The sequence below is a fragment of the Streptomyces sp. NPDC004609 genome, from assembly GCF_042873655.1.
In the GTDB taxonomy this organism is placed as follows: Bacteria; Actinomycetota; Actinomycetes; order Streptomycetales; family Streptomycetaceae; genus Streptomyces.
The window spans coordinates 1-115,343 of sequence record NZ_JBIALS010000009.1; the positions used below are offsets into that span (position 1 = coordinate 1).

96 protein-coding genes, 5 tRNA genes, 4 pseudogenes and 1 riboswitch (1 of these 106 running past the window's edge) are annotated in these 115,343 nt (G+C 71.6%); of the genes and pseudogenes, 23 read left to right on the plus strand and 82 right to left on the minus strand.

Going from position 1 to position 115,343, the window contains the following annotated elements; all coding sequences use genetic code 11:
* From ACFYT4_RS11600 to ACFYT4_RS11635, 8 genes are all read right to left on the minus strand, one after another.
* On the minus strand, window positions 1-179 hold a 179-nt coding region (locus tag ACFYT4_RS11600), incomplete at its 3' end, for a flavodoxin-dependent (E)-4-hydroxy-3-methylbut-2-enyl-diphosphate synthase (RefSeq protein WP_389267524.1).
* 172 nt (window positions 180-351) lie between these two features.
* Complete coding sequence (locus tag ACFYT4_RS11605; protein ID WP_389267376.1) at window positions 352-1,653, minus strand: M50 family metallopeptidase; 1,302 nt, start codon at window positions 1,651-1,653, stop codon at window positions 352-354.
* Entirely contained in the window at window positions 1,650-2,906 is a 1,257-nt protein-coding gene (gene dxr / locus ACFYT4_RS11610) for a 1-deoxy-D-xylulose-5-phosphate reductoisomerase (protein WP_389267377.1), read from the minus strand. The genes ACFYT4_RS11605 and dxr overlap by 4 nt, the downstream gene beginning before the upstream one ends.
* Before the next feature lie 43 nt (window positions 2,907-2,949).
* Complete coding sequence (locus ACFYT4_RS11615) at window positions 2,950-4,899, minus strand: acyl-CoA dehydrogenase family protein (RefSeq protein ID WP_389267378.1); 1,950 nt, start codon at window positions 4,897-4,899, stop codon at window positions 2,950-2,952.
* 244 nt (window positions 4,900-5,143) lie between these two features.
* Window positions 5,144-6,589: an aldehyde dehydrogenase family protein gene (locus ACFYT4_RS11620; protein ID WP_389267379.1), complete on the minus strand. Its 1,446-nt coding sequence runs from the start codon at window positions 6,587-6,589 to the stop codon at window positions 5,144-5,146.
* 313 nt (window positions 6,590-6,902) lie between these two features.
* Complete coding sequence (locus ACFYT4_RS11625) at window positions 6,903-7,751, minus strand: EamA family transporter (RefSeq protein WP_389267525.1); 849 nt, start codon at window positions 7,749-7,751, stop codon at window positions 6,903-6,905.
* 513 nt (window positions 7,752-8,264) lie between these two features.
* Entirely contained in the window at window positions 8,265-9,827 is a 1,563-nt protein-coding gene (locus tag ACFYT4_RS11630; protein ID WP_389267380.1) for a PucR family transcriptional regulator, read from the minus strand.
* 206 nt (window positions 9,828-10,033) lie between these two features.
* A complete protein-coding gene (locus ACFYT4_RS11635; protein ID WP_389267381.1) occupies window positions 10,034-12,370 on the minus strand; it encodes an ATP/GTP-binding protein in 2,337 nt (778 codons plus the stop codon).
* 324 nt (window positions 12,371-12,694) lie between these two features.
* On the opposite strand from ACFYT4_RS11635, the gene gabT reads away from it, so the two are divergent.
* On the plus strand, window positions 12,695-14,029 hold the full coding sequence (gene gabT / locus ACFYT4_RS11640) for a 4-aminobutyrate--2-oxoglutarate transaminase (RefSeq protein WP_389267382.1): 1,335 nt from the start codon (window positions 12,695-12,697) through the stop codon (window positions 14,027-14,029).
* A gap of 326 nt (window positions 14,030-14,355) precedes the next feature.
* Window positions 14,356-15,261: a phosphatase PAP2 family protein gene (locus ACFYT4_RS11645; protein WP_389267383.1), complete on the plus strand. Its 906-nt coding sequence runs from the start codon at window positions 14,356-14,358 to the stop codon at window positions 15,259-15,261.
* Here the strand turns inward: ACFYT4_RS11645 and ACFYT4_RS11650 are convergent.
* The 8 genes from ACFYT4_RS11650 to ACFYT4_RS11685 form a co-directional block, all read right to left on the minus strand.
* The gene (locus ACFYT4_RS11650) at window positions 15,197-17,032 is read right to left on the minus strand and encodes a chitinase (RefSeq protein ID WP_389267384.1); all 1,836 of its coding nucleotides are present in this window, start codon (window positions 17,030-17,032) and stop codon (window positions 15,197-15,199) included. The genes ACFYT4_RS11645 and ACFYT4_RS11650 overlap by 65 nt on opposite strands.
* Before the next feature lie 126 nt (window positions 17,033-17,158).
* Window positions 17,159-17,620 (minus strand): hypothetical protein, encoded by a 462-nt coding sequence (locus ACFYT4_RS11655; RefSeq protein WP_389267385.1) that lies wholly within the window; start codon window positions 17,618-17,620, stop codon window positions 17,159-17,161.
* A 295-nt stretch (window positions 17,621-17,915) separates the two neighbouring features.
* Complete coding sequence (locus ACFYT4_RS11660) at window positions 17,916-19,328, minus strand: NAD(P)/FAD-dependent oxidoreductase (RefSeq protein ID WP_389267386.1); 1,413 nt, start codon at window positions 19,326-19,328, stop codon at window positions 17,916-17,918.
* Window positions 19,329-19,373: 45 nt separating this feature from the next.
* Window positions 19,374-20,180, minus strand: a complete 807-nt coding sequence (locus tag ACFYT4_RS11665; protein ID WP_389267387.1) for an ABC transporter permease — start codon at window positions 20,178-20,180, stop codon at window positions 19,374-19,376.
* A complete protein-coding gene (locus ACFYT4_RS11670; protein WP_389267388.1) occupies window positions 20,180-21,109 on the minus strand; it encodes an ABC transporter permease in 930 nt (309 codons plus the stop codon). Before ACFYT4_RS11670 ends, ACFYT4_RS11665 begins: the two co-directional genes overlap by 1 nt.
* Window positions 21,106-22,275 carry an ABC transporter ATP-binding protein gene (locus ACFYT4_RS11675; RefSeq protein WP_389267389.1) on the minus strand — a complete coding sequence of 390 codons (1,170 nt, stop codon included), beginning with the start codon at window positions 22,273-22,275 and terminating at the stop codon, window positions 21,106-21,108. The genes ACFYT4_RS11670 and ACFYT4_RS11675 overlap by 4 nt, the downstream gene beginning before the upstream one ends.
* Window positions 22,276-22,380: 105 nt before the next feature.
* Window positions 22,381-23,628, minus strand: coding sequence for a spermidine/putrescine ABC transporter substrate-binding protein (locus ACFYT4_RS11680; protein ID WP_389267390.1), 1,248 nt, complete (start codon window positions 23,626-23,628; stop codon window positions 22,381-22,383).
* A 43-nt stretch (window positions 23,629-23,671) separates the two neighbouring features.
* Complete coding sequence (locus ACFYT4_RS11685) at window positions 23,672-25,177, minus strand: gamma-aminobutyraldehyde dehydrogenase (protein ID WP_389267391.1); 1,506 nt, start codon at window positions 25,175-25,177, stop codon at window positions 23,672-23,674.
* A gap of 220 nt (window positions 25,178-25,397) precedes the next feature.
* On the opposite strand from ACFYT4_RS11685, the gene ACFYT4_RS11690 reads away from it, so the two are divergent.
* On the plus strand, window positions 25,398-25,961 hold the full coding sequence (locus tag ACFYT4_RS11690) for an NADAR family protein (RefSeq protein WP_389267392.1): 564 nt from the start codon (window positions 25,398-25,400) through the stop codon (window positions 25,959-25,961).
* Between the two features lie 92 nt (window positions 25,962-26,053).
* Here ACFYT4_RS11690 and ACFYT4_RS11695 read toward each other — a convergent pair whose 3' ends face one another.
* Window positions 26,054-26,602, minus strand: coding sequence for a DUF4190 domain-containing protein (locus tag ACFYT4_RS11695; protein WP_389267393.1), 549 nt, complete (start codon window positions 26,600-26,602; stop codon window positions 26,054-26,056).
* Between the two features lie 370 nt (window positions 26,603-26,972).
* Between ACFYT4_RS11695 and ACFYT4_RS11700 the strand changes: the two genes are divergently transcribed.
* Both ACFYT4_RS11700 and ACFYT4_RS11705 read left to right on the plus strand, forming a co-directional pair.
* Window positions 26,973-27,998, plus strand: a complete 1,026-nt coding sequence (locus tag ACFYT4_RS11700; RefSeq protein ID WP_389267394.1) for an adenosine deaminase — start codon at window positions 26,973-26,975, stop codon at window positions 27,996-27,998.
* Window positions 27,999-28,153: 155 nt separating this feature from the next.
* Entirely contained in the window at window positions 28,154-28,870 is a 717-nt protein-coding gene (locus ACFYT4_RS11705) for a glycerophosphodiester phosphodiesterase (protein ID WP_389267395.1), read from the plus strand.
* Window positions 28,871-29,363: 493 nt separating this feature from the next.
* On the opposite strand, the gene ACFYT4_RS11710 is transcribed toward ACFYT4_RS11705, so the two are convergent.
* Window positions 29,364-30,803, minus strand: coding sequence for a gamma-aminobutyraldehyde dehydrogenase (locus ACFYT4_RS11710; RefSeq protein ID WP_389267396.1), 1,440 nt, complete (start codon window positions 30,801-30,803; stop codon window positions 29,364-29,366).
* A 175-nt stretch (window positions 30,804-30,978) separates the two neighbouring features.
* Between ACFYT4_RS11710 and ACFYT4_RS11715 the strand changes: the two genes are divergently transcribed.
* The 5 genes from ACFYT4_RS11715 to ACFYT4_RS11735 all read left to right on the plus strand — a co-directional run bounded on the left by ACFYT4_RS11715 (window position 30,979) and on the right by ACFYT4_RS11735 (window position 35,588).
* Window positions 30,979-31,494 carry an Lrp/AsnC family transcriptional regulator gene (locus tag ACFYT4_RS11715; RefSeq protein ID WP_389267398.1) on the plus strand — a complete coding sequence of 172 codons (516 nt, stop codon included), beginning with the start codon at window positions 30,979-30,981 and terminating at the stop codon, window positions 31,492-31,494.
* Window positions 31,479-32,867: an aspartate aminotransferase family protein gene (locus tag ACFYT4_RS11720; protein ID WP_389267399.1), complete on the plus strand. Its 1,389-nt coding sequence runs from the start codon at window positions 31,479-31,481 to the stop codon at window positions 32,865-32,867. The genes ACFYT4_RS11715 and ACFYT4_RS11720 overlap by 16 nt, the downstream gene beginning before the upstream one ends.
* A 237-nt stretch (window positions 32,868-33,104) precedes the next feature.
* Window positions 33,105-33,833, plus strand: coding sequence for an ABC transporter ATP-binding protein (locus ACFYT4_RS11725; protein ID WP_389267527.1), 729 nt, complete (start codon window positions 33,105-33,107; stop codon window positions 33,831-33,833).
* Complete coding sequence (locus ACFYT4_RS11730) at window positions 33,815-34,975, plus strand: hypothetical protein (RefSeq protein ID WP_389267400.1); 1,161 nt, start codon at window positions 33,815-33,817, stop codon at window positions 34,973-34,975. The genes ACFYT4_RS11725 and ACFYT4_RS11730 overlap by 19 nt, the downstream gene beginning before the upstream one ends.
* A 100-nt stretch (window positions 34,976-35,075) precedes the next feature.
* Window positions 35,076-35,588, plus strand: coding sequence for a nuclear transport factor 2 family protein (locus ACFYT4_RS11735; RefSeq protein ID WP_389267401.1), 513 nt, complete (start codon window positions 35,076-35,078; stop codon window positions 35,586-35,588).
* Between the two features lie 576 nt (window positions 35,589-36,164).
* On the opposite strand, the gene ACFYT4_RS11740 is transcribed toward ACFYT4_RS11735, so the two are convergent.
* The 9 genes from ACFYT4_RS11740 to rpsB form a co-directional block, all read right to left on the minus strand.
* Window positions 36,165-37,187 carry an ABC transporter ATP-binding protein gene (locus ACFYT4_RS11740; protein ID WP_389267402.1) on the minus strand — a complete coding sequence of 341 codons (1,023 nt, stop codon included), beginning with the start codon at window positions 37,185-37,187 and terminating at the stop codon, window positions 36,165-36,167.
* The gene (locus ACFYT4_RS11745; protein ID WP_389267528.1) at window positions 37,187-38,806 is read right to left on the minus strand and encodes an ABC transporter permease; all 1,620 of its coding nucleotides are present in this window, start codon (window positions 38,804-38,806) and stop codon (window positions 37,187-37,189) included. Before ACFYT4_RS11745 ends, ACFYT4_RS11740 begins: the two co-directional genes overlap by 1 nt.
* A gap of 59 nt (window positions 38,807-38,865) precedes the next feature.
* Window positions 38,866-39,990 carry a thiamine ABC transporter substrate binding subunit gene (locus ACFYT4_RS11750; protein WP_389267403.1) on the minus strand — a complete coding sequence of 375 codons (1,125 nt, stop codon included), beginning with the start codon at window positions 39,988-39,990 and terminating at the stop codon, window positions 38,866-38,868.
* A gap of 82 nt (window positions 39,991-40,072) precedes the next feature.
* Window positions 40,073-40,183, minus strand: a riboswitch (TPP riboswitch).
* Window positions 40,184-40,411: 228 nt separating this feature from the next.
* Complete coding sequence (gene rlmN, locus ACFYT4_RS11755) at window positions 40,412-41,521, minus strand: 23S rRNA (adenine(2503)-C(2))-methyltransferase RlmN (protein WP_389267404.1); 1,110 nt, start codon at window positions 41,519-41,521, stop codon at window positions 40,412-40,414.
* 173 nt (window positions 41,522-41,694) lie between these two features.
* Window positions 41,695-42,876, minus strand: coding sequence for a phosphatidate cytidylyltransferase (locus ACFYT4_RS11760; RefSeq protein ID WP_389267405.1), 1,182 nt, complete (start codon window positions 42,874-42,876; stop codon window positions 41,695-41,697).
* Window positions 42,876-43,433 (minus strand): ribosome recycling factor, encoded by a 558-nt coding sequence (gene frr, locus ACFYT4_RS11765; RefSeq protein WP_389267406.1) that lies wholly within the window; start codon window positions 43,431-43,433, stop codon window positions 42,876-42,878. Before frr ends, ACFYT4_RS11760 begins: the two co-directional genes overlap by 1 nt.
* A 161-nt stretch (window positions 43,434-43,594) precedes the next feature.
* A complete protein-coding gene (gene pyrH / locus ACFYT4_RS11770) occupies window positions 43,595-44,389 on the minus strand; it encodes a UMP kinase (protein ID WP_389267529.1) in 795 nt (264 codons plus the stop codon).
* A gap of 268 nt (window positions 44,390-44,657) precedes the next feature.
* Complete coding sequence (gene tsf, locus ACFYT4_RS11775; RefSeq protein WP_389267407.1) at window positions 44,658-45,503, minus strand: translation elongation factor Ts; 846 nt, start codon at window positions 45,501-45,503, stop codon at window positions 44,658-44,660.
* A gap of 137 nt (window positions 45,504-45,640) precedes the next feature.
* A complete protein-coding gene (gene rpsB, locus ACFYT4_RS11780) occupies window positions 45,641-46,588 on the minus strand; it encodes a 30S ribosomal protein S2 (protein ID WP_389267408.1) in 948 nt (315 codons plus the stop codon).
* Between the two features lie 926 nt (window positions 46,589-47,514).
* On the opposite strand from rpsB, the pseudogene ACFYT4_RS11785 reads away from it, so the two are divergent.
* A pseudogene (locus ACFYT4_RS11785) lies at window positions 47,515-47,913 on the plus strand (peptidoglycan DD-metalloendopeptidase family protein); the annotation flags it as partial.
* 388 nt (window positions 47,914-48,301) lie between these two features.
* Here the strand turns inward: ACFYT4_RS11785 and ACFYT4_RS11790 are convergent.
* The 17 genes and pseudogenes from ACFYT4_RS11790 to ACFYT4_RS11870 form a co-directional block, all read right to left on the minus strand.
* Window positions 48,302-48,859, minus strand: coding sequence for a TetR/AcrR family transcriptional regulator (locus tag ACFYT4_RS11790; protein WP_389267530.1), 558 nt, complete (start codon window positions 48,857-48,859; stop codon window positions 48,302-48,304).
* Window positions 48,860-48,930: 71 nt separating this feature from the next.
* A complete protein-coding gene (gene whiG / locus ACFYT4_RS11795) occupies window positions 48,931-49,767 on the minus strand; it encodes an RNA polymerase sigma factor WhiG (protein WP_389267409.1) in 837 nt (278 codons plus the stop codon).
* Window positions 49,768-50,031: 264 nt separating this feature from the next.
* On the minus strand, window positions 50,032-51,249 hold the full coding sequence (gene dprA, locus ACFYT4_RS11800) for a DNA-processing protein DprA (protein WP_389267410.1): 1,218 nt from the start codon (window positions 51,247-51,249) through the stop codon (window positions 50,032-50,034).
* Complete coding sequence (locus ACFYT4_RS11805; RefSeq protein WP_389267411.1) at window positions 51,249-52,868, minus strand: YifB family Mg chelatase-like AAA ATPase; 1,620 nt, start codon at window positions 52,866-52,868, stop codon at window positions 51,249-51,251. Before ACFYT4_RS11805 ends, dprA begins: the two co-directional genes overlap by 1 nt.
* A complete protein-coding gene (locus ACFYT4_RS11810; RefSeq protein WP_389267412.1) occupies window positions 52,868-53,230 on the minus strand; it encodes a YraN family protein in 363 nt (120 codons plus the stop codon). The genes ACFYT4_RS11805 and ACFYT4_RS11810 overlap by 1 nt, the downstream gene beginning before the upstream one ends.
* An 85-nt stretch (window positions 53,231-53,315) precedes the next feature.
* On the minus strand, window positions 53,316-53,624 hold the full coding sequence (locus tag ACFYT4_RS11815; RefSeq protein WP_003965949.1) for a DUF2469 domain-containing protein: 309 nt from the start codon (window positions 53,622-53,624) through the stop codon (window positions 53,316-53,318).
* 55 nt (window positions 53,625-53,679) lie between these two features.
* Window positions 53,680-54,198, minus strand: a complete 519-nt coding sequence (locus ACFYT4_RS11820) for an NUDIX hydrolase (protein ID WP_389267413.1) — start codon at window positions 54,196-54,198, stop codon at window positions 53,680-53,682.
* Window positions 54,199-54,340: 142 nt separating this feature from the next.
* Entirely contained in the window at window positions 54,341-55,084 is a 744-nt protein-coding gene (gene lepB, locus ACFYT4_RS11825) for a signal peptidase I (protein WP_389267414.1), read from the minus strand.
* Window positions 55,085-55,154: 70 nt separating this feature from the next.
* Window positions 55,155-56,159: a signal peptidase I gene (gene lepB, locus ACFYT4_RS11830; RefSeq protein ID WP_389267531.1), complete on the minus strand. Its 1,005-nt coding sequence runs from the start codon at window positions 56,157-56,159 to the stop codon at window positions 55,155-55,157.
* Window positions 56,047-57,155 (minus strand): annotated as a pseudogene (gene lepB / locus ACFYT4_RS11835) (signal peptidase I); the annotation flags it as partial. The pseudogene lepB (ACFYT4_RS11835) and the gene lepB (ACFYT4_RS11830), both read right to left, overlap by 113 nt.
* Window positions 57,148-57,978 (minus strand): signal peptidase I, encoded by an 831-nt coding sequence (gene lepB / locus ACFYT4_RS11840; protein WP_389267415.1) that lies wholly within the window; start codon window positions 57,976-57,978, stop codon window positions 57,148-57,150. The gene lepB (ACFYT4_RS11840) and the pseudogene lepB (ACFYT4_RS11835), both read right to left, overlap by 8 nt.
* 98 nt (window positions 57,979-58,076) lie before the next feature.
* A complete protein-coding gene (rplS, locus tag ACFYT4_RS11845; RefSeq protein WP_389267416.1) occupies window positions 58,077-58,427 on the minus strand; it encodes a 50S ribosomal protein L19 in 351 nt (116 codons plus the stop codon).
* A 131-nt stretch (window positions 58,428-58,558) separates the two neighbouring features.
* Window positions 58,559-59,380 (minus strand): tRNA (guanosine(37)-N1)-methyltransferase TrmD, encoded by an 822-nt coding sequence (gene trmD / locus ACFYT4_RS11850; RefSeq protein WP_389267417.1) that lies wholly within the window; start codon window positions 59,378-59,380, stop codon window positions 58,559-58,561.
* The gene (rimM, locus tag ACFYT4_RS11855) at window positions 59,380-60,039 is read right to left on the minus strand and encodes a ribosome maturation factor RimM (RefSeq protein WP_389267418.1); all 660 of its coding nucleotides are present in this window, start codon (window positions 60,037-60,039) and stop codon (window positions 59,380-59,382) included. The genes trmD and rimM overlap by 1 nt, the downstream gene beginning before the upstream one ends.
* 124 nt (window positions 60,040-60,163) lie before the next feature.
* The gene (locus tag ACFYT4_RS11860) at window positions 60,164-60,403 is read right to left on the minus strand and encodes an RNA-binding protein (protein WP_020868149.1); all 240 of its coding nucleotides are present in this window, start codon (window positions 60,401-60,403) and stop codon (window positions 60,164-60,166) included.
* Window positions 60,404-60,405: 2 nt separating this feature from the next.
* Window positions 60,406-60,849, minus strand: a complete 444-nt coding sequence (rpsP, locus tag ACFYT4_RS11865) for a 30S ribosomal protein S16 (protein ID WP_389267419.1) — start codon at window positions 60,847-60,849, stop codon at window positions 60,406-60,408.
* A gap of 205 nt (window positions 60,850-61,054) precedes the next feature.
* Entirely contained in the window at window positions 61,055-61,648 is a 594-nt protein-coding gene (locus tag ACFYT4_RS11870; RefSeq protein WP_384720161.1) for a hypothetical protein, read from the minus strand.
* Window positions 61,649-62,677: 1,029 nt separating this feature from the next.
* Between ACFYT4_RS11870 and ACFYT4_RS11875 the strand changes: the two genes are divergently transcribed.
* On the plus strand, window positions 62,678-63,559 hold the full coding sequence (locus ACFYT4_RS11875) for a methyltransferase domain-containing protein (protein ID WP_389267420.1): 882 nt from the start codon (window positions 62,678-62,680) through the stop codon (window positions 63,557-63,559).
* A gap of 170 nt (window positions 63,560-63,729) precedes the next feature.
* On the opposite strand, the gene ftsH is transcribed toward ACFYT4_RS11875, so the two are convergent.
* From ftsH to ACFYT4_RS11905, 6 genes are all read right to left on the minus strand, one after another.
* Window positions 63,730-65,652, minus strand: coding sequence for an ATP-dependent zinc metalloprotease FtsH (gene ftsH / locus ACFYT4_RS11880; RefSeq protein ID WP_389267421.1), 1,923 nt, complete (start codon window positions 65,650-65,652; stop codon window positions 63,730-63,732).
* 192 nt (window positions 65,653-65,844) lie between these two features.
* Window positions 65,845-67,395 (minus strand): signal recognition particle protein, encoded by a 1,551-nt coding sequence (ffh, locus tag ACFYT4_RS11885; protein ID WP_389267422.1) that lies wholly within the window; start codon window positions 67,393-67,395, stop codon window positions 65,845-65,847.
* A 199-nt stretch (window positions 67,396-67,594) separates the two neighbouring features.
* Complete coding sequence (locus tag ACFYT4_RS11890; protein ID WP_389267423.1) at window positions 67,595-70,057, minus strand: [protein-PII] uridylyltransferase; 2,463 nt, start codon at window positions 70,055-70,057, stop codon at window positions 67,595-67,597.
* Between the two features lie 98 nt (window positions 70,058-70,155).
* Window positions 70,156-70,494: a P-II family nitrogen regulator gene (locus ACFYT4_RS11895; protein ID WP_389267424.1), complete on the minus strand. Its 339-nt coding sequence runs from the start codon at window positions 70,492-70,494 to the stop codon at window positions 70,156-70,158.
* Window positions 70,491-71,849, minus strand: coding sequence for an ammonium transporter (locus tag ACFYT4_RS11900; RefSeq protein WP_389267532.1), 1,359 nt, complete (start codon window positions 71,847-71,849; stop codon window positions 70,491-70,493). Before ACFYT4_RS11900 ends, ACFYT4_RS11895 begins: the two co-directional genes overlap by 4 nt.
* Window positions 71,850-72,332: 483 nt before the next feature.
* Window positions 72,333-73,802 (minus strand): hypothetical protein, encoded by a 1,470-nt coding sequence (locus tag ACFYT4_RS11905; protein WP_389267425.1) that lies wholly within the window; start codon window positions 73,800-73,802, stop codon window positions 72,333-72,335.
* Window positions 73,803-74,238: 436 nt separating this feature from the next.
* Here ACFYT4_RS11905 and ACFYT4_RS11910 point away from each other — a divergent pair, with 436 nt between their 5' ends.
* Window positions 74,239-74,916, plus strand: coding sequence for a bifunctional DNA primase/polymerase (locus ACFYT4_RS11910; RefSeq protein ID WP_389267426.1), 678 nt, complete (start codon window positions 74,239-74,241; stop codon window positions 74,914-74,916).
* A 198-nt stretch (window positions 74,917-75,114) separates the two neighbouring features.
* On the opposite strand, the gene ftsY is transcribed toward ACFYT4_RS11910, so the two are convergent.
* Window positions 75,115-76,320 (minus strand): signal recognition particle-docking protein FtsY, encoded by a 1,206-nt coding sequence (gene ftsY / locus ACFYT4_RS11915; RefSeq protein ID WP_389267427.1) that lies wholly within the window; start codon window positions 76,318-76,320, stop codon window positions 75,115-75,117.
* A gap of 180 nt (window positions 76,321-76,500) precedes the next feature.
* On the opposite strand from ftsY, the gene ACFYT4_RS11920 reads away from it, so the two are divergent.
* Together ACFYT4_RS11920 and ACFYT4_RS11925 are read left to right on the plus strand one after the other, a co-directional pair.
* On the plus strand, window positions 76,501-77,739 hold the full coding sequence (locus ACFYT4_RS11920) for a GNAT family N-acetyltransferase (protein WP_389267428.1): 1,239 nt from the start codon (window positions 76,501-76,503) through the stop codon (window positions 77,737-77,739).
* Window positions 77,740-78,211: 472 nt separating this feature from the next.
* Window positions 78,212-79,195, plus strand: a complete 984-nt coding sequence (locus ACFYT4_RS11925) for an LLM class flavin-dependent oxidoreductase (protein WP_389267429.1) — start codon at window positions 78,212-78,214, stop codon at window positions 79,193-79,195.
* A 152-nt stretch (window positions 79,196-79,347) separates the two neighbouring features.
* Here ACFYT4_RS11925 and ACFYT4_RS11930 read toward each other — a convergent pair whose 3' ends face one another.
* The 4 genes from ACFYT4_RS11930 to ACFYT4_RS11945 form a co-directional block, all read right to left on the minus strand.
* Entirely contained in the window at window positions 79,348-80,769 is a 1,422-nt protein-coding gene (locus ACFYT4_RS11930; protein WP_389267430.1) for a sugar porter family MFS transporter, read from the minus strand.
* Window positions 80,770-81,294: 525 nt separating this feature from the next.
* On the minus strand, window positions 81,295-85,029 hold the full coding sequence (locus ACFYT4_RS11935; protein ID WP_389267431.1) for an AAA family ATPase: 3,735 nt from the start codon (window positions 85,027-85,029) through the stop codon (window positions 81,295-81,297).
* 225 nt (window positions 85,030-85,254) lie between these two features.
* Complete coding sequence (locus ACFYT4_RS11940; protein ID WP_215097132.1) at window positions 85,255-85,473, minus strand: hypothetical protein; 219 nt, start codon at window positions 85,471-85,473, stop codon at window positions 85,255-85,257.
* Between the two features lie 392 nt (window positions 85,474-85,865).
* Window positions 85,866-86,147, minus strand: a complete 282-nt coding sequence (locus ACFYT4_RS11945; RefSeq protein WP_389267432.1) for an acylphosphatase — start codon at window positions 86,145-86,147, stop codon at window positions 85,866-85,868.
* A 107-nt stretch (window positions 86,148-86,254) separates the two neighbouring features.
* Between ACFYT4_RS11945 and ACFYT4_RS11950 the strand changes: the two genes are divergently transcribed.
* Window positions 86,255-87,148 carry a CAP domain-containing protein gene (locus ACFYT4_RS11950; protein WP_389267534.1) on the plus strand — a complete coding sequence of 298 codons (894 nt, stop codon included), beginning with the start codon at window positions 86,255-86,257 and terminating at the stop codon, window positions 87,146-87,148.
* A gap of 190 nt (window positions 87,149-87,338) precedes the next feature.
* On the opposite strand, the gene mutM is transcribed toward ACFYT4_RS11950, so the two are convergent.
* The 9 genes and pseudogenes from mutM to ACFYT4_RS11995 all read right to left on the minus strand — a co-directional run bounded on the left by mutM (window position 87,339) and on the right by ACFYT4_RS11995 (window position 97,101).
* Window positions 87,339-88,193 carry a bifunctional DNA-formamidopyrimidine glycosylase/DNA-(apurinic or apyrimidinic site) lyase gene (gene mutM / locus ACFYT4_RS11955; RefSeq protein WP_389267433.1) on the minus strand — a complete coding sequence of 285 codons (855 nt, stop codon included), beginning with the start codon at window positions 88,191-88,193 and terminating at the stop codon, window positions 87,339-87,341.
* Window positions 88,194-88,608: 415 nt separating this feature from the next.
* Window positions 88,609-89,436: pseudogene (gene rnc / locus ACFYT4_RS11960) on the minus strand (ribonuclease III); the annotation flags it as partial.
* Between the two features lie 19 nt (window positions 89,437-89,455).
* On the minus strand, window positions 89,456-89,629 hold the full coding sequence (rpmF, locus tag ACFYT4_RS11965; protein ID WP_003965982.1) for a 50S ribosomal protein L32: 174 nt from the start codon (window positions 89,627-89,629) through the stop codon (window positions 89,456-89,458).
* Between the two features lie 2 nt (window positions 89,630-89,631).
* Entirely contained in the window at window positions 89,632-90,303 is a 672-nt protein-coding gene (locus ACFYT4_RS11970; RefSeq protein ID WP_389267434.1) for a YceD family protein, read from the minus strand.
* A 162-nt stretch (window positions 90,304-90,465) separates the two neighbouring features.
* Window positions 90,466-91,695 (minus strand): cell division initiation protein, encoded by a 1,230-nt coding sequence (locus ACFYT4_RS11975; protein WP_389267435.1) that lies wholly within the window; start codon window positions 91,693-91,695, stop codon window positions 90,466-90,468.
* Window positions 91,696-91,810: 115 nt separating this feature from the next.
* Complete coding sequence (gene coaD, locus ACFYT4_RS11980; protein WP_389267436.1) at window positions 91,811-92,290, minus strand: pantetheine-phosphate adenylyltransferase; 480 nt, start codon at window positions 92,288-92,290, stop codon at window positions 91,811-91,813.
* 26 nt (window positions 92,291-92,316) lie between these two features.
* Window positions 92,317-92,919 carry a 16S rRNA (guanine(966)-N(2))-methyltransferase RsmD gene (rsmD, locus tag ACFYT4_RS11985; RefSeq protein WP_389267437.1) on the minus strand — a complete coding sequence of 201 codons (603 nt, stop codon included), beginning with the start codon at window positions 92,917-92,919 and terminating at the stop codon, window positions 92,317-92,319.
* A 46-nt stretch (window positions 92,920-92,965) separates the two neighbouring features.
* Complete coding sequence (gene recG, locus ACFYT4_RS11990) at window positions 92,966-95,173, minus strand: ATP-dependent DNA helicase RecG (protein ID WP_389267438.1); 2,208 nt, start codon at window positions 95,171-95,173, stop codon at window positions 92,966-92,968.
* A gap of 317 nt (window positions 95,174-95,490) precedes the next feature.
* Complete coding sequence (locus ACFYT4_RS11995) at window positions 95,491-97,101, minus strand: DAK2 domain-containing protein (RefSeq protein WP_389267439.1); 1,611 nt, start codon at window positions 97,099-97,101, stop codon at window positions 95,491-95,493.
* Window positions 97,102-97,371: 270 nt separating this feature from the next.
* On the opposite strand from ACFYT4_RS11995, the gene rpmB reads away from it, so the two are divergent.
* Window positions 97,372-97,557, plus strand: a complete 186-nt coding sequence (gene rpmB / locus ACFYT4_RS12000) for a 50S ribosomal protein L28 (RefSeq protein ID WP_003957616.1) — start codon at window positions 97,372-97,374, stop codon at window positions 97,555-97,557.
* A gap of 298 nt (window positions 97,558-97,855) precedes the next feature.
* On the opposite strand, the gene thiD is transcribed toward rpmB, so the two are convergent.
* Window positions 97,856-98,644 carry a bifunctional hydroxymethylpyrimidine kinase/phosphomethylpyrimidine kinase gene (gene thiD / locus ACFYT4_RS12005; RefSeq protein WP_389267440.1) on the minus strand — a complete coding sequence of 263 codons (789 nt, stop codon included), beginning with the start codon at window positions 98,642-98,644 and terminating at the stop codon, window positions 97,856-97,858.
* Complete coding sequence (locus ACFYT4_RS12010) at window positions 98,641-99,609, minus strand: thiamine-phosphate kinase (protein WP_389267441.1); 969 nt, start codon at window positions 99,607-99,609, stop codon at window positions 98,641-98,643. Before ACFYT4_RS12010 ends, thiD begins: the two co-directional genes overlap by 4 nt.
* A gap of 400 nt (window positions 99,610-100,009) precedes the next feature.
* Here ACFYT4_RS12010 and ACFYT4_RS12015 point away from each other — a divergent pair, with 400 nt between their 5' ends.
* A complete protein-coding gene (locus ACFYT4_RS12015) occupies window positions 100,010-100,243 on the plus strand; it encodes an Lrp/AsnC family transcriptional regulator (protein ID WP_389267442.1) in 234 nt (77 codons plus the stop codon).
* Between the two features lie 20 nt (window positions 100,244-100,263).
* A complete protein-coding gene (locus ACFYT4_RS12020) occupies window positions 100,264-100,740 on the plus strand; it encodes a DUF3515 domain-containing protein (RefSeq protein WP_389267443.1) in 477 nt (158 codons plus the stop codon).
* A gap of 37 nt (window positions 100,741-100,777) precedes the next feature.
* On the opposite strand, the gene ACFYT4_RS12025 is transcribed toward ACFYT4_RS12020, so the two are convergent.
* From ACFYT4_RS12025 to ACFYT4_RS12035, 3 genes are all read right to left on the minus strand, one after another.
* Window positions 100,778-101,965 (minus strand): D-alanine--D-alanine ligase family protein, encoded by a 1,188-nt coding sequence (locus ACFYT4_RS12025; protein WP_389267444.1) that lies wholly within the window; start codon window positions 101,963-101,965, stop codon window positions 100,778-100,780.
* Between the two features lie 67 nt (window positions 101,966-102,032).
* Window positions 102,033-103,043 carry an NAD(P)H-dependent glycerol-3-phosphate dehydrogenase gene (locus ACFYT4_RS12030; RefSeq protein WP_389267445.1) on the minus strand — a complete coding sequence of 337 codons (1,011 nt, stop codon included), beginning with the start codon at window positions 103,041-103,043 and terminating at the stop codon, window positions 102,033-102,035.
* Window positions 103,040-103,792, minus strand: coding sequence for a lysophospholipid acyltransferase family protein (locus tag ACFYT4_RS12035; protein ID WP_389267446.1), 753 nt, complete (start codon window positions 103,790-103,792; stop codon window positions 103,040-103,042). The genes ACFYT4_RS12030 and ACFYT4_RS12035 overlap by 4 nt, the downstream gene beginning before the upstream one ends.
* Window positions 103,793-103,941: 149 nt before the next feature.
* On the opposite strand from ACFYT4_RS12035, the pseudogene cofC reads away from it, so the two are divergent.
* Window positions 103,942-104,613: pseudogene (gene cofC / locus ACFYT4_RS12040) on the plus strand (2-phospho-L-lactate guanylyltransferase); the annotation flags it as partial.
* A 218-nt stretch (window positions 104,614-104,831) separates the two neighbouring features.
* The gene (locus ACFYT4_RS12045) at window positions 104,832-105,035 is read left to right on the plus strand and encodes a hypothetical protein (protein ID WP_389267447.1); all 204 of its coding nucleotides are present in this window, start codon (window positions 104,832-104,834) and stop codon (window positions 105,033-105,035) included.
* Between the two features lie 525 nt (window positions 105,036-105,560).
* Here the strand turns inward: ACFYT4_RS12045 and ACFYT4_RS12050 are convergent.
* The 4 genes from ACFYT4_RS12050 to leuC all read right to left on the minus strand — a co-directional run bounded on the left by ACFYT4_RS12050 (window position 105,561) and on the right by leuC (window position 108,725).
* Window positions 105,561-106,208, minus strand: a complete 648-nt coding sequence (locus ACFYT4_RS12050; protein ID WP_389267448.1) for an HU family DNA-binding protein — start codon at window positions 106,206-106,208, stop codon at window positions 105,561-105,563.
* Between the two features lie 154 nt (window positions 106,209-106,362).
* Window positions 106,363-106,590 carry a hypothetical protein gene (locus tag ACFYT4_RS12055; RefSeq protein ID WP_389267449.1) on the minus strand — a complete coding sequence of 76 codons (228 nt, stop codon included), beginning with the start codon at window positions 106,588-106,590 and terminating at the stop codon, window positions 106,363-106,365.
* Window positions 106,591-106,694: 104 nt separating this feature from the next.
* Window positions 106,695-107,288, minus strand: a complete 594-nt coding sequence (leuD, locus tag ACFYT4_RS12060) for a 3-isopropylmalate dehydratase small subunit (protein ID WP_389267450.1) — start codon at window positions 107,286-107,288, stop codon at window positions 106,695-106,697.
* 6 nt (window positions 107,289-107,294) lie between these two features.
* The gene (leuC, locus tag ACFYT4_RS12065) at window positions 107,295-108,725 is read right to left on the minus strand and encodes a 3-isopropylmalate dehydratase large subunit (protein WP_389267451.1); all 1,431 of its coding nucleotides are present in this window, start codon (window positions 108,723-108,725) and stop codon (window positions 107,295-107,297) included.
* Window positions 108,726-108,869: 144 nt separating this feature from the next.
* Between leuC and ndgR the strand changes: the two genes are divergently transcribed.
* Entirely contained in the window at window positions 108,870-109,586 is a 717-nt protein-coding gene (gene ndgR, locus ACFYT4_RS12070) for an IclR family transcriptional regulator NdgR (protein WP_389267452.1), read from the plus strand.
* Between the two features lie 224 nt (window positions 109,587-109,810).
* On the opposite strand, the gene ACFYT4_RS12075 is transcribed toward ndgR, so the two are convergent.
* From ACFYT4_RS12075 to ACFYT4_RS12115, 9 genes are all read right to left on the minus strand, one after another.
* Window positions 109,811-109,883, minus strand: a tRNA-Glu gene (locus tag ACFYT4_RS12075).
* 23 nt (window positions 109,884-109,906) lie between these two features.
* Window positions 109,907-109,978: transfer RNA gene (locus ACFYT4_RS12080), tRNA-Gln, on the minus strand.
* Between the two features lie 16 nt (window positions 109,979-109,994).
* Window positions 109,995-110,067 (minus strand) — tRNA-Glu (locus tag ACFYT4_RS12085).
* A gap of 83 nt (window positions 110,068-110,150) precedes the next feature.
* Window positions 110,151-110,223, minus strand: a tRNA-Glu gene (locus ACFYT4_RS12090).
* Window positions 110,224-110,244: 21 nt separating this feature from the next.
* A tRNA-Gln gene (locus ACFYT4_RS12095) sits at window positions 110,245-110,316 on the minus strand.
* Between the two features lie 90 nt (window positions 110,317-110,406).
* Window positions 110,407-111,126 (minus strand): HAD family hydrolase, encoded by a 720-nt coding sequence (locus tag ACFYT4_RS12100; protein ID WP_389267453.1) that lies wholly within the window; start codon window positions 111,124-111,126, stop codon window positions 110,407-110,409.
* Between the two features lie 161 nt (window positions 111,127-111,287).
* The gene (gltX, locus tag ACFYT4_RS12105; RefSeq protein WP_389267454.1) at window positions 111,288-112,802 is read right to left on the minus strand and encodes a glutamate--tRNA ligase; all 1,515 of its coding nucleotides are present in this window, start codon (window positions 112,800-112,802) and stop codon (window positions 111,288-111,290) included.
* Window positions 112,795-113,580, minus strand: coding sequence for a fumarylacetoacetate hydrolase family protein (locus tag ACFYT4_RS12110; protein ID WP_389267535.1), 786 nt, complete (start codon window positions 113,578-113,580; stop codon window positions 112,795-112,797). Before ACFYT4_RS12110 ends, gltX begins: the two co-directional genes overlap by 8 nt.
* A 142-nt stretch (window positions 113,581-113,722) precedes the next feature.
* On the minus strand, window positions 113,723-113,893 hold the full coding sequence (locus ACFYT4_RS12115; protein ID WP_389267455.1) for a hypothetical protein: 171 nt from the start codon (window positions 113,891-113,893) through the stop codon (window positions 113,723-113,725).
* A gap of 584 nt (window positions 113,894-114,477) precedes the next feature.
* Between ACFYT4_RS12115 and ACFYT4_RS12120 the strand changes: the two genes are divergently transcribed.
* Window positions 114,478-115,343, plus strand: partial view of a nitrate- and nitrite sensing domain-containing protein gene (locus tag ACFYT4_RS12120; protein WP_389267456.1) — the beginning only. The gene runs 3,007 nt beyond the window's last position; 866 of the gene's 3,873 nt are visible here — the first part of the coding sequence; it begins with the start codon at window positions 114,478-114,480; the stop codon falls past the right edge of the window.

The following is a 115,343-nucleotide window of genomic DNA, read 5'->3' on the forward strand; positions in this document are numbered from 1 at the left end:
AACTCCGCGATCTGCTGCAACGTCGCACCCACATCCGACGTACGCGTCGTCGTCATCGACTGCACCGACACCGGCGCATCACCACCCACAGCCACGGTGCCCACCTGGATCTTCCGGCTGACGCGCCGGTCGGCGAGCTTGGTCGGAACGGACGGGATACCGAGAGAAATCGCGGTCATCTGCTGTGCAACCCCATGGTTGGATCGAGGTCCCGAAATCGGCGGGCTCCAGCCTTTGAGATTACGGCACGGGGGTCGCGGCGGGCACATCGCGCACGACAAACCCTCCGCAAAGGTGAGCGGCCGGGCACAGGGTGCACCGGCCGCCCACCGCACCGCGGGGAGAGCCCGCTCAGGTGATCTTGACCGGGTTCACGATGTCCGCGACCAGGACGAGCAGGGTGAAGCAGATGAAGACCCCGGCCACGACGTACGCGACCGGCATCAGTTTGGCCACGTCGAACGGGCCGGGGTCGGGCCGCCGGAAGAGCCGGGCCAGATTGCGCCGTACGGACTCCCACAGCGCTCCGGCGATATGGCCGCCGTCCAGCGGCAGCAGCGGCAGCATGTTGAACAGGAACAGCGAGAGGTTGAACCCGGCGAGCAGCATCAGGAACATGGCGAACAGATTCTGCGCCGGCGCGTCGAGGGTCATCACCTCACCGCTGATCCGGGCGGCGCCGACGACGCCGACCGGGGAGTCGTCCTTGCGCTCGGCCTCGCCGAAGGCCGCGTTCCACAGGTCGGGGACCTTGGAGGGCAGCGCGATGATCGACTGGACGCCGTTCTCGATCATGTCGCCCATACGGACCACGGAGTCGGAGAAGGAGAGCGGCAGGATCTCGGACCTGGCCGCGAAGCCGAGATAGCCGGCCGCGACGAACTCACCGGGGACGACCTCCCCGTCCGCGTCCTTCTTGGCCACCATGTTCTCGCGGAGGGTGGCGCCCAGAACCTGCCGGCTTCCGTCGCGCTCGACCGTGATGGTGGCCGGGCCGACGGTCTCGCGGATGCGGTCCGACAGGGTGGCCCAGTCGTTCACGGGCTGCCCGTTGAAGGCGACGATCCGGTCGCCGGACTTCAGCCCCGCGGCCTGCGCGGGCGAGACCGGGTCGCCCTTGGCGCAGGTGTCGCGGTTGGCACTCTGGGAGATGACGCACTTCTGGACGCCCGCGACCTCGGTGGTCTGGGTGGAGAACCCGAAGCCCATCGCGACCCCGAGGAAGATCGCGACGGCGAGGACCAGGTTCATGAACGGCCCGGCGAACATCACGATCACGCGCTTCCACGGCTTGCGCGTGTAGAACAGCCGGGTCTCGTCGCCCGGCTTGAGCTCCTCGTACGCGGCCGTCCGGGCGTCCTCGATCATCCCGCGCCACGGGGAGGTGGAGCGCGCCTCGATCCGGCCGTCCGCGCCGGGCGGGAACATCCCGATCATGCGGATGTAGCCGCCCATGGGGATGGCCTTGATGCCGTACTCCGTCTCGCCCTTCTTCCGCGACCACAGGGTCGGGCCGAAGCCGACCATGTACTGCGGCACCCGGATGCCGAAGAGCTTGGCCGTCGACAGATGGCCCAGCTCGTGCCAGGCGATGGAGAACAGCAGGCCCACGGCGAACAGGAGTATGCCGAGGGCCGTCAACAACATCGTCATGCGCGAGCCTCCGCTGTGGCCTTCACTGCCAGTTCCCGGGCCCGCGCACGGGCCCAGTTCTCCGCTTCCAGGACGTCGGCGACCGTCAGCCGGGTTCCCCCGGAGGGCACCCCGTGCTCGGTGACGACTTCGGTGACCGTATCCATGATTCCGTTGAACGGCAGCCGACCGGCGAGAAACGCCTCCACGCACTCCTCGTTCGCCGCATTGAACACGGCCGGTGCCGTGCCGCCCAGCTCCCCCACCCGGCGGGCGAGTCCCACCGCGGGGAACGCCTCGGTGTCGAGAGGGAAGAACTCCCAGGTGGACGCCTTGGTCCAGTCGAAGGCGGGGGCCGCGTCCGGCACCCGTTCGGGCCAGCCGACCCCGATGGCGATCGGGCCGCGCATGTCGGGCGGGGTGGCCTGGGCGATCGTCGACCCGTCCGTGAACTCCACCATCGAGTGGACGTACGACTGCGGGTGGACGACGACCTCGATGCGGTCGAAGGGGATGTCGTAGAGGAGGTGCGCCTCGATGACCTCCAGGCCCTTGTTGACCAGGGTCGCGCTGTTCACGGTGATGACCGGGCCCATCGCCCAGGTGGGGTGCGCGAGGGCGTCCTCGCGGGTGACGTCCGCGAGCTCCGCCCGCGTACGGCCGCGGAAGGGGCCGCCGGAGGCGGTGACGACGAGCTTGCGCACCTCGGCCCGCTTCCCCGCGGCCAGCGCCTGGAAGAGGGCGGCGTGCTCGGAGTCCACGGGGATGATCTGGCCGGGCCGGGCGACGGCCTTCACCAGCGGCCCGCCGACGATGAGCGACTCCTTGTTGGCGAGGGCGAGCGTGCGGCCCGCGGTGAGCGCGGCCAGGGTGGGCGCGAGACCGATGGAGCCCGTGATGCCGTTGAGCACGGTGTGGCAGTCGGACGCGGCGAGCTGGGCGGCCGCGTCGGGGCCGGCCAGGATCTCGGGCAGCGGGTCGCCCCCGTACTGCGCGGCGAGGGCCTCGCGCAGGGCGGGCAGGGCCTCCTCGCGGGCCACGGCGACCGCCTCGACCCGAAGGCGCCTGGCCTGCTCGGCCAGGAGTCCGGCCCGGCCGCCCGCGGCGGAGAGCGCGGTGACGCGGAAGCGGTCGGGATTGCGCAGGACGAGATCGATGGCCTGCGTGCCGATGGAGCCGGTGGAGCCGAGGACGACGATGTCCCGGCGGTCCGCGCCCGCGTCGGGGGCGAAGAGGGTGTGCGGGTCGGCGAGGGGGGATGGGCTGTCGCTCATCCCCCCATTGTGTCCGTAACCCGGCCGGGTCAGGACCGGGGTGTCAGCGGATGCGGCGATGGACGTTCTCCCCCTCGGAGGGACCCGGGGCCGCTTCCGCGATCCAGGGGCCCTCGCCGCTGGGGTCGACGACGCCCTCCTCCAGCCAGGTGTAGGTCCCGGACAGCACGCCGTCCACGACTCTGCGGTCGATGTCGTCGGTGTTGGACCACAGCCGGGTGAACAGCTCCTCGACACGGACCCGGGCCTGCCGGCAGAAGGCGTCGGCGAGCTGGTACGCCTCACGGCCGCGGCCCTCCCCGCTGCGCAGCAGTTCGGCCCGGACACAGGCGGCGCTCATCGCGAACAGTTCGGCGCCGATGTCGACGAACCGGCCCAGGAACGCCTGTTTGGTCTCCATCCGGCCCTGCCAGCGCGCCATCGCCAGGAACATCGCGCGGGCGAGCCTGCGGGAGGCACGCTCCACATAGCGCAGATGCAGGGAGAGGTCGGTGTGTCCCTCGGGGTGGAACTCACCGTACGTCCGCGGGAGCTGGCCGGGGCCCGCGACCAGTTTCGGGAGCCAGCGGGCGTAGAACGCGCCGGCCTGGGCGCCCGCCCTGGCCTTGTCGCCGAGGGACTTGTCCGGGTCGATCAGATCCCCGGCGACCTTGAGGTGCGCGTCGACGGCCTCCCGGGCGATCAGCAGATGCATGATCTCCGTCGAGCCCTCGAAGATGCGGTTGATGCGCAGATCGCGCAGCAGCTGCTCGGCCGGTACGGCCCGCTCGCCGCGTGCGGCGAGCGAGTCGGCGGTCTCGAAGCCCCGGCCGCCGCGGATCTGGACCAGCTCGTCGGCCATCAGCCAGCCCATCTCGGAGCCGTACAGCTTGGCGAGCGCCGCCTCGATACGGATGTCGTTGCGGTCCTCGTCGGCCATCTGGGAGGAGAGGTCGACGACGGCTTCGAGGGCGAAGGTGGTGGCGGCGATGAAGGAGATCTTGCCGCCGACGGCCTCGTGCCGGGCGACCGGCTTGCCCCACTGCTCGCGGGCGGCCGACCACTCGCGGGCGATCTTCAGACACCACTTGCCCGCGCCGACGCACATCGCGGGCAGCGAGAGACGGCCGGTGTTGAGCGTGGTGAGGGCGATCTTGAGGCCGGCGCCCTCGGGGCCGATCCGGTTCGCGGCGGGGACCTTGACCCGGTGGAAGCGGGTGACCCCGTTCTCCAGTCCGCGCAGACCCATGAAGGCGTTGCGGTGCTCGACGGTGATCCCGGGGCCGTCCGCCTCGACGACGAAGGCGGTGATACCGCCCTGGTGGCCCTGCGACTTCGGCACCCGGGCCATCACCACGAGCAGGTCGGCGACGACGCCGTTGGTCGTCCACAGCTTGACGCCGTCGAGGACATAGCCGTCGTCGCCGTCCGGGACCGCGGTGGTGGCCAGGCGCGCGGGGTCGGATCCGACGTCCGGCTCGGTGAGCAGGAAGGCGGAGATGTCGCTGCGGGCCAGGCGCGGCAGGAACGCTTCCTTCTGCTCCTGGGTGCCGAAGATCTTCAGCGGCTGCGGGACGCCGATCGACTGGTGCGCGGAGAGCAGCGCGCCGATCGCGGGGCTGGCGGAGCCGACGAGGGCCAGGGCCTTGTTGTAGTACACCTGGGTGAGGCCGAGCCCGCCGTACTTGACGTCGATCTTCATCCCGAGCGCGCCGAGTTCCTTGAGGCCGTTGATCACCTCGTCGGGGATCCGGGCCTCGCGCTCGATGAGCGCGCCGTCGATCCTGGTCTCGCAGAAGTCGCGGAGCCGGGAGAGGAACTCCTCGCCGCGCCGGACGTCCTCGCCCGCGGGCAGGGGATGGGGATGGATCAGGTCGAGCCGGAAGCGGCCGAGGAAGAGTTCCTTGGCGAAGCTCGGCTTGCGCCAGTCCTGTTCGCGCGCGGCCTCGGCGACCTGCCGTGCCTCTTGCTCGGTGACCTTGGGGGGCCGGTTCTTCTCCAGTGGTGCGGTCATGAGGTCCACCTCGCCGCGAGTCGGGTTGTGCGGGCTTCGGAAGGGCCGGGGCGCGATCGCTCTACCGGCCGGTGCTACTCATCCGTACTACCCGAATACGGACTGCTCCACCATTCCTCGTGAGGCGAAGGGGGGAACACGGCGCGCGGTGGAGCGAAAAGCGGCCGGAGCCCCCGCACAGTGGGCTCCGGCCGCCGGTCCGCGTACCGCTGGTGTCGTCCGCCTCCCGGGTCGCCCCGGGAGGTCAGAGCGCGAGGCCGGTGAGGACCAGGACGCGCTCGTAGGTGTAGTCGTCCATCGCGTAGGCGACGCCCTCCCGGCCGACGCCGGACTGCTTGGCGCCGCCGTACGGCATCTGGTCGGCGCGGTAGGACGGTACGTCCCCGACGATCACACCGCCGACCTCAAGTGCGCGGTGGGCGCGGAAGGCGGTCTGGACGTCATGGGTGAAGACACCCGCCTGGAGGCCGTACTTGGAGTCGTTGACGGCGGCGAACGCCTCGGCCTCGCCGTCCACCTTGGTGACCGTGAGGACCGGTCCGAAGACCTCCTCGCAGGCGATGGTCACACCGGCGGGGACGTCGGCGAGGACGGTCGGCGCGTAGGCGGCGCCGTCGCGCTTGCCGCCGGCCAGGAGTGACGCGCCGGCCGCGACCGCCTCGTCGACCCAGGACTCGACGCGCTTGGCCGCGTCCTCGCTGACCAGCGGGCCGACATCGGTGGCGTCGTCGTTCGGGTCGCCGGTGACCTGGGCCTCGACGGCCGCGACGATCTTCGGCAGGAGCCGGTCGTACACGGACGCGTCGGCGATCACCCGCTGGACGGAGATGCAGGACTGGCCGCCCTGGTAGTTGGAGAAGGTCGCGATCCGGGTCGCCGCCCAGTCCAGGTCCTGCTCGGAGGACCAGTCGGGCAGGACGACGGCCGCGCCGTTGCCGCCCAGCTCCAGGGTGGTGTGCTTGCGCGGGACCGAGTCCATGATCGCGTAGCCGACCGGGCCGGAGCCGGTGAAGGAGATGACCGGGAGGCGCTCGTCCTGGACGAGGGCGGGCATCCGGTCGTTCGGGACGGTGAGCACGGACCAGGAGCCGGCCGGGAGGTCGGTCTCGGCCAGCAGCTCGCCCAGCACGAGGGAGGAGATCGGGGTCGCCGGGGCGGGCTTGAGGATGATGGGCGCGCCGACCGCGATGGCGGGCGCGACCTTGTGGGCGCTGAGGTTCAGCGGGAAGTTGAACGGCGCGATGCCGAGGACGACTCCCCGGGGGATACGGCGGGTCAGGGCGAGCCGGCCGACGCCGCCGGCGTCGGTGTCCAGGCGCTGGGCCTCGCCGCCGTTGAACCGCCGGGCCTCCTCGGCGGCGAACCGGAACACGGACACGGCCCGGCCGACCTCGCCGCGCGCCCACTTGATGGGCTTGCCGTTCTCGGCGGAGATCAGCCGCGCTATCTCCTCGGTGCGCTCGGCGAGCCTGCGGGACACATGGTCGAGCGCGGCGGCCCGTACGTGCGCCGGGGTCGCGGCGAACTCGTCCCGCACGGCGTACGCGGCGGCGACGGCCTCCTCGACCTGGGCCTCGGTCGGGACGGAGACCTGTCCCACGAGACGCCCGTCCCACGAGGAGGTGACGTCGAAGGAGGTCTCGCCGGTGGCCTGGCGTCCGGCGAGCCAGAAGGCGTGGGTGGAGGTCATGTCCCGGCCCTTCCGAGGTAGGTGGAGTGCTGTTGTGCCCCCACGGTAGGGGCGGGAGGGCGTCCGTGGGGTTGTCCGGGGTGGAGTGATCGGCGGGGCGTTCCCTACGGATTGGAGGGGGACGCCGGGCCGGGATCGGGGCGCGGGGAGGGGGTGCGGGAGATTGCTCAGGGGGCGGGCGCGGGGTGCTGTGGCAGGGGCGGGGGTACGGGGCCGGTGCGGGCGGGGTGCCGTGGCACGGGCGGGGGTACGGGGCCGGTGCGGGCGGGGTGCCGTGGCACGGGTGGGGGTACGGGGGCGGGGGTACCGGGGATCAGCGGCGGCGCTCCGTGCTGACGATCAGGCAGACCGCCGCGACGACGATCGCGCCGCCGACCGCGATCTGCCAGGTCACGGCCTCGTCGAGGATCAGGGCGCCGAGGAGGACCGCGACGACCGGGTTGACGTACGCGTAGGTGGCCACCAGGGAGAGCGGGGCGGCGTGGAGGAGCCAGGCGTACGCCGTGAAGGCCACGAGCGAGCCGAAGACGACGAGATAGGCCAGCGCGACCCATGAGCGGGTGGAGACCTCGGCGAGCACGAAGCCGTGCTGCTCGCCCCGGCCGAGGCCGACCAGGGCGCAGCCGATGCCGCCCGCGACCATCTCGTACGCGCTGGCCGCGAACGGGTTGGCCGGCAGGGGGATACGGGAGGAGGCGAAGGATCCCACGGACCACATGACCGTCGCGGCGATCACGGTGAGGACGCCCCACAGCCGTATCTCGCCGCTGAGGCCGGGCAGGGTGAGCACGGCGAGCCCGCCCAGCCCGAGGAGGACTCCGCCGTACGCGCCGGGGCCGGGGCGTTCGCCGGAGGCACGGCGCAGGACGACGACCCAGGCCGGGACGATCGCGACCAGCAGCGCGGCCAGACCGGAGGGGATGGAGGTCTCGGCGAGGACGACGAGGCCGTTGCCGCCGAGGAGGAGCAGCAGGCCGACCAGCGCTGCGGAGGCGAGCTGGGCGCGGGTGACCCGGAGCGCGGAGGCTCCCTGACGCCAGGCGACCAGGGCGGCGAGGATCACGCCCGCGAGGACGAAGCGCGCTCCGGCCGAGAGGAAGGGCGGCAGGGTCTCGACGGCGACGGCGATGCCGAGGTAGGTCGAGCCCCAGAGGACGTACACGATGGCGAGCGCGGCCCAGACGGCTCCGGATATCCGGCGGCGCGGGGCGGCCGCGTCCGTGGACCCCCCGGAACCGGTGGAGGTGGGCGGTCGTCCGGACGCGGCCGGGTCCTGTACGGCGGTGGAGGTGACGGTGGGGGCCGTCTTTGCCGGATCGACCGGATCCGCGAGCAGCGCCGTGACCGGGGAAGGAGCCGGGTCCGTGGCCGCCCGAGCGGCCGGGGCGGGGGAAACGTCCGGGTCCGGGGAGAGGACGGTGTCACCGGAGGGAACAGGGGCGCCGGAGGGGGCCGGGCCGGTCGTCGTGGGCGGGTCGGCGTCGGGTGCGCCCGTGGAAGCGGCGCGTCGTGGCAGGCGGTTCATGCGGTCCTTCTCGTGTCCCCGGTCTCGGTTCCCGGCCGGCGACCGGGGCTCCCGGCTGCCGGCATCGACGAGACTTTAGGTACTTACATGGCCGCGTGCCAAGATAGGTGCCCGACTTCGGGCCGTGCTGGCGGAAATCGGCCGTCCAGTTCAGTCCGAGGCAGGATCCGTTGTGGTCTTGAGGGCCAGCCACAGCTCCATCCGGACGTCCGGATCGTCGAGGGAGCGCCCCAGGATCTCCTCGACCCGGCGCATCCGGTAGCGCAGGGTGTGCCGGTGGACCCCGAGGTCGGCCGCGGCCGCGTCCCACTGGCCGTGACGCGAGAGCCAGGCCCGCAGGGAGGCGACCAGATCGCCGCGCCCTGTCGCGTCGTGCTCGTACAGCGCGCGAAGCATCCCGTCGGCGAAGGCCCGTACCGCGTCGTCCGCGAGGAGCGGCACGATGGATCCGGCGGCCAGTTCCTCCTGCTCGACGAGCGCGCGTCCGCGCCGGCGCGCGACCGAGAGGGCCTGCTCGGCCTGCTTGTACGCGCCCGCGGAGGTGATCGGGCCCGCCGGGGCCGAGAGCCCCACGAGGACCCCCGCCTCCTCGGCCTCCTTCGGGGCGTACGCGTCGAGACACGCCCGGACCACGGCGCCGCCGTCCGCGGCGAGGACCACGAGCCGCCGCTCCGACTCCGGTACGACGAGCACCGTCTCACCGGCCCGGGAGGCCGCCGACTCCAGGCTCTCGACGAGGGGCTGGAGCCACGGCGCCGCCTCTTCCTCCGCGTCGGCGGGCTCGGCGATCAGCAGCCGGAAGGGCGCGTCGAGCACCGCTCCGTACAGCTCCCCCGCGACCGCGCGGGCGTGGTCCTGCTGGCCGGACAGCAGCATCCGCAGCACCGCCGTGCCGAGCCGCTGCTCCGCGCGCTGGAGCGAGCGGGACCGTTCGGTGGAGAGGGTGAGCAGGGCGACGGCGGAGTGCACGGCGTAGCGCTCGGCGGTGCCCAGCGGCGCGCCCGTGCCGACGGCGAGCGCACCCCGCACCCGGCGGCCCGAGCCCAGCGACTGGAGCTCCACCCGGTCGTCCCCGGTGTCCCCCACGACCGCGCTGGCGGGCGCGGCACGCTCGCGCAGCCGCTTCACCCCGGCGGTGAGCCGGGCCGCCCGGCGCCCGGCCCACTCGGGCGAGGCGGAGACGACCGCACCGGAGGCGTCGTACAGCGCGGCCCAGCCGTCGACGTACGCGGCGAGCCGCGCGACGACCGCGCCGGGGCCCTCGGCGAGCGCGGCCCGCGTCAGCTCGCGCTGGGCCTCGAAGCCCGCCGTCACCGCGCGGTACTGGTCGGCCGCGATCGCCGCCGAGACCGCCTTGCTGATGGCGATGAAGGGGGTACGGCGGGGTACGGCGAGGAGCGGGAAGTCCGCCTCGCGGGCGGCGTCGAGCAGCGCGTCCGGGACGTCCTCGTAGTGGACCCCGACGGCGAAGCCGAGCCCGACCACGCCGGCGCCGACCAGGCGGTGCACATAGCGGCGCATGGCCTCGCGGTCCTCGGCGTCGAGGGTGATGGCGGTGACGAGGAGGAGTTCGCCGCCCTCCAGATACGGCACGGGGTCGGCCAGCTCGCTGACGTGTGCCCAGCGCACGGGCCGCTCCAGGTGGTCCTCACCCGCGCGCACGGTGAGTTTGAGCGCCGAGTGCTGGGCGAGGGAGGCGAGCGTGGGCGGCATGGAACCTTCAGAGCGGGCGCGGAGGATTTTGCCGTCCCGTATGAACGGCCTGGCTCGATTCTGCCAGGTCGTAGCAGTACGGGCCCGTTCTGCCGACGGGCGGGGGCGCGGGCCGCCCGGCAGAACCACTACGGCCGGCGGGCCGGCCCTGTCCGGCCGTGGCGGTGGGCGTCCCCGGTGGGAGGGAGCCCGTCGCCGCCGCTCGCTCAGGTGCGCAGATCCACCAGCAGGGGCGGTGTGTGTTCCCCCCGTACGGTCGTCAGGGAGAGCACCGCGTGCCCGGCCGGCACGGCGTGGGCGAGATCGGACGAGGACCAGCGGGCACGTTCGACCTCCCGCACGGTGACCGCCTCGGCGGTGGCCGCTTTGCCGGTGACCAGCCGGCGCATGAGGTGCAGGGCCTTGGTGAGCGGCTCGTCCGAGATGATCTGCCGGTTGGTCACATCGCGGGTCTGCACCCACTCGGTTCCCCAGGTCTCCGCGAACCGGTTGCCGTCCCAGTGCGCGAGCCCGGCGAACGCCATCCGGCAGCCGACCGCGCCGAGGAGCGGCCCGCGCAGGGGTTCCGGCACATCCTCCAGGGTGCGCAGCGCGAGCACGACTCCGGCGTTGGCGGAGCGCAGCCGCTGGATGGCGCGCACCGAGTCCGCGGTCGTCGTGTGGGTCGCGTCGTCGACGACCAGCGCGGCGAACAGGGAGCGGTCGGAGCGGGTGAGCGCGGCCTCGGTGAACTGGGCGAGCACCAGCCGGGCGACGATCCTGGACGCCTCGGCATGGCCGCGCTCGGGCAGATCGATACGGACGCGGAGGGGGTGCTCCACGGCCCGCAGCGAGAACTGGCGCCCGCCGCCGTCGGTACGGAAGAACTCCGCGAACGCCGGCCGGTCCAGGAACGCGATCCGTTCGGCGAGCAGCACGCCGATGTCGTCCGCGCGGGCCGACTGCCGCTCCCTGGCGTCCAGCTCCCGCAACTGCGCTGCGGCGGCCGGTCCTCCCTGGGCCTCCAGGGCGGCCCGCAGCGCACCGAGAGCGGCCTCGGCGCCGCCGAGCAGCTCCCGCAGCTCGGGAACGGCCGGGAAGCGGCCGTGCACGCTCCGGTACGGCCCGATCAGCTGCGCGAGGGCGGTGGCCGCGCGCCTGCTGTCCCCGCCGGGCAGGGTGGCGGCGAGATCCCCGACCAGCGCCTCGGCAAGCGTCCGGGCGGCCTCGTCCGGGTCCTCCGAACCGCCGTACAGATCCAGGTCGTGCGTCGACTCGGGCCTGCCGACGGCGATGACCAGGTCGAACGCGTCGTCGGGCGCGAGGCCCGAGCCGTACGCCGTGACCGCGACGACCGCCGCCCGGTTGGCGAGCGCCAGCAGGCACATCGACTCCACCACCGGCCGCACGAGCCGCACACTCTTCCCCGCCCCCGACGGCCCGACGGCGAGCAACGAGGTCCCGAGCAACGCGGGGTCGAGCGCGACACCGGTGGTACGGCGGGCGTAGGGGTTGCGCGGGTCGTCGACCACCACACCGATCCTCACCTGCCCGGTGGCCAGATCGTGGACAGCCTTGCGCACCGGCAGATCCCGGACGCCCGAGGGGTGCGCGCAGGCCGCCGGGCCGTTCCGCCGCACCGCGTCGGTGAACGCGCTCAGCCGGTCGGGCCTGGCGTGGACCCCCTGCCATGCGCGGCGGATCCGCGCGTAGTCCACATCCCCGAGACTGCCCCCGCGCGCCGCCTCGGTCAGCCTCTCCGCGACATCGACGAGCCCGGCGGCCCGCAGATCGGGCCATGCGACGGGGTCGGAGTCGGGCCGCTGCCCGCCCTCGGGCTGCGGTTGCCCGTTCAGCCGGTGTCGCACGGCCGGCCATGTGCCGATACGCCCGACCACCGCCACGACAGCGGCCACCAGCAGGATGTAGTAGATGTTCGATGCCCAGGCCAGCCAGGTGGTGGTCGTCGGCATGTCACGCCACACGCTCGGCAGCACGATGAACAGCGGCCACAGGGGGACGCCGTACCGGCGCCAGACCTCGGCCCAGTTCCCGACCCGGCCCATGCCCACCGAGATGAGGCCCACCACAAGCCCGTAGTACAGATACGTCAGAGCGACGTAGACCTCGAACTGGGAGTGGAGCGGATCCGTCCAGGCATCCGGCACGGGCCACTCCATGGGCAGTGTCCACCAGTCGTCGATGAAGATCCACCACCCTTCGAGGTAGTTGTTCCACAGCAGCGACCAGAACAGCCAGCCGCACAGGAACGCGATCAGCGCGCCGCTCAGCAGCTGGCGGCCCGGTACCCGGTCCGGTTCCTCGTCCGGGCGCGGCTGGTGGTTCAGGCGCCAGACGCCGGGAGCGGCGGGAGGGCGCGGGCTACGCAGCCAGTCGATGAGGGTGGGGCGGGTGGTGGGGGCGTGGCCGGGGAGGGCGGGGGCACCGGGAATGCTCGGTGGGCCCGCGGGCCGTGGCACCGACGTCGGCGGCGGCCCCGGGTGGGGCGGCGGCACCGGACCGGACCGGGTACCGCGCGCGTCGAAAGTGCCTTCGGAATCCATGTGAACCGCTGCCCCCTGACCAGCCAGGCCCGCCTCTTGCACGGTCAATCTAGTGCCCCGGTGCGGGTAGTTCACCGATTCGCCCCGCCCGGTGTCCGCGCGGGGCGGTGTCCGGCCGCGCGGACGGCCCGCGCACGCGGCCGCCCGCCCGGGCTCCCGACCGGACCTTGTCTCCCCACCCGCCCCCGCCTATGTCCGGCACGAACAAGAACCCCACCCCCAACACTCCCGATCGGCGCATGCCCGCGCGCCTGTCCCGCGCCTAGCCTGCGCAGGAGAGAACGTGTCGAACGAACAAACAGCGAGCACCCCCAGGAGCCCCTCATGACCGCAATTCCGCAGGAGCGCCGCGTCGTCACCGCCATTCCCGGACCGAAGTCGACCGAGTTGCAGGCCCGCCGGGTCGCCACGGTCGCCGGTGGTGTGGGGTCCGTGCTGCCCGTGTTCACGGCGCGGGCCGGGGGCGGGATCATCGAGGACGTCGACGGGAACCGGCTGATCGACTTCGGCTCCGGCATCGCCGTCACCAGCGTCGGCGCCAGCGCCGAGGCCGTGGTGCGCCGGGCCTCCGCGCAGCTCGCGGACTTCACCCACACCTGTTTCATGGTCACGCCGTACGAGGGTTACGTGGAGGTCGCCGAGGCCCTCGCGGAGCTGACCCCGGGTGACCACGCCAAGAAGTCCGCGCTCTTCAACTCCGGCGCCGAGGCCGTCGAGAACGCCGTGAAGATCGCCCGCGCCTACACCAAGCGCCAGGCCGTCGTCGTGTTCGACCACGGCTACCACGGCCGGACCAACCTCACGATGGCGCTGACGGCCAAGAACATGCCGTACAAGCAGGGCTTCGGGCCGTTCGCGCCCGAGGTGTACCGCGTACCGGTGGCGTACGGCTACCGCTGGCCGACCGGTGCCGAGAACGCCGGTGCCGAGGCGTCCGCGCAGGCCATCGACCAGATCAGCAAGCAGATCGGCGCCGAGAACGTCGCCGCGATCATCATCGAGCCGGTGCTCGGCGAGGGCGGTTTCATCGAGCCCGCGAAGGGCTTCCTGCCCGCGATCGCGCAGTTCGCCAAGGACAACGGGATCGTCTTCGTCGCGGACGAGATCCAGTCCGGTTTCTGCCGGACCGGCCAGTGGTTCGCCTGTGAGGACGAGGGCATCGTCCCGGACCTGATCACCACCGCCAAGGGCATCGCGGGCGGCCTGCCGCTCGCCGCCGTGACGGGCCGCGCCGAGATCATGGACGCTCCGCACGCCGGTGGTCTCGGCGGTACCTACGGCGGCAACCCGGTCGCCTGCGCCGGCGCGCTGGGCGCGATCGAGACGATGAAGGAGCTGGACCTCAACGGGAAGGCCAAGCGCATCGAGGAGGTCATGAAGGCCCGCCTGACCGCGATGCAGGAGAAGTTCGACATCATCGGCGACGTCCGCGGCCGGGGCGCCATGATCGCGATCGAGCTGGTGAAGGACCGGGACACCAAGGAGCCGAACGCGGCCGCCGCGGGCGCGCTCGCCAAGGCGTGCCACGCCGAGGGTCTGCTGGTGCTGACCTGTGGCACGTACGGCAACGTGCTGCGTTTCCTGCCGCCGCTGGTGATCGGTGAGGACCTGCTCAACGAGGGCCTGGACATCATCGAGCAGGCGTTCGCGGGCGTCTGACCCGACCGTTCCGGGCAGGTGACTCCCGCACGGCGGTCCCGTACCGGATCCGGTACGGGACCGGGCCGGAGCCCCGGGGCGCCATCGCGCGGCCGAAGCCCTCGCCCGCACCGCACCCGCCGGGCCGGGGCCGGAGCCGGGCCCCGGACGGTCGCTGTGACGACACCCCCGCAGGCCGCGTCGCAAGGCTCTTCGTACGAACCACCACACCCCCTCCCACCAGCGTCTCGCCCGTGTCGGCCGAAAGGTCGGGGCCTGTGAAGAAGCTGTGGCGGGATGGGGATCCGCCTGTTGGTCCCCGGGCCCCTGCCGTACGGTTTCTGCAGATGAGAGAAACACCCCGCTCGCAGGAGACTGCGGGCGGCTCCGAGGCGGAGCCTCCCCAGCACTGCCTTGGCCGTGCCACAGCGCACACCACCGGAGCCTCCGGCTCTGGAACTCCTCACCGATCGGATGGCCGCTCGCCCCAAACCCCCCGGGGCGCGCGGCGGCCCGATCCGGCCGGCTGTTTCGGAACTACCCCCCCTGTTCCGAGGCAGCCGGCTTTTCCGCGTGCGGTGCTCCTCGCCCTGCTGGTCCTCTGCGCGGCCGGCTTCTCCCTGATCACCTGGCAGGTCGCCGCGGGCGGGCCGCTGCGCTCACTCGACGAGCGCGTGGGGGCCGAGGCCTTCGGCCGGGGCCCGAAGCCGCTCACCGAACTGCTCGCCGACCTCGGCGGCACGGCGGTCGCGCTGCCGGTGCTCGCCGCCGCCGTCGCGTACACCCTCTGGCGGGAGCGACAGAAACAACGACACCAGCAATACGAGGGACACCGGCGGCAGGGCCGGGGCGCCGGTGCCGGCAGGCGGTACGACGTCCTCGGCGCCGTCCTCGCCATGGCCGCCGTGCCCGCGCTCGTCGTCCCCCTGAAGGCGCTGGTCGACCGGCCGGGACCGCTGACGGAGGCGACCGGCTACTACCCCTCCGGGCACACCGCCACCGCGATGGCCGCCTACTGCGGCGCGGCCGTGCTCGTCCGCCCGTACCTCCCCCGGATGCTCCGGGCATGGGCGATGCCCGCCGCCCTGTTCCTCACCCTGGCGACGGGCATCGGTCTGGTGTTCCGCGGCTACCACTGGCCTCTGGACGTCGTCGCCAGCTGGTGCCTGTGCGGGACGGTGCTGCTGATCAGCTCCATCGGTAGGCGTCGAAGTTCCGCGAGAACTCCCACTGGTTGTAGCGGTCCCAGTTGATCGACCAGGTCATCAGTCCGCGCAGGGCGGGCCAGGTGCCGTGGGTCTGGTACGAACCGCAGTTGGCCTTCTTCGTCAGGCAGTCGAGCGTCCGGGTCACCTCGGCGGGCGCGGTGTGCCCGTTGCCCGCCTGGGTGGAGGCGGGCATGCCGATGGCCATCTGCTCGGGCCGCAGCGGCGGGAAGAACCTCGACTGGTTGCCCGCGACCGGGAAGCCGGTGAGCATCATGTCGGCCATGGAGATATGGAAGTCCGCGTTCCCCATGGTGTGGTACTGGTTGTCGAGGCCCATGATCGGACCCGAGTTGTAGTGCTGGACGTGCAGCAGGGTCAGATCGTCGCGCAGGGCGTGGATGACCGGCAGATACGAGCCGGCGCGCGGGTCCTGGCCACCCCAGGGGCCGGAGCCGTAGAACTGGTAGCCGAGCTGGACGAAGAAGGTCTCCGGGGCCATCGTGAGGACGAAGCCGGAGCCGTACTTCGCCTTCAGGGTCTTGACCGCCTGGATCAGATGGACGACCACGGGCGTGGTCGGTGAGCGGAAGTCCGTGTCGCCGTTGTTCAGCGACAGGGAGTGGCCCTCGAAGTCGATGTCGAGCCCGTCGAGGCCGTACTCGTCGATGATCTTCGAGACGGAGCTGACGAACGCGTCCCGCGCACCCGTCGAGGCGAGCTGGACCTGGCCGTTCTGGCCGCCGATGGAGATGAGGACCTTCTTGCCCGCGGCCTGCTTGGCCTTGATGGCGGCCTTGAATTCGGCCGCGGACTCCACGTTCGGGCACTCGGTGACCGGGCAGAGGCTGAAGCGGATGTCGCCGGAGGTGACCGAGGTCGGTTCGCCGAAGGCGAGGTTGATGACGTCCCAGGACTCGGGCACGTCCGCCATGCGCGTGTAGCCGGAGCCGTTGGCGAAGCTGGTGTGCAGATAGCCGACGAGGGCGTGGGCCGGGAGGCCGCCGCCGGGGTTGCCGCCTCCGCCGCTGGTGGTCGTGGCGCTCACGGCGGCGGACTTCGGCGACTCACCGGCGCTGTTGGCCGCGGTGACCTGGAAGCTGTACGGGGTGGAGGGCGCGAGCCCCGTCACGGTGGCCGACGGCCCGCTCACCGAGAGGACCTTGGTCGCGCCCTGGTAGACGTGGTAGCCGGTGGCTCCGGCGACGGCGTTCCAGTTGAGCGGCACGGAGGTGGAGGTGGGGGAGCCCGCGGCCAGGCCGGTGGGGGCGGCCGGGATCTGGACCGGTCCGCCGCCCGGGCCGAACAGGGAGATGTCGTCGGCGTGGTAGGCGGCGGTGCCGTACCAGCCGTGGGTGTAGACGGTGACCGAGGTGGTGGAGGCTCCGGTGCGGAAGGTCGTGGAGAGCTTCTGCCAGCCGGACGCGGACGGTGTCCAGGTGGAGACGTCCGTGGTCCCGGTGCCGGACGCGCCGAGATAGACGTAGCCTCCCTGGACCCAGCCGCTGAGGGTGTAGGCGGAGTTGGGCTGGACGGTGACCGTCTGGCTGCACTTGGCGTTGTCGCCGCCGGCCGGGGTCGCCTTGAGCGCGGAGGTGCCGCCGTGGACCGGGGAGGCGACGGCGGCTCCGCTGCCCGCCGAGCAGCTCCAGCCCGCGAGGCCGGCCTCGAAGCCGCCGTTGACGGCGAGTTCGCCGTCCGCCGCCTCCGCCGTGGTCGTCGAGGCGACGAGGCCGCCGATGGTGAGGAGGGCCGCCGAGGCGACGGCGAGGAGTCTGCTGAGGCGTTCCCTGGGACGGCGGCTTCTGGTGCGTACCACAACTGCCTCCAGTACATGGGGGGATGGAAGCGGGAGCCACAATTTGGTCCAGACCAATCGGGTTGTCAAGACCTCTGGCACACACCCGCTCCCACTCCCCCGCGCCGGACCCCCGGGCGGGCCCGCTCACTCCCCCCGGTGACGGGCCAGGCCCGCCGCCGCCTCGTGCATCGCCAGTTCCAGCAGGACGGGGTCGCAGAGCGTGCCGGAGCCGTCCGGTGCGATGAGCCAGCGGACTCCTCCGCCGCCGCCCCTGCCCGGATACGGGACGACGATCCAGGTCCCCTGCCCTGCGCTGCGGATCCCGGTGCCGACCCAGTGCGCGGCCGTGCCCGGTGGCACGAAGAAGCCCATCCGGGAGTCACCGAAGTCGGCGAGGACGGGCCCCGGCCGGTCGACCAGTCTGCCGAGCACGTCGAGCGTCGGATAGCCCAGTTCGCCGGGCAGGATCAGTACGTCCCAGCGCCTGCCCGCGGGCAGCAGGGCGACGCCCAGAGGGTTGCGCTCCCACTCCCACCGGCAGGCGTCCGGATCCGGTGCCACCGATACGAGCCACTCCACCGCGGTCTTGGCTTCTGAGCCGGCCATCACAACGCCTCCCTCTCGTGTGCACGGACACGTGCTTCCACCAGGGGAGAGGGGGCTCGGCGCCGGCTATGACGCGAGTTCTGCTACTCCGTAGTAGTGAACTGCGTCACGCCATGATCGGCGGTGACGGGGTGGCGAGAGGTCCGCCGGGGACGCCTGCTGAGCGGGAGGCCGGGACCGGGACCGGGCCCACGGTCGGCCCACGGGCGGCCCGCAGTCAGGCCCGCGAACCCCGCCATCGGCCTACGGTCAGGCCCGCGAGCACACCCGGCTCCGGCCGCCGCCCGCGCTCGGTTCAGCTGTCGAAGCCGAGCCCGAGCCTGTCCATCGTCCGCAGCCAGGCGTTGCGCCGCCCCCCGTTCGCGTCCGCCCGCGCCAGCGACCACTTGGTGAGCCCGATCCCGGCCCAGGCGACCGGCTCCGGCGGGAACGGCAGCGGCTTGGTCCGCACCATCTCCAGTCGCGTGCGCTCGGTCCGCCGCCCGGACAGCAGATCGAGCATGACCTCCCCGCCGAAGCGGGTGGCCCCGACCCCCAGCCCCGTATAGCCCGCCGCGTACGCGACCTTCCCGCCGTGGGCCGTGCCGAAGAAGGCCGAAAAGCGCGAGCAGGTGTCGATGGCACCGCCCCAGGCGTGGCTGAAGCGCACCCCCTCCAGCTGGGGGAAGTAGCGGAAGAAGTGCCCGGCGAGTTTGAGATACGTCTCGGGCCGGTGGTCCAGCTCGGCGCTGAGCCGGCCACCGTACGGATAGACCGCGTCGTAGCCGCCCCACAGGATGCGGTGGTCGGCGGTCAGCCGGAAGTAGTGGAACTGGTTGGCCACGTCCCCCAGTCCCTGCCGCCCCTTCCAGCCGATCGCGGAGAGCTGCTCCTCGCTCAGCGGCTCCGTCATCAGGGCGTAGTCGTAGACCGGGACGGTGTACGGGCGCACCCGCTTGACCAGCGACGGGAAGACATTGGTGCCGAGGGCGACCCGGCGGGCGAAGACACGGCCGTAGGGGGTGCGCACGGCCGCCCCGGAGGCGGAGGAGGCGAGTTCGAGCCCGCGGGTGTTCTCGTAGATGCGGACGCCGAGGTCGAGACAGGCCCGCTTGAGCCCCCAGGCGAGTCTGGCGGGATGCAGCATCGCGGTGCCCTTCCGGTCCCACAGGCCGCCGAGGAAGAGCGGGGAGTCCACCTGGGCGCGCACGGCGTCCCGGTCGAGGAGTTCGAGGCCGTCGAAACCGAGCCGGGCGGCCTCCTCGTACATCTCCCTCAGCTCGGCGACCTGGTGGGGCTCGGTGGCGACGTCGATTCCCCCGGTGCGCTCGAAGTCGCAGTCGATGCCGTAGCGCGCGACCGTCTCCTCGATGGCGTCGAGGTTGCGGGCGCCCATCTCCTCCAGCTCGGTGATCTCGCCGGGCCAGCGGGCGATGCCGTTGCCGAGGCCGTGGGTGAGGGAGGCGGCGCAGAAGCCCCCGTTGCGGCCCGAGGCGGCCCAGCCCACCTCGTGACCCTCGATCAGGACGACATCCCACCCGGGGTCGCGCTCCTTGGCGAGCAGCGCGGTCCACAGGCCGCTGTATCCGCCGCCGACGACCAGCAGATCGCAGCGCTCGTCACCGGTCAGCGCCGGCAGCGGGGCGGGCCTGGTGGGGTCGTCCAGCCAGTAGGAGACCGGCTGGACGTCGGACAGGGACGATGCGAAGGTCATGGCGGCTGGGGCCATGGTTTCCACTCCTCACGGGGTCCGCCCGGCGGCGGACCGGGGGACCTACTCGGGCAGTGCGCTGTTCTTCCGCCGGTTGCTGATGAGCTGTCCGGCGACGACGATCAGTACGGCGATGACGAACATGGCCGTGCCGATGACGTTGATCTGGACGGGCGTACCGCGCTGGGCCGAGCCCCATACGAACATGGGGAAGGTGACGGTGTTGCCCGAGTTGAAGTTGGTGATGATGAAGTCGTCGAAGGAGAGTGCGAACGCGAGCATCGCGCCGGCCGCGATACCGGGCGCGGCGATCGGCAGTGTCACCCGCAGGAAGGTCTGCACGGGCCCCGCGTAGAGATCGCGTGCCGCCTCCTCCAGCCGGGGGTCCATCGACAGCACGCGCGCCTTGACCGCGACCACCACGAAGCTGAGGCAGAACATCGTGTGCGCGATGAGGATGGTCCAGAAGCCCAGCTCGGCGCCGAGGTTGAGGAACAGCGTGAGCAGGGATGCGGCCATGACGACCTCGGGCATCGCCATCGGCAGGAAGATCAGCGAGTTGATCGCGCCCCGCGCGCGGAAGCGGTAGCGGACGAGCGCGAAGGCGATCATCGAGCCGAGGACGGTGGCGCCGATCGTCGCCCAGAGGGCGATCTGGAGGGAGAGCGTGAGCGAGCCGCACATGTCGGGGACCCCGCACGGGTCCTTCCAGGCGTCGGTGGAGAACTCCCGCCAGGAGTAGTTGAACTTCCCGGCCGGCCTGTTGAACGAGAACACCATCACGACGATGTTCGGCAGGATCAGATAGGCGAGCGTCAGCAGGCCCGCGATCACGACGAGGTTGCGCCTCAGCCAACGGAGAAGTGCCATCAGACCAGGTCCTCCGTTCCGGCCCGCCGGATGTAGACGGTGACGATGATCAGGACGATCGCCATGAGGATGAACGACAGCGCGGCCGCGGTCGGATAGTCGAGCACCCGCAGGAACTGCGACTGGATGACGTTGCCGACCATCTTGGTGTCCGTGGAGCCGAGGAGTTCGGCGTTGATGTAGTCACCGCTGGCCGGGATGAAGGTCAGCAGCGTTCCGGAGACCATGCCCGGCATCGAGAGCGGGAAGGTCACCTTGCGGAAGGCCGTGGACGGGGTGGCGTACAGATCCCCCGCGGCCTCGTGCAGCCGGGGGTCGATCCGCTCCAGCGAGGTGTAGAGCGGCAGGATCATGAAGGGCAGGAAGTTGTACGTGAGGCCGGTGACCACCGCGAGCGGGGTGGCGAGGACCCGGTTCCCGTCGGTCATCCCCAGCCAGTTGGTGACGTCGAGGAAGCCGATGGTGCCCAGTACCTCCACCACCGGGCCGCCGTCCGCGAGGATCGTCTTCCAGGCGAGGGTGCGGATCAGGAAGCTCGTGAAGAAGGGCGCGACGACGAGGACGAGGACGAGGTTGCGCCAGCGTCCCGCCTTGAACGCGATGAGATACGCCAGCGGATAGCCCAGCAGCAGACACAGGATCGTGGCGGTGCCCGCGTACAGCACCGAGCGCACGAAATGCGGCCCGTACTCGGTCAGGGCGTCCCAGTAGGTCTGGAAGTGCCAGGTGACCTGGAAGCCCTCTTCCAGCGAGCCGGTCTGCACGGACGTCGACGCCTGGTAGACCAGCGGCAGCGCGAAGAAGACGACCAGCCACAGGATGCCGGGGAGCAGCAGCCAGTACGGCACGAGGCGGCGGCGCACCGGCCTCTTGTGCACGACGGGCTCGGCGGCCGGGGGCTTCGGCGGTGCCTCGGCGACGGTGCTCATGCCGCCTCCGGGTCCGTCGCCACGCCCGCGGAGCCCACGGTCCCGGCCAGCACGGACTGGGCGGCGTCGAGGCCGAAGGTGTGCTCGGGGTTCCAGTGCAGGACGACCTCGGCGCCGGGCACGAGCCGGGTGTCGCGCTCGACGTTCTGTACGTACACCTCCAGCTCCGGCGAGACGGCGCTGTCGATGCGGTACTGGGTGGAGACGCCGATGAAGCTGGAGTCGGCAATGGTGCCGGTGAAACGATTCCGCCCGTCCGCGACGCCTCCCGCGTCGTCCGCGTGGACCAGGGAGATCTTCTCCGGGCGTACGCCGACGAGCAGCCTGCTCCCGGGGCTCGGCGAGGTCGCGCAGCGCTCGGCGGGCAGCCGCAGCCTGGCGTCGCCGGCGGTGACGACGATCTCGCCGCCGCCGTTGGTGACGACCTCGGCCTCGATCAGATTGGAGGTGCCGAGGAAGTTGGCGACGAAGGTGGTCTGCGGCCTCTCGTACAGCTCGGCGGGCGGCCCGAGCTGCTCGACGCGTCCGCCGTTCATCACCGCGACGGTGTCGGCCATGGTCATGGCCTCCTCCTGGTCGTGCGTGACATGGACGAAGGTGATGCCGACCTCGGTCTGGATGCGTTTGAGTTCCAGCTGCATCTGGCGGCGCAGCTTGAGGTCGAGCGCGCCCAGCGGCTCGTCGAGCAGCAGCACCCGGGGGTGGTTGATGAGCGCGCGGGCGACGGCGACGCGCTGCTGCTGGCCGCCGGAGAGCTGGTGCGGCTTGCGCTGGGCCTTGTCCCCGAGCTGTACGAGGTCGAGCATCTCGCCGACCTGCTTCTTCACCGACCGGATGCCGCGCCGGCGCAGACCGAACGCGACGTTCTCGTGGATGGTCAGATGCGGGAAGAGGGCGTAGCTCTGGAAGACGGTGTTGACCGGGCGCTTGTACGGCGGGAGCGCGGTGACGTCCTGCTCACCGAGGAAGACGGTCCCCGTGGTGGGGTCCTCCAGTCCGGCGATCATCCGGAGCGTGGTGGTCTTTCCGCAGCCGGACGCGCCGAGGAGGGCGAAGAAGGAGCCCTGCGGGACGGTCAGGTCCAGGGGGTGGACGGCGGTGAAGGAGCCGTAGGTCTTGCTGATCCCGGAGAGGCGGACATCGCCGCCCGCTGTTGTGTCAGTCATGGGTCGCGGTCCCAGGGGTGTCGAGAGCAGGGGGCTCGGTGGGCTCAGGGGCACGAGGGCTCCGGGGAGCCGTGGGGATCGGGCTCTGGGGGCCTGGAGGGGAGGTCAGGCGCCGATGAGCTTGGCGAACTTCTCTTCGTACGACGTCTCTTCCTCGGTGGTCAGGGAGCGGAAGGCATGCGACTTGGCGGCCATGGCCCGGTCCGGGACGATCAGGGTGTTGCCGGCCAGCTCGGGATCGATCTTCGCCAGTTCCGCCTTGACCCCGTCGACCGGGCAGACGAAGTTGATGTACGCGGCGAGCCGGGCGGCCACCGGGGGCTCGTAGTAGTAGTCGATGAGCCGGGTGGCGTTCCGCTGGTGCCCGGCACCGGCGGGGATCAGCAGGTTGTCGCTGGAGGTGATGTATCCGGGCGCGGGGATCGCGTACTGGATGTCCGGGTTGTCGGTCTGGAGCTGGATGACGTCACCGGCCCAGGCGAGGCAGGCCGCCAGATCGCCCTTGTCGAGGTCCGAGGTGTAGTCGTTGCCGGTGAAGCGGCGGATCTGCTTCTTGTCGACGCCCTTCTGGAGCCGGCCGATCGCCTCGTCGAAGTCGGCGTCGGTGAATTTCTCCGGGGACTTGCCGAGGTCGAGCAGGGTCATGCCGACGGTGTCGCGCATCTCCGTGAGGAAGCCGACCCGGCCCTTGAGGCTGGGATCGTCCAGCAGCTGGGTCACCGAGTCGACCTTCTTCCCGCCGGTCGCCTTGGTGTTGTAGGCGATGACGGTCGAGATGCCGGTCCAGGGGTAGGAGTGGGCGCGGCCCGGGTCCCAGTCGGGGCTGCGGAACTGGGGTGAGAGATTGGCGAACGCGTGCGGCAGCAGCGATGTGTCGAGCCGCTGCACCCAGCCGAGCCGGATCATCCGGGCGGCGAGCCAGTCCGTGACGTTGATCAGATCGCGGCCGGTGTCCTGGCCCGCCGCGAGCTGCGGCTGGATCTTGCCGAAGAACTCGACGTTGTCGTTGATGTCCTCGGTGTACTTGACCCTGATCCCGGTCCGCTGGGTGAACGCGGTCAGGGTCGGCCGGGTCTTGCCGTCCTCGTCGACGTCCATGTACTCGGTCCAGTTGGAGAAGTTGACCACCTTCTCCTTGGCCGAGCGGTCGTCGGAGGCGGTGGCGCCCCCTTCCCGCTTGGCGGGCGGGATGCCACAGGCGCTCAGGGTGCCCAGGCCGCCGACGGTGAGCGCGCCGATGCCGGAGGCGCGCAGTACCGAACGGCGGGACAGGGCACCCCGGCCGTTCGTCAGGCTGCGCCGCATCGCCGCCAGCTGTGGCGCGGACAGGCCGCCGGGCTCGTTGTGGTCCATGCGCTGTGCCCTTTCGGATGGAGGCCGCCGTGAGGCGGACCGGCTATCTGTCCCCGAAGACGGTGCGGTGCCAGTCCTTGCGGACTTCGGCGGTGTTGTCGAACATCACATGCTTGACCTGCGTGTACTCCTCGAACGAGTACGCCGACATGTCCTTTCCGAAGCCGGATGCCCGGTAGCCGCCGTGCGGCATCTCGCTGATGATCGGGATGTGGTCGTTGATCCAGACGCAGCCCGCCTTGATCTCCCGGGTGGCGCGTCCGGCGCGGTAGACGTCCCTGGTCCAGGCGGAGGCGGCGAGGCCGTAGGGGGTGTCGTTGGCGAGCGCGATGCCCTCGTCGTCGGAGTCGAAGGGCAGGATCACCAGGACCGGGCCGAAGATCTCGGACTGGACGATCTCGCTGTCCTGGGCCGCGTCGGCGATGAGCGTGGGCAGGTAGAAGGCGCCGCCGTTCTTCGGCGCCTCGCCGCCGGTGACGACGGTGGCGTACGCCCGGGCCCGGTCGACGAAGCCGGCGACCCGGTCGCGCTGGGCGTGCGAGACGAGCGGGCCGAGGTCGGTGGAGGGGTCGAAGGGGTCGCCGAGACGGACGCCCGCCATCACATCGGCGATGCCTTCGCGCAGCTGCTCGTAGAGCGGACGCTGTACGTAGACCCGGGTGGCGGCGGTGCAGTCCTGGCCCGAGTTGATGAGCGATCCGGCGACCGCGCCCTGGACGGCCGCCTCGGGGTCGGCGTCGTCGAAGACGACGAAGGGGGCCTTGCCGCCCAGTTCGAGGTGGAGCCGCTTCACGGTGGAGGTGGCGATCTCGGCGACCCGCTTGCCGATCGCGGTGGAGCCGGTGAAGGAGGTCATGGCGACGTCCGGGTGACCCACCAGATGCTCACCGGCGTCCCGGCCCGCGCCGGAGACGACGTTGACGACCCCCTCGGGGATGCCCGCGTCCGTGGCCGCCTGCGCGAACATCAGCGAGGTCAGCGGGGTGATCTCGGCGGGCTTGAGCACGATCGTGTTGCCCGCGGCGATCGCGGGGAGGACCTTCCAGGCCGCCATCTGGAGCGGGTAGTTCCAGGGGGCGATGGAGCCGACGACACCGATCGCCTCACGGCGTACGTACGAGGTGTGGTCGCCGCTGTACTCACCGGCCGACTGGCCCTGGAGGTGGCGGGCCGCCCCCGCGAAAAAGGCGGTGTTGTCGACCGTGCCGGGCACGTCGAACTCGGTGGAGAGCTTGATCGGCTTGCCGCACTGGAGGGACTCCACCCGCGCGAAGTCGCCCGCCCGCTCCGCCAGCACGGCCGCGAAGCGGTGCAGCGCGTCGGAGCGCTCCCCGGGGGTCGCCCCGGACCACTGGGGGAACGCGCCGCGGGCCGCTGCGACCGCCGCGTCCACGTCCTCGGTGCCGGCCAGCTCGTAGCGGTGGACGGCGTCCCCGCTCGCCGGGTCCACGATCTCCTGGGTGCGCCCCGAGGTGCCGGGCCGCAGTCGCCCGCCGATGTGCTGCGCGCCGTCCGCGAAGCGGTCCAGCACTGGGAATCGGTCACCCATGACGCTCTCCGTTGTCCCGGCCCGTGAGCCGTCGCCCTGATGTCGCCGTTTGAATGTCGAACTAGCGTGAATTGAGTGCCGATCCTGACAGAGCAACACTTGGTCAACAAGTGATTCCGTAGTTGCCTTTTGGTTACGCGACGGAATCGGTCGACCATGTGTCGCGTCGGGCGCCCAATACCCGTACGGAGTGTCAGTGGTGGATGCGAGACTCGCGTGCATGGGGATGAATGAGCTGATCCAGCAGGTCAGCAGCGGTGAGCGAGTCACGTACCTGCACTTCTGGGGGCACACCCCGCGCGCGGACGGGCGCCTCGGCCCGAGCTGCCTCAGCCAGTGGTGGCCGTCACCCTTCGTGGTCGACGGCGTGCGTTATGCCACCGCGGAGCACTGGATGATGGCGGCCAAGGCTCGGCTGTTCGGGGATCCGGAGGCCGAGCGGCAGGCGATCGACGCCAAGAGCCCGGCGCAGGCGAAGAGCGCCGGACGGCTGGTGCGCGGATTCGACGAGGAGGTCTGGCAGCGCGAGCGCTTCGGCATCGTCCGGTCGGGAAGTCTGCACAAATTCGGCCAGGACGGCGGTCTGCGGGACTTCCTGCTCGCCACGGGCGAGCGCGTGCTGGTGGAGGCGAGCCCCCGGGACCGCGTCTGGGGCATCGGCCTCTCCGCGAGCAGTCCCCGGGCTCACGACCCCGCGCAGTGGCGCGGTCTCAACCTCCTGGGCTTCGCCCTGATGGAAGCGCGCACCTCACTCCGGGAGGCCGCCGAGACCGCCCGCGGCTGACCCGGACCGCCCGGGCCGGGGGCGGCACCCCGTCCCGTGGGCCCGGGCACATCAGGTGCGTCCGGCGCCTCGGGACCGGCACCGGACGGAACTCAGCGCGGGCCGCCCGGATCGCCGATCACCAGCGAGTTCGCATACGGATCGTCGTACTCGCCCACCCGGTCCCTCTCATCCGCCGCCGACGCGATCAGCGCCCACAGCAGGATCACGATGAAGGCCAGCCCGATGAGCATGCCGATCGAGCCGAGGATGATGCCCGCCAGCGCCTGACCGGGATTGGTCGCCTCGCCCCGCCCCGCGCGCTTTCTGCCGATGATGCCGAAGATCAGCGCGAGCACACCGAGGACGAGTCCGACGACCCCGTAGAGACAGAACAGCGCGACCGAGAGGATGCCCAGCACCATCGAGGCGACACCCATGTTGTTCTGCGCGGTCGCGCCGGGCGCCCAGCCGCTCTGGGGATAGCTCTGGTATCCGGGGTACGGGGTGTACGCGCCGTACGGATCACCCGTGCCGGGAACGGTGTGGGCGGTGCCCGGGGCGCCCGGGTAGCCGTAGGGCTGCGCGGGCCCGCCCGGCGCGATCGGCGGCGGCGGGACCGCGCCCGTGTCGGCACCGGGCATCGAGGTCATCGTCGGCATGTCGTGCACATGCGGGCTCGCACCGGCCTGGGACGGGCTCGGGTACGAAGGGAGATCCGGACCCGGACCCGGGTGCGCGTAAGGAGAAGCGCCCGGTGCCGGTGTCGGGGCCGTCCCGGCGGCGGGCTTGTCCAAAGGCACCCCGCCCTGCCCGGACGCCCCGGAACCCGTACCGGCGCTGTCGCTCCGCGCCGGGCTGCTGTCCGGCGGCGCCCAGGGATCACGGTCGCGCGGCTCGTGTCCGCCCTGATGATCTGACATGGCTCTCCCCCGATCGTCGTCCTGTCATGCTACGGCGTAGGCACTCACCGGGGACCGGCCGCCTACCATGATCTCGACCCATGTGGCCGATCACACCCGGAGGACCCAGATGACCGACCTGCACCCGTTCATCGCAGGACTTCCCAAGGCCGAACTCCATGTCCACCACGTCGGGTCCGCCTCCCCCCGCATCGTGGCCGAACTGGCCGCCCGCCACCCCGGCTCCAAGGTCCCCACCGACCCGGAGGCGATCGCCGACTTCTTCACCTTCACCGACTTCGCGCACTTCATCGACGTCTACCTCTCGGTCGTGGACCTGGTCCGCACCCCGGAGGACGTACGGCTGCTCACCTTCGAGATCGCCCGGGACATGGCCCGGCAGAACATCCGCTACGCCGAACTGACCGTGACCCCCTTCAGCTCGACCCGGCGGGGCATCGACGAGAAGGCGTTCATGGACGCCATCGAGGACGCCCGCAAGGCCGCCGAGGCCGAACTGGGCGTGCTGCTGCGCTGGTGCTTCGACATCCCCGGCGAGGCGGGGCTCGACGCCGCCGAGGAGACCACCCGGCTCGCGGTGGACCTGCGGCCCGAGGGACTGGTGTCGTTCGGCCTCGGCGGTCCCGAGGTCGGAGTGGCCAGGCCGCAGTTCAAGCCGTACTTCGACCGTGCGATCGCGGCCGGGCTGCGGTCCGTGCCGCACGCCGGTGAGACGACGGGCCCGCAGACGATCTGGGACGCCCTCACCGAACTGCGGGCCGAGCGCATCGGCCACGGCACCAGCGCCGCCGAGGACCCGCGGCTGCTGGCCCACCTCGCCGAGCACCGCATCCCGCTGGAGGTCTGCCCGACCTCGAACATCGCCACCCGGGCCGTCGCCGATCTCGAACTCCACCCGATCCGGCGGATGATCGAGGCCGGCGTGCTGGTCACGGTCAACAGCGACGACCCGCCGATGTTCGGCACGGACCTCAACAGCGAGTACGGGGTCGCCGCCCGCCTTCTCGGCCTCGACGAACGCGGGGTCGCCGAACTGGCCAAGAACGCGGTGGAGGCGTCGTTCCTCGACCCGGCGGGCAAGGCGCGGATCGCCGGCGAGATCGACGCGTACACGGCGCAGTGGCCGGCGAGCTGAGCGGCGGCGAAGGCCCGGGGACGCGTCCCGGGGACGGGCGGACGCCCGCCCCCGCGACCGGGTACGGCACGGGCCGGGGAGCCGGCTTTCCGGCGCGCGTTCCGGGCGGGCCTTCCGGCAGACCGGCGGACCGGCCCGCCCGCGACAATGGGCCCATGCGTACCGTCACCGCCGTAGGGCACCGAGGCGATCCGTACCGCGTCCGCGAGAACACCCTCCCCTCCCTCCGGTCGGCCGTCGAGCGAGGCGCCGACGCGGTGGAGATCGATGTACGGCTCACCCGGGACCGGGTGCCCGTGCTGCTGCACGACGCCACGCTGAAGCGGCTGTGGGGACACGACCGCCCGCTGGCGGAGCTGACGTACGAGCGGGTGCGGGAGCTGACGCGGGACGGAGTGCCGACGCTGCGGGAGGCGCTGGACGCGCTGGACGCGCTGGGCGCGCACCGGGTGATGATCGACCTGCCCGGGGCCACCCGGGAGTCCGTCCGCACGGTCGTCGGCACCGTCCGCGAGTGCGGCGCGGCGGAGCGGGCGTACTACTGCGCGGGCCCGGTGACCATGCTCGCGGTACGGACCGCCGACCCGACCGCCGAGATCGCGCTGACCTGGACATCCCTGGCGCCGCCGCGCCCGGCGCTCATCGACGCGGTACGGCCGCGCACCCTCAACTACCGCTTCGGGCTGATCAGCCGCCAGCTCACCGACCGCGTCCACCGGGACGGAATGCTGGTCTCCGCGTGGACCGCCGACACCCGGCGGACCATGCGGAGGCTGATCGGCGCGGGTGTCGACTCGATCACCACCAACCGTGTCCACACGCTGAGTTCCCTGCTCCGCGCCCCCGACTCCTCCGGCGCCCGGCCGTCATGAGCCGCCGCCGGTGGCGCGGTCCGGCGCGGTGGGCCGCGAGCCGCAGCGGCCCCGGGGCCGGGTCACGACCCGGGTGCGGCGGACTCGGATGCGACCGACTGTGTATACGGGCGCGGGCACGGAGAACGGGCGCGGACGGGAACGGGCCCGGGAACCGGTGACGAGGACGGCGGCACGGCACATGGACCGGCTGCGAACAGAGCGGGCAGGTTCTCCCGTATCCACTGCGGCACGGTCGCCGGTTCCTCGGCGTCGTGGACGGCCCAGGCCGCCAACAGCCCATAGGTGGCAAGCGGGTTCATCCGGCCACGACACCGAGCCGCCGCGCGCCTCCCGGTTGCTTCACCGAGTCGTTTGGGACGTACGGCACAAGGGGCGGCCGGAAGGCCCCGCCATGACGAAGGGGGCGAGGTGGAGGAACCACCCCGCCCCCTTCAGGGACCGGAACACCGGCGGGCGAACGCCCGTGCGCGGGCGCCCGCCCGCCGTCGCCCTACGCGTCCAGCGACGTCATCACGTGCTTGATGCGCGTGTAGTCGTCGAAGCCGTACGCCGACAGGTCCTTGCCGTAGCCGGACTTCTTGAAGCCGCCGTGCGGCATCTCGGCGACCAGCGGGATGTGGGTGTTGATCCAGACGCAGCCGAAGTCCAGGGCCTTGGACATCCGCATCGCCCGGCCGTGGTCCTTCGTCCAGACCGAGGACGCCAGCGCGTACTCGACGCCGTTGGCCCACTCCAGGGCCTGCGCCTCGTCCGTGAAGGACTGGACGGTGATGACCGGGCCGAAGACCTCGTTCTGGATGATCTCGTCGTCCTGCTTGAGGCCGGAGACGACGGTCGGGGCGTAGAAGTAGCCCTTGTCGCCGACGCGCTGGCCGCCGGCCTCGACCTTGGCGTGCGCCGGGAGGCGGTCGATGAAGCCGCTGACCTGCGCGAGCTGGTTGGCGTTGTTCAGCGGGCCGTAGAGGACGTCCTCGTCGTCGGGCGCGCCGGTCTTCGTCTCGGACGCGGCCTTGGCCAGCGCCGCGACGAACTCGTCGTGGATGGACTCCTGGACGAGGACGCGGGTCGCGGCCGTACAGTCCTGTCCGGCGTTGAAGTAGCCCGCGACCGCGATGTCCTCGACGGCCTTGGCGATGTCGGTGTCCTCGAAGACGACGACGGGCGCCTTGCCGCCCAGCTCCAGGTGGACACGCTTGACGTCCTTGGCCGCGGAGGCCGCGACCTGCATGCCCGCCCGTACGGAACCGGTGATGGAGGCCATCGCCGGGGTGGAGTGCTCGACCATGGCGCGGCCGGTGTCACGGTCACCGCAGATGATGTTGAAGACGCCCTTGGGCACGATCGAGCCGATGATCTCGGCGATCAGGACGGTGGAGGCGGGAGTGGTGTCCGAGGGCTTCAGCACCACGGTGTTGCCGGCGGCGAGCGCCGGGGCGAACTTCCACACGGCCATCATCATCGGGTAGTTCCACGGCGCGACCTGCGCGCAGACCCCGACCGGCTCGCGGCGGATGATGGAGGTGAAGCCCTCCATGTACTCACCGGCGGAGCGGCCCTCCAGCATCCGCGCCGCGCCCGCGAAGAAGCGGATCTGGTCCACCATCGGCGGGACCTCTTCGGTGCGGACCAGCTCCAGCGGCTTGCCCGTGTTCTCCGACTCGGCGGCGATGAGGTCCTCGGCCCGCTCCTCGAACGCGTCCGCGATCTTGAGCAGGACCTTCTGACGCTCGGCCGGGGTGACGTCCCTCCACGCGGGGAAGGCGGCCTCGGCAGCGTCCATGGCCGCGTCGACGTCCGCCTGCCCGGAGAGCGGTGAGGTGGCGTACGCCTCGCCGGTCGCCGGGTTGATGACGTCGATCGTCCGCCCGTCGGCGGCGTCCCGGAACTCCCCGTTGATGTAGTTGCGCAGACGACGCAGCTCGGTGGTCACTGTGGCCACCCTCCTGTCTGATGTCCGAATGGGTGGGTCCACCCAGGTTCACCCAGCCTAAACGCACGAGTGACGCTTTCGACAGCCCCGACCCACCTCATCTTCGGATTCAGTGATATTTGATGCCGTCAACAACGAATTTCATCGCTCAGGGCTTGCAAGACGGACGCTACCGGTGCACAGTGAGGGTGTGGCCAGCCGAAGCGCAGACTCCAGGAACGGGAACGCCGGGAATGCACAGCCCCCGACGATCGACGCCGTTTCCCTCGCGATCATCGAGCAGCTCCAGGAGGACGGTCGCCGTCCGTACGCCGCGATCGGCAAGGCCGTGGGCCTGTCGGAAGCAGCCGTACGGCAGCGCGTCCAGAAGCTGCTCGACCAGGGCGTCATGCAGATCGTCGCCGTGACGGACCCGCTCACCGTGGGCTTCCGCCGCCAGGCGATGGTCGGCATCCGTGTCGAGGGCGATCTCGATCCCGTCGCCGAAGCGCTGACCGCCATGGCCGAATGCGAGTACGTGGTGATGACCGCGGGCTCCTTCGACCTGATGGTGGAGATCGTCTGCGAGGACGACGACCACCTGCTCGAAGTGATCAACAAGCGGATCCGCGCGCTCCCCGGTGTGCGGTCCACCGAGAGCTTCGTGTACCTCAAGCTCAAGAAGCAGACCTACATGTGGGGAACCCGATAGCCGTGAGCAAGGACCGCAGCGACTTGTCAAAGTCCGCCTACGACCACCTGTGGATGCACTTCACCCGCATGTCGTCGTACGAGAACGCCCCCGTCCCCACCATCGTCCGCGGTGAGGGCACGTACATCTACGACGACAAGGGCAAGCGCTACATCGACGGCCTCGCCGGCCTCTTCGTGGTGAACGCCGGACACGGCCGCACCGAGCTGGCCGAGACCGCGTACAAGCAGGCCCAGGAGCTGGCCTTCTTCCCCGTGTGGTCGTACGCCCACCCCAAGGCCGTCGAACTGGCCGAGCGGCTGGCGAACGAGGCCCCCGGTGACCTCAACAAGGTCTTCTTCACCACCGGCGGCGGCGAGGCGGTCGAGACCGCCTGGAAGCTCGCCAAGCAGTACTTCAAGCTCAAGGGCCAGCACACCAAGTACAAGGTCATCTCGCGCGCGGTCGCCTACCACGGCACCCCGCAGGGCGCCCTGTCGATCACCGGTCTGCCCGCGCTCAAGGCGCCCTTCGAGCCGCTGGTCCCCGGCGCGCACAAGGTGCCGAACACCAACATCTACCGCGCCCCGATACACGGCGACGACCCCGAGGCCTTCGGCCGCTGGGCCGCCGACCAGATCGAGCAGGAGATCCTCTTCGAGGGCCCCGAGACCGTCGCCGCGGTCTTCCTGGAGCCGGTGCAGAACGCCGGCGGCTGCTTCCCGCCGCCGCCCGGGTACTTCCGGCGCGTCCGCGAGATCTGCGACCAGTACGACGTACTGCTCGTCTCCGACGAGGTCATCTGCGCCTTCGGCCGGCTCGGCACGACGTTCGGCTGTGACAAGTTCGGCTACGTCCCGGACATGATCACCTGCGCCAAGGGCATGACCTCGGGCTACTCCCCGATCGGCGCGTGCATCGTCTCCGACCGGATCGCCGAGCCGTTCTACAAGGGCGACAACACCTTCCTGCACGGCTACACCTTCGGCGGCCACCCGGTCTCCGCGGCCGTCGGCATCGCCAACCTCGACATCTTCGAGCGCGAGGGCCTCAACCAGCACGTGCTGGACAACGAGGCGAACTTCAAGGCCACGCTGGAGAAGCTCCACGACCTGCCGATCGTCGGCGACGTCCGCGGCACCGGCTTCTTCTACGGCATCGAGCTGGTGAAGGACAAGGTCACCAAGGAGACCTTCACGGACGAGGAGACCGAGCGCGTGCTCTACGGCTTCCTCTCCAAGGCGCTCTACGACAACGGCCTGTACTGCCGGGCCGACGACCGCGGCGACCCGGTCATCCAGCTCGCGCCGCCGCTGATCGCCGACCAGTCGACGTTCGACGAGATCGAGCAGGTGCTGCGGAGCGTCCTCACCGAGGCGTGGACCAAGCTCTAGAGCCTTAGGGACCACGGCTTCCCGAAAGCCCCGCCCGAGCCCGGCAACGGCCCGGGTGCGCCCATCCGAGTGGATGGAGCGCACCCGGGCCGTGTGCTTCCCCGGACCTCGCATCCGGCTGCCTAGCGTTACCCCTACGCCATAACGGGCGTGGGGGGACCCCCAGTGACCGATCAGCCCTGACCTCGTTCCCCCGTGCGGGGGACGACCGATCTGATCAGAACCGAGGTGCACGCCATGGTGGCCCCACCGGACAACGATGTGATCCGGGCACGCTCGCTCCACCACACCTACAGCGGCTCTCTCACGCTCGCGGGTGTCTCGCTCGGCGTGCGCGAGGGCGAGATCCTCGCCGTGAGCGGCCCCCGCGGCAGTGGGAAGACGACACTGCTGCGCTGCCTGTCGGGGCAGCTCGTGGCCGACGAGGGCGAGGTGTGCTTCCTCGGCTCACCCGTGCACACCCTGTCGGCGCTCCACCGCGAGCGGCTGCGCCGGGAGCGCTTCGGCTGGATCGGTCCCGAGCCCTTCCTCGTACCGGAGCTGACCGTGTGGGAGAACGCGGCCCTGCCGCTGCTGCTGTGCGGCACCCCCCGGCGGCGCGCCAAGACCGCCGCCCTGGAGTGGCTGGAGCGCCTCGACATCGACGCGTACGCCCAACAGCGCCCGTACGCCCTGACCCAGGCGCAGCGCCAGCGGACCGCGACGGCGCGAGCGCTCGTCGCCGAGCCGGCCGTGCTGTTCGCGGACGAGCCCACGGCGACCCTGCACCGCGCGGACCGCGCACACGTGCTGCGTACGCTGCTGGCCGCGGCCCGTTCGCACCGGATCACGGTGGTGCTCGCCACCCATGACCCGGAGGTGGCGGCGCTCGCCGACCGCATGGTGACACTGGTGGACGGCCGCCGCGTCAGCTCGCTGGCGGCCGCCGACGCGGAAGGGCGGGCCGAGTGCTCGCTCTCCGCCTAGCCCGTGGCGCCCACCCCCTGATCCTGCTGCGCCGGCTGATGGTCGCGGCGGCATCGGCGGGGGTCGGCTTTCTCCTCCTGAGCGCTCTGACGTACGCGCTCGCCCACCCCGGTGAGTCGTCGGCTTCGCTGCTGCGGCTGTCGTGGTGTCTGATCCCGCTCGCCGCGACGGTGCACTTCGCCGTCGCCGTGGCGCGTACGGATCCGAGCACCCGCCCGCGTTCCGGTCTGTCGGCGGTCGGGCTGGGCCCCGGACGGCTCGCGCTGCTGGCGGCGTCCTCCACTGCCGTGTCCGGCACCCTCGGCAGCATGGTCGCGCTGCTGTTCTTCCTCCATCTGCGCGGCGATCTGACGGGCCTCCCGTTCGACGGCGCGGCGGCCGAACTGCTGGCCGCCGACGAGCCCCTCCCGCTCGCCGCCGCGCTGACCCTGCTGGCGCTGGCGCCGCTCGCCGCGACGGTGGCGGCGGCGCTCACCCTGCGAACGCGCCCCGCCTCGCCCGAGCCCGCCGACTCCGGCGGACCGGCCGAACCCGTGAGCGCGCCCGGGGGCCTGCCCTGGGGCTGCGCGCTGACGGCGGCGGGCCTGGCGATCGGAACGTACGCGGGCCGCACCCACGCCGGCGGTTCGCTCCCCCTGCCCGGCGAGCTCGACGCGAACCCCGTGGGCGTCCTCGTGGGCTGGGCGCTCACCGCCATGGGCCTCGCGCTCGCGGGCCCCGCGCTGACCCACTTCTGCGGCCGTCTCCTCCAGATGTTCCGGCCCGGCGCCCTCCGGCTGCTGGCGGGCCGCGTCCTCATGGAGGAGTCCCTCAGGATCGGCCGCCCGCTGGGCGTGGTGTGCGCGGTCGCCTCCGCCGTGATCGCGGCCTGGACGCTGTACGACGCGGGCTCGCGCCCCTTCGGCCCGCTGACCGGCCTGGGCGCGGCGCTGGTCGTCGCCTGTACGACGGCCACTCTGCTGATCACCGCGCTGGAGGCCCGGGCGGCCAGGGCGGCCACCGTTCAGCACCTGCGGCGGCTGGGCGCCCCCGCCAGAGCGCTGCGGTCCGCCGCCGTGCTCCGGGTGGCGGTCCTGCTGCTGGTCTTCACACCGCTGACCTGGGCGGTGGCAACGCTGGCGGCGGTCCCGCTGAAGGGCTGAGGAGTCCGCGTGCGGTGGGCATTACCTCGCGGGTAATCGACCGTCGTCCCGTTCCCGCGCAGGATCGTCCCCGTAGCCGCCGCTCGAAGGGGACGAGAAGATGACCACCGCACCGGACACCGCCCTCACCGCCCGGACCACCGCAAACACCGCGGACACGGCAAGCACTACGGACACAGCAGGCACCGCGGCGGGCACCGCGACCGCCACCGCCTCCACCCGTGCCGCCGTCGGGGAACTGCTGGCCCGGATCCAGGAGGGCTCGCCCGAGCGCGTGGCCGACCTGTTCGCGGAGAAGGTCGACTGGCACATCGCGGAGAACCCGACCGTCCCCTGGATCCGCCCCCGCTCGACCCGGGCCGATGTCGCCGCCCACTTCCGCGAGCTGGCCGAGGGCCAGGTGCCGGTCCCGGAGGGGTGCTCCGTGGACGCGGTCGTCGTGGACGGCGAGGAGGCGATGATCAGCGGCCGGCTCATGGGCACGGTCACCACGACGGGCAAGGTCTTCCGCTCGCCCTTCGTGATGCGGGTGACGGTCCGGGACGGCCTGATCATCCGCTATCTGATCGTCGAGGACAGCCTGGCGATCGCGGCGGCGTGCGCGAGGGACTGAGACGGTCACCGGCGCCCTGGTGATCCGCCGCACCGTGCGATCCGCTGCCCGGCCAGGAGTACGTCCGGGGACTCACCGTCACAGCCGACGGCCCGGCCGGCACGGCGCACCGCCCGTGCGCCACCGTGACGGCGTACGACGCCCCGACCGGCTCGCCCCGCTTCGCCCTGCGCGGCCGGATCCTCGCCGACGGGCCCCTGCGCTAGGTGAACGCCATGCACGAGCAGGTGAACGGGGCCCGGCTCTACCCCGTCCCCGACGACTGAGTCACCGAGGCCGGCACCGTGGCCTTCTTCGGCGGCAGGCCCGGTCCGCCGCCGGTCGACTTCTCGTGAGCGCTCGGCTGCACACCGCTGACGCCGGGCCGTGAGGTGACCCTGCGGATGCCCCTGCAAAGCGGCCGGTACGCCCTGGCCGACTGGGTCCGCAGCCCGGTGGACGCCCGGCCGCTGACGGCCCGTGGCCAGGTGCTTCTCGTACGGGTGCCCTGACGCACCGGCCCGGGAGCGGGTGCCCCGGGGCCGCCGGCTGTCCGGCCCTGCCCACCGGGTGGCCGCCCCGCCCCCGGGGCCCGTGTCAGCCCAGCACCACCACGTCGTCGGCGGCGAAGACCACTCCCACCTCGGCCCCCGCCTCCGGCGCGTCCCGCAGCCCGGCCGCCGCCTCCAGGGGCGGCCCGCCGGAGGGCCTGAGCCGTATGGCCACGTGATGCCCCCGGAACGTACGCCCCTCGACCGTGCAGCGCAGCCCGTCCGCCGCATCCGTCAGCCGTACGCCCGCGGGCCGTACCAGCAGCCTGCACTCCCCGTCACGGGTGCCGTCCGGTACGGGGATCTTCCCCCACACCGTGGCCGCCGCGCCCCCGCTGACCGTCGCGGCCACCACATTGTCGAAACCGAGGAAACGCGCCACGAACTCGTCCGCGGGCCGCTGCCAGACCTCCAGCGGCGCTCCGGCCTGCGCGATCCGGCCGTCCCGCATCACGACGACCCGGTCGGCGAGCGCGAACGCCTCGCCCTGGTCGTGGGTGACGGCGAGCACGGTCGTGCCCAGCCTGCCGAACAGCTCCCGCAGCTCCACCACCAGCCGCTCCCGCAGGCCCCGGTCCAGCTGGCCGAGGGGCTCGTCCAGCATCAGCAGCCGGGGCTCCGGGGCCAGCGCCCGCGCCAGCGCGACCCGCTGCTGTTCCCCGCCCGAGAGTGCGGCGACCGCGCGGCGACCGGCGCCCGGCAGGCCCACCAGGTCCAGCAGTTCGGCGACACGGCGCTCCCGTTCGGCCCGCCCGGTGCCGCGCACACGCAGCCCGAAGGCGACATTGCCGCCGACGTCGCGCTGCGGGAAGAGCTGATGGTCCTGGAACATCAGGCCGACGCCCCGCCGGTGCACCGGCACGCCCGACTGGTCGGCGCCCGCGAGCAGCACCCGGCCCCGGTCCGCGCGCCGGAGCCCGGCCACGACCCGCAGCAGGGTGGACTTGCCGCTGCCGCTGGGCCCGAGCACACAGACGATCTCGTGCTCGGCGACCTCCAGATCCACCGCGTCGAGCGCCGTGCGCGCCCCGAACCGTACGGTCACATCATCGAGTTCGAGCAGGGCCATCAGAACTCCCCGGCAGAGGTGGTGCGGACGCGGATTCTCTCCAGCAACAGCAGCGCGCCCGCGCACACCGCCATCAGGATCGTGCTCAGGGCCATCGCCTGCCCGTAGTTGACTTCCCCCGGCCGTCCCAGCAGCCGCGCCACCGCCACCGGCAGGGTCGGATGGTCGGGGCGGGCGATGAACACGGTCGCGCCGAACTCACCGAGCGACACGGCGAAGGCGAAGCCCGCGGCGATCAGCAGCGCCCGCCGCACCAGCGGCAGATCGACCTCCCGCCACACCCGCAGCGGTGACGCCCCCAGCACGGCGGCGGCCTCGCGCAGCCGTCCGTCGACCGCCCGCAGGACGGGCAGCATCGTCCGTACGACGAAGGGCACCCCGACCAGGGCCTGCGCGAGCGGCACCAGGATCCAGGACGACCGCAGATCCAGCGGAGGCTCGTCCAGGGTGATCAGAAAGCCGAACCCGACCGTCACGGCCGACACCCCGAGCGGCAGCATCAGCAGCGCGTCGAAGCCCCGGGCCAGCCGCCCGGCGCGGCGGGTCAGCGCCGCCGCGGCCAGCCCGCCGACGACCACCGCGATCAGCGTCGCGACCAGCGCGTACCGCAGGGAGTTCCCGACGGCGTCGAGGGGCGGCACGAGGAAGACCCCACCGCGCTCGTCGATCGTGGCGAGAGCCCGGTAGTGGTCGAGCCCGTAGCCGCCGGGGGTGCTGAGCGAGCGTTCGGCCAGGACGGCGAGCGGGACCACCAGCAGCAGCGTGATCGTGCCGAGCACCGCGCCGAGCAGGGCCCACTGCCGTACGCCGCGCGGCCTGTGGGCGGTTCCGGCCGGGTCCACCAGTCTCAGCGCGGTCTCCCGCCGCCGTACGGTCCAGGCGTGCACGGCGAGTACGCTCCCGACGGCCGCGAACTGGACGAGGGTCAGGACGGCGGCCGTCCGCAGGTCCAGCAGTTGCGCGGTCTGCCGGTAGATCTCCACCTCCAGCGTGGCGTACGAGGGTCCGCCGAGGATCTGTACGACCCCGAAGGAGGTGAAGGTGAAGAGGAAGACCATCAGGGCGGCCGCCGCCACGGACGGCGCGAGCGCCGGGAGGGTGACCTTCCGCCAGGCCGCGAGGCGCCCGGCGCCCAGGACCCGCGCCGCCTCCTCCTGCCGCGGGTCGAGCTGGGACCACAGCCCGCCCACGGTCCGTACGACGACGGCGTAGTTGAAGAAGACGTGGGCGAGCAGGATCGCCCACACGGTGGTGTCGAGGCGGATGCCCCACAGGTCGTCGAGCAGCCCGCCGCGCCCCAGCAGGGCCAGGAAGGCGGTGCCGACGACGACGGTCGGCAGCACGAACGGCACCGTCACCACCGCCCGCAGCAGCCCCTTGCCGGGAAACTCGTAGCGGGCGAACACATAGGCGCCGGGCAGCGCGATCAGCAGGGTGAGCGCCGTGGAGGCGAGCGCCTGCCAGGAGGTGAACCAGAGCACGCCCTGGATGTCGTCGCGGCCGAGCACCTCGCCGATCCGGCCGAACCGCCAGACCCCGTCGGCCTCCAGGCCGCGGCCGACGATGGAGACGACGGGGTAGGCGAAGAACACGGCGAAGAACACGGCGGGCACGGCCATCAGGCCGAGCCTTACCGCGCTTCCGCGGATGTCCCGGACGCGGCCGGGCTCCGCCACCGCTACTTCACGACGAGCGAGGACCACGACTGAATCCACTGCTCCCGGTTGTCGGCGATCCTGTCGGGCGCGATGGTGCCCGGCTTGTCGACCACGGCCCCGAAGCGGGTGAACAGCTCCGGCAGCTTCGCCCCCTCCACCACCGGGTTGACGAACATGTTCAGCGGCATGTCCTCCTGGAACTTCTTCGAGACCATGAAGTCCAGCAGCGCCTTGCCGCCGTCCTCGTTCTTCGCGCCCTTCAGCAGCCCGGCGAACTCGATCTGACGGAAGCAGGTGCCGGTGGCGACCCCGGTCGGCGCCTCGGCCGGCTGCGGGTCCGAGTAGAGGACCTCGACCGGCGGGCTGGAGGCGTACGAGACGACGAGCGGCCGGTCGCCCTTGGCCTTCCTGCCGCCCGCCGAGCCGGAGAACTCCTCGTTGTACGCCTGCTCCCAGCCGCTGACGACCTTGACGCCGTTCGCCTTGAGCTTCTTCCAGTAGCCCTGCCACCCCCCGGCGTCCGCGCCCTGGGAGGAACCCTCGCCGTAGCGTGCCACCGTGCCGAGGACGAAGCCGAGGCCGGGGGACGACGTGGCGGCGTTCTCGGTCACGAGCAGGTTCTTGTACGCGGGCTTGAGCAGATCGTCGAAGGACTGCGGCGGTGCGAGCTTCCTGTCGGCGAAGTACTTCTTGTCGTAGTTGACGCAGATGTCGCCCGTGTCGACGGGCGTCACCCGGTGCTTGTCGCCGTCGAGTTGCACCGCCCGCGGAATCTCCGCCAGCCCCTTGGCCTCGTACGGGGTGAACAGCCCGTTGTCGAGGGCGCGCGAGAGGAGGGTGTTGTCGACGCCGAAGAAGACATCGCCCTGCGGGGAGCCCTTGGTGAGGATCTCCTTGTTGAGCGCCTCTCCGGCGTCACCGCTCTTGAGCACCTTGACGGTGTAACCGGTTTCCCGGGTGAACTCCTTGAGCACGGAGCCGGACGCGGCGAACGAGTCGTGCGTCACCAGCGTGACGGTCTTCGCCTTCGGTCCTTCGGCTCCGCCGGACGGCGAGTCCTTCGTCTCCCCGCCACAGGCGGTGAGGGTGGTGACGCCGAGCGCGGCGGCCAGCGCGGCGACCGTGATCTTCCTGGTGGTGCTCACTGGATCATTCCTCCTGGGGGTGGCCAGGAAGAGACGCGGCCCTGCCCGGTCCTCTGACGAGAATCCGGGCAGGGCGCAACAGCTTGAGTTACGACCGAACTTCCTACCCAGAATGACCTGGGCAAGGTTCAGAGGGTCTGCGGTCTGATGGGTACCGCACTCTCAGCGCTGTGGCGCTCCCCTGTCGGATGCATGCACGTGTTCGAGCCCAGAGTACAAGGCCGGGAGCGCGCGATGTCAGGTGCGGGTCATTTGTCCGCTCGGGGCGCGTCCGGGCACGGGGTGCCGGTACGAGTGACCGGTACGGGTGGCCCGGTCCGCGGGCCGCACCGTGGGCCGTACCGCGGGCCGGTGCGGTGGCAGAGGCGGTGTGGGGGTGCCGGTACGGGGCCGATCCCGGAGACCGGCCCCGGGGCCGAGGTCAGCGCTCGGTCGCGGCGAGCTGTCCGCACGCCCCGTCGATCTCCTGCCCCCGGGTGTCCCGCACGGTCACCGGTACGCCATGGGCGGCGATCGCCTCGACGAACGCCTTCTCGTCCTCGGGCCGGGACGCGGTCCACTGGGACCCCGGAGTCGGATTGAGCGGGATCAGATTGACGTGGACCCGCTTGCCCTTGAGCAGGCGGCCCAGCAGGTCACCGCGCCAGCCCTGGTCGTTGATGTCGCGGATCAGCGCGTACTCGATGGAGACCCGGCGGCCGGACCGGTCCGCGTACGCCCAGGCGGCGTCCAGGACCTCCCGTACCTTCCAGCGGGTGTTGACCGGAACGAGGGTGTCGCGCAGCTCGTCGTCGGGCGCGTGCAGCGACACGGCGAGACGGCACTTGAAGCCCTCGTCGGCGAAGCGCAGCATCGCGGGCACCAGACCGACCGTCGAGACGGTGATCCCGCGCTGCGAGATGCCGAGCCCGTCCGGCTCGGGATCGGTGAGCCGTTGGATCGCGCCCACGACCCGCTTGTAGTTGGCGAGGGGCTCGCCCATCCCCATGAACACGATGTTCGACAGCCGCGCCGGGCCGCCGGGCACCTCGCCGTCACGCAGCGCGCGCATCCCGTCGACGATCTGGTGCACGATCTCGGCGGTGGACAGATTGCGGTCGAGCCCCGCCTGTCCCGTGGCGCAGAACGGGCAGTTCATCCCGCAGCCCGCCTGGGACGAGATGCACATCGTGACCCGGTCCGGGTACCGCATCAGCACGGACTCGACGAGGGTGCCGTCGTGCAGCCGCCACAGGGTCTTACGGGTCGTGTCGTCGTCACAGGAGATGTGCCGTACGACCGACATCAGGTCCGGCAGCAGTTCGGAGGCGAGCTTCTCCCGGGCGGCGGCCGGAATGTCCGTCCACTGCGCGGGGTCGTGCGCGTACCGCGCGAAGTAGTGCTGGGAGAGCTGCTTGGCACGGAAGGGCTTCTCGCCGATCGCGGCGACGGCGTCCCGGCGCTCGGCGGGTGTGAGATCGGCGAGGTGACGCGGTGGCTTCTTCGCTCCGCGGGGCGCGATGAACGTGAGCTCTCCCGGGGCGGGGGCCATGAGCGGATACTCCTCGTGAACGGTGCCGGTACCCCGCGTCGACGCGGAACACCGGTGTGATACCGAAGCCCGGGGACCTCACCGGACCACCCCCGCGGCCGCGGGGCAGAAAGGGCGCGCCGCCGTCCGGCGACACGCCCTTCCAGAGTACCGGGTCCGGCCGGCGGCCTCGGTCAGCCGCTACCGACGAAGATCACCAGCAGCAGCCAGACCACCGGGGCCGTCGGCAGCAGCGAGTCCAGCCGGTCCATGATGCCGCCGTGGCCGGGCAGCAGCGTGCCCATGTCCTTGATCCCGAGGTCCCGCTTGATCATCGACTCGCCGAGGTCGCCGAGGGTGGCGCTGGCCGCGACCGCGAGGCCGAGCAGCAGGCCCTGCCACCAGGTGCCGTCGTCGATGAGGAACTGCATGCACAGGGCGCCCACGGCCATCGCGAAGCCCACGGCGCCGAGCAGGCCCTCCCGGGTCTTCCCGGGGCTGATACGGGGGGCGAGCTTCCGCTTGCCGAAGCGCCAGCCCACCGCGTACGCGCCGGTGTCGCTGACCACGGTGAGCAGCAGGAAGGTGAGCACCCGCTCGGGACCGTCGTCCGCCGTGAGCATCATGGCCACGAACGTCGCGAGGAACGGCACGTAGAACGCGGCGAAGATCCCCGCGGTGACGTCCTTGAGATACCCCTCGGGCGGTTCCGTCATCCGCCAGACCAGGACGGCGAGCGCCGTGAGGGCCATGGCGACCCACGCGCCCTCCGCGCCGCGCGCGTATCCGGCGACCACCATCGCCGCGCCGCCCACGGCGAGCGGCACCAGCGGGGCCTTGATCTGCTTGCGCTCCTCCAGCCGTGAGGTGAGTTCCCACAGCCCGACCACGACGGCGACCGCTATGACGCCCACGAACAGTGCCTTGACGACAAAGAGCGAGGCGACGATGACCACGCCGAGACCGGCGCCGACCGCTATGGCCGCCCGCAGATCACGGCCTGCCCGCTTTCTGTCGCGGCCGGCCCCACCGCCGGCCCGCTTCCTCTTCGGCGGCTCCGGCTCGGGGGCCGGCTGCGGGCTGGGCATGGGCTCCTGCGGATGCTCGTCGCGGAACAGGGGGCCGCTCAGCCGAGCGGCCCCCCGGTCGCTGTCACGATCGTCACGGACCTGACGGCGGTCGCGATTGTCGCGGCCACCACGGTCTTCGGCGTCTCTACCTGCGTCGGGGAAGTCCGGCACGATGGGCATGGGCCGAGTCTGCTGTGCGTCATGCTGATCGTACGCGGGACCCGCCGAGACGAGGCGCTGGTCCGGCGGGCCCCCGCCTCCGACGTAGTCGGCCCTCCTCGGGGCCCCCCAGGAAGAGTCGTTCATCAGACTTCGAGCAGCTCGGCTTCCTTGTGCTTCAGCAGCTCGTCCACCTGCGTCACGTACTTCGCGGTGGTGTCGTCGAGCTCCTTCTCCGCGCGGCGGCCCTCGTCCTCGCCGACCTCGCCGTCCTTGATGAACTTGTCGATGGTCTCCTTGGCCTTGCGGCGCACGGCGCGGATCGAGATCTTCGAGTCCTCGGCCTTGCCCTTGGCGACCTTGATGTACTCGCGGCGGCGCTCCTCCGTCAGTTCGGGGAACACCACCCGGATGATGTTGCCGTCGTTGCTCGGATTGACGCCGAGGTCGGAGTCGCGGATCGCCTGCTCGATATTGCGCAGCGCGGTCTTGTCGAACGGGGTCACCACCGCCATGCGCGGCTCCGGCACCGAGAACGAGGCCAGCTGGTTGATCGGGGTCAGCGCACCGTAGTAGTCAGCCACGATCTTGTTGAACATCGCCGGGTGCGCACGTCCGGTGCGGATCGCGGCGAAGTCATCCTTGGCGACCAGGACGGCCTTCTCCATCTTCTCCTCGGCCTCGAGGAGGGTCTCTTCGATCACCACTTGCTCCTGCGTGTCTTGAGTAGGCCCGGCGTGCAACTATCCGGTCGGGCGGAACCTGTGTCGCGTCTTTCCTGCACGGTGTCCGACCGGCAGGACTTTGTCTATCCCGGATATCCTCGCGCGTCCGTCCCCGGACACCCTCGGACACCCCCCGGAGTTCAGGCCCGGGTGCCCTGGTCGCTCACGAGCGTGCCGATCTTCTCACCCCGTACGGCTCGCGCGATATTGCCCTCGGTGAGGAGTTCGAAGACCAGGATCGGGAGGGCGTTGTCACGGCAGAGGGTGATCGCGGTGGCGTCGGCGACCTTGAGGTCCCTGGCGATTACCTCGCCGTACTCCAGGGCGTCGAACTTCACCGCGTCGGGGTTGGTCTTCGGGTCGGAGTCGTAGACACCGTCGACACCGTTCTTGCCCATCAGCAGGGCCTCGGCGTCGATCTCCAGGGCCCGCTGGGCGGCGGTGGTGTCGGTGGAGAAGTACGGCATGCCCATTCCGGCGCCGAAGATGACCACACGGCCCTTCTCCAGGTGGCGCACGGCCCGCAGCGGAATGTACGGCTCCGCGACCTGGCCCATGGTGATGGCCGTCTGGACCCGGGAGTCGATGCCCTCCTTCTCCAGGAAGTCCTGGAGGGCGAGGCAGTTCATGACGGTGCCGAGCATGCCCATGTAGTCGGAGCGGGCCCGGTCCATTCCGCGGACCTGGAGCTCGGCGCCGCGGAAGAAGTTGCCGCCGCCGATGACGACCGCGATCTGGGCGCCGCTGCGCACGACCGCCGCGATCTCGCGGGCGATGGCGTGGACGACATCGGGGTCGACGCCCAGTCCCCCGCCTCCGGAGAACGCCTCACCGGAGAGCTTCAGCATGAAGCGTCCGGCATTCTTCACGTCGTGCTTCCCGTCGTGGTCGCTGTTGTCGCCGGCAGCCTGGTTGGCGTCCGCGCCCTTGTTCATGGAGATCTCCTCGTGCACATACGAGGAAGGCCATTGCCGGTGGGTGCTGGATGTCCCTGTCGGCAATGGCCTCCTCGTCAGATCTGCGGTCGTCCGGCGCTTCAAGGCAGTTGTGCCGCCTTGGGGCTCACGCGGCCGATGACTGCGTGAGAAACCCTATCGGGCTCCCGGATCGATCGCGTACTCGCCGTACTCGCGCCACCGCCCGCGTACTCCGTGTACCCGGCGCGTCGCTTTCCGGCGTTCTACGCGTACCTGGCGCGTCCGCTCAGGCGCCGACGCGGATGCGCGCGAAGCGCTTCAGCGTGACACCGGCCTCGTCCAGGACCTTCTTGACGGACTTCTTGTTGTCCTTGGCGAACGGCTGGTCGAGGAGGGTGACCTCCTTGAAGAAGCCGTTGACGCGACCCTCGACGATCTTCGGGAGGGCGGCCTCGGGCTTGCCCTCCTCGCGGGAGGTGGCCTCGGCGACCCGGCGCTCCTGCTCGACGACATCGGCCGGAACGTCCTCACGGGTGAGGTACTTCGGCGCGAAGGCGGCGATGTGCTGGGCGACGTCCTTGGCGATGGCGGCGGCCTCGTCGCCGCCCTTGTCCAGCTCGACCAGGACGCCGACCTGCGGCGGAAGGTCGGGCATGGTGCGGTGCATGTAGACGCCGACGTACGCGCCGGAGAACTGCGCGAAGCGGTCGAGGACGATCTTCTCGCCGAGGTTGGCGTTGGCCTCGTCGACGTACGCCTGAACGGTCTTGCCGGCCCCGATCTCGGAGGCGAGCAGGGCGTCGAGGTCGGCCGGGGAGGTCGCGGCGACGTGCTGGGCGAGCGTGTTGGCCACGGCCTGGAACTTGTCGCCCTTGGCGACGAAGTCCGTCTCGCACTTCAGCTCCAGCAGAACGCCGGAGGTCTTGTCCTCGGAGATGAGGGAGACGACGGCGCCGTTCTCGGCGTTGCGGCCCTCGCGCTTGGCCACGCCCTTCTGGCCCTTGACGCGCAGCAGCTCGACGGCCTTGTCGACATTGCCGTCGGCCTCGTCCAGCGCCTTCTTGCAGTCCATCATGCCGGCGCCGGTCAGCTCGCGGAGCTTCTTGACGTCAGCGGCGGTGTAGTTCGCCATGTCCTTGAGTCTCTTCTCGAAACGGTCGAAAGTCGAAGGTCCGCCGGAGATCCTCGGCCGACCTACGGGTGAGCGGCGGGGGCCGGTGCCTGTGGCACCGTCCCCCGCCGTCCTCACCTGCCGGAGCTGTGCGGTCTTCAGCCCTGCTCGGCGTCCGCGGCGGGCTTCTCCGCCTCGCCCTCGGGGGCCTCGGCAGCGGCGGGGGCCTCGGCGGCCGGAGCCTCGGCCGGCTTCTCGGCAGCAGGCGCGGCGTCAGCGGCGTCGGCAGCGGGCGCGGCGTCGGCAGCGTTCTCGGAGTCAGCCTTCTTGTCGCCCTCGAGAAGGTCGCGCTCCCACTCGGCGAGCGGCTCACCGGCCGCCTTCTCACCCGGCTTGGAGTCGCCGGTGGCGACGCCGGAACGGGCGATGAGGCCCTCGGCGACGGCGTCGGCGATCACCCGGGTGAGCAGGGTGACGGAGCGGATCGCGTCGTCGTTGCCGGGGATCTTGTAGTCGACCTCGTCGGGGTCGCAGTTGGTGTCGAGGATCGCGACGACCGGGATGTGGAGCTTGCGCGCCTCACCGACGGCGATGTGCTCCTTCTTGGTGTCCACGATCCAGACGGCGCTCGGCACCTTCTGCATCTCGCGGATACCGCCGAGGGTCTTCTCCAGCTTGGCCTTCTCGCGGGAGAGGACCAGCAGTTCCTTCTTGGTGAGACCGGAGGCGGCCACATCCTCGAAGTCGATCTGCTCAAGCTCCTTGAGGCGCTGCAGACGCTTGTAGACGGTGGAGAAGTTGGTCAGCATGCCGCCGAGCCAGCGCTGGTTGACGTACGGCATACCCACGCGGGTCGCCTGCTCGGCGATCGCCTCCTGGGCCTGCTTCTTGGTGCCGACGAACATGATGGAGCCGCCGTGGGCGACGGTCTCCTTGACGAACTCGTAGGCGCGGTCGATGTACGACAGCGACTGGAGCAGGTCGATGATGTAGATGCCGTTGCGCTCCGTGAAGATGAAGCGCTTCATCTTCGGGTTCCAACGACGGGTCTGGTGACCGAAGTGGACGCCGCTTTCCAGCAGCTCCCGCATCGTGACGACGGCCATGGCCGTATCTCCTTGGATTCTCGGTTTGTCCTGACGCCCCGACGCGCCTGCCGCAAGGGACCGAGGGGCGCGGCCACCGACCTGAGAGGTGTGCGGTGGCGGGGCGTGCGAAGTCGACCCGGTGACCCGGATCGCCAGAAGAAGTGTACGGGACCCTGGCGGCGGCGGGTGACGGCGCTGTCCACAACCGGTGGGTACTCCACAGATCCGGAGCATGATCCACTCGGTTGGCGACTGTGCGGGACGGTCTGTGCATGCACCGCATCACTCGTCCCGCCCCACCGGTACCGCTTCCCTCCCGGCCCCTGCCCGCAGGCGCTTTCGCGTCGGCGGGCGGGGTCCTGGCTCCGATCCCGGCGCCGCCGATGCGGGGAGCCGTCACCACGGGCACGGTACGGCCCGCGCGCCGGGCCCTGACGACGGGCGGGGTCCCCGCCCTCGGCCGGGTCCCGTCCGTGCACTGGACCCGGGGCATGTGCGGGGCCCTCGCCGCCCTCAGGATCACCGCTTCGGGAAGGAGCCCGGCCCCGGGCGGCCGGGTCCTGCCCCTGGTCCCGGGCCTGCACGGCGCCCCCGCCCCGGGCCGGGTCCCGGACGGGCCCGTGCACAGGGTTCCGGCGGTGCGCCAGGTCCCGGGCAAGGGGCGGACCGCTGCCCTTGTGGGGGTCCTGGTCGTCCTCCTGACCGTGGTGGGCGCTGCGGCCGGGGTTCCGGCCGCGGCGGTGGCCGCCGCGGCCTCCCGGGACCCGGGAGGGCCGGTCCCCTGGGACCGGGCTGCCGTACGTCACGGGACGGGCCCGGGCGACGGCGGAGCGGCCGGGCCACCGCCGGCGCGGGAGGATCGTGCGGCACCGGCGGCTCAGGTGGCACCGGGGGCTCAGGCAGCCCAGGCGGATACGGCGGACCAGGGAGGCCCGGCGGGGCGGATGGATCCGGCGGCACGGGGAGACACGGCGGGGCAGAGGCAGGTACGGGGGCGGAAGGACCCCGGAGCGGGGGACGGCGCCGCCGAGGGCCGGAGCTGGCCCGTGGGCCCGCCACGGCCGGCGATCGTGCGCGGCTGGGAGGCGCCCTCGTCGCCCTACGGCCCTGGGCACCGGGGTGTGGATCTGGCCGCACCACCGGGCACGGATGTGCGCGCGGTGGCCGCCGGGCGGATCCTGTTCGCCGGCCGGGTCGCGGGGCGAGGGGTGCTCACGATCGCTCTCACCGGCCCGGGTGACCCTCCGTTGCGCGTCACCTACGAACCGGTGGTGCCACTGCTCCCGGTGGGTACGGACGTGGAGGCCGGACGGCCGGTGGCGCGCGTCGAGCCCGGACCGTCACACTGCGCCACGGGCTGCCTGCACTGGGGGCTGCTGCGCGGCACCGACTATCTGGACCCGCTCTCGCTGCTGCCGCCGGGGCTGCTGCGCCGGCCGCCGTCCCGGCTGCTCCCGGTGACGGGCACTCCTCCGCTTCAGGACGGCCCGCGAGACGGCCTGCGGCCGGCCGCTTCCGTCTCCGGCCCGGCGGGAGTGCGCCACGGGCTCCACACGGCCCTGCTCGCGGCGGTGGCCGGGGTGACCCGATACGGCCTGCTGCGCGCGTCCCGAGGCACAACGGGTCACCCCGCGCCCGGGGTCCCCGCACGCGCAGGCGACGGGACGAGCCCCTGGTGTCCGCCGGGGCTCCTGCCCGGGGTCCCCGCACGCGCGGGCGCCGGGCCCGGGGTCAGGAGCCGACGCCCCGGAGGGCCATGGCGACGGCGGCCTCCGCGATCACGTCCGGCTCCTCCGCCGCGCCGAGTTCGATACGGCGCACCGCGGCGTCCACCACGCCCTGGAGGAGCATCGCCGCCAGGCGGGGCTGCTCATGACCCAGCTCGCCGAGCGCCTCGACGATCATGGCGATCAGCCCGCCGTGCGCGGCGCGGATCTTCTCCCTCGCCCGGTCGTCCAGCTCACCGGCGGAGATGGCGACGACGGCCCGGTGGCGCCGGTCGCCCACGAGGTCCAGCTGTCGGCGCACATACGCCTCGACCCTGCCCTCGGGCGTCGTGGCCGGCTCCATCGCGGCCTCGACCTCCGCCGCCCAGACGGGGAAGTCGACGGCGCACAGCTCTTCGACGACCGCCGCCCGGGAGCGGAAGTACTCGTACACGGAAGACCTGGCCAGGCCCGTGCGCTCGGCGAGGGCGGGGAAGGTCAGCGCCTCCGTACCGCCCTCGGACAGGAGGGAACGCGCGGCGTCGAGCAGGGCGTCGCGCTGCATGGTCCGGTGCTCGGCCACGGAGGCCGCTCGAATCCTGGGCACGTCTCCACTTTACGGATGCCGCGCAAGAGGCAGGCCGGGAACAGGGGTCAGCGGCCCACGTCGGCGAGCTTCGCCCGCAGCTGAAGCACCGATTTCGTGTGGATCTGGCTGACCCGGCTCTCCGTGACCCCGAGCACGTTCCCGATCTCCGCGAGGGTCAGCCCCTCGTAGTAGTAGAGGGTGACGACGGTCTTCTCACGCTCCGGGAGGGTGTTGATCGCGCGGGCGAGCAGCCGCCGCAGTTCCCGGTCCTCGGCGACCTCGACCGGGTTGTCGGCGGCGGTGTCCTCCAGGGTGTCCATCAGGCTGAGCCGGTCGCCGCCCTCACCGCCCACATGGAGCAGTTCCTCCAGGGCGACAACGTTCGCCAGGGACAACTGACTGAAGACCGCGTGCAGTTCGTCGATCCCGATGCCCATCTCGGAGGCGACCTCCCCTTCGGAGGGGGTACGCCTCAGCTTCGCTTCGAGGGTGGCGTAGGCGCGCTCCACGGCCCGGGCCTTCTGGCGGACGGAACGCGGGATCCAGTCGAGGGCGCGCAGTTCGTCGATCATCGCCCCGCGGATCCGGGTGATGGCGTAGGTCTCGAACTTGATGGCCCGCTCGATGTCGAACTTCTCGATGGCGTCGATAAGTCCGAACACCCCGGAGGAGACGAAGTCCGCCTGCTCCACGTTGGACGGCAGCCCGACGCTGACCCGGCCCGCCACGTACTTCACCAGCGGTGAGTAGTGCAGGATCAGCTGCTCACGAAGCCGCTCGTCCCCCGTGGTCTTGTACGACTGCCACAACTCCTCTAGCGACGAGGGAGCGGGGGGCCGCGCGGCACCACGGGCAGCGGGGGGCACTGCCGCGCGATCAGACCCGGAGGTGTGCTGGGGCATGCGTTGCCTTGAGCCGTTCTGCTGTGAGGGGGACTCGGTGCGGGAGGAACTCGGGGGAGCTGGCGAGCATCTTGGCCGGAGGTGGTGAGCGTAGCGTGACTGTGTGGATGCGGTGGGCGAAGGACGGGCGGCGACCCCGTGCGGGATTCCGGTCGTCGGCCGGTCCGTCGAACCGGCGCCGGCACGGCACACACCGGCCCTCCCGGTGTCTCCGGCAGCACCGCGAAGGTCACCCCCATCACTTTTTCACCCGAATGCTCCAAATCAAGAACCGCCTCGCCGTGCCTTCGCTCCGCGATTCGCTTGACGCGTCAACCGCCAGCAGTCCCCCAACCGTTCGACGAACCCCAGCGCGTGCAGTTCGTAGAGCCTGCCGAGAGCGTCGTCGGTGGTGGTTCCCGCGCCGCGGGCGAGGTGTGCGCCGTCGACCGCGCCGCGCGCCGGGAGTGCTTCGAGGACCCGTTTGCTGAGGGGGTCCAGGAGGTCCCGCGGGAGGACCGGCCCCCGGCGGGCCGGTGCCAGCTCGCCGATCTCCCCGACCAGCTCCGCCACTTCGTCGGCATCGGTGACCAGCACTCCCTCGCCCCGGAGCAGTTCGTGCACGCCCGCCGACAGTCCGCTGGTCGCCGGTCCGGGCACCCCCATGGTGTACCGGCCCAGCCTGAGCGCGGCGCGCGCGGTGACCAGCGAGCCGCTGCGGTACTCCGCCTCCACGACCACCGTGCCCCGGGTGAGGGCGGCGATCACCCGGTTCCTGAGGACGAATCTGCTGGGCGTGGGGTGGTCGCCCGGCGGCAACTCCCCGATGACCAGTCCCTGTTCCGCGATGCGCCCGATCAACTCGGCGTGACCGCGGGGATAGGCGACGTCCACGCCGCAGGCGAGCACGGCGACGGTGGCACCATCCGCCGCGAGCGCGCCCCGGTGCGCCGCCCCGTCGACGCCGAAGGCGGCTCCGGACACCACGACCCACCCCCGTTCCGCGAGGCCGCTGCCGAGGGTGGCCGCCATGTGCGCCCCGTACGGTGTGCACGCCCGCGCACCGACGACGGCAACCGATCGCAGTGCCCATTTCCGCAGGTCCGAGCGGCCTCTGACCCACAGCCCGACAGGTCTGGCGGCTCCGAGGTCATCGAGTTGGGTGGGCCACTCCCCGTCTCCCGGGCAGATGAAGCGGCCTCCGGCGGCCGCGATCGCGGCCAGATCGCGGTGGGGGTCGGCGGCGGCCGCCCGTGTCCGGTATCCCACGAGCCGCCGTGGGCCGGCTCCGGGGAGGCCGGCGCCGTCGGTGTCGGGTGTGGTGAGGCGCGCCAGCAGCTCCCGGGCCCCGAACTCGGCGAGCCACCGGCCGCCGCGCTCGTCACCCGGCTCCATCACCCTCGTGAGCGCCGCCCGCGCGATCCGCTCCGCGTCATCGAGTCTCTTGCCCAGGCCCCGGCTCCGGCCATCGGCCGTGTCCGGGTCTCCCGTCCCGCCGCCCATCAGCCACCTCCTGCGCCGCCGCCGACCGGCGCGGGCGCACCGCGTGAGACACCCGTCCGCAGCTCCAGGGCGAGCTCCACGTCGTGCGCCTCGGGCCGGTCCCGCCCGGCGAGATCGGCGACCGTCCAGGCCACCCGCAGCACCCGGTCCAGGCCGCGCGCCGTGAGGAGCCCCCGTTCCATATCGCCCTCCGCGACGGCAAGGGCCCCCGGGGCCACGGGCCAGCGCGTCCGCAGTTCATGGCCCGGCACTTCGCTGTTGAGGGTCCACGGGGTGTCCCGGAGCCGGGCCGCCGCACGCTGCCGGGCCTCGTGGACACGGGCCGCGACCACCGCGGTGGTCTCGCCCCGGCCGCCCCGGCAGAGCAGGTCCCCGCGATTGACCGGCTCCACCCGCACCCGCAGATCGACCCGGTCGCGCAGGGGCCCGGACAGCCGGGCCTGGTAGCGCCGGATCACCGACGGCGGGCACTCGCATCCCGCTCCGTGCAGTGTGTGCCGACCGCACGGGCAGGGGTTCGCGGCGAGCACCATCAGGAAACGGGCCGGCAGCCGGACCACGCCCCCGCTCCGGGCGACCACCACGTACCCCGACTCCAGCGGCTGCCGCAGGGAGTCCAGGACCTTGCCCGAGAATTCGGGTGCCTCGTCGAGGAAGAGCACCCCACGGTGGGCCAGGGACACCGCCCCCGGTCTGGGCAGCCCGTTCCCACCGCCGACGAGCGAGGGCATGGTGGCCGAGTGGTGCGGCGCGCAGTAGGGCGGTGTACGCACCAGGGGCTCGCCGGGCGGCAGGATACCCGCCACCGAGTGCACGGCCGTGACCTCCAGGGACTCCTGGCGGCTCAGCGGCGGCAGCACCGCCGGCAGCCGCTCCGCGAGCATGGTCTTGCCCGCCCCAGGTGGCCCGAACAGCATGAGATGGTGGCCGCCGGCGGCGGCGACCTCCAGCGCCCGGCGCGCCAGGTGCTGCCCCGCCACATCGGCGAGATCGGGCCCCTCCCCCGCCGTCGTCGCCAACCCCGTGCCCACTCCGGCCCCCGGCACCAGCAGCCCGGAAAGCATGGGGTCCGGCCCACCGGAGGAAGGCTCCTCATGCGGGACCGGCTCATCGCTGAGCACGGCGATGAGCTGCCGCAGGCTCCGCACACCGAGCACCGAGACCCCGGGCACGAGGGAGGCCTCACCGGCGCACTGCTCGGGAACGACCACCTGCCGGTATCCGGCCTCGGCCGCGGCGAGCACGGCGGGGAGCACTCCGCGCACCGGGCGCACCCTGCCGTCCAGTCCCAGCTCCCCGATCAGCACCAGATCGGCGATGGCCCCGGGATCGATGCGCTCCGACGCCCCGAGCACCGCGCACGCGACCGCGAGATCGAACCCGCTTCCGCTCTTGGGCACGGACGCCGGGCTCAACCCGACCGTGAGCTTCTTCTGCGGCCACTCGGCGCCCGAGTTCACCACCGCCGCCCTGACCCGGTCACGGCTCTCGACCAGGCTCTTGTCGGGCAGCCCCACCAGGGTGAACGCGGCCACCCCCGGCTCCAGGTCCGCCTGGACCTCCACCACCACGCCCTCGACGCCCACCAGCGCCACCGAGCAGGCCCGCGCGAACCCCATCACGCCACCCCCCGCACATGCTCGATCACGGGCGCGCCCCGCGCGGGCACCACGACGCCCACCAGATCGATGCGCACTCCTCCGGGAGGCGCCCCGCCGTGTCGCTCCAGCCAGCCCCCGGCGAGGTGTCTCAGCCGCTCGGCCTTGGCCGGGGTGATCGCCTCCATCGGATGCTCGAACGTGCCCGCCCTGCGGGTCTTGACCTCGCAGACCACCACCGTGTCGCCGTCGCGGGCGACGATGTCGATCTCACCGGCTCTTCCGTAGCGCCAGTTCCTCGCGAGAACCGTCATCCCGGCCTCGGTCAGCAGCCGCGCCGCCAACTCCTCGCCGTACCGCCCCAGTGCCCCCGTCGCGTTCATGTCGGCACCACCTCCTGGCACCGACTGTGACGGGTCCGCCACTCATCTGTGGATCTTGGTGGACAACCCGTCGCTTGTGGACAACTCAGCCACCCGGAAGTTCGAGATCGCTCTTGTTCAGCTCCTCGATGTTCACGTCCTTGAAGGTGAGAACGCGCACCTGCTTGACGAACCTGGCCGGCCGGTACATGTCCCAGACCCAGGCGTCCGCCATCGACACCTCGAAGAAGACCTCGCCCTGGACCGAGTGGACCTGCATCTCGTAGTCATTGGTGAGATAGAAGCGGCGCTCGGTCTCGATCACGTATTTGAACAGCCCGACGACGTCCCGGTACTCCCGGTAGAGCTTCAGCTCCATCTCGGTCTCGTACTTCTCGAGGTCCTCGGCGCTCATGGCATGTTCCCCTTCAGCCGTGCGTCCCCCCATTGTGCGCCAGCCCCTCCTGCCCCTAGGCGATTTCCGGGGCCAGGACCACCGGCGTATGCGGGGGACCCTCGTCGAGCAGCGTGCGCAGCAGCTCGGCGAGCCTGGTCGGGTACACCGTCTCACGCGCCGAGGAGAGTTCGGCGGAGGTCCACCACCTCAGGCCCGTGACACTGCGCCGCTCCAGTTCCGTCAGCCCGAGCGGGGCCGTCCCGGTCTGCTCGGTACGGGCGAGGAAGTACCACTCGTCCTGCTCCCAGCGGCGCCCGTCGAAGGGAAACGAGCAGGTCCGCCGCCACAGCAGCGGTCCCAGCTCGACGTCCGTGATCCCGGTCTCCTCCGCCAGCTCCCGCAGCGCGGCCTCCTCCCGGGTCTCGGCGCCCTCCAGGCCGCCCCCGGGGGTGAACCACCAGGAGTCGGCGGGATTCGCCGGCTCGTACCCGTGCATCAGCAGGATGCGGTCCCGCGGATCGAGCAGCACGACCCGAGCGACCTTCCTCAGCCCGCTCCCGGAACCGCTGCCGAGATCTCCGAAACCGCTCACGAGGCTCCCGGAGCCCACGGAACCACCGCTGGCTCCGGCCCCCGGCGCACCGCCCGGCCCGCTCCCGGGGCCCCCGGCGCCACCCGCACGGCCGCCGTAGCCTCGCACCCGGCCCCCGGTCCACGCGCCCGCCTCGTACTCCTCATCCGGCATCCGCCGTCACCTTCCCTCGGCTCCCGCGCGAGAAGCGCCGCGCCACCGGCCCGTACGCCGCCCCGCCGAAGATCAGCAGCGCGCCCGCCGCCACCACCCCGAGGATCAGCTTGACGGGCCCGAACCGGGAGACGCCACCGGGGAGCTCCGCGAAACCCTCGGGCCGCTCCAGCACGCCGCCGCTCAGCGGCCAGGCCACGGCGTCCAGGCGCGCCTCCACGGCCGCGCGGGGCACCGAGCCCTGTCCCGGGTCCTTCAGACGCGTACGGGAGTCCAGGGAGCCCATCCGTTCGTCCCCGAGGAGAAAGAGCTGCCCCTCGGGCACGGTGGCCGTGAAGCTGTTCGGCGAGGCCGGGCCCGCGGCGTCGCGCAGATACGGTTCGTCCACCTCCGTACCGTTGACGGTGAGCCGTCCGCCGTCGCCGCAGCACGCGATCGTGTCACCGCCCACGCCGACCACCCGCTTGACCATCGGCAGATCGCCCCACCGCGACTCCCGGAACACCACGATGTCCCCGCGCCGCACCTCGTCGCCGTCGATGCGCTCGGCGAGAACGCGGTCGCCCGCACCCACCGTGGGGGTCATCGAGTCGGTCGGCACGGTGTACGGCCGGTAGACCACGGCACCCCAGGCGAAGCCGCCGAGGAAGAGCACGCAGCCGACGGCCACGGCCAGACCCGACAGCGCGCTGCCGAGCCGGCCGCGGCCGTCGCCCGTACGTCCTGTTGCCATCCCAGCGCCCCCTGCCCCGGGACCGCCGCCATCTGCGGCGATCCGCGAATCCGCGATCTGGGACGGCACCCTACCGGGCGGTATCCCCGGCGGTCAGCCTCTTCCGGCGCCACAGCACGATGGCCAGCGCGCCCACGGCCCCCATCGCCGGCGGAGCGGCGGAGGTGGCGAGAGCGGCCGCGGTGTTGATACCGGGCTGGTCGAAGGTGGAGGGCACCGGCAGGGTCGACCAGCGGTTGACCGGCCACGCGACCACGACGGCCCGGCCCACGACCTCGTCGACCGGGACGAACCCCTGGTTCACGTCACCGGTGTGATACCGGGAGTCACGGGAGTTCTGCCGGTGGTCGCCCATCACCCAGATCTTGCCCTCCGGCACCGTGCGCTTGGTGAAGGGCTTGTCGTCGCAGGGGGTGTTGCCGGGGAAGATGTACGGCTCGTCGAGCGCCTTCCCGTTGACCTTGACCGGGCCGCCGGCCTTGCACTCCACCGTGTCGCCGCCGACCGCGATCGTCCGCTTGATCAGGTCCTTCTCCTCGGCGGACGGCATCAGGCCGATGAAGCTGAGGAACTTCTGCGCGATGTTCGGCTCGGGGGTGGGCTCGCCGGCGAGCCAGCCGCCCGGATCGTGGAAGACGACGACCTCGCCGCGCTTCGGTTCGGAGCCGAACCAGGGGGTGAGCTTGTCGACCAGCACCCGGTCCCCGCGCTGCAGGGTGTTCTGCATCGAGTCCGAGGGGATGGAGAACGCCTGCACCAGGAAGGTCTTGATCAGCAGCGCGAGGACCAGGGCGATACCGACCAGGATCGGCAGTTCCTTCCAGAACGACCGCTGGTTCCTCCCGCGGCGCCGCGCGGCGTCGCCGTCACCGGAGGACGCGCCGTCCCCGTCCCCTGATCCCGACGAGGCGTCGCCGGCGCCGGCGGCGGGCCCGGACGCGCCGGTCCGGTCGTCGTCCTCTCCCGCGGGCCGTCCCGGACCGCCCGTCACGGACGCGGAAGACGACTCGGCCCCGGTCGGATCCTCCGGCCTGTCCTCCGGCTGCTCGTGCCCGGACCGCGCGCCGACCGCCACGTCCCCCACATCCACTCCTCACTCCGTGCGAAAACGTCCGCTCCTCGATCTCCGGATACCCCGGACGACAAGCAGACCCACCACTCCCATAACGAGCGGGAGTTCCGCAGGACTCGGGAGGAGGACCATTCCCTTCTGGTCCTGGGAGGACAGCCTATTCGACGAGCCCACCGGGGTGGTCGACCCGGCACGCGGGTTCGGGACAGATGCGAACGTCTCACGCTCGCCCAGCCCGCTCCAGTGCTTGACCGGCCAGGCGATGACGACGGCGCGCCCCACCACCTCGTCGACGGAGACCGTGCCCTGGCCCTCCTCGTCGAGATGGGAGCGGGAATCAGCCGAATTCGCCCGGTGATCGCCGAGCACGAAGATCCGGCCCGGCGGGACGTCGACTTCGAACCGCTGGGCAGAAGGAACGTTTCCGGGGTTCAGATACGACTCGATGAGCGGTACACCGTTGACGGTGATACGACCGTCCTGGTCGCAGCACTTCACCTTGTCGCCGCCCACCGCGACCACGCGTTTGATCAGGTCCTGCTCGTCGGCCGACGGCAGCAGCCCGATGAACGTGAGGCCCTGCTTGATCTGCTTGACGACGACGGGGTCGTCCTTCTGCGAGGTGGGTTCGTCCTGGAGCCAGCCGCCCGGGTCCTTGAAGACCACCACGTCACCGCGCTCGGGCTTCGAACCGAACCACGGCGTGAGCTTGTCCACCAGCACCCGGTCCTGGATCCGGATGGTCTGCTCCATCGAACCGGAGGGGATGACGAACGCCTGCACGAGGAAGGTCTTGAGGACCAGGGCGATGAGCAGGGCCACCGTGATCAGGAGGGGGATCTCCTTGATGGCGGACCTGCGCCGCTTGCGTTTGACCTTCTTGGCGAGTCTGCGCCGTTCGGCCCGGCCCGGCAGCAGCCGGCCGCCGTCCGTCGGCCTGGTCCCGGTGGGCAGCCGGGTGTCGCCCCGGTGACTCGCGTGACGCCCGCGGTTACCCATGCGGACCGCCCGGCGCCGACGGCACGTCCGGTACGCGGGAGAAGACGTCCGTGCGCTCCAGGGAGGCCCAGCGGCCGACGGGCCAGCCGATCCAGTCCGCCCGCCCGATGACCCGCTCCACGGGGACCATGCCCCCGCCGGGCGACCCGAGGTGGTCGCGGGAGTCCCGCGAACTGCTGCGGTGGTCCCCCATCACCCACAGGGTGCCGTCGGGAACGACGATGTCGAAGGGCACCTCGGACGGCACATCGCCGGGATGCAGATATCCCTCGTCGACCGCTACGCCGTTCACCGCGATCCTGCCCCCCTTGTCACAGCAGACCACCCGGTCACCGCCCACGCCCACCACCCGCTTCACGAAGTCCGTCTCCGCGGGCTCGGCCAGACCCAGTGCCGCGAGCACTCCCCGTGCGGCCGCTCCGACCGGATTCCCCTCCGCGCCCTCCGGCACGAAGGACCCCGCGCCGTCGAAGACGATCAGATCCCCCCGTGCGGGCTCCTCACCGAAACGGTACGCCAGCTTGTTCACCAGCACCCGGTCCCCGACGCGGAGCGTGGGTTCCATGGAGCCGCTGGGGATCTGGAACGGCTGCACGACAAAGCGGCTGAACAGCAGGACGAGGCCCGTGCAGACCACGCCCAGGAGCAGCACCCGCCGCCAGGACATCCCGGAGGGGCGCAGTGCTCCCAGAAGAGTCGATACCCCCGAGGAGCCCCCGGAACGCACGGAACGCGACCCCTCTCCCGTCTCCCCTGCTCCGGGGACCCCCGGTTCGGGGGCGGAAGAGCGGTCGCGCTCGGTGTGTCCGGCTGTGGTGTCCATCGAAAGCGAAGCCTATCCGGCGTCGCCGTGGACCCGGGCGCCGTGTGAGCCGGAGCTCACCGGTCCCTGTGCCCGGAGCGCCCGAAGGCGCCGTGGGCTCAGTTGTCGCGCTTCTCCTTGATCTTCGCGGCCTTGCCGCGCAGGTCACGGAGGTAGTACAGCTTCGCGCGGCGGACGTCGCCACGGGTGACCAGCTCGATCTTCTCGAAGATCGGGCTGTGCACCGGGAAGGTGCGCTCGACGCCGACGGAGAAGGAGACCTTGCGGACCGTGAACGTCTCGCTGACGCCGGCGCCCTGGCGGCGGATGACGACGCCCTTGAACTGCTGGATACGGGAGCGGTTGCCCTCGATGACGCGAACGTGGACGTTCACGGTGTCACCGGGGCGGAACGCGGGAACGTCGGACCGCAGCGAGGCGGAGTTGACGGCGTCGAGCACGTGCGTCATGTGTGTCTGCTTTCTTCGCCGATGCCACAGGTCATCAGCGGGAGCGTGGATGAGATTCAGGAGGCCGCTGCGTCGGAGCGGGCGTCGTGTCCCCCTGTGGCAGGGGCGCACGCCGGACGGTCGGCAGCGGCCTATTCTTCCACGGCCTCTGGCCTGCGCCAAAATCGGCCTCCGGGCTCGGGCGCCCAGCCCAGGATGGACAGGACCTCCCGGTCCTTCTTGTCGAAGGCCGCGGGGTCGCAGCGCTCGATCAGGTCGGGCCGGTTGAGAGCCGTACGCCGCAGGGCCTCGTCCCTGCGCCACCGCGCGACCTTCCCGTGGTGCCCGCTGGTGAGCACCTCCGGAATGGCACGCCCCCGCCACTCGGGCGGCTTGGTGTAGACGGGGCCTTCCAGCAGGTTCTCCATCGCGCCGGGCGCGAAGGAGTCGTCGCGGTGGGACTCGGCGTTGCCGAGGACGCCGGGCAGCAGCCGGGCCACGGCCTCGGTGATCACCAGGACGGCCGCCTCGCCGCCGGCCAGGACGTAGTCGCCGATGGACACCTCGTACACCGGCAGCCGTGTCGTGTACTCGTCCACGACACGGCGGTCGATGCCCTCGTAGCGGGCGGGGGTGAAGATCAGCCAGGGGCGCCCGGACAGCTCGACGGCGACCTCCTGGGTGAAGGGGCGGCCACTGGGGGTGGGCACGACCAGGACGGGATCATGCGCCCCGGCCTCGTAGCCGCTCGCGAGGGCGTCGTCGAGCGCCTCGCCCCAGGGCTCGGTCTTCATGACCATGCCGGGACCGCCGCCGTAAGGGGTGTCGTCGACCGTGTTGTGCCGGTCGTACGTCCACCGCCGCAGGTCGTGCACATGGACGTCGAGCCGGCCGCGGGCCCGCGCCTTGCCGACGAGGGAGACGTTCAGCGGCTCCAGGTACTCGGGGAAGATCGTGACGACGTCGAGCCGCATCAGGCGCCGTCCTCGGAGGTGCCACGGCCGCCGTCCTCGCCCCGCTCCCGGCTCCGGCCGCCGTCCGCGCTCGCGCCCGGGTCCTGGCTCCCCGCCTGCGCCTCTTCCCGTACTCCCGGCGACCCGTCGCGGGCGGAGGCGATCTCCGCGCGGTCGTCCACCAGCCCGGGCGGCGGGTCGATCACCGCGCGCTGGTTCTCCAGATCGATGCCGGTGACGATCTCCGTCACGAACGGAATCATCACCTCCGACCCATCGGGCCGCTCCACGATGAACAGGTCCTGCGAGGGGAGATGGCTGATCTCGGTGATCCGGCCGATCTCCGTGCCGTCGGCGAGGACGACGTCGAGGTCGATGAGCTGGTGGTCGTAGTACTCGTCGGGGTCCTCGGGCACCGCGTCCGGGTCCACATCGGCGATCAGCAGGGTGTTGCGCAGCACCTCGGCGCCGGTGCGGTCGGCCACGCCCGCGAAGCGCAGCAGCAGACGGCCGCTGTGCACCCGGCCGGTCTCGATCGTCAGCGGCCCCACGGCCGCCGGGTCGGTTGCCAGTACGGCCCCGGGGGCGAGCCTCAGCTCCGGCTCGTCCGTGCGCACCTCGACGGTGACCTCGCCCTTGATGCCGTGCGCACGGCCGATCCGGGCGACTACCAACTGCACTTCGCACTCTCTCCTGTCACACAGACCACACGACTCGCACAACGCAACTCACACAAAGGCTTGCACGACTACGGGCCGGGGAGGGCCGCACGGCCCTCCCCGGCCCGAGCCGGTGTTCAACTGTTCAGCGAACCTGGTCCACGTCGACGAGGTCGACGCGGATACCACGGCCGCCGATGGCGCCCACGACGGTACGCAGAGCGCGCGCGGTGCGGCCGTTGCGGCCGATCACCTTACCGAGGTCGTCGGGGTGGACCCGGACCTCAAGCACACGCCCGCGGCGCAGGTTGCGCGACGCGACCTGCACTTCGTCCGGGTTGTCGACGATGCCCTTCACGAGGTGCTCGAGAGCCTCCTCGAGCATGCTCAGGCCGTCGACTCGGTGGACTCGCCGGCGTCAGCCGCCTCGTCCGCCTTCTTGTCGGCCTTCTTCGCCTTCGGGGTGATGGCCTCACCCTTCGGCTCGCCGCCCTCAAGGGTCTTGGCGAACTCGTCGAACGCGGCACGCCTGTCCGCCTTCGGCTCGGCGACGAGCAGCGGCGCCGGGGCCGGCAGGCCCTTGTGCTTCTGCCAGTCGCCGGTGAGCTTCAGGATCGCGAGCACCGGCTCGGTCGGCTGGGCGCCGACGGACAGCCAGTACTGCGCCCGCTCCGAGTCGACCTCGATGCGGGAGGGGTTCTGCACCGGGTGGTACAGGCCGATCTCCTCGATGGCCCGGCCGTCACGGCGGGTCCGGGAGTCGGCGACGACGATGCGGTAGTGAGGCGAACGGATCTTGCCCAGACGCTTCAGCTTGATCTTGACTGCCACGGAAGTGGTGTCTCCTGGTCTTGACGTGGTTGGGCACAACGAGATGCCACGTGGGGTTGCGGTACTCGGGTGCCCGATGGACGCGTCAGCCGGAGGAGAGAGGGGTCCTTTACGGCCGTCGAGTACAGCTAGCCATTGTGCCACACGCCGACGACGCGCCTTCCCCCGGACCTGCGCCGCCCCCGTCAGGCGGCCGGCCGAGGGGTCAGCTCGCCGCGGCGACCGGTTCGGGGATGCGGAACGGCTTGCCGCAGCCGCCGCACACGATAGGGGCCTGGGCGAGGACCGACGGCACCACTCTCACGTTCCGACCGCAGTCGCAGACGGCCTTCACCCGCACACCGCCGCCCGAGGAACCGTGCCGGGCGGCAGGTCCGCGGAAGGAGCGCTTGGTGTCGGACGCCGTGGCGACCGTGTGCGCCCTGAGGGCGCGCTGCAGTCTCTCGATCGTGGGACGGTACCGGCGCTTCGCCTCGGGACTGAGCACGACCAGGGAGAAACCGCTGCTGGGATGCGGCTCGTCGGCGTGGTCGAGGCCCATTTCCTCGGCGATCGCCAGGAATCTGCGGTTGTGGTAGCGGCCGGCCCGCGAGGTGTCCCGGACACCTCGCGCGGCGGCGATGCCATGGACTGCCTCATGAAGCAGTCGCTCGAAGGAGAGCTCCCCGCCGCAGGCGGACGAGGATTCTCCGATCAGGGACTCTGGCGCGGCGAGATCTGGCAGCTCAGGGTGGTGCCGCTGAATGTCGGCCCAGGCCTGTGCCAGCTCTGCGGCGAGAACAGGTGGTGTCGTGCTCACGTCGTGATAACGAGCCGAACCTCTCCCGGGTTCCATTCCGGGCCATCCCAAATATTTTGCACGTACCCGTCAGTTGGCATTGTTGCGTCCTGACGCGGGCGGGTACACCGATCTGCGGAGAAGCCTCACAGCTCCCAACAAGGTGGTACGTAGCGCGTGCTCCCGCGGCGGTCCGGGAGGGGGAATCCGGCGTGCAGACCCGCACGCCGGAGGTGCTGCCCGGATACGGGGGCACTCATGCGCCGGAAGCCGGTGATACCCCCGCCCGGGACACGACTCCCGGCGCCGGGACCGTTCAGCCGGACCCCCGAGGCGGCGCGGGCACGGGAGGGATCCGGCGATCCGGCGGAGGAGTCCCGCCCCCGGGCGTCCCCGCACACACCTCTACCGGCTCAACGGGCCCGGCGGGCGAGCGCGGCACGGCCCGGGAGCGGTTCCCCGGCGCGTACGGCGGCGGGCTCCTCCGGCTCCCCGCCGCCACCGTGTGTGACGGCCCCCGGCTCCGGACCGGCGTTCTCGACATGCTCCGCGTCACGGGTCGGGTAAGACTGTCGGGTGAGGAGCGGGAAGCAGGCGTTCAGGGCATCCGCGGCCCTGATCCCGGCGGAAGGCTCCTGTCGTGTCCGCTCCCGCGTGGCCGGGGCCGTGGGGCCGGACGGCCACGGCGGCCCCGCCGAAGACGTGTCCGCCGTCCGGCCGTGCCGTTGCGGATCCTGGTACCGGCGGGGAGAGTTCTCCGCCCGGGGCGCGAGGACGGGTGCCTTAGCCATGGCGCGCATCGTACGGCGGCGGGAGCCCGAACGGTGAATCGGCCAGTGGCCCGGGCAGCGACTTCGGCCAGGGCTCCGGCGGCGCAGCCGTCGTACGCCCGGGGCGTACGCCGGGGGCACCCAAGCAGTGCCGCACGCCCCCTGGACTCGGGGGCGGGCGGGGAGTTCTCTGGCATACGGGGAGGGCCTCGGAACGGCGCGGACGGACGCACAGGGGGGTGTACGGCACTCGGCCACTCAGCGGATTGGGGCGCACTCGATGACACCAACGCTCGTCCGGCACCGACCCCGCACCACGTCGCCGCCCCCGGTACCGGGTTCCGGGCGACAACGCGCGGAGAGAACGGAGACAGCGGAGATATCGGCGCAGGCCCGGGACTGGGCCGAGATCCAGGAACGGATGCTCGTCCCGCTGTACGAGGCCGTGTACGACCGGCTGGAGGTCGGCGCCGCCACACGGCTCCTGGGCCTCGGCTGCGGCTCCGGCCTCGCCCTGCTGATGGCGGCCGCGCGCGGAGCGCGGGTGACGGGCGCCGACACCGACCGGGAGCGACTGGCCCTGGCGCACGAGCGCACGGCACCCGACCCCCTCACCCGGACGGCCGATATCGAGCTGGTCCACGGCGACCTGGCCGGCGCGGCGGACCCCGCACATCCTCCGTACACCGTGATCACCGCGTTCCGGCCGCTCGGCGGCGAGGCCGGTGGCACCGAGGGGCTCGGCACCTCTCTGGAGGCCGCCGTGAAGCTGGCGGGCCACGGCAGCGCGGTCGTCCTCACCGGCTGGGGGCCGCCCGAGCGCTGCGCCACCTCCGGGGTCCTCCGCATCGCCGGCCGGCTCACCCCCCGCCCGCACGGCGGCTGGCGCCCCGCCCGCCGCGACGATCTGGAGGACGTCGCCACCGGGGCGGGGCTCAGACCGGACGGCTCGGGCCGGGTGGCCTGCCCCTTCGGTTACGCGGACGTGGGCAGTGCCGTACGCGGACTGCTGTCGACCGGCCTGTACGCGGCAGCGGCCGAGGGGAGCGGCCGGGCGCGGGTGGAGAAGGAGATCGCGGAGGCACTGCATCCGTACACCCGCGGCGACGGAACCGTGTGGATGCCGAACGTCTTCCGGTATCTGATCGCCCGCACCCCCTGAGCCGTACGCGGGCCCTGCCCGGCCCACCCCGACCCATACGCCATGACCCGTACCCATGACCCGTACGGCCCGCCCCGGACGCCCGATCGCCGCTGGTCCGCGCGTCCGGGGTGCGGCGGCACGGCCGCGTGCGAGGAAGGGAGGCGGAGAGCGAGCGGGGAGAGGAAGGCTCAGACGTCGTCCTTCGACAGCCGGGTGATGCCCGCCACGCGGTAGGCCGCGTCCTCCTCCAGCGTCTCGTTCTCCAGGAGCGCCTGCGCCAGGGCGTCCAGCCGGTCGCGGTTGTCCCGCAACTGGCGCTGGGCGCTCTCGTAGCACTCGTCGACGATCCGGCGCATCTCGTGGTCCACCGAGTCCAGCGTCGCGGGCGCGGCGGAGAGTCCGTACGCCACCTGGACGTCGTTCGGGATCGCCGACAGCCGCCCCACGCGCTCGCTCATGCCCCACCGGGCGACCATGCCCCGCGCCAGGCTCGTGACCTGCTCCAGATCGCTCTCCGCGCCCGTGGTGATCACCCCGAAGACGACGTGCTCGGCCGCCATGCCCCCGAGGGCGCCGATGATCCGGCCGCGCAGATAGTCCTCCGTGAACGCGTACCGGTCGGCGTCCGGGGTGGAGAGCGTGACCCCGAGGGCCCGCCCGCGCGGCACGATCGTGATCTTGCGGACCGGGTCCGCGCCGGGCTGGAGCATGCCGAGCAGGGCGTGGCCGCTCTCGTGGTATGCGGTGCGCCTGCGCTCCTCCTGCGGCATCACCAGGGGACGTTCGGTACCCAGCTGGACCTTCTCCAGCGCGGAGGACAGCTCGGACTGCGTCACCTCGGACCGCTCGCGCTTCACCGCGACGAGCGCGGCCTCGTTCACCAGATTGGCCAGTTCCGCACCGGTCATCCCCGGGGTCGAGCGGGCGATCCGCGAGAGGTCGACATCGCCGGCGAGCGGGATCTCACGGGTGTGGATCCGCAGGATCGCCTCCCGGCCCGCGCGGTCGGGCGGCGAGACCTGGACGACCCGGTCGAAGCGGCCGGGCCGGGTGAGGGCCGGGTCGAGGACGTCGGCACGGTTGGTCGCGGCGAGTACCACGACGCCCTCCGAGCCCGTGAAACCGTCCATCTCGGTGAGAATCTGATTCAACGTCTGCTCGCGCTCGTCGTGGCCGCCCATCCCGGCGCCTGCGCCGCGCACCCGGCCGATGGTGTCGATCTCGTCGATGAACACCATGGCCGGGGCCACCTTGCGGGCCTCCGCGAACAGCTCGCGCACCCGTCCGGCCCCCACCCCCACGATCATCTCGATGAACTCCGAGGCCGATGCCGAGAAGAACGGAACCCCCGCCTCCCCGGCAACCGCCCGGGCCAGCAGCGTCTTTCCCGTGCCCGGCGGGCCGGACAGCAGCACCCCGCCCGGCATCCGGGCGCCCATCTTCCGGTACGCCTCGGGGTGCTTCAGGAAGTCCACGATGTCGTCGAGCTCGCCCTGGACCTCGTCGATCCCGGCGACATCGGCGAACGTCGTGCGCTTCCCCTCCGTCACCTCGACCGGTCTGGGCGGTGCCTTGCGGCCCAGCACTCCCCCGCCGCCCATCGCCGCACCCATCCGGCGGGCGATGAACACCCACACCGCGATCAGCAGCAGCATCGGTGCGAACGCGATCAGCAGGCTGGGCAGCAGACTGGTCCCGCGGACGACCGGCTCCGCCGTCACGGTGACGTTCTGCCTGGTCAGCTCGGCCCACAGCGCGTCCTCGGCAAAGGCGGGCCGCTGGGTCCTGAACGTGGTGTAGTCGCCCTTGCCGCCGGGCACCGGAGCCTGCTTCTTGAGCTGCCCCTCGATCGCGTCGTCCTTCGCGTAGATCTTCGAGACATTGCCCGAGGTCACCTGTCTGCTGAACTCGGTGTACGGGATCGTCGGCTCCTTGCCGCCCGTACGGAACAACGACGCCACCAGGCTCGCCAGCAGATACACCGCCACGGCCATCAGAACCAGCCCCCACCAGCCCCCGGGCATCCGCCTGCGCGGCGGCGGGGGTGGTGGCGCGCCCTCGGAACGCCAGGGGTCCCCGGGGGCCCGGCGCGGCGGCACAGGGTTGCTCATATCCGGACGCTAAGGCAGAAGAACGGCGTCGGCACCCGCACGTGGTGCGGATGCCGACGCCGTCCCACGGACCGTCCCGCCGTCGCGTGAACGTCCCGCGACCACCGTCCCGGGGCGCGTCCGGCCGGCCGGTCCGCGGATTCCCGGGAGCCGCCGGCGGACGCCGGCGCCGTGCGCGCGTGCGGCCGGGTGTCAGCCCATGAACTTCTTGAACTCGTCCGGCAGCTCGAAGTCCTGCGCCTGACCGCCGGCCGGCAGCCCGAAGGCCCCGCCCTGGGCCGCCTGCTCCCGCCGGGCGGCCGCGGCCTCCTCCTCGGCCTTCCGCTTCATCGGGTTGCCGCTCTTGCGCTTGCCCTTGGCCTGCTTCTGCTGCTTCTTCTGCCGGCCGGGACCGCCGCCCATGCCCGGAATCCCCGGCATCCCGGGCATCCCACCGCCCTGCGCCATCCGCGACATCATCTTGCGCGCCTCGAAGAACCGCTCGACCAGGCTCTTGACCGCGCTGACCTCGACACCCGAACCCTTGGCGATACGGGCCCGGCGCGAGCCGTTGATGATCGTCGGCTCATGGCGCTCGGCCGGGGTCATCGACTTGATGATCGCGGCCGTACGGTCCACATCGCGCTCGTCGATGCTGTTGATCTGGTCTTTCATCTGGGCCATGCCCGGCAGCATCCCCAGCAGCTTGGAGATGGAGCCCATCTTCCTGACCTGCTCCATCTGCGCCAGGAAGTCGTCGAGCGTGAAGTCCTTGCCCTTGCTGCTCGCCAGCTTGGAGGCCATCTTGGCGGCCTCTTCCTGGCTGAAGGTCTGCTCGGCCTTCTCGATCAGCGAGAGCACATCGCCCATGCCGAGGATGCGGGACGCCATACGGTCCGGGTGGAACGCGTCGAAGTCGTCCAGCTTCTCACCGTTGGAGGCGAACATGATCTGACGGCCGGTGACATGCGCGATGGACAGCGCGGCACCGCCCCGGGCGTCACCGTCGAGCTTGGAGAGCACCACACCGTCGAAGCCGACACCGTCGCGGAACGCCTCGGCGGTGTTGACCGCGTCCTGGCCGATCATCGCGTCGACGACGAAGAGCACCTCGTCGGGCGTGACCGCGTCGCGGATGTCCGCGGCCTGCTGCATCAGCTCCTGGTCGATACCGAGGCGGCCGGCGGTGTCGACGATCACGATGTCGTGGACCTTCGACCGGGCGTACTCGATGGAGTCCTTGGCGACCTGGACCGGGTCGCCGACGCCGTTGCCCGGCTGGGGCGCGTAGACGGCGACCCCCGCGCGGTCGGCGACGACGCTCAGCTGGTTGACGGCGTTGGGGCGCTGGAGGTCACAGGCGACGAGCAGCGGGGAGTGCCCCTGGCCCTTGAGCCAGCGGCCGAGCTTTCCGGCGAGCGTGGTCTTACCGGCGCCCTGGAGACCGGCGAGCATGATCACGGTGGGGGCGGTCTTGGCGAAGCGCAGACGGCGGGTCTCGCCGCCGAGGATGGAGATCAGCTCATTGTTGACGATCTTGATGAACTGCTGCGAGGGGTTCAGGGCCTTGGAGACCTCGGCGCCCCGCGCCCGCTCCTTCACGTTCGCGATGAAGGCGCGTACGACGGGGAGGGCCACATCCGCTTCGAGGAGCGCGATACGGATTTCCCGGGCCGCGCTGTCGATGTCCGCCTCACTGAGGCGGCCCTTGCCCCTCAGGGTTTTGAAGGTGTTCGCCAAGCGGTCGGAAAGAGTATCGAACACGGCGCTCGTCGGTCCTCAGGGTCGGGGGCAGTGGGAATCGCCCTCCAGAGTATCCGGCCGGGCAAGGAGCGTGCCCTCGCCCGCGGGGAGCGGGGGCAGCGGCCTCCCTCGACGCGGGGAGGGGATGCCATCGCCGCGCGGACGGGTCCCGGGTCCGTCCCCGGCGCGGCGGGGAGCGCTCCTGCCCGCCGAGGCCGCGTCACCCCAGCGCCCGCTCCAGCGACCGCGCCAGCTTGGCGGCCCCGGCCCCGGGCAGGGGTTCGCCGTCGGGGGATGTCACATAGAAGGCGTCGACCGCGTTCGCGCCCAGCGTCGAGACGTGCGCGCTGCGCACCCGTACACCCGCGTCCTCCAGCGCGTGCCCGATCCGGTGCAGCAGCCCCGGGGCGTCCTGTGCGCGGACCTCGATCACCGTGGCGTGCCGGGAGGCGGCGGGGGCGACCGTGACCCGGGGTGGCGGGGCCGGGACGCCCCGTCGGCGCGGATACGCGGCCTCGCGCTCGGCCAGCTTCGCCACCAGGTCCAGGGAGCCGTCCAGGGCGCGTACGAGATCGGCGCGCAGCCGGGCGGCCTGGGGCAGGGAGCCGAAGGCCGCCGCGACGCGCCAGTTCAGTACGAGGACGGCGCCCGGTCCCATCCCGCCCGGCAGCTCCACCGCGCGCAGGTCGGCAGCGCGCACGGTGAGCCGGTGCAGGGCGAGGACTCCGGCGGCGGCGGGGAGGACGCCCGGCCGGTCGGGTACGGCGATCAGCAGTTCGACGCCGACGGGCTCGGGTGCCGCGTCCGGCGCGGGTTCCCCGGGCGGGGCCTCGGGGTGGGCGCGCAGGGAGAGGACCGGGCCGCCGGTGCGCAGGGCCTCGACGGCGAGGCGCTCCTGCTCGGCGCTCGGAGCGGCGGGCTCCGGTTCACCGGCGGGGTCGCCCGCGAGGACCGCGGCGACGCGGGCCACCAGGTCGGCGACGAGTGAGCCGCGCCAGGCGGACCAGGCGGCCGGGCCGGTGGCGAGGGCGTCCGCCTCGGTGAGGGCGTGCAGGAGTTCCAGCGTGCCGGCCGTGCCGACCCTGGTGGCGACGGAGTGCACGGTCGCCGGGTCGTCCAGGTCCCGCCGGGTCGCGGTGTCGATGAGCAGCAGATGGTGGCGGACGAGCGTGGCGACGACGGCCGCGTCGGCGCTGTCGAAGCCGATCCGGGCGGCCGTGTCCCGGGCGATGGTCTCGCCGGCGACGGAGTGGTCGCCGGGCCAGCCCTTGCCGATGTCGTGCAGGAGGGCGGCGACGAGCAGCAGGTCGGGGCGGCCGACCCGGCGGGTGAGCGCGGACGCCTGGACGGCCGCTTCGACGAGATGGCGGTCGACGGTCCAGGTGTGGACGGCGTTGCGCTGGGGCCGGCAGCGGACGCGTTCCCAGTCGGGCAGCAGCCTGCTGACGAGTCCTTCCGCCTCCAGGGCCTCCCAGACGGCGATCGTGGGCTCTCCGGCGCCGAGCAGGGTGACGAACTCCTCACGGGCCTCGGCGGGCCAGGGCACCGGGAGCGGCCGGGTCGCGGCGGCCAGTCTGCGTACGGCGTGCGGGGAGAGCGTGAGCCCGGCCTGGGCGGCGGCGGCAGCGGCCCGCAGGGGCAGTACGGGGTCGCGTTCGGGCCGTGCGGTGCGGGCGAGGACGGCCTCGCCGTCCTGTTCGACGACGCCTTCGGCGAGCGGCGTCCGTCCGGTTTCCTGGCGCCGCACGCCGCCGAGCACGGCGCGCAGCCGGGGGCGTACGGAACGGGCCCTGATGACGCGGTTCACCTCGCGCCAGGTGACATCGGCGGCGTACGAGATGGTCCTGGCGGCCTCGTACACCCGGCGCAGCAGGGCGTCGGCGTCGAGCAGGCCGAGGTCGGTGGCCACCTGGTCCTGTTCCTGGAGGGCGAGGCGGTCGGTGGCCCGTCCGGTGGCCAGGTGGAGGGCGTCGCGGGTGTCGAGGAGGATCCGGCGGGCTTCGGCGAGTCCTTCGCGGGGTGCGTCGGCGAGCCAGGAGGCGGCGACGGCGCTCAGCGCGGTGGCGTCGCGGAGTCCGCCGCGCGCCTCCTTGAGGTCGGGTTCGAGGAGGAAGCGCAGCTCGCCCTGGCGGTCGGCCCTCTCGCGGCAGAGTTCGTGGAGCTGGGGCAGGCGCCTCGGGGCCTGGTTGCGCCAGTCGGCGAGTACGGCGGTGCGCAGGGCCGCGACCAGTCCGAGGTCTCCGGCGACGGGGCGGGCGTCGAGCAGGCCGAGCTGCACCTTCAGATCGTCCCCGGCGGTCCTCCGGGCCTCGCCCGGGGTGCGGACGGAGTGGTCGAGCGAGAGCCCGAGGTCCCAGACCGGGTACCAGATGCGGTCGGCGAGGGCGTTGAGCGCACCGGGCGCGGCGGAGCCGTCGTGCAGGAGCAGCAGATCGAGGTCGCTGCGCGGGGAGAGTTCGCCGCGGCCGTAACCGCCGACGGCGACCAGGGCGGCCCCCCGGATGCCCGCGGAGCGGCAGGCGGTGGTGAACAGGGCGGCGAGCCACTGGTCGGTGAGAGTGGCGAGCGCGGTACGGCGCGGCGGCCCGGACCGCTCCTTCTCGTTGAGAAGGTACAGCCGGGCCGCCGCGTAGCCGCTGGGCTCCGGGCCTTCCTCTTGGGTGCTCACGTCAACGCCCGACATCCCAGTCCCTTCGTGTGTCCCCCTGCCCGCGTGTTCCGCCGGTGTCGGCGCGCCCGTCCGGATTCAGTACGTCCATCCGGATGAGACGCGTCCGTCCCTCACAGCGCGTCCGGGCCGCGTTCGCCGGTCCTCACCCGTACCGCCGTGTCGACCGGGACGCTCCAGACCTTGCCGTCGCCGATCTTGCCGGTGCGGGCCGCCTTGACGATGACCTCGACGAGCTGTTCGGCGTCGTCGTCGTCGACGAGCACCTCGATACGGATCTTGGGCACGAGGTCGACGGTGTACTCGGCTCCCCGGTAGACCTCGGTGTGGCCCCGCTGGCGGCCGTATCCGCTGGCCTCGGTGACGGTGAGGCCGTGGACCCCGAACGCCTGGAGGGCCTCCTTGATCTCGTCGAGCCGGTGGGGTTTGACGACTGCGGTGATGAGCTTCATGCGTCCACCTTCTTGTTACGGGCCACGGCCGGCGCGGCCTCGCCCGGTGCGGGCACCGCCTTGCGGGATCCGGTACCGCCGCCCGCGCCGCTGAAGTCGTACGCGGTCTCGGCGTGCTCGTCCTGGTCGATGCCGGAGATCTCGACATCCTCGTCCACGCGCATGCCGATCGTCCTGTCCAGCACGAGGGCGAGGACCGCCGAGACCACCAGGGAGTAGGCCAGGACGGCGAGGACTCCGACGGCCTGCTTGCCGAGTTGTTCGAGACCGCCGCCGTAGAAGAGGCCCTTGGCGTCGGACTGGACGCCTCCGGTGGCGAAGAGGCCGACAAGAAGTGAGCCGGCGATTCCGCCGACCAGGTGGACGCCGACGACGTCGAGGGAGTCGTCGAAGCCGAACCGGAACTTCAGGCCGACGGCCATGGCGCACAGGACTCCGGCGATCGCGCCGATCGCGAGGGCGCCGAGCGGGGAGCAGGAGCCGCCGGACGGGGTGATGGCGACCAGGCCCGCGACCGCTCCGGACGCGGCGCCGAGGGTGGTGAAGGCGCCGTGGCGGATCTTCTCGTACGCCAGCCAGGCGAGCATCGCGGCGGCGGTGGCGACCTGGGTGTTGACGAACATGACCGCGCCGACGCCGTCGTCGTTGCCGAGCCAGGATCCGGCGTTGAAGCCGAACCAGCCGAACCACAGGAGCCCGGCGCCGAGCATCACCAGGGGCAGGCTGTGGGGGCGCATCGGGTCCTTCCTGAACCCGACGCGCTTGCCGATGACGAGGATGACGCCGAGGGCCGCGGCGCCGGCGTTGATGTGCACGGCGGTGCCGCCGGCGAAGTCGATGACCCCCATCTCGAACAGCCAGCCGCCCGCGCCCCAGACCCAGTGGGCGACGGGGAAGTAGACGACGGTGGCCCACAGGGTGATGAAGAGCGCCCAGGCGGTGAACTTGACGCGGTCGGCGAGGGCGCCGCTGATCAGGGCGGGGGTGATGATCGCGAACATCAGCTGGAAGACGGCGAAGACGTAGACGGGGATGGTGTAGCCGTCCCACAGCTGGGTGAGGCCGATTCCGCTGAGACCGGCGAAGTCCGAGGACCAGCCGATGACGGAGCCGGAGTCGGTGCCGAAGGCGAGGCTGAATCCGTAGAGCACCCACAGGACGGTGACGATCCCGAGGCTGATGAAGCTCATCATCAGCATGTTGAGGGTCGACTTGACGCGGACCATGCCCCCGTAGAAGAAGGCGAGGCCGGGGGTCATCAGCATCACCAGGGCCGAGCAGATGAGCATGAAGCCGGTGTTGGCGGCGGAGAGTGTCGGGGTGTCAGCGGCAAGCGTCGAGATGCCTGAGGGCATCGGCGTCTCCTCGTCGTCGTCGGGGCGGCGGCGTGTCGTGGTCACGGCCGGGATCGCGGCGGTGCGGTCCGGGCCGGGTGACCGCGGAGTGCGCGGTCACGGCCGGGGATCGCGGCGTTCGGTCGCGGAGTACGCGGTCGGAGTACGCGGTCGCGGTCAGAGTCCGAGCGGTTCCGGTGGGCCTGTTATGCGCCATGAGGTTGGCGCAGCGCGGTTTCGGCCGATGCCGCTCGATGTTTCACGCCAGTGACGAAGAGGTCCCGTGTGTTACGTCGCCATGAACGGGCGGGTCGGGCCCGGCGGCCGGGTCCGCCCTCCGCCCGGTGCCGGGCAGGCGGGGGAACGCGGCCACGGCGGGCACCCGGACGGCCCGGCTCGGCACCGCCTCCGCGGGGCCGTCCGGGTGTGATCGCCGCGGCCGGAGCCGGTACGAGAAGGGGCGAGGCCGACGGTGTACGGGGCGCCCGGGCCGCCTGGAGCCCGTCAGACCGCTTCGGCGGCTTCGGGCAGCTGGGCGGTGAGCTTGTCGGTGAGATGGACGACCTCGGCGACGTCGCCGAAGTCGCGGGCGGCGGTGTCGACGGTCTTCCGCAGCCGGGTGTTGACCCGCTCGGAGCGGACCCGCCGGGCGATGGTGAGCGCCTCGGAGGCCAGGCCCGTCGCCTGCTCGGGCTCCTTCTTCAGCAGATGGACGGTGGCCATGCCGATGAGGTTGAGCGCATACGACCGCTGGTGCTCGTCGTCCTGGCCGAAGAGGTGGACGGCGCGCCGCATGACGGGTTCGGCGAGGGAGGCGTAGGTGGGACTGCGCCCCGCCACATAGGCGAGATCCCGGTAGGAGTGGGCGTTCTCGCCGTTGAGTTCGGCTTCGGAGAAGAAGCGGATCCAGTCGGGCTCGGGCTCGGCGTCGATGCCCGCGTCGGCGAAGGTGTCCTCGGCCATCCGGACGGCCCGCTTGCACTTGCTGGGCTGGCCCATGTTGGCGTAGGCGCGGGCCTCCATCGCATACAGCATCGCCTGGGTGCGCGCGGTGGCGCAGTCGCGGCTGCCGTACTGCGCGAGGTGGATCAGTTCCAGGGCGTCGTCGGGCCGTCCGAGGTGGATCATCTGACGGCTCATCGAGGACAGGATGTACGAGCCGAGCGGTTTGTCGCCCGCTTCCTTGGCGGCGTGCAGCGCGAGGACGAAGTACTTCTGGGCGGTGGGCTGGAGCCCTACGTCGTAGCTCATCCAGCCCGCGAGTTCGGCGAGTTCGGCGGCGACCTTGAACAGCCGGCGGGAGGTGGCCTCGGCGTGCGGCTCCTGGAGGAGGTCGGTGACCTCGTGGAGCTGGCCGACGACGGCCTTGCGCCGCAGTCCGCCGCCGCACTGGGCGTCCCACTGGCGGAACATCACGGTGGTGGACTCCAGCAGCTCCAGCTCGGGGCGCGAGAGCCGGCCCCGGCGCGGGGCGGCGGGGGCCTCGGGCCGGGCCAGCTCGGCGCCCGGCGTCGGAACGAGCCAGCGCTGCATGGGCTCGACCAGGGCGGGGCCGGCCGCCAGCGCCAGGGAGGTCCCGAGGAAGCCGCGCCGCGCCAGCATCAGGTCGCTGCGCGAGAACTCGCTGAGCAGGCTGACGGTCTGGGGACCCGCCCAGGGGAGGTCGACCCCGGACACGGAGGGCGACTGGTGCGCGGTGCGCAGTCCGAGATCCTCGATGGCGATGACGCTGCCGAACCGCTCGGAGAACAGTTCGGAGAGGATGCGCGGGATCGGTTCGCGCGGCTGTTCGCCGTCGAGCCAGCGCCGTACGCGCGAGGTGTCGGTACTGATGTGGTGCGCGCCCAGCTGGCGGGCGCGGCGGTTGACCTGACGCGCCAGCTCCCCCTTGGACCAACCGCTGCGCACGAACCACGAGCTCAGCCGCTCGTTCGGGCGCTTGCCGGTATTCGTACCGGCTCCGCTGCCGTCCACTGGTACGCCCCCATCCGTGAAGCCTGAAGCTCGAACCCTTACCAGAATGCCGTGAGTTGAGGCCGTCTGTGTGGAGGACGCGGTCACATCCTCATGAATCCGCACAGGAAAACGAGTTGCCTCCGGCATACCCAACGGTGCGCGCGACTCCAGGGTTCGCCCACCGAAAGTAATCCTACGATCACCCGCCCGCGAGGCAGAATCCAGAAACGCCACCATTCGCCACCCCTTCGAATGAACTCCCCCGCAGCCGGGCGCGATTCACTTGACACACGACGATCAGGAGACAGCGGCCCGTTACACGTACGGGCGCGTGAGCCCATTCGCGCTCCCCCTCGTGCCACAGTGCGCCGCTCGAACTTCACCGGCTGCGACGCTGTGTCACGAGGAGACTTCGGGTCGTAACCACCGGCGAAAACGACCCGTTGGAGGGGGCATGGGCTTCACGATCGGCGGCAGCCGGGGGACCCGGGACATCCGGTCCGCCCGGTCCGGCTCACGACGCCGCGGCCGCACAGCAGAGTGCACAGTGACAGTGGTGGCCGAGTACACCGGGCTCTGGGGCTGGAGCGTGGTGCCGGGGGCCCGCGCGGCCGGCGGGGCGTGCTCCTGCGGCGCCGCGGACTGCACGGCCCCGGGGGCGCATCCGCTCCCGTTCGCCTCCGAGATCCCCGCCGGGGCGACCCTGGACGAGGTGACCGCGGCCTGGTCGGAGGTGCCCGGCGCGGCACTGCTGCTCCCGGTGGGGCGTGCCTTCGACATCCTCGACGTCGCCGCTCCGGCCGGGCGCCGCGCGCTGGTGCGGCTGGAGCGGATGGGCCTGCCGCCGGGGCCGGTCTCCGCGACCCCGGACGGCCGCTGCCAGTTCTTCGTGGCCCCGGGCGCGGCCGCCGGGCTGCCGGAGCTGCTGTACCGGATGGGCTGGGACGACGCCGATCTGGACCTCCAGTGCCTCGGGCCCGGGGACCACATCACGGCCCCGCCGTCGGAGCACGCGGGCCTCGGCCCGGTCAGCTGGCTGCGCCCGCCGTCCCTGGACACGGCCGCGGCGCCGCCCGAGGCCCGGCTGCTGCTCGGAACATTGGCGTATATCTGCCATCGTTCGGCGGCCTAGGGCATTCGTCGGGCATCGTGGAACGTGACGCGGGACCTGGACCAGGGACCGCGGACAAGGAAGTGCCCGGCGCGTCACCCCCCACGTGCCGGGCACTTTCCCACAATTCCACAGCGTGTCCGATGAATCCGATTCCCTCGCACCCCCCGCGTGCTCCCGGGCGTCCCCGCCCGGTCGCCGCCTCGGTCCCCGACGGCCTCAGTCCCCGATGAGCGCGTCGACGAAGGCCCCCGGTTCGAAGGGCGCGAGGTCGTCCGCCCCCTCGCCCAGCCCGACGAGCTTGACCGGTACGCCCAGCTCCCGCTGGACCGCGACGACGATGCCGCCCTTGGCGGTGCCGTCCAGCTTGGTCAGCACGATGCCGGTGATGTCCACGACCTCCGCGAAGACCCGCGCCTGCACCAGGCCGTTCTGGCCGGTGGTGGCGTCCAGGACCAGCAGGATCTCGTCCAGCGGGCCGTGCTTCTCCACGACGCGCTTGACCTTGCCCAGCTCGTCCATCAGACCGGTCTTGGTGTGCAGCCGTCCGGCGGTGTCGATGAGGACCACATCGGCGCCCTCGGCGATGCCCTCCTTGACCGCGTCGAAGGCGATCGAGGCCGGGTCGCCGCCCTCGGGGCCGCGCACGGTGCGCGCGCCGACCCGCTCGCCCCACGTCTGGAGCTGATCGGCCGCCGCGGCGCGGAAGGTGTCCGCCGCGCCGAGGACGACCGAGCGGCCGTCCGCGACCAGGACACGGGCGAGCTTGCCGGTGGTGGTGGTCTTGCCGGTGCCGTTGACCCCGACGACGAGGACCACACCCGGGGTGTCCAGGCCGCTCTCCGTCTTGACCTCCCGGTCGAAGTCGGTGCCGACGAGCTGGAGCAGTTCCTCGCGCAGCAGGGTGCGCAGATCGTCTGGGGTCCGGGTGCCGAGGACCCTCACCCGCTCGCGCAGCCGCTCCACCAGCTCCTGGGTGGGCGCGACACCGACGTCGGCGGTCAGCAGGATCTCCTCGATCTCCTCCCAGGTGTCCTCGTCGAGGTGCTCACGGGACAGCAGGGTGAGGAGTCCCTTGCCCAGGGAGTTCTGGGAGCGGGCGAGGCGGGCGCGCAGCCGGACCAGCCGGCCCGCGGTCGGCTCCGGGATCTCGATCCCGGGGGCCTCGGGCTCGGCGACGACCGCCGTGCCGGCGGCTTCTCCGCCGGGTGGGAGGTCGACCTCCTCAATGGTGCGGCGCGGTTCCTCCCGCGGGGTCTCCGCCTCGTCGCCGACATGCGGCTCGGCGGGCGGAGCGGTGATGGTCGGGGTGCTCGACGGGGCCGAGGGCGGCAGCTGCTTCTTCTTGCGGCTGCTGATCACGAGCCCGCTGATCGCGCCGACCGCGACCAGGGCGATGACTACAGCAAGGATGACGATTTCCATAACGCACCCAGTATCGGTCACGCCCCCGCCGGGTCCGTCGGCCACGCCCTGTCCCGTGGTGAACCCTCCCCTGAGGGACGCGGACGGGCGGGCGGCACACGGCATACCGGGCCCTGCGCTCCCGGTGCGGGGGCGGAAAACACGGATGACTCCGGCGAACCGGCGGGTTAGCGTCCGTTCATGACCGCCTTGGAATACCGGACCATCCCGGAGGCGCATCTCGATCGCGCCCTGGATCTGCACTATCTCGTCTTCCTGGAGAAGGACGGCGAGGACGAGCTGCGCAAGCTGCACCGGGAGGTGCTGGAGCACTGCGACCGTATCGGCGCATACGAGGGGGACGAACTCGTCGGGCTGCTGGCCGCCCATCCGCTGAACCTGTCGATTCCCGGCGGCGAGCTGGACTGCGCCGGTGTGACCTTCGTGTCCGTGGCGCCGACCCACCGCAGGCGCGGGGTGCTCAGCGGGATGATCGCCGAGCTGTGGCGGCGGTGCGCGGCGGCCGGGCAGCCGCTGGCCGCGCTCTGGGTGTCGGAGGCGGGGATCTACGGCCGATTCGGCTTCGACCCGGCGACCCGGTCGTACACCGTGGTGATCGACGCGGACCACCCGCTGGATCTGCGGATCTCCCCCGACGAAAGGCCGCTGCGGCTCGTCCCGCCCGAGGACGCTCCCGCGGTGATCGGGGCGCTGCACGCGGCGGCGCGGGACGAGCGGCCGGGCCGGGTGGCCCGTGACGACTTCTGGTGGCGGACGCATGTCCTGCGGGAGGAGGACGAGGACGACGACAACCTCAGCGCGCCCCGGATCGTGACCATCGGCGACCCGGGCGAGCAGCCCGCGGGCTATGTCCTCTACCGGACCCTGACCGACGACGAGGGGCGGGGCACTGTCCATCTCCGGGAGCTGGAGGCGGACTCCCCCGCGGTGGCCGCCGCACTGTGGCGGTATGTGGCCTCGATCGACCTGGCCGACAAGGTACGGGCCTGGGGGCGGCCGCTGGACGATCCGCTGCTGCGGTTCTCGGGCGACCGGGACCAGGTGCGGGTGACCCAGGAGTTCCCGGCGCTGTGGCTGCGGCTGGTGGATGTGCCGGCGGCCCTGGAGAGGCGCGGCTGGTCGGCCCGGGTCGATGTGGTCCTGGAACTGACCGACGCGGGGGTGCCGGCCAACGCGGGCCGCTACCGCCTCACGGTCGGGCCCGGCGCGGACGGTCTCGCGGCCCGGGTGACGCGCACGGAGGACGCGCCCGATCTGTCGCTGGACGTACGGGAGCTGGCCGCCTGCTATCTCGGCGGCACCGATCCGGCCGAACTCGTCCGGGCGGGCCTGATCACGGAGCACACCCCGGGAGCGGCCGGCCGGCTGGGCGCGGCCTCGCGCACGGAGCTGCTGCCCCACACGACCGACGAGTTCTGACACCCAGGACCGGGTACGTCGAACGCCGGGCCGGCAGACACAGAACGCCGGGCCGGCGGCTCCGGGCGCGGAGAGGGTTCCGCGCGGGGCCGCCGGTCCGGCGTGTCCCGCCGTGCGGCATGCCGGCGCGAGAGCGGGGCACCGGGCATCGGATCGCCGCAGCGCAGCCCGGTACCCGGCCACGGACAGGGTTCGGGCGCCGGGTACGGCGGGCTCGGCAGCGGCCGGGGAACAGTGCGGCGACACGGGGCAGGGCCCGGGAACAGTGCGGCGACGAGGCACGGTCGGGCCCCTGGCGCGCGAGCCGGGGCGGACGCTCCCCCGGCGCGCGGCCTGTCCCGGGCCGTGGCGTTCCGGGCAGGGCCACCGCCGAGTGCCACCCCTGAGGCAGGGGCCACCCCTACCAATCTGACGCTACGTCAGATACGGTCACCGCTCGCCAGGTTCGCATCCTGCGAAGGGGGAGGTTCCCATGGTGTTCACCGTGGCCCGGTTCAACCTCGTCGATCCCGGCGCGACGCCGGAGAGCCACGCGGCCCGCTACCGCGCCGCGCTGGAGATGGCCGTCTACGCCGATGAGCACGGTGTCGACACCGTGCAGACCGAGGAGCACCACGGCGCCCGCAACAACTGGCTGCCATCCCCCTTCGTGTTCGCCGGGGCAGTCCTCGGCGCCACCAGCCGTATCGCCGTCACCGTGTCCGCGATCATCGGGCCGCTCTACGATCCGCTGCGGCTGGCCGAGGACATCGCCGTACTCGATCTGATCGGCCGGGGCCGTCTGGTGACCGTCGCGGGCATCGGCTACCGCCCGCAGGAGTACGAGCAGTTCGGCGTCGACTGGCACCGGCGCGGCAGGCTCCAGGACGAGCTGCTGGAGACGCTGCTCGCCGCGTGGACCGGGGAGCCGTTCCCGTACCGGGGCAGGACCGTGCGGGTGACCCCGCGCCCGTACACCCAGCCGCACCCGCTGCTGCTGGTGGGCGGCTCGTCGAGGGCGGCGGCGCGGCGGGCGGCCCGGCTCGGGCTGCCGTTCTTCCCGAGCGCGCATCTGCCGGAGCTGGAGGCGTACTACGACGAGCAGCGCGCCCTGCACGGCACCGACGGCTGGACGATGATGCCCGCCGCCGAAACCCCGCTGCTGCATGTGTCCGAGGACCCGGACCGCACCTGGGCCGCGTACGGAGAGCACTTCCTGCACGAGGCACGGACCTATGCCTCCTGGCAGTCCGCGGACATCCGTTCGGCGGTGCGGTCCAAGGCCACGACGGTCGGCGAACTGCGCGCCGAGGGCGTGTACCGGATCGTGACGCCGGACGAGTGCGCGGGGATCGCCGGCGACTCCCTCGTCCTGCATCCGCTGTGCGGCGGGATGCCGGTCGAGGAGGGCTGGCGTTCGCTCCGCCTGTTCTGCGAGAGCGTGCTGCCGCGGCTGCGTCAGGGCCCGCCCGCCTGATCAGAGGGTCGGAGGAACCAGAGGAACCAGAAGGACCCGAGGGACAACAGGAGCCAGAGGGACAACAGGGACCGCGAGGGCCGGGAGGACCCGGGCTGATCGGACCGGCCGGACTGCCGGGCGGGCTGGTCACCGGGCCGGGCCGGCGTCTCTCACCCCATTTCCTCCAGCTTCTTGCCCTTCGTCTCCTTGACGAAGATCAGCACGAACGGGATGGAGAGCACGGCGAAGCACGTGTAGATGATGTACGTCCCCGACAGATTCCAGTCCGCGAGGCTCGGAAAGCTCACGGTGATGGCCCAGTTGGCGATCCACTGGGCGGAGGCGGCGACTCCGAGCGCGGCGGCCCGGATCTTGTTGGGGAACATCTCGCCGAGCAGCACCCAGACCACCACGCCCCAGGACAGCGCGAAGAAGAGGACGAAGACATGCGCGGCGACCAGGGCCACCGTTCCCTGAGCGCTGGGCAGTTTGCCGTCCACCAGTCCCGCGGAGAACGCCCACGCCTCCAGGCCCAGGGAGATCGCCATGCCCGTCGAGCCGATGAGGGCGAGCGGTCTGCGGCCGATCCGGTCGACGAACACGATCGCGATCGCGGTGCCGATGATGTTCACGATCGACGAGGTGAAGGAGTAGAAGAAGGAGCTGGTCGGGTTGATGCCGACGGACTGCCAGAGCGTGGACGAGTAGTAGAAGACCACATTGATGCCGACGAGTTGCTGGAAGATCGAGAGCCCGATGCCGACCCAGACGATGGGAAGGAAGCCGAAGCGGCTGCCGAGGAGATCCTTGAACGTCGACTTGTGCTCGCGGTGCATCGCCTGGTAGATCTCCTCGACCCGCGCGTCGAGGTCCACATGCTCGCCCTCGACCTCGGCCAGCACCTCCCTGGCCCGCCGGGTCTTCCCCGCGGAGATCAGAAAGCGCGGGGACTCGGGGATCGCGAACGACAGCACGCCGTACAGCACCGCCGGCACGACCATGACGCCGAGCATCCACTGCCAGGCTTCCAGCCCGCCGATCTTCCCGCGCTGGTCGCCGTTCGCGATCTGGAGGATGCCGAAGTTCACCAGCTGCGAGACGGCGATACCGATGACGATCGCCGCCTGCTGGAAGGAGGCGAGCCGCCCCCGGTAGGCCGGCGGGGAGACCTCGGCGATGTACGCCGGGCCGATCACCGACGCCATGCCGATGGCGAAGCCCCCGATGATGCGCCACATCGCCAGATCCCAGAGGGCGAACGGCAGTGCCGAACCGAGCGCGCTGGCGGTGAAGAGGACGGACGCGATCCGCATACAGGCGATACGGCCGATGCGGTCGGCGATCCGGCCCGCGGTGGCGGCGCCGATGGCACAGCCGATCAGGGCGATGGCGATGACCTGGGCGAGCTCTCCGGAACCGATGCCGTAGCGGGAGCGGATGGCCTCGACGGCACCGTTGATGACCGAGCTGTCGTAGCCGAAGAGGAAGCCGCCCATCGCGGCGGACGCCGTGATGAAGATGACATGGCCGAGGTGTTCGGCATGGGCCGGAGGGTCCCCCGGTGGGGGTGGTGGCTTCGCGGTGCTGGTCACGTGTACTCCTGGGGCCGTCCGACAGCACCGCGAGGGCACGTGGCCGCCCGTACCGGCGGGGACACGGGCCGCCTCGTACCGCCGAGGCGCGAGCGAACCCCGTACCACCGCGGGCAGGGGCGAACCCTTCAAGTGCCGCACACCTTCCCCTGGCCCACCACTTGTGCTGCTGCTTCGGGGGGTGTCCGGGCGCGACCGGGTGTACGCACGGCGGCGGAGCCTGCACGGCACGCATCTCCGGCGCCCGGGCAGAGCACGGGCGGGCCGTGCGCACCGGCCTCCGGGGTGCCCCCGGCGCGCGTACCCCGTGCCCCCGTCGCGCACCCACGGTGCCCTTCTCCGTGCCCCGTGCCGCCTACGCCTCCGGGCCTCGCGATGCCTCCGCGCGGTGCCGCCGAGTGGTGTTCGCGTTCACCGACGGTCGCCGGCCGGGGCCGCCGACCGGATGCTGCGCCGGGACCGGCCCGCCCGCGGGAGTTCGGAACCCGGAGCCCGGAATCCGGAGTTCACGGCGCTGCTCCGGGTTCAGCGCAGACGCTGGCTGATCACCTTGGAGACACCGTCACCCTGCATGGAGACTCCGTACAGCGCGTCCGCGACCTCCATCGTCCGCTTCTGGTGGGTGATCACGATCAGCTGCGAGGACTCCTGGAGCTCCTGCATGATCCTGATCAGCCGCTGGAGGTTGGTGTCGTCGAGCGCCGCCTCGACCTCGTCCATGACGTAGAACGGGCTGGGCCTGGCCTTGAAGATCGACACCAGCATCGCGACCGCGGTCAGCGAGCGCTCACCGCCCGACAGCAGGGAGAGCCGCTTGACCTTCTTGCCCGGAGGACGGGCTTCCACATCCACGCCCGTGGTGAGCATGTTGTCCGGATCGGTGAGGATCAGTCTGCCCTCGCCGCCCGGGAAGAGCCGGGAGAAGACGCCCTCGAACTCGCGGGCCGTATCGCGGTACGCGTCGGTGAAGACCTGCTCGACGCGCTCGTCCACCTCCTTCACCACCTGAAGCAGATCGGCCCGTGTCTTCTTCAGGTCCTCCAGTTGCTCCGAGAGGAACTGATGGCGCTCCTCCAGCGCCGCGAACTCCTCCAGAGCCAGCGGGTTCACCTTTCCGAGCTGCTGATACGCCCGCTCGGCCGACTTCAGGCGTGTTTCCTGTTCCGCGCGGACAAAACGGCGCGGCTGATTGCGGGGGTCCGCCGGATCGTCCGGCAGCTCCTCGCCCTCGGCGGGCGGCGACGGCGGTACGGGCTGGTCGGGGCCGTACTCCGAGATCAGCCCGGCGGGCTCCACGCCCAGCTCCTCCAGTGCCCTGGTCTCCAGCTGCTCGATCCGGAGCCGCTTCTCCGCGCCGAGGACCTCGCCCCGGTGGACGGAGTCGGTGAGCTTGTCCAGTTCGCCCTTGAGGTCACGGCCCCGGTGGCGGGCGGCCGTGAGGTCCTTCTCCCGGTCGGCCTTCGCCGCCTCGGCGGTGGTGCGCTCGGCGTCGGCCCGTACCAAGGAGACCTCGACATGGGCCAGCAGCTGCCGCCCGCCGGCCGCCACGGCGGTGGCGACCTCCGCCTCGTGGCGCAGCCGGGCGCGCCGCTGCTCAGCGCGCGCCCGTGCCTCGCGCTCGGCGCGCGCCCCCCGGTCGAGCGCGTCGGCCCGCCCCGCGAGCCCCTTCACCCGCTCCTCGTGGGTACGGACCTGGAGGCGGGCCTCCATCTCGGTCTGGCGGGCGTTGGCACCGTCGGCGGCGAGCCGGTCCCGCACCTGGGTGTCGGGATCCTCCGCCCCTTCCCCGTCGGGGGTCTGCTCCTGGGCGACCAGCAGTCGCTCGGCCAGTTCCTCGGCCTCCTCGCGGGCCCGTTCCAGGGCCTCCTGCGCCCGGGCGACGGCCGCGTCGGTCCGCTCGGCCTCACCGGCGGCGGCACGGGCCTGGCCCGAGAGCCGTCCGAGCCGGCCGGACACGGCGGACTTCTCGCGGTCGGCGGCCCGCCGGCGCTCCCCCAGCTCCTCCACGAGCGCGGCGCACTCGGCGCGGCGCCCGGCCGCGTGCTGCTGGGCCCCGGCCAGTTCCCCGCACCGGACGGCCAGCTCCTCCAGTTCGGCGGCGGCCTCGTCCACGGATGCCTGTACTTCCAGCAGACTGGGCGCTCCGGCGGAGCCGCCCTGGGCGAAGTGGCCCCCGAGCACATCGCCTTCCGCGGTCACGGCGGTCAGGTGCGGGCGCGCGCGGATCAGCTCCTCCGCGTCGTCCAGCGTGCCGACGACGACCATGTCCCGCAGCAGCCTCCGTACGGCGGCCATCAGTTCCGCGGGGCCGCGCACCAGTCCGGCGGCGTGGATGTACCCGTGCCCGAAACGGTTCTGCACCCCACCGTGAGCGCCGTCCGCCACCAGCCCCGGGGCCGGGTGCCCGTGGGTCACGGCCCCGTGCGCCGGGTGCCCGTCAGGTGCGGCCCCCGCTCCCGAGGGCTCCCGGACGCCGGTGTGCTCCCGTACGCCGGCGGCCTCGGGCCCGCCGGTGGGCTCCCGGACGCCGGGCGGCTCCGGCGTGCCGGCCAGGAGTATCGAGGCACGGCCCGCGTCGGACTTGCGGAGCAGGCGGAGTGCCTCGGCGGCCGTGGCGGGGTCGGACACGGCGACCGCGTCGGCGGCGGCGCCGAGAGCCGCGGCGACCGGGATCTCCTGGCCGGGGGCCACCGTGAGCAGTTCGGACGCCGGTCCGAGGAACCCCCCGAGCCGGTCCTTCGCGGCGAGCAGCGCACCCGTACCGTCCTTGCGGCGCAGCCCGAGGGCGAGTGCCTCGCGGCGGGCGGTGACGGCGGCGCGCTCACGCTCTGCGGCGGTGAGGGCCTCGCGGGCCTCGCCGAGCGCGGCGTCCGCCTCGGCCAGCTCCCGCTTGGCGGCATCGTGGCGCTCGCCCAGTTCGGTGTCCCCGGCGTCGAGGCCGTCGACCTCGGCCCGGAGCTGCTCGTACTCCTCCCGCGCGGCGACGGCCCGCTCCCGGGCCTCGTCGCGTGCCGCGGCCAGCCGGTCGATCTCGGCCTGGGCCGAAGCGGCCCGGCCACGGGCGGCGTTGACCTGTCCGCCGAGGCGGGCGAGCCCTTCACGGCGGTCGGCGATGGCGCGGGCGACGTCCTTGAGGCGGCGTTCCTCGACGGCCAGCTCGCGCTCCAGCTCGGCGCGGTGGGCGACGGTGTCCTCCAGGGCGCGCTCGGCGGCCTCCAGCGCGGCCTCCAGCTCCGCCTCCTGCTCCCGGATCCTCGCGGCCTCGCGCTCCATGTCCTCCGGTTCACGGCCCCGCCGCTCGTCCGGGGGCTGTGCGGTGGCGCTCTTCACCCGGGCGTCGGCGAGGGAGACGGTGCCGCGTACCCGCTCGGCGAGCCGGGAGAGTTCGTGCCAGCTCTGCTGGGCCCGCTGGAGCCTCGGCGTGAGCCGGCGTACCTCGTCCTCCAGGTCCGCCTCGCGGGTGAGCGCCGCCTTCAGTTCCGCCTCGGCGGACTCCTTGCGCTCCTTCAGCGCGGCCTCGTCGGCGATCTCGGTGTTCAGCGCCTGTCGCAGGCGTACGAGATCGTCGGCGAGCAGCCGCAGCCGGGAGTCGCGCAGATCGGCCTGGATGACCGCGGCCCGGCGGGCGACGGCGGCCTGGCGTCCGAGCGGTTTGAGCTGGCGCCGGAGTTCATCGGTCAGGTCCTGGACCCGGGAGAGATTGGCCTGCATGGCGTCCAGCTTCCGCAGCGCCTTCTCCTTGCGCTTGCGGTGCTTGAGGACGCCCGCCGCCTCCTCGATGAAGGCCCGCCGGCCCAGGGGATCGGCGTGGAGCACGGAGTCCAGCCGGCCCTGTCCCACGATGACGTGCATCTCGCGGCCGATGCCGGAGTCGGACAGCAGCTCCTGGATGTCGAGGAGCCGGCAGGTGTCACCGTTGATCTGGTACTCGCTGCCGCCGTTGCGGAACATGATCCGCGTGATGGTGACCTCGGCGTAGTCGATGGGGAGCGCGCCGTCGGAGTTGTCGATGGTGAGGGAGACCTCGGCGCGGCCGAGCGGTGGCCGCCCGGTCGTCCCGGCGAAGATGACGTCCTCCATCTTGCCGCCGCGCAGCGACTTGGCTCCCTGCTCGCCCATGACCCAGGAGAGCGCGTCCACGACATTGGACTTGCCGGAGCCGTTCGGGCCCACGACACAGGTGATGCCCGGCTCGAACCGCAGCGTCGTCGCGGAGGCGAAGGATTTGAACCCACGCAGGGTCATGGCCTTGAGGTGCACGCAGCCGGACTCTACCTTTCGCGTCGCTCGGACAGCCCGGAACACCCGGAGGAGACCGGTGGTTCACTTGCGGTTTCACCGTTGAAGGTGCAGGGCACACAGACGGTAGGCAAAGGACTGTACGGACCCGGGCCCGCCCGGGAAAGAAAGCCCGGGAAAGAAAGAAGGGACGCCGAGGCGTCCCTTGCATATCTTTGCGCGATGGATCTCCAGCGGATCTCCGGCTCAGGTGAGCGCGGGCTCCGCCTGGGGTACGTCGATGTCGATGCCGTCAAGCAGCGACTCTCCAGGGTGCTGAGCGACGGCAGCGTTCAGCGCGTCATTCTCGGACTGAATCCGTACAAGCTCGGATTCGAGATCCTGGACGCGCTGCTGAAGCCGTCGCATCTCGGCGAGGAGTCGCGGGTCGGAACCGCCGACGTAACCGAGAAGCGCCTTTGCCATGATGGATGGTCCTCCACACTGAGTGACCGACCGATGCGGTGTGGGTCGTGAGGGATTCGCACCCGCGGTGCTCGACAGTGCCTGATACTGCTGATGTTTCTGCGGTTCTTACTGCCAAACAGCTAAGGTGCGCGGGGCTTCCAGAGTCTCACCAAAAAGTTTGACGGTCAACACGATCACACCCCGCTCAAGGGGGCGAGCCGGGGGGCACACTGCCGCGAACCCTGCGGCAGGGCCTTCGCTCCGGGGCCCGTGGGGCGTGGAGATCGTCCTTGTTCGCGCAGCCTCGCACGCGTCGCCGTTCTTGGCAACCACCAGGTCGTTTCTCTTCCGGACGGCCCCCCGGGGCCCTCCCCGGAGTCCGTCCGCGAGGCCCCGCGAGGGGGTCCCCGTCAACGGATCACGAAGCCGTCGTAACCCCCGCGGGGGGTGTCCCAGATCTCAGTGACTCCGTCCACACGCCCGGGTGTGTCGTCGGAGCGAAGCCACTCCAGCAAACGGTGGCAATTCTCACGCGGGCCCTCGGCGACGACCTGCACCCTGCCGTCGTCGAGATTGCTGGCGAATCCCGTGAGCTCACCGATCTCCAGTGCGTTTGCCCTGGTAAACCAGCGGAAACCCACTCCCTGTACTCGACCCCTTACCCAGGCGGTGAGACGTGCGGCATCGTTCATGGCTGCACGCTAGTCGCCGGATTGCCCGTGAAGCGCTTCCCCCACTCACGCCATGGCGTACAGTCCGGACGCAATGGCCGTCACCCGTTCGGCGTAGCGGGATGGCAATAGGCCGGTTCGTCCGGCCGGGCCAGGGAAAGGTACAGCCCGTCGAGGACGAGAAAGGCACAGCAATGGGACGCCATCGACGCACCGTTAAGCGTGCGGGCCGACCCGTACGCACTGGGTTGCTCGGCGCCTCCGCGGCCATGGCGGTGGGCGCCGTTGCCGTTGCGTCCGGCCTGCTGCCGGGCGGCGACACCTTCACCGTGGGCGGCGAGAGCTCCCCCAGCGGCCCTCTGTACACGGACGGCCCCGCAAAGCTCCAGACCCAGGGCGAGGCGGGCGCCGAGTCGGCGACCGGCGCCTCACCCGCGACACCCACCGCACCGCACTCGCCGTCGACCTCCCCGTCCCCGAGGACGGCCAAGCCGTCGACGAAGCCCCCGGCCGAGACGAAGACTCCGGAGAAGACGGCTTCGAGGACACCGGAGAAGGTGGAGAAGCCGTCGGGCGCGCCGCGCTCCACGGCACCCTCCTCCGCGCCCCCCGTGCAGCGGAACGCCCTCTCCCCCTCCTCCTCCGAGCAGAGGATGGAGGCCGAGGTGCTGGCGCTGGTGAACGAGGAGCGCGCCAAGGCCGGGTGCAGCCCGGTCCGGTACGACGCCGCTCTGGCCCGGCTGGCGGGCGACTTCAGCGCCGACATGGCCGACCGGGGCTTTTTCGACCACACCGACCCCGACGGAAGGACCCCCTGGGACCGCGCCAAGCGGGCGGGCGTGAAGAACCTGGGCGGCGAGAACATCGCCCGGGGCCAGGCGGACGCGGCGGCGGTGATGAACTCCTGGATGAACAGCGAGGGTCACCGCGCGAACATCCTCAACTGCGACTACAAGACGCTCGGCGTCGGCGTCCATCTGGGCAGCGGCGGCCCGTGGTGGACCCAGAACTTCGGCTTCTGAGAATCCCCCAGGTCAGAGCCCTGATCTAAGTCAGGGGCAGTGCCTTTGCCGTCTCACCGCTCGCCGTCAGGCCGCCCAAGACGCGGCCCCCACGACGCGGTCGACAGCGGCCCGCCTCGGCCCTGGCGCGTGCCCGAGCGCGCATGACCGGTGAGCGCCCCGGCCCTCCGGTATCCGGGCGCGTACGTGTTCAGGGGCGCGGTGGACGCTGGCAGCGCGGGCAGAAGTAGCTGGAGCGATTCATCCAGGGACGCCGGCGGATGAGTGTGCCGCACCGGGCGCAGGGCCGGTCCTCCTGGCCGTAGGCGTCCAGTGAGCGGTCGAAGTATCCCGATTCGCCGTTCACGTTCACATACAGGCTGTCGAAGCTGGTGCCGCCGGCGACGAGGGCCGCGTTCATGACGTCCCGTACATGGCCGAGCAGCTCGGCCGCCCGGGGGCGGGTGATGCCTGCCGTGGGGCGCTCGTAGTGGAGCTTCGCACGCCAGAGGGCCTCGTCGGCGTAGATGTTGCCGACCCCGCTGATCAGGGACTGGTCCAGCAGCGCCCGCTTGACCGTCGTACGCCGCAGCCGCAGCGCGGTGTGGAAGGCGTCGTCGTCGAAGGCCGGGTCGAGCGGATCCCGGGCGATATGGGCGATGGCGTCGGGCAGCCCGTCGGGGGTGTTGTCGTGCAGCGACAGTCCTCCGAAGGTGCGCTGGTCCACGAAGCGCAGCTCGGTGCCGAGGGTGTCGTCGAAGCGCACCCGGACGCGCAGATGCTTCTCGTCCCCCGCGTCCTCGGGCTGGACGAGCAGTTGCCCGCTCATGCCCAGATGGCCGAGGACCGAACTGTCCGTGGAGCCGAGCGGCAGCCACAGATACTTGCCCCTGCGGTGCGCGTCCCCGACCCGGTTTCCGAGGAGTCTGGCCGCGAAGTCCTCCGCTCCGGCGATATGACGGCGGACGGCTCGCGGGTGCAGCACCTGCACCTCGGTGATCGTGCGCCCGCTGACCCAGCGCTGGAGTCCACGGCGTACGACCTCGACCTCGGGCAGCTCGGGCACGGGGCTCCTTCGGGTGACGCTCACGGTGGTGTCGGCAGCGTACCTCTCCCCGACGGCCGGAAAACGCCGAGGTCCCGCGCTCCCCGTGGGGAGCGCGGGACCTCGGGCGAACAGGCGCGGAAGGGCGGATTCAGGCCGTGGCCCGGTCGGCCCTGCCGGCGGAGCCGACCCCGGAGGAGTCGGCCTCGGTGGAGCCCGGTGCGGTGGAATCCGGTGCGGTGGAATCCGCCGGGGGCGACTCCGGCGCGGAAGCACCCGCCCCGGCCGGACGCACCGGCTCGGTGTCCGCCTCCGGGGAAGCCGCCCCGGTGGCGGCCTCCGGCAGGCCCGGCTTTCCGGGAACCGGCCCCGTGGAGCCGTCCGTCCCGGGCTGCCCCGAGGGCTCGGCGGTCCCCGGTGCCCCGGAGCTGTCCGCGGCACCGTCGGTCCCGGCCCCTTCGGGCCGCGCCGCTTCCTCCGCGGCACCGGCCGCCTGCGACTCCGCCGCCTTCTCGGCAGCGGCGCGCGCGTCGGCGGCGGCACGGATCTCCCGCCACGCGGTCTCCGCCGCCTGCTGTTCCGCTTCCTTCTTGCTGCGGCCGGTGCCGGTGCCGTACGAGACACCACCGACGCGGGCGGCAGCAGTGAAGGTCTTCTCGTGGTCGGGCCCCGTCTCGGTGACGAGGTACTCCGGCACTCCGAGCCCCTCGGCCGCGGTCAGCTCCTGGAGGCTGGTCTTCCAGTCCAGGCCCGCACCGAGGTTCGACGACTTCTCGATCAGCGGGTCGAAGAGCCGGTGGACCAGCTCGGACGCCGCGTCGAGACCCTGGTCGAGATAGACCGCGCCGATCACCGCTTCGAGGGTGTCGGCGAGGATGGACGCCTTGTCCCGGCCGCCCGTGCCCTCTTCGCCCCGGCCGAGCCGGATGAAGAGGCCGAGTTCCAGCCCGCGGCCGACCTCCGCCAGCGCACGCGAATTGACCACCGCGGCCCGCAGTTTGGCCAGCTGGCCCTCCGGCAGGTCGGGGTGGGTCCGATAGAGCGTGTCGGTGACCACCAGACCGAGGACGGAGTCACCGAGGAACTCCAGTCGCTCGTTGGTGGGCAGACCGCCGTTCTCGTACGCGTACGAACGGTGGGTCAGCGCACGCACCAGAAGGGCGGACTCGACGTGATAGCCGAGCCGCCCTTCCAGAAGCGTGTGGGACGAGGCTGCGTTGTTCGTGTCTGCCTGCTTCTTGCCGGCATGGGACAGCTCAGACATCGGGCCTCTCACCAGCCGCTCAGACCTCGAGGACCTGGCGCTTGTTGTAGGTGCCACAGCTGGGGCACGCGATGTGCTGCAGCTTCGGCTCCTGGCAACGCTCACACGAAACCAGGGTGGGGACCGCAGCCTTCCACTGCGACCGGCGGTGGCGCGTGTTGCTGCGCGACATCTTCCGCTTCGGAACAGCCACGGCTACTTCTCCTGCTTCTCGTCGACGCCCGCATCGGCGCCGCCCATGTTGTCCTTCTCGCCGTCCTTGATGGTTTCGGCGAGTCCTTGCAGTGCCGCCCAACGGATGTCGACGGCGTCGTGATGGTGCCCCGGGTCGTCGTCGAGCCGGATTCCGCACTCAGCGCAGAGACCGGCACAGTCCTCCCGGCACACCGGCTGCATCGGCAGTGCGAGCACCACCGCGTCACGCAGCACGGGTTCGAGGTCGAACAGGCCGTCCTCGAGACTGAGGATGTCCTCGCCCTCGGCGTCGTCGCCGGGCTCCGCGGCACGGCCGCGGCCCCGGTCATCGGCGTCGGGGTACGTGAACATCTCCTGGAAGTCCGCGGCGACATCAAGGCGCAGCGGCTCCAGACACCTTACGCACTCCCCCTCGGCCGACGCACGGGCGGTGCCTGTGACGAGCACCCCTTCCATGACCGACTCCAGGCGGAGGTCGAGCTCCACGGTCGTGCCTTCCGGCACGCCGACGACCCCCGCCACGCCGAGCTCCTTCGGCGCGGGCACCGAGCGGGACAGCCGCTGGAGCGCGCCGGGACGCCGGCCCAGCTCGTGCGTGTCGAACACGAGGGGGTTGCGGTGGTCGAGGCGGGCGTTCAGGGCTCTTCCTGCTTTCGGATCGTGCCGACGCATCGCGGTGACGTGCCGGGGAGGGGCTGCCGCCCTTGCGACGGGGAAACGCGCAGCCGAGATCGCGAAGCTGTGCGCGACCGAAGAACCAGGGTACTGGACCGGGCGCTATAGGCCCAATCCGGCCCGGGCGGCGGCCGTCCCAGTGCCCCTGTTCATGCCGTCTCAGTGCCCCTGTTCATAGCGCCGCAGCTGCTCCATGTCGATCATGCTGGTGTCGAAGAGGCTGGTCTCGTCGAGGGCGGCGGCCGCCGGCTGGGGCTGCGGCGGGGCCTGTGGGGGCTGCGGGAGCTGCTGGTGCGGGGAGGGTACGTGCTGGGGCTCGTGCGCCCCGTGGTGGGACTGCTGCTCGGGGAGCTGCTGATAGGCGTACGGGTCCTGCGGGGCGTACTGCTGCTGCTCGTAACCCTGCTGGTCCGGCTGCCCTTCCTGGCCCGGCTGCCCCTGCTGGTCGTGCTGGTCGTAGCTCTGCTGACCTGGCTGGTCGTAGCCCTGCTGTCCCGGCTGCTGGTACCCCGCGTACGGGTCCTGCTGGTATCCGGCGTACGCCTGCTGGTAGGCGTACGGGTCCTGCTGCGCAGGGATCTGGGGCTGCGGCTCGTAGTGCGGCTGCTGGGGGACCTGGGCCCCCGGCACGGGCTCCCGGGCGGTCCGGGGGGCGGGCTCGGTCAGCTCCGCCAGGCCGGCGAGATAGTCCGCGTCGCTGGTCGTGTGCAGGCCGGAGGCCGCCGCGTCCTGGGCGGCCATGTGCTCGCCGAGCGCGTCACCGGCGGTGCGGCCGTGCAGCTTCTGCCGGCCGCGCCCGACGGCTTCCAGGGTCTTGCTCAGCACCGCCTCGAAGGCGCCGAGCTTGGCGTCCACGTACTCGTCGGCGCGACCGATGAGGGTGCGCGGGTCCGAGCTGTGCTCGGGGGCGTCCTGGTCGGGGTACCCCTGGGCGTCGAGGCCGGGGCCGCGGCCGAGGAGCTTCTCCCGGCCGCGGTCGACGGAGCCGATGGTCTTGGTGAGGACGACCTCGAAGTTGGCGAGCTTGGAGTCGACGTAGTCGTCGGCCTCGGCGCGGATCTCCTCGGCCTCCCGGCGCGCGTCGGCGAGGATGCGGTCGGCCTCGTCCTGGGACTGCCGGGCGACCTGGGTGTCCGCGATCAGGGAGCCGCGCTCGGCGTGGGCGCTCTCGATGATCCGCCCGGCCTCCTGGCGGGCCTGGGCGACCATCTGCTCCCGGCCGCCGAGCAGCTCCTGGGCCTGGGCCAGCGAACCGGGCAGCGCCGCGCGCACCTCTTCGAGCATCGCGAGCAGTTCGGCGCGGTTGACCACGCAGGACGCCGACATGGGCATGGACCGGGCGCTGCCGATCGCCTCGACGATCTCATCGAGCTTCTTCTGCACGTCCACCGTGGTTCGCCACTCTCTGCGCTGAAAGGTCTGTGCCGGACGACTGTACGGCCAGTCAGCGCCTTCCGGCACCGGTTGACGTTCCGTCAGCGCGATCGGCGGCGGCCCTTCGGCGTCACTGCTCGGCGAGCCGGCGTACCAGGGCCTCGTGCACGGCCGGGGGCAGCAGATGGGAGACGTCACCGCCCCAGGCGGCGACCTCCTTGACCAGGCTGGAGGAGAGGAAGCTGTAGGTGGGGTTCGTCGGGACGAAGAGGGTCTCGACCCCGGAGAGGCCGTTGTTCATCTGGGCCATCTGGAGCTCGTAGTCGAAGTCGCTGACGGCCCGCAGTCCCTTGACGATGGCGGGGATGTCCCGCGTTTTGCAGAAGTCGACGAGCAGACCGTGGTGGGACTCCACCAAAACGTTTCCGTAGTCACTGGTCACATCGCGGATCATCTCCATCCGCTCCTCCACCGTGAACAGGCCCTTCTTGGACTTGTTGATCATCACCGCGACATGTACGACGTCGTACAGCTTGGAGGCGCGGGCGATGATGTCGAGGTGTCCGTTGGTGATGGGGTCGAACGACCCCGGACAGACTGCGCGGCGCACTGGAAGTCCCTCGCTCTCCGGCCCGGTCATGGGGCGTCTTCGCACTGAGATGCCTGGTCGCAGCCGGAGGCGGCGCGGCCGTGCCACAGCGTTCCCTCGCCGTAGCGACGGGACCGCAGTGGCCTGAAACCCGGTGGCCAGTCGAAGGTGCCGCCTCTGGTGCTGCGCTCCACGGTGGCGAGCGCATCGGCCGCTAGCCAGCCCTGAGTGCGGAGTGTGAGCAGAATCTCCCGAAGATCGACGTCTGTGACGGAGTACGGCGGATCCAGAAAAACCACATCGAAAGGGTCGGCGGGGGGCGGGCCCGCGATGATCTGCTCCGCCTTGCCGGTACGGACCTCGGCGCCGGGCAGCCCCAGCGCCCGCACGTTCTCCCGGACGGTCCTGGCGGCGCGGGAGTCGGCCTCGACCAGCAGGGCGTGGGCGGCCCCGCGGGACAGCGCCTCCAGGCCCACCGCGCCGGAGCCCGCGTAGAGATCGGCGACCCTGGTGCCTTCGAGGGTGCCGAGCAGGGACTCCCAGCTGGAGAAGAGCCCCTCGCGCGCCCGGTCGGACGTGGGGCGGGTGCCGGTGCCGGGCGGTACGGCGAGACGGCGGCCACCGGCCGTACCGGCGATCACGCGGGTCATCTCAGTCCTTACGACGCTGTTCCTCGATGTCTTCGCGATCAGTCTCTCAGCCCTTGTCGAGATACCGCTCGCGCTCCTTGTCCAGCAGGGCGTCCAGCGCGGTGCGCAGCCCGGGAAGCCCCTCCAGCCCGGGGTCGCCGCCCACGACGGCCGCGGCCTCCTCGCGGGCCGCCACGATGACCTCCTCGTCGTCGATGACGGAGAGCATCCGCAGCGACGAGCGGACCCCGGACTGGGCCTGGCCGAGCACATCGCCCTCACGGCGCTGTTCGAGGTCGATACGGGACAGCTCGAAGCCGTCGAGCGTGGCGGCGACCGCGCCGAGCCGGGCGCGGGCGGGCGTCGCCTGCGGCATCTCGGTGACCAGCAGGCACAGCCCGGGGGCGGATCCGCGGCCGACCCGGCCGCGCAGCTGGTGCAGCTGGGAGACGCCGAACCGGTCGGCGTCCATGATCACCATGGCGGTGGCGTTCGGGACGTTGACCCCGACCTCGATGACGGTGGTGGCCACCAGGACGTCCACCTCGCCCGCGGCGAAGCGGCGCATGGTGTCGTCCTTGTCGTCGGGCGGCATCCGGCCGTGCAGTACCGCGAGGCGGAGACCGGCGAGCGGGCCGCGCCCCAGCTCCTCGGCGATGTCGAGCACGGCGAGCGGGGGCCGCTTCTCGGCCTCGTCCTCGGCGGACTTCTTCTTGGCACGGTCCTCCTCGTCGCCGATGCGGGGGCACACCACGTACGCCTGATGGCCCTTGCCGACCTCCTCGCGCACCCGCTCCCAGGCGCGGGCCAGGAAGTGCGGCTTGTCCTGGGCGGGGACGACATGGCTGGCGATCGGGGAGCGGCCGGCGGGGAGCTGGTCGAGGACGGAGGTCTCCAGATCGCCGAACACGGTCATCGCCACGGTGCGCGGGATGGGGGTGGCGGTCATGACCAGCAGATGGGGTGTCCGGCGCTCGCCCCGGGAGTCCCCCTTGGCCCGCAGGGCGTCGCGCTGTTCGACACCGAAGCGGTGCTGTTCGTCGACGACGACCAGGCCCAGGTCGTGGAACTGGACCTTGTCCTCGATCAGCGCGTGCGTGCCGATGACGATTCCGGCCTCGCCGGTCACCAGGTCCAGCAGGGCCTGCCGGCGGGCGGCGGCGCCCATCGAGCCCGTCAGCAGCACCACCTTCGTGGCGCGCTCGGCCGCGCCGAGCATGCCGCCCTCGGCCAGCTCGCCCATCATCTCCACGACGGAACGGTGGTGCTGCTGGGCGAGGACCTCGGTGGGCGCGAGCATCGCCGCTTGGCCGCCCGCGTCCACGACGGTGAGCATCGCGCGCAGCGCGACCATCGTCTTGCCGGAGCCGACCTCGCCCTGGAGCAGCCGGTGCATCGGGTGCTCGGTCGCCAGATCGCCGAAGATCTCCCGGGTGACCCTGTCCTGGCCCTCGGTGAGGGTGAACGGCAGCTTCGCGTCGAACGCGTCGAGCAGACCGCCCGGAACCGGCCTGCGGCCCACGGCGGGCAGCTGGGTGTCCGCGAAGCGACGGCGGGCCAGGGCGACTTGGAGGACGAACGCCTCGTCCCACTTCAGGCGCGCTCGGGCGTCCTCGATGTCCGCCTTGGTGTGGGGCCGGTGGACCTTGAGCAGCGCCTCGGGCAGGGAGACGAATCCCCTGCCCTCCCGCAGGGACGGCGGCAGCGGGTCGACGGCGTCCCGGGCGCGCGGCAGCACCGCGTCGACGGCCTTGGCGATCTTCCAGGACTCCATGCCCTTGCACGCCGGATAGATCGGGATGAGCGCGCCCGCCCAGGACTCGACGGCGCTCCCGGCGGAGTCCGGATCCCCGGTCTCGTCCGCGCCCAGCTTGGCGTACGTGGGGTGGGCGAGCTGGAGCCTGCGGTTGAACACCGAGACCTTGCCCGCGAACATCGCGCGGCTGCCGGGCAGCAGCTCCTGGTGCGGCTTGTGGACCCCCCGTCCGAAGAACACGAGCTGGAGACGGCCGCTGCCGTCCGTGATCGTGATCTCCAGCCGTTTGCCGCGACCGCCGTTGAAGGTGTGCACACGGGCGTCGGCGACCTGCGCGACGACGGTCACGTCCTCGTCGAGGGGCAGCTCGGACAGCCGGGTGAGCTGGCCGCGCTCCTCGTACCGGCGCGGGTAGTGGTGCAGCAGATCGCCGACGGTGTGCAGGTCGAGCTGCTCGCCGAGCACCTTGGCGGTGGCGGGGCCGAGGGTCTTCTTCAGCGGTTCATCGAGCTGGGGCACGGTCCCATTGCACACCACGGGTGTGACATGTGGGGTCAGCTGTGGACGGCGCCCCGGAAGTCGCCCGCCATGCGGCACTCCGCCCCGCTCCCCGCTCCCCCACCCCCGAACGCCGTACGGGCCGAAACCGCGCGGAGGGGCTCGGGGCGGTTCTGTGGTTCGTTCTCCCCCGGACTCCGTCCGGCTCTGTTCTGCCCTGTCCGGCTCAATCCGGGGGCCTTCAGTGTGTGTCGACGGTCGATCGTGCCCGACCGCTCGTTCCTCGCGGCCTCCGCGCGTTCTCCCTTTCGACACCCACGGCCCCCTTCGGGTGGGCGCTACTCGACGCCGATCAGGAGAGGGGTCGCGCTGTGGCCCGAGTGGTAGAGGGTCGTGTCGACGGCCAGGTAGGTGTCGCGGACGTGGCGTTCGAGGTGGGCGGCGACCGAGGGGCCGTCGGGGGTGTCGGCGGACAGGATCAGGGTGACGAGTTCGCCGCCGGCGGCGAGCATGCGGTCGAGCACGGCGGTGGCGGTGGCCGTCAGGTCGGTGCCGATGACGGCGACGTCGCCGTCGATCAGGCCGAGGATGTCGCCGGCCTGGCAGACGCCGGCCGAGGTCCAGGACCGGTGCTCGGCGACGGCGAGTTCGGCGTAGCGGGTCGCGCCCGCGGCGGCGGTCATCGCGACGACGTCCTCGTCGAAGCGGCGGGCGGGCTCGTGGACGGCGAGGGCGGCGATGCCCTGGACGGTGGCGCGGGTGGGGATGAGCGCGACACGGACACCCTCGGTACGGGCCTGCTCCGCCGCCGCGGCCGCCGGGTGGCGCAGTTCGGCGGAGTTCGGCAGGAGGACGACCTCACGGGCGTGGGCGCGGCGGATGGCGTCGACGAGTTCACCGCTGGCGGGCGGTTCGCCGGGGCGGGCGAGCACGGTCGTGGCGCCCGCCTCGGCGCACAGGGCCGCGATGCCCTCGCCGGGGACGACCACGACGACCGCCCGCTGCACCTGCTCCCGTACGGGCACGGCCGCGCCGCCGAAGTGCGTGATACGGATCCGGTGCGGGCGCCCCGCCTCGACGCCCGCCTCCACCGCGGCGCCCGCGTCGTCGACATGGACGTGGACGTTCCACAGGCCGTCGCCCCCGACGACGACGAGGGAGTCGCCGAGTGCGTCCAGCCGGGCCCGCAGCCGGGCCACGGCGGCGTCCTCCGCCTCCAGGAGGTAGATCACCTCGAAGGCCGGACCGCCGTCCGCGCAGGGTTCCGCGGCACTCGGTACGGGGAGCGCGACCCGGGCCGGGGGCGGCGGCGGCGCCTCGCCCGTGACGGCCTCCACCAGTGCCCCCAGCACCGCGAGCAGCCCCCGCCCGCCCGCGTCCACCACGCCTGCGCGGCCGAGGACGGCGAGTTGCCCGGGGGTCGCGTCGAGAGCGGTCCTGGCCCCCTCGTACGCGGCCCTCGCGGCATCGTCGGGCGTCGCCTCGGCCGCGTCCGCCGCCGCCGAGGCGACGGTGAGGATGGTGCCCTCGACGGGGTGGGCGACGGCCTCACGGGCGAGTTCGGCGGCCCGCCGCAGGGCGCCCGCGAGATGGTCGCCGTCCCCCACGCGCTCGGCCATGCCCCGCAGGAGCTGCGCCAGGATGGTGCCGGAGTTCCCGCGCGCGCCGAGGAGCGCCCCGTGGGCCATGGAGCGCACCACGACGGACACCTCGGGCACCCCGCCCCCGGCCCCGCCGGACCCGTCGGGCATATCGGGCTCGTGTGCGGCGAAGACCGCCTCCACGGCCGTCGCGGCGGACTCGACCGTCAGATACAGATTGGTGCCGGTGTCCCCGTCCGCCACGGGATAGACGTTGATCGCGTCGATCTCCTCGCGCTCCCTCCCGAGCGCCTCCAGCGCCCGGGAGCACCAGGTGCGTACCGCTGCGGCGTCGAGATTCTGCGGCACCTGGTGATCCTCCTCGGACAGCCGGGCATGGCCGTGGTCGACGGCCGTGGGCGGGGGGTCGCACCGCAGGGTAGACCCCGCCCGGCGGCCGGGAGCGGACAGGGGGCGGGAGCGGCCATGGTAGTTTCGTTGTACGGACGCAGTCGTTGTATGCTGCTCCGGTTGCCTGATGAGAGTCAGGCCATTCCCCCGGCAAAGCCACTGATCAGTTACTGATTTCCGGCACGCCGGATTTCACTGTAAGTGCATCTGAAGTCTTTGGAGTGACCCGTGGCTGCCAACTGCGACGTCTGCGGCAAGGGGCCGGGCTTCGGCAACAACATTTCGCACTCGCACCGCCGTACGTCCCGTCGCTGGAACCCGAACATCCAGCGCGTGCGTGCAGTGGTCGGTCGGACGCCGAAGCGGCTCAACGTCTGCACCTCGTGCATCAAGGCCGGCAAGGTCTCGCGCTAATCCACGACCCACGTCGTAGCGCAGCCTCTGCGGTTGCCTTGAAAGCCGGTCCACCTTCGCGGTGGGCCGGCTTTTTGCCGTACGCGCACGACCGCCGGACCCACCCGCCCGCCGGCCGCCCTGAGCCCCCGCCCGCGCCGCGTCGCCCGAGCACCCGCCGCGCCCCGGCCCCGAGGCCCTTCTGACCGGCCGCGGGCACCCCGGGGCAATCCGGACCCCGCCACCGCGGGCGCCCCGGACCGCGCCCCCGCCGTGGACGCCAGGTCCTCACCGACCGGCCCCCGGTGTCCCGGCGGCGTCAGCGCCGCAGGCGCCACCCGTGGTCCACCGGCCCGATCCCCTCCCCCAGCGCGAACCCGGCGGCGATCGCCCCGGTCACATACTCCTTGGCCTCGTACACGGCCTCCGGGACGCCGAGCCCCTTCGCCAGCCCCGCCGCGATCGCCGAGGCGAGGGTGCACCCGGTGCCGTGGGTGTGCCGGTTGTCGTGCCGGGGGGCGCGCAGCCAGTGTTCCGCGGTGCCGTCGGTGAGCAGATCCACCGCGTCGCCCGCGAGATGCCCGCCCTTGATCAGCGCCCAGCGGGGTCCGAGGCCGAGGACGGCGTCGGCGGCCCGGCGCATCCCGCTCTCGCCGGTGACCTCCACACCCGTCAGCTGGGCCACCTCGTCCAGGTTGGGGGTGGCCACGGTCGCGACGGGCAGCAGCCGGTGGCGTACGGAGTCGAGGGCGGACTTCGCGAGCAGGGAGTCCCCGTGCTTGGAGACCCCGACCGGATCGACGACGACGGGCACGTCCGTGGCGGCCAGCAGCCCGGCGACACACTCCACGAGCTGCGCGGACGCCAGCATGCCGGTCTTCACGGCCTGGACGCCGATGTCGTCGACGACACTGCGGTACTGGGCGCGCACCGCCTCCACGGGCAGTTCCCAGTACCCCTGGACGCCCCGTGAGTTCTGCGCGGTGACTGCCGCGATGACGCTCATGCCGTGGGTGCCGAGGGCGAGCATCGTCTTCAGATCGGCCTGGATGCCCGCGCCGCCGCCGGAGTCGGACCCGGCGACGGTCAGCACCAGCGGCGGGGTCACGATCCCTCCGGGGAGCCGAAGTGGTCCCAGCCGCCCTTGCTGTGCCAGGGCAGACCGTCGACGGTCACCTGCGGCAGCGAGGACGGGCTGAGGACCTCGCCGATGACCTTCCAGCGGGCGGGCAGCTTCACATCGGCGGGGAAGACCGCCACGATCGCGTGGTCCTCTCCCCCGGTCAGCACCCACTGGAGGGGGTCGACTCCGACGGCCTGGCCGATGTCGTGCATCTGGCCGGGGATGTCGATGGCGCCCGACCGCAGATCGATACGGACCCGGCTGGCCTCCGCGATGTGCCCGAGGTCGGCGATGAGCCCGTCGCTGATGTCGCACATGGCCGTCGCGCCGAGCCCGGCCGCGGCGGGCCCCGCGTGGTACGGCGGCTCGGGCCGCCGGTGCGCCTCCACGAAGGCGCGCGGCGAGCGGAAGCCCCGGGACAGGACCGCGTGCCCGGCCGCCGACCAGCCCAGCCAGCCGGTGTAGGCGACGACGTCACCGGGGCTCGCCCCGGCCCGGGTGACGGGTTCCCGACCGCGCAGATCGCCGAGCGCCGTGATCGCGAGGGTGATCACATCGCCCCGTACGACATCGCCGCCGACGACGGCCGCTCCCGCGACCTGGCACTCGTCCCGGATGCCGTCCATCAGCTCGGTGGCCCAGGTGACCGGCAGTTCGGCCGGGACGACGAGCCCGAGGAGGAGCGAGGTGGGGACCGCGCCCATGGCCGCGATATCGGCCAGATTCTGCGCGGCGGCCTTGCGGCCCACGTCGTAGGCAGTCGACCAGTCACGGCGGAAGTGCCGGCCCTCCAGCAGGACGTCCGTACTCGCCACGACCCTGCGATCGGGTGCGGCGACGACCGCCGCGTCGTCCCCGGGTCCGAGCCGGACCGCGGGAGTGGAGGTGAGCCGGGAGGTGAGTTCTCTGATGAGACCGAACTCTCCCAACTCGCCCACAGTGCCCTTCACCGAGTCTCACCTCTCCGTCGTCCCGCCGGACCACCCGGCTGAGCTGTTCTGCTGCGGCTTCCCGCGGTCGCGAGCCGCGATGGCGGTGGGTACCGTCAAGGATGCGCACGTGGTCCGCGCAAGACATCCGTACGACGCATCCGTACCGGGCATCCGTACGCGGACATCGGATCCGGACACACAATCCCGTGCCCGACCCGTAAGGGATACGCAAGAGATCCGCAGATCCGTCAAGAGATACGTCAACTTCTGCTTTGCGCACGCCACACTACGGACGCCACCCGGCGCGCGGGTCTCCCCCCGGCCCGTGGCGACGCGATACCGTGGCGTCCCTTTCTCCCCCCTGGGGTCTCCCCGCCGAAGGTAGGGGAAACGATCCCCGGGCCGCCCTGGAGGTTCCGTGGTACAGGCGTACATCCTGATTCAGACCGAGGTGGGCAAGGCGTCGACCGTCGCCGAGACCATCGGGAAGATTCCGGGAGTGATGCAGGCCGAGGACGTCACCGGCCCCTACGACGTGATCGTGCGCGCGCAGGCCGACACCGTCGACGACCTGGGGCGTCTGGTGGTCGCCAAGGTCCAGCAAGTGGACGGCATCACCCGAACCCTGACCTGCCCGGTCGTGCACCTGTAGCCCCCGTCTACGCTTGGCCGGTGACATCCGCCCGGTCCGCACTGCTCTCCGCCTCCGCCGTGGTACTGCTCGCCGTCGCGGGCTGCTCCACATCGGACACCGCCCTTCCGGTCCCGGTTCCCAGTCCCCCGCCCGAGGAAGCCGTGCTGTGCGCGGCCCTGCACGACGAACTCCCGAAGACGGTCGCCGGGCACGACCGCACCGACCTGGACCCGGCCTCGGAACTGACCGCCGGCTGGGGTGACGCCGCGATCGTACTGCGCTGCGGCGTCCCCCGGCCCGCGAAGATGAGCAGCGCCCAGGCGCTCGGGGTGGAGGCGAACGGCGTCAACTGGATGCTGGAGCAGCGGACCGACGGTCCCCGCTTCACCACGACCTACCGCGAGGCCTACGTCGAGGTGACCCTCGACGAGCGGTACGCCCACGACTCCACACCGCTCGCCGACCTGGCCGACGCGGTCGCCAGGACCGTGCCGGCCACACTGGAGATCCCCTGAGCGCCACACGCGGCACCCCCGTGCGGCGGGGCCGCCTCTAGCGGAGCCCCGTGGAGCGGCGCAGCGCGGCCTGGATCAGGAGGTCCACCAGTTCGGGGTAGGAGACGCCGGTCTCCTGCCACATACGGGGGTACATGGAGATGGGGGTGAAGCCGGGCATCGTGTTGATCTCGTTGATCACGAACCGGCCGTCCTCGGTGAGGAAGAAGTCCGCGCGGACCAGGCCCTCGCAGGACGCGGCGTCGAAGGCGTCCACCGCGAGCCGCCGCACCTCGGCGGTCTGCTCCTCGGTGAGCGGCGCGGGCACGATCCCCGGCGCCGAGTCGATGTACTTGGCATCGAAGTCGTAGAAGTCGTGCGACTGCACCGACGGGATCTCGGCCGGGACGCTGGCGCGGGGGCCGTCCTCGAACTCCAGCACACCGCACTCGATCTCCCGGCCGCGCACCAGCGCCTCGACGAGGATCTTGGGGTCGTGGCGCCGGGCCTCCTCAACCGCCGCGTCCAGGCCGTCGGCGGAGTCGACCTTGGTGATGCCGATGGAGGAGCCGGCCCGCGCGGGCTTGATGAACAGCGGCCAGCCGTGCTCGCCCGCGAAGCCGATGATCTTCTTGCGGGCGGCGGCGGGGTCCAGCTCCCACTCGCGCGGCCGGATCACCTCGTACGGGCCGACGGGCAGCCCGAAGGAGATGAAGACCCGCTTCATGTACTCCTTGTCCTGGCCGACGGCCGAGGCGAGCACCCCGGAGCCGACGTAGGGCACTCCGGACAGCTCCAGCAGCCCCTGGAGGGTGCCGTCCTCCCCGTACGGGCCGTGCAGTACGGGGAAGACGACGTCGACCTCGCCGAGCGCCTTGGGCACGGCGCCCGGCTCGCTGTAGACGAGTTCGCGGTTGGCGGGATCCACGGAGAGGACGACACCGCCGTCGGTGGACTCGGCCAGCTCCGCCACCCGGGGGGTACGGCGCTCGGTGATCGCCATCCGGTCCGGCTCGTCGGCGGTGAGCACCCAGCGGCCCTCCGCCGTGATGCCGATGGGGACGACGTCGTACTTCGTACGGTCGATGGCCCGCAGCACGGCGCCGGCGGTGACGATGGAGATCCCGTGTTCGGAGCTGCGGCCGCCGAAGACGACGGCGACGCGCGGCTTGCGGGACGGCTGCCCGTCGCTCCGCCGGGCAAGGCTCTGCGGCTCAGGGCTCTGGGGGAGGTTCTCGCTGCTCATATCGTCCTGAGACTACCGTGCGCCACCCGGTGTGCCGGCGGTTGGCGCCGGGGCGGACGGGTGTGTGTCAGCGGCGCTCCGGCTTCGCGCTGCGGGACATCAGCTCCTTGAGCGCGACCACCGGCGGCTTGCCCTCGTGGACGATGCCGACGACCGTCTCCGTGATGGGCATGTCGACTCCGTGCCGGCGGGCCAGATCGAGCACCGACTCGCAGGACTTGACGCCCTCGGCGGTCTGCCGGGTGACCGCGATGGTCTCCTGGAGGGTCATGCCCTTGCCGAGGTTCAGGCCGAAGGTGTGGTTGCGCGACAGGGGGGAGGAGCAGGTCGCCACGAGATCGCCGAGACCGGCGAGTCCGGAGAACGTCAGCGGGTCCGCGCCCATCGCGAGGCCGAGCCGGGTGGTCTCGGCGAGCCCGCGGGTGATCAGGGAGCCCTTGGCGTTGTCGCCGAGGCCCATGCCGTCCGCGATGCCGACGGCGAGTCCGATGACGTTCTTCACCGCGCCGCCCAGTTCGCAGCCGACGACGTCGGTGTTGGTGTACGGGCGGAAGTACTGGGTGTGGCACGCGGACTGGAGCCGCTGGGCGACCGCCGCGTCCCGGCAGGCGACGACCGCGGCGGCGGGCAGCCGCTGGGCGATCTCCTTGGCGAGGTTGGGCCCGGTGACGACGGCGACCCGCTCGCCGGGGACCCCGGCGACCTCCTCGACGACCTCGCTCATCCGCTTGGCGGTGCCGAGTTCGACGCCCTTCATCAGGGAGACGAGGACGGTCCCCGCGGGCAGCTTCGGCGCCCAGGCGGCGAGGTTTCCGCGCAGCGTCTGGGAGGGGACGGCGAGGACGGTGAAGTCCGCGCCGTCGAGTGCCTCGGCGGGGTCGGTGGTGGCCCGCAGCCGGGACGGAAGCTCGATGCCCGGCAGATAGTCGGGGTTGGTGCGGGTGGTGTTGACGGCCTCGGCGAGTTCGGCGCGGCGGCCCCAGAGGGTCACCTCGCAGCCCGCGTCCGCGAGGACCATGCCGAAGGCCGTGCCCCATGAGCCGGTTCCGAAGACGGCCGCCTTGGCGGGGTGTGTCACTGTGTTCCTTCCCCTGCGGCCTTGCGCCGCTGTTCTGCCCGGGCCGTGCGGTGGTCGAACGGCTCGTCCGGTGCCTTCTCGCCGCGTACCTCTTCGAGCAGCGCGGTGATCGCGGCCATGATGGCCTCGGTCGCGTCGCGCAGCACCTCGGGCGTGGGCTCCAGATCGTAGAACCCGCTGAGGTCGACGGGGGGTCCCGCCTGCACGATCAGGGTTTTGCGGGGGAACAGCCGCAGCTTCTTCTCCCGGGCGTACGGCGGCATCGCGAGATTGGCGCCCCACTGGGCGACCGGAATGACGGGCACCTTCGTCTGGAGCGCGATACGGGCCGCGCCGGTCTTCCCGGCCATGGGCCACATTTCGGGGTCGCGGGTGATGGTGCCCTCGGGATAGAAGGCGACGCATTCGCCCCGTTCAATGGCCAGGACGGCGGCGCGGTACGCGTCCAGCGCATTGGTCGTCTCGCGGTAGACGGGGATCTGCTTGGTCCCGCGGAGCATCATCCCGACGAACGAGCCCTTGAACAGGGTGGCCTTCGCCAGAAAGCGCGGGACCCGTCCCGAGTTGTACTGGAAGTGCGCATACGAAAGGGGGTCGAGATAGGAGTTGTGATTGACCACGGTGATGAATCCGCCGTCGGCCGGAATGTGTTCCATTCCCCGCCAGTCCCGCTTGAACAGAACCAACAGCGGCGGTTTTGCGATGACCGCCGCCAGGCGGTACCAGAAGCCGATTCTACGGCGGGACACGCGGACACCCTTCTTCTGTGACCTGGCCTTCGCCGGGTCGCCGGGGGTCAAGTGTCGCCCCGGGCCCCTGCTCTGTCGAGCACACGGTACGCCCCGGTCACCGGACCGGCCCCCCGGTTTGTCACAGGGCCGGGCCACAATGGGGGCCGATGCGTACGGACGGAGAGCTGACCACGGACACCGACCCGACGGCCCACTGGTCCCTGGTGGTCCCGCTGAAACCCCTTGTACTGGCCAAGAGCCGACTGGCCCCGGCCGCCGACGGCATTCCGCGGCAGCGGCTCGCGCTCGCGTTCGCACAGGACACCGTGGCGGCGGTACTGGCCTGCCCGGCCGTGCGGGATGTGGCAGTCGTCACGGACGATCCGGTGGCCGGTGCGGAGCTCGCCGCGCAGGGTGCCAGGATCGTGCCGGACATGCCGGGCGCGGGGCTCAACGCCGCGCTGGCACACGGCGCGCAGGCGGTCCGGGAACTGCGGCCCGACGCCCCGGTGGCCGCGCTGAACGCGGATCTGCCCGCGCTGCGCCCGCTGGAACTGGCCCGGGTGCTGGTGTACGCGACGGGATTTCCGCGCGCTTTTCTGACGGACAGCGCCGGTATCGGCACGACATTGCTCACGGCGGCCCCGGGCGTCGAATTGCGCCCCGGATTCGGGGGCCTGTCCCGGCGCCGGCATTCGGCTTCGGGTGCTGTGGAAATCCCGCTCGACGGTATCGATTCGGTACGCCGGGACGTGGACACGCCGGACGATCTGACGGCCGCGCTCGCCCTCGGAGTGGGCCCGTGCACGTCCCGTCTCCTCACGGCGGGCGCCGCGGCGGGGTGGGGACGGGGCCCGTTCTCCGCGGTGGGACGGGGCCGGGAGCCCTCCGCCGGGGATCCGGCCCTTCCGGAGGGCGGTGCGGGCCCCCTGCCCGCGATGCCCCGGGAGGAGGGGTGCGGTACGGGAGCGGTGGGCCCGGCGCGCTCCGCCGCCCGCCGCCCGGGGGCCTGCGGGGGTCCGGCGGATCACCGGGAAACGCCCTAAGCTCTCGTTCCATGCAGGCGACCTCGTACACGTACGACCCCGAGACCCGCAGCGGCAGTGTGCTGCTCGACGACGGCACCCCGGTGGAATTCGACGCCGCCGCCTTCGACGCGGGCGGGCTGCGGCTGCTGCGGCCGGGGCAGCGGGTCCGGATCGAGACCGAGGGCGAGGGCGCGGGGCTGCGTATCACGCTGGTGACGCTTCAGACGCTCTGACCGCCGCGGCGGCCCGCCGTCGCTCCCCCGGCGCAGGGCGGGCGGAAGCCGTGTCCCCTCCGCGCCGTGCGAGGGATCTCCGTCTCGCCCCCCGGGAATCCGGGAATCCGGAGCGGGCCTCCGCCGTGATCGGGCGCAGTCCGCCGTGATCGGGCGCCGGACGGCCGGAGGGGTGTCTCCCTTCGGCCACCGGGCGGGCCGGAAGGCGCGGGCCCGGAAGGCGCGGGCCCGGAAAAGCTGCCCGTACCGCGCCCCCGCGGGCTCGGGCCGACCGTCGCAGGCCGCCCTCCCCCAGGCGCCGCACGGGCGAAAGCGATGCGCTCCGGCAGGCCGGAAGCTCTGGGACAGGCCGCCCGCGCCTCCGGGCCGGACGGGCCGGACGGGCCGGACGGGCCGGAGGGCCTGCCCGTACTCCGAACGCCGGACGGGCCGAGGACCCCGGCGCCGGATACGCCGCGGGCCGGGCTCCCCTCGGGGAGCCCGGCCCGGCGCGTGAGCGGCCCTGTGGCCCGGGGCCGCTTACCTCTACCTCTTCCTGGTAGCGGTCTTCTTGGCGGCGGTCGTACGCGCGGTCGCCTTCTTGGCCGGCGCCTTCTTCGCGGTGGCCTTCTTCGCCGGGGCGGTCTTCTTGGCCGCCGCCTTCTTGGCGGTGGCCTTCTTCGCCGTGGTCTTCTTGGCGGCGGTCTTCTTCGTGGCCGTGGTCTTCTTGGCCACGGTCTTCTTCACGGCGGTCTTCTTGGCCGTGACCTTCTTCGCCGGAGCGGCCTTCTTCGCCGCCGCCTTCTTGGCGGTGGCCTTCTTGGCCGCGGCCTTCGCGGTCGTACGGGTGGAAGGACCGCCCGAGAGGCTGCCCTTGGGTGCCTTCTTGACCGCGACCTCGCCACCGCGCGGAAGCTTCTTCGAGCCGCTGACCAGGTCCTTGAACCCCTGGCCCGCACGGAAACGCGGTACCGAGGTCTTCTTGACCCGCACCCGCTCACCCGTCTGCGGGTTGCGGGCGTAGCGGGCGGGACGGTCGACCTTCTCGAACGAGCCGAAGCCGGTGACCGAGACCCGGTCTCCGGCGACGACCGCGCGGACGATCGCGTCAAGCACCGCGTCGACGGCGTCCGCGGCCTGCTGACGGCCGCCGAGCTTGTCGGCAATCGCTTCTACGAGCTGCGCCTTGTTCACGTCTTCCCCTTCGGAGACATTGCCGGAACGAATCTGTCCAGGCTTTTTCGCACGTTAGGCAGATATATACCGCAAATCAAACACGAAACGGGCTAATCACCCTAGTGCCGCAACGAAGTCGACCGTGGATGTCGACCCTTCGCGAGTTCGGGTGTCAGTCGCCTTCAGGGAATCGGCCCTCGTCGAGGTCCTGCATCAAGCGGTCCAGACGCCGTGCCGCATCCGGGAGATCGTGCTTCGCCGCAGCCGTGATGACCAGCAGCTTCCGGGACAGCGCCATCCGTACGCCCTCCGGGACTTGCAGTTCGCGCACTGCTGTGTGCGCTTCCTTCAATCGGGCCGCGACCTCCTCGTAGAGCTTGAGTTGGTTGTCGCGTTCCATGCACCGATTGTGCCATCTGGGGCGAGTTGTCGCCCGGCAGGGGCTCAACGCACGACTGCGCCCCCCACCGGAGGGTGGGGGGCGCGGTTTGGGAAAAGCGCTGATCAGACCTGAATTGTGCGCGGTTTGAAGGAGGGCCGGGACGCCTCGTAAGCCGCGATGTCCGCTTCGTTCTGAAGGGTGAGGCTGATGTCGTCGAGGCCGTTCAGCAGCCGCCAGCGGGCGTTCTCGTCCAGTTCGAAGCCGACGGTGAATCCGGGCGCCCGGACCTCGCGCGCCTCCAGGTCGACGGTGATCTCGACGGCCGGGTCGGCCTCCGTCAGCTCCCACAGACGGTCGACGCTCTCCTGCGGCAGAACCACGGTCAGCAGACCGTTCTTGAGCGAGTTCCCGCGGAAGATGTCGGCGAACCGGGAGGAGATGACGGTCTTGAAGCCGTAGTTCTGGAGCGCCCAGACGGCATGCTCACGGGAGGAGCCGGTGCCGAAGTCGGGGCCGGCGACCAGGACCGTCGCTCCCTGCCGCTCGGGCCGGTTGAGCACGAACCCGGGGTCCTTGCGCCAGGCCTCGAAGAGCCCGTCCTCGAAGCCGTCGCGGGTGACCTTCTTCAGCCAGTGGGCCGGGATGATCTGGTCGGTGTCGACGTTGCTGCGGCGCAGCGGGACGGCCCGGCCGGTGTGTGCGGTGAATGCTTCCATGGCTGATCAGACTCCAGCGGGCGTACGGGCGGCGTCGTCGGACAGGTCGGCCGGGGAGGCCAGATGGCCCAGTACGGCGGTGGCCGCGGCGACCTGGGGGGAGACCAGATGGGTCCGGCCGCCCTTGCCCTGCCTGCCCTCGAAGTTGCGGTTGGACGTGGACGCGGAGCGCTCGCCGGGCGCGAGTTGATCGGGGTTCATGCCCAGGCACATCGAGCAGCCGGCGTGCCGCCATTCGGCGCCCGCGGCGGTGAAGACCTTGTCCAGGCCCTCCTCGACGGCCTGGAGGGCGACCCTGACCGAGCCGGGGACGACCAGCATCCGTACGCCGTCGGCCACTTTGCGGCCGTCCAGGATCGAGGCGGCCGAGCGCAGGTCCTCGATACGGCCGTTGGTACAGGAGCCTACGAAGACGGTGTCGACATGGATGTCGCGCAGCGCCTGGCCCGCGGTCAACCCCATGTACTCCAGGGCCTTTTCGGCGGCGAGCCGCTCCGAAGCGTCCTCGTACGAAGCCGGGTCGGGGACATTCGACGACAGGGGCGCGCCCTGGCCGGGGTTGGTGCCCCAGGTGACGAACGGGGCGAGCGCGGCGGCGTCGATGACGACCTCGGCGTCGAAGACGGCGTCGTCGTCGGTGCGCAGAGTCTTCCAGTACGCGACCGCCGCGTCCCAGTCCGCGCCCTCGGGGGCGTGGTCGCGGCCGCGCAGATAGTCGAAGGTGATCTGGTCGGGGGCGATCATGCCCGCCCGCGCGCCCGCCTCGATCGACATGTTGCAGATGGTCATCCGGGCCTCCATCGACAGCTTCTCGATGGCCGGGCCGCGGTACTCCAGGATGTAGCCCTGGCCGCCGCCGGTGCCGATCTTCGCGATGATCGCGAGGATCAGGTCCTTGGCGGTGACCTCGTCGGGCAGCTCGCCCTCGACGGTGATCGCCATGGTCTTGGGGCGGGCCATCGGCAGGGTCTGGGTCGCCAGCACATGCTCGACCTGAGAGGTGCCGATACCGAAGGCCAGCGCGCCGAAGGCGCCGTGCGTGGACGTGTGCGAGTCGCCGCAGACCACGGTGGTGCCGGGCTGGGTCAGTCCCAGCTGGGGGCCCACGACATGGACGACACCCTGCTCGACATCGCCGAGCGGGTGCAGCCGTACGCCGAACTCCGCGCAGTTCTTGCGCAGGGTCTCCAGCTGGACACGGGAGACCGGGTCGGCGATGGGCTTGTCGATGTCGAGGGTCGGGGTGTTGTGGTCCTCGGTGGCGATGGTGAGGTCGAGCCGCCGCACCCGGCGGCCGCCGAGACGGAGGCCGTCGAACGCCTGGGGGCTGGTCACCTCGTGCAGCAGGTGCAGATCGATGAAGAGAAGGTCGGGCTCGCCCTCGGCGCGCCGGACGACATGGTCGTCCCAGACCTTCTCCGCGAGTGTCCTACCCATCGCTTTCCCTCCGGCCGGCCACGGTGCCGGCACCCACTAGAGATCTTGTGCGAGCCCGATGGTCCGTGGGCCGCTTCTACAGACTGTCGGGTTCTCCGGAAAATTGAACTTGCGTTTCACAGTGTGAGACGCGAGTATCGTTTCATGGACAACTCTAGCGGCGTCGGCGTTCTCGACAAGGCGGCTCTGGTTCTGAGCGCACTGGAGTCCGGTCCGGCCACCCTCGCCGGGCTGGTCGCGGCGACAGGGCTCGCACGACCCACGGCCCACCGGCTGGCCGTGGCTCTCGAACACCACCGGATGGTGGCGAGGGACATGCAGGGCCGGTTCATCCTGGGTCCGCGCCTGGCGGAGCTGGCCGCGGCGGCCGGCGAGGACCGGCTGCTGGCCACGGCGGGGCCCGTGCTCACACATCTGCGCGATGTGACGGGCGAGAGCGCGCAGCTCTACCGCCGCCAGGGAGACATGCGGATCTGCGTGGCGGCGGCCGAGCGGCTGTCCGGACTGCGGGACACCGTCCCGGTCGGCTCGACGCTGACGATGAAGGCCGGCTCGTCGGCGCAGATCCTGATGGCGTGGGAGGAGCCCGAGCGGCTGCACCGCGGCCTCCAGGGTGCCCGCTTCACGGCGACGGCGCTCTCCGGCGTACGGCGCAGGGGCTGGGCGCAGTCGATCGGTGAGCGCGAGCCGGGTGTGGCCTCGGTCTCGGCGCCCGTGCGGGGCCCGTCGAACCGGGTGGTCGCCGCCGTCTCGGTGTCCGGACCGATCGAGCGCCTGACCCGGCACCCGGGCCGGATGCACGCGCAGGCGGTCATCGACGCGGCCCTGCGGCTGAGCGAGGCACTGCGCCGCAACGGCTGACGCGGAGCACACCGGGCCGCGTACCGGGCAGTACACCGGAAGCACCCGAGCACATCCGGAAGAGGAACTCCCGCATCGCGCGCCCGGTTTGGCCGCCGTCCCAACTCGGTGGCGGATACGGGACGTTCCCGCCACCCCCGCCGGGCCGACCGGCCCCCGCGGCGCCGGTCCGGGAGCGGACACGAAGAAGCCCTCCGCGCTTGCGCGAAGGGCTTCTCTCTCTGTACCCCCGACCGGATTCGAACCGGCGCTACCGCCTTGAGAGGGCAGCGTGCTAGGCCGCTACACAACGGGGGCAAAGGGAAGATCTCGGAGATCCGCTGGGCTACCAGGACTCGAACCTAGACTAAATGAACCAGAATCACTCGTGCTGCCAATTACACCATAGCCCATGGTGGTTTAGACCAGTACCCCCGACCGGATTCGAACCGGCGCTACCGCCTTGAGAGGGCGGCGTGCTAGGCCGCTACACAACGGGGGCCCTAGCGATCCCACCCGGCGGGGCCGGGCTGTGTCACTGCGCGATCAACGGGAGCGACCCAGGTGATCAGCAGGATGGATCTGTACCCCCGACCGGATTCGAACCGGCGCTACTGCCTTGAGAGGGCAGCGTGCTAGGCCGCTACACAACGGGGGCTTTGCAGATAAGCTCTGCGAGCTGGCCTACCAGGACTCGAACCTAGACTAACTGAACCAGAATCAGTCGTGCTGCCAATTACACCATAGGCCACCAAAACGCAACCCCCGGGCGGGGGCTCTGTTTGGTCTTGCACTGTCCGGCCTGGCCTCTCGGTCCTGCGCGGGCGGCGCAGGAAGAACATTACCCGAAGGTGGACGGCGCTCCAAAACGGGTATCGCCCCGCAACAGGGCCGGGAGCTGGTCGAGACCGGTGATCCGGATCAGCTCGGGACGCCCGCCGATTCCGGTGCGGTCCAGCCAGATCCCGGTCAGTCCCGCCTCGACCGCCCCGCGCGCGTCGATGTCGGGCTCGTCACCCACGTACGCCACCTCCTCCGGCGGCAGCCCGATGGCCTCGCACGCGGTGTGGAACGCCTGGGCGTCGGGCTTGGAGAAGCCCAGCTCGGCCGCGCAGACGACGGCCTCGAACCGGTCGCGCACCCCGAGGACCGTCAGCTTGCGCTCCTGGACAACGAGGGAGGAGTTGGACAGGACGGCGTGGCGGTACTCGTCCGCGAGGACGTCCAGGACGGGGACGGTGTCCGGAAAGAGGGTCCAGGCGGACTCGAAGTGGACGATGTAGCGGTCGAACCACGCGTCGGCCTCGTCGTCGCTCAGCGCCTGCCCGGTGAACATCCGTACCCGGTCACGCCGCTGCCCCTCCCAGTCGACCTCTCCCGCGGAGAACCGCGCCCAGTGCACCGCGGTGATCTCCTTCCAGCGCCCGAGGGCCTGGTCGGCGGAGTCGTACCCGCCGACCAGGCCCTCGGCCCGCAGATGCCGGAGAATCCCCAGGCGGTCGGCGCCGTGATAGTCGAAGATCGTGTCGTCCACGTCCCAGAGGACCGCGCGAATCGGCATGATCCAACCGTAGCCGCCCCCGGCGGGATCAGGGTGCCGTCCACCGATGTCCGCACAGTGCGCGGCCGGAGGGTTCCTCCGGCCGCGGCCGTACGGGCCGCCCGGCGGGACCGGGGCGCCCCGGTCCCGGAGGACCCGCGGCGGGCCCTCCGGCCGGGTCCTCAGTTGCCCAGCCTCGCCAGGGCCGCGTCGATCCTGGCGAGCGTCTTCTCCCTGCCCAGGACCTCCAGGGACTCGAAGAGCGGCAGGCCCACCGTACGGCCGGTGACGGCGACGCGGACCGGTGCCTGGGCCTTGCCGAGCTTGAGGCCGTGGACCTCGCCCGCGGCGAGGACCGCCTCCTTCAGCGGCTCCGGGCCGGCCCAGTCGGCCGCGCCGAGCTTCTCGCGGGCCGTGGCCAGCAGCTCGGCCGCACCCGGCTTCATGGCCTTGGCCCAGGACGCCTCGTCCTCGACCGGGGCGTCGCGGAAGAGGAAGTCCACATTGGCAGTGATGTCGGACAGAACCGTCAGCCGGGTCTGGGCGTACGGCGCGATCGCCTCCCACGCGGCCCGGTCGAAGCGCTCCGGCTCCCAGTTCGCGTAGGGGGCGCGCAGCCAGGGCTCGCACGCCTCGGTGAACGCCTTCACATCCAGCCGGCGGATGTGGTCCGCGTTGATCGCCTCGGCCTTCTTGAGGTCGAACCGCGCCGGATTGGCGTTGACGTCCGCGATGTCGAACTTCTCCACCAGCTCGGCGACCGAGAAGACGTCCTGGTCGGCCGAGAAGGACCAGCCGAGCAGCGAGAGGTAGTTGAGCAGGCCCTCCGGCAGGAAGCCGCGCTCGCGGTAGAGGTTCAGCGACGCCTGCGGGTCGCGCTTGGAGAGCTTCTTGTTGCCCTCGCCCATCACGTACGGGAGGTGGCCGAACGCGGGGATGTCCTTGGCCAGCCCCAGCTCGATCAGCGCCTTGTAGAGGGCGATCTGGCGGGGGGTGGAGGAGAGCAGGTCCTCGCCCCGAAGGACGTGCGTGATCTCCATCAGCGCGTCGTCCACGGGGTTGACCAGCGTGTACAGCGGGGCGCCGTTGGCACGGACGATGCCGTAGTCCGGCACGTTCTCCGGGGTGAAGGTCAGCTCGCCGCGGACGAGGTCGGTGAAGGTGATCGTCTCGTCGGGCACCCGGAAGCGGACGATGGCGGGGCGGCCCTCCGCCTCGTACGCCGCCACCTGCTCGGCGGTCAGCTCGCGGCAGTGGCCGTCGTAGCCCGACGGCCGGCCCGCCGCGCGCGCCGCCTCGCGGCGGACCTCCAGCTCCTCGGGGGAGCAGTAGCAGTGGTACGCGTATCCCCCGGCCAGGAGCCGGTCGGCGACGTCCCGGTAGAGGTCCATCCGCTGCGACTGGCGGTACGGCGCGTGGGGGCCGCCCGTCTCGGGGCCCTCGTCCCAGTCCAGGCCCAGCCAGCGCATCGCGTCGAGCAGCTGCGCATACGACTCCTCGGAGTCGCGGGCCGCGTCGGTGTCCTCGATGCGGAAGACCATGGTGCCGCCGCTGTGGCGGGCGAAGGCCCAGTTGAACAGCGCCGTGCGGACCAGGCCCACATGCGGGTTGCCGGTCGGGGAGGGACAGAAACGTACGCGCGGGGGTGCCCCCTGCTCGCGCGGAGCCGGGAGCTTGGGGGAGTTCGCGTTAGCCACGCTTGATCACCTTGTTGGTGAGAGTGCCGATGCCTTGGACGGTGACGGCGACCTCGTCGCCGACGTTGAGAGGTCCGACTCCCGCCGGGGTGCCGGTGAGGATCACATCGCCCGGGAGCAGGGTCATGGCCTCGGAGATGTTGACGATCAGCTCCTCGATGGAGTGGATCATCTGGCTCGTACGGCCGAGCTGGCGCTGTTCGCCGTTGACGGTGCACTGAATGGCGAGGTCACCCGGGTCGAGGTCCGTCTCCACCCACGGGCCGAGGGGGCAGGCCGTGTCGAAGCCCTTGGCCCTGGCCCACTGCTTCTCGCGCCGCTGCACATCGCGGGCGGTGACGTCATTGGCGCAGGTGTAGCCGAGGATGACGTCCTTGACGCGCTCGCGGGGGACCTCGCGGCACATACGGCCGATGACGACGGCCAGTTCGGCCTCGTAGTGCAGTTCCCGGGAGAAGGAGGGGTAGACGATGGCATCGCCGGAGCCGATCACCGAGGTGGAGGGCTTGAAGAAGGCGAACGGCTCGTCGGGGGCCTCGTGGCCCAGCTCGGCCGCGTGCTCCGCGTAGTTGCGGCCGAAGGCCACGATCTTGTTGGGGAGCACGGGCGGCAGCAGCCGGACCTTGTCGAGCGGGACCTTGGTGCCGGACAGCTCGAAGTCCGCGAACGGAATGCCCTTGATGATGTCGAGGACGAGCCCGCCGGGGCCGCCGGCGCCGGCGTCCTCGACCGCGCCGAAGGCAACATTGCCGTCGATGGAGAATCTGGCGATGCGCACGGGATGCGGTTGCCCCTCTGTTGCTGATGACACCTGCTGGAGTCTGACGCTCCAGGCTAACGCGGCAGGGGGTCCGGCTTCCCGCGCGGTTCACCCCCGGCGCGCATCGCCGTGCCGGGGGCGGCCGTCCGTGTCCCGCGGGTCAGGACGCGGGGGCGTCCACCAGGACCGTACGGCGGGGGTTGGCCGTCCGGGCGGGGAGGTCGAGCGTGTGCTCCGGCTGCTCCGGGGCGGGCAGCTGGCCGGCGTCCTTGAGGTGGATCAGGGTGGTGCGCCGGGGGTTGGCTATGTTGCGGAGCATCATCGTCTTCATCGGGTGTCTTCGACCTATCGGCATTCGGCCGCCCGGGGCGGGCGGCGGCGGTTGACAAAGCAGTCACCTTTGTAACGCGACAGGTTAAACATTCAATTCCTGGGGAAGTGGTGATGCAGGCGTGTGTGTCGTGTGAGTTTGCTCACGAGTTGACGGTCAATTCGGTCATTACGGACCGTCAGACGCCGCCAAGGAAACGGACATTGCGTACCTGAAGCCACCATTCCACTCTCCGCCGGAATGACCGAGGCCGGGTTCACCCTTCGACAACCCGTACGGATTAGTCCGATTCACCCCTCTAAGTCTTTCTACGCCTCGTGACACAGCGCTCACGCCGCGTCACTCAGGTCACAGCACGGTACGCGGCCCTTGTTGGAGATCCGGCACTGTGCTGGAATTCCACGCACCGCCGCAGATTCAGTCCGGCGCGCTAGGGGCGCAACGCAGCGCCGAGCGGCGGCGGGAAAGGGGGACAAGCGCCGGTCACTCACGACCACGAAAGAGGCGCTTGACCGCGCCTCACCGACGCCGACACCGTCCCGCCGTTCTGCGGAGGGGCGCCTGGTCCAGAGGTTGCGACGCTAGTGCAGGGACGTTTCAAGAGGGATGGCAGCGCTGCGGCGGAACAGGAGCCGCGCGGCGGGACCGACCGCGGATCCTCGCCCCAGCACATCCAGGGCCAGGGTCAGGGTCCGGTGATCCCGGGGGACGGCGGCGACCGCGCCGGTCCCCGGCCCGGGACGGGTCCGGGCGGACCCGGCATGAACCAGGGGGGACCCGGCGCGACCACCGGTGCGCCCCCCGGCGAGGCACCGCCGGGAGGCGAGAGCGCCGCCCCGCCGAAACCGGCGAGGCGCCCCTCCGGCGCGGGCTCGCGAATAGCCCTGAGGAACTGGCGCATCAGCACCCGGCTCGTCTCCCTGCTGACGCTGCCCGTCGTCGCGGCGACCACGCTGGGCGGACTGCGGATCAACGAGTCCATGGACCGGATGAAGCAGCTGGAGCACATGCAGCTGCTCACCGACATGACGCAGGAGGCGACCAAGCTCGCGGCCGCCCTCCAGGCGGAGCGCGACCTGACGGCCGGCCCGCTGGCCAACAACCCGGCGGCCAGCGACTCGAAGGTGACCGCGCCCCGGCTCGCGACGGACCGTGCGGAGGAGTCGTTCTTCGCCATCACGGACCGGATCCCCAACGAGGGCGACGACACGATGGAGGCGATCCGCTCGACCGCCTCCCAGATCGCCAGCCAGGTCAAGAAGCTCAAGCTGATCCGCGAGACCGCGTACCAGAAGGACCAGCCGTCCTCGCTGACCGTGGAGCAGTACCACCGGCTGATCGAATCCCTGCTCGAACTCTCCTCGGAGATGGCGCAGGCGACCAACAACCCCGACATGATCAAGCGGACGCGTGCGCTGGCGGCCTTCTCCTCCGCCAAGGAGTACGCCTC

Bases quoted from the DNA above. Each gene is read 5' to 3' on its own strand.
- ACFYT4_RS11605 (WP_389267376.1), bottom strand. From the start codon at position 1,653: ATGACGATGTTGTTGACGGCCCTCGGCATACTCCTGTTCGCCGTGGGC.
- dxr (WP_389267377.1), bottom strand. From the start codon at position 2,906: ATGAGCGACAGCCCATCCCCCCTCGCCGACCCGCACACCCTCTTCGCC.
- ACFYT4_RS11615 (WP_389267378.1), bottom strand. From the start codon at position 4,899: ATGACCGCACCACTGGAGAAGAACCGGCCCCCCAAGGTCACCGAGCAA.
- ACFYT4_RS11620 (WP_389267379.1), bottom strand. From the start codon at position 6,589: ATGACCTCCACCCACGCCTTCTGGCTCGCCGGACGCCAGGCCACCGGC.
- ACFYT4_RS11630 (WP_389267380.1), bottom strand. From the start codon at position 9,827: ATGCCGCCCACGCTCGCCTCCCTCGCCCAGCACTCGGCGCTCAAACTC.
- ACFYT4_RS11635 (WP_389267381.1), bottom strand. From the start codon at position 12,370: ATGGATTCCGAAGGCACTTTCGACGCGCGCGGTACCCGGTCCGGTCCG.
- gabT (WP_389267382.1), top strand. From the start codon at position 12,695: ATGACCGCAATTCCGCAGGAGCGCCGCGTCGTCACCGCCATTCCCGGA.
- ACFYT4_RS11645 (WP_389267383.1), top strand. From the start codon at position 14,356: ATGAGAGAAACACCCCGCTCGCAGGAGACTGCGGGCGGCTCCGAGGCG.
- ACFYT4_RS11655 (WP_389267385.1), bottom strand. From the start codon at position 17,620: ATGGCCGGCTCAGAAGCCAAGACCGCGGTGGAGTGGCTCGTATCGGTG.
- ACFYT4_RS11660 (WP_389267386.1), bottom strand. From the start codon at position 19,328: ATGGCCCCAGCCGCCATGACCTTCGCATCGTCCCTGTCCGACGTCCAG.
- ACFYT4_RS11665 (WP_389267387.1), bottom strand. From the start codon at position 20,180: ATGGCACTTCTCCGTTGGCTGAGGCGCAACCTCGTCGTGATCGCGGGC.
- ACFYT4_RS11670 (WP_389267388.1), bottom strand. From the start codon at position 21,109: ATGAGCACCGTCGCCGAGGCACCGCCGAAGCCCCCGGCCGCCGAGCCC.
- ACFYT4_RS11675 (WP_389267389.1), bottom strand. From the start codon at position 22,275: ATGACTGACACAACAGCGGGCGGCGATGTCCGCCTCTCCGGGATCAGC.
- ACFYT4_RS11680 (WP_389267390.1), bottom strand. From the start codon at position 23,628: ATGGACCACAACGAGCCCGGCGGCCTGTCCGCGCCACAGCTGGCGGCG.
- ACFYT4_RS11685 (WP_389267391.1), bottom strand. From the start codon at position 25,177: ATGGGTGACCGATTCCCAGTGCTGGACCGCTTCGCGGACGGCGCGCAG.
- ACFYT4_RS11690 (WP_389267392.1), top strand. From the start codon at position 25,398: ATGGGGATGAATGAGCTGATCCAGCAGGTCAGCAGCGGTGAGCGAGTC.
- ACFYT4_RS11695 (WP_389267393.1), bottom strand. From the start codon at position 26,602: ATGCCGACGATGACCTCGATGCCCGGTGCCGACACGGGCGCGGTCCCG.
- ACFYT4_RS11700 (WP_389267394.1), top strand. From the start codon at position 26,973: ATGACCGACCTGCACCCGTTCATCGCAGGACTTCCCAAGGCCGAACTC.
- ACFYT4_RS11705 (WP_389267395.1), top strand. From the start codon at position 28,154: ATGCGTACCGTCACCGCCGTAGGGCACCGAGGCGATCCGTACCGCGTC.
- ACFYT4_RS11725 (WP_389267527.1), top strand. From the start codon at position 33,105: ATGGTGGCCCCACCGGACAACGATGTGATCCGGGCACGCTCGCTCCAC.
- ACFYT4_RS11735 (WP_389267401.1), top strand. From the start codon at position 35,076: ATGACCACCGCACCGGACACCGCCCTCACCGCCCGGACCACCGCAAAC.
- ACFYT4_RS11740 (WP_389267402.1), bottom strand. From the start codon at position 37,187: ATGGCCCTGCTCGAACTCGATGATGTGACCGTACGGTTCGGGGCGCGC.
- ACFYT4_RS11745 (WP_389267528.1), bottom strand. From the start codon at position 38,806: ATGGCCGTGCCCGCCGTGTTCTTCGCCGTGTTCTTCGCCTACCCCGTC.
- rlmN (WP_389267404.1), bottom strand. From the start codon at position 41,521: ATGGCCCCCGCCCCGGGAGAGCTCACGTTCATCGCGCCCCGCGGAGCG.
- ACFYT4_RS11760 (WP_389267405.1), bottom strand. From the start codon at position 42,876: ATGAACGACTCTTCCTGGGGGGCCCCGAGGAGGGCCGACTACGTCGGA.
- pyrH (WP_389267529.1), bottom strand. From the start codon at position 44,389: ATGAACAAGGGCGCGGACGCCAACCAGGCTGCCGGCGACAACAGCGAC.
- tsf (WP_389267407.1), bottom strand. From the start codon at position 45,503: ATGGCGAACTACACCGCCGCTGACGTCAAGAAGCTCCGCGAGCTGACC.
- rpsB (WP_389267408.1), bottom strand. From the start codon at position 46,588: ATGGCCGTCGTCACGATGCGGGAGCTGCTGGAAAGCGGCGTCCACTTC.
- whiG (WP_389267409.1), bottom strand. From the start codon at position 49,767: ATGCCCCAGCACACCTCCGGGTCTGATCGCGCGGCAGTGCCCCCCGCT.
- dprA (WP_389267410.1), bottom strand. From the start codon at position 51,249: ATGGGCGGCGGGACGGGAGACCCGGACACGGCCGATGGCCGGAGCCGG.
- ACFYT4_RS11805 (WP_389267411.1), bottom strand. From the start codon at position 52,868: ATGGGGTTCGCGCGGGCCTGCTCGGTGGCGCTGGTGGGCGTCGAGGGC.
- ACFYT4_RS11810 (WP_389267412.1), bottom strand. From the start codon at position 53,230: ATGAACGCGACGGGGGCACTGGGGCGGTACGGCGAGGAGTTGGCGGCG.
- ACFYT4_RS11815 (WP_003965949.1), bottom strand. From the start codon at position 53,624: ATGAGCGCCGAGGACCTCGAGAAGTACGAGACCGAGATGGAGCTGAAG.
- lepB (WP_389267414.1), bottom strand. From the start codon at position 55,084: ATGGCAACAGGACGTACGGGCGACGGCCGCGGCCGGCTCGGCAGCGCG.
- lepB (WP_389267415.1), bottom strand. From the start codon at position 57,978: ATGGACACCACAGCCGGACACACCGAGCGCGACCGCTCTTCCGCCCCC.
- rplS (WP_389267416.1), bottom strand. From the start codon at position 58,427: ATGACGCACGTGCTCGACGCCGTCAACTCCGCCTCGCTGCGGTCCGAC.
- trmD (WP_389267417.1), bottom strand. From the start codon at position 59,380: ATGCGGCTCGACGTCGTCACGATCTTCCCCGAGTACCTGGAGCCGCTG.
- ACFYT4_RS11860 (WP_020868149.1), bottom strand. From the start codon at position 60,403: ATGCTCGAGGAGGCTCTCGAGCACCTCGTGAAGGGCATCGTCGACAAC.
- ACFYT4_RS11875 (WP_389267420.1), top strand. From the start codon at position 62,678: ATGACACCAACGCTCGTCCGGCACCGACCCCGCACCACGTCGCCGCCC.
- ftsH (WP_389267421.1), bottom strand. From the start codon at position 65,652: ATGAGCAACCCTGTGCCGCCGCGCCGGGCCCCCGGGGACCCCTGGCGT.
- ACFYT4_RS11890 (WP_389267423.1), bottom strand. From the start codon at position 70,057: ATGTCGGGCGTTGACGTGAGCACCCAAGAGGAAGGCCCGGAGCCCAGC.
- ACFYT4_RS11895 (WP_389267424.1), bottom strand. From the start codon at position 70,494: ATGAAGCTCATCACCGCAGTCGTCAAACCCCACCGGCTCGACGAGATC.
- ACFYT4_RS11900 (WP_389267532.1), bottom strand. From the start codon at position 71,849: ATGCCCTCAGGCATCTCGACGCTTGCCGCTGACACCCCGACACTCTCC.
- ACFYT4_RS11910 (WP_389267426.1), top strand. From the start codon at position 74,239: ATGGGCTTCACGATCGGCGGCAGCCGGGGGACCCGGGACATCCGGTCC.
- ftsY (WP_389267427.1), bottom strand. From the start codon at position 76,320: ATGGAAATCGTCATCCTTGCTGTAGTCATCGCCCTGGTCGCGGTCGGC.
- ACFYT4_RS11920 (WP_389267428.1), top strand. From the start codon at position 76,501: ATGACCGCCTTGGAATACCGGACCATCCCGGAGGCGCATCTCGATCGC.
- ACFYT4_RS11925 (WP_389267429.1), top strand. From the start codon at position 78,212: ATGGTGTTCACCGTGGCCCGGTTCAACCTCGTCGATCCCGGCGCGACG.
- ACFYT4_RS11940 (WP_215097132.1), bottom strand. From the start codon at position 85,473: ATGGCAAAGGCGCTTCTCGGTTACGTCGGCGGTTCCGACCCGCGACTC.
- ACFYT4_RS11945 (WP_389267432.1), bottom strand. From the start codon at position 86,147: ATGAACGATGCCGCACGTCTCACCGCCTGGGTAAGGGGTCGAGTACAG.
- ACFYT4_RS11970 (WP_389267434.1), bottom strand. From the start codon at position 90,303: ATGCGTCGGCACGATCCGAAAGCAGGAAGAGCCCTGAACGCCCGCCTC.
- rsmD (WP_389267437.1), bottom strand. From the start codon at position 92,919: ATGACCCGCGTGATCGCCGGTACGGCCGGTGGCCGCCGTCTCGCCGTA.
- ACFYT4_RS12025 (WP_389267444.1), bottom strand. From the start codon at position 101,965: ATGAGCAGCGAGAACCTCCCCCAGAGCCCTGAGCCGCAGAGCCTTGCC.
- ACFYT4_RS12045 (WP_389267447.1), top strand. From the start codon at position 104,832: ATGCAGGCGACCTCGTACACGTACGACCCCGAGACCCGCAGCGGCAGT.
- ACFYT4_RS12055 (WP_389267449.1), bottom strand. From the start codon at position 106,590: ATGGAACGCGACAACCAACTCAAGCTCTACGAGGAGGTCGCGGCCCGA.
- leuD (WP_389267450.1), bottom strand. From the start codon at position 107,288: ATGGAAGCATTCACCGCACACACCGGCCGGGCCGTCCCGCTGCGCCGC.
- leuC (WP_389267451.1), bottom strand. From the start codon at position 108,725: ATGGGTAGGACACTCGCGGAGAAGGTCTGGGACGACCATGTCGTCCGG.
- ndgR (WP_389267452.1), top strand. From the start codon at position 108,870: ATGGACAACTCTAGCGGCGTCGGCGTTCTCGACAAGGCGGCTCTGGTT.
- ACFYT4_RS12100 (WP_389267453.1), bottom strand. From the start codon at position 111,126: ATGCCGATTCGCGCGGTCCTCTGGGACGTGGACGACACGATCTTCGAC.
- ACFYT4_RS12115 (WP_389267455.1), bottom strand. From the start codon at position 113,893: ATGAAGACGATGATGCTCCGCAACATAGCCAACCCCCGGCGCACCACC.